Genomic DNA, 107,479 nt, shown 5'->3' with positions numbered 1-107,479 from the left:
GTCGGTGGCCTACTGCGTGGCCAGCGGCATCATCACCGAGGGAGAATTCACCGATTATGAGCGGCCCGTCACCCGGGCCGAGATGGCCAGGATCTTTGCGGCCACCGCCCTGGGGCGCGGCATGCCGGAGATCAACAGCCTGGAGCAGGTGAAGAGCCATCTGCCCGACGTGAAGGCGGGGGATTACGCCGCCGATGCCATTTACAGCCTCTATGCCAAGGGGGTGTTCACTGGCACGGACGGCCAGCTCACCTTCCGCGCGGAGGGCCGGCTCACCCGGGCCGAGGCGGCGGCCATCGTCTCCCGCATGGCCCGCACCGAGCAGCGGGTGAACCTGTGGGGCACGGGGACTCAGTTCCGCACGCAGACGACGGGGCTGACCAACGGACTTCTCCCCACCCGGTGAACGCCCGTCAAGCACGCCCTTCTTCGGCCCCCGGGGCCGCATTCTGGGTAAGGAGATCCTGCGATGAAGCATCTTTTCCTGATCAATCCCGCGGCGGGGAAGAAGGGGAGCACCGAGGCGCTGGAAAATCGCATTCGGGCAATCTTTGCCCCCCGGGGCGAGCCCTGGGAGGCGATCCTCACCCGGGGCCCCGGCCATGCCGAGACCTGTGCCCGCGCCGCCGCCGAAACGGGGGAGCCGGTGCGCATCTATGCCTGCGGCGGAGACGGCACCCTCAACGAGGCGGTCAATGGGGCCGCGGGCTTTGCCAATGCCGCCGTTACCAACGTCCCCAAGGGCACGGGAAACGATTTTCTCAAGATCTTCGGGGCGGACTACCGCAGCCGGTTTTCCGACCTGGCCGCCCTGGCGGACGGCCCTCAGGCCTGTTTCGACCTGATGGACTGCAACGGCAGATTGGGTATCGGCGTGGTCTGCGCCGGAGTGGACGCCCGGGTGGCGGCGGATGTGCACCGCTATAAAGCACTGCCTCTGGTGACGGGGATGGGGGCCTATATCCTGTCCCTGACGGTGAACGTGCTCTTCAAGGGAATTGCTCGCCCCACGGTGGTGGAGGTGGGCGGACGGCGGATGGAGGAGGATACCTCCATCATCTGCATCTGCAACGGCCGCTATTACGGCGGCGGCTTTATGCCGGTGGGTGACGCCATGCCGGATGACGGGGTACTCGACATGCTGGTGGTGCCACGGGTCAACCGCCGGACCTTTGCGCGACTGGTGGGCAAATACGCCCAGGGGCGCTACCGGGATTACCCCGAGCTGATTTATGCCTGCCAGGGCCAGACCATCTCCTTCTCCTCGTCTCAGGAGTTGGTGGCGGTGGTGGACGGGGAGGTCCTGCGAGGCCGGCGGTTCACCGTGGCGCTGTCGGAGCGGAAGGTGGCCTTCTTCTACCCCGCCGGACTGAGCTATCAGCCAAAAGACTAGCACTCCGGCAGGATGTCTGTGAACAAAAAGTGAATTTTTGAAAAATCAACCTCTAATTTTGAAAATTGGGGGTTGATTTTTTTGGCAAGTAGCGGTATTATCATACTCGAGGTTAGCACTCGAAAGAAATGAGTGCTAAACACTGAGTCAGCTAATAAGAAAAAATGATATAAGGAGGAACCCATTATGAAACTCAAACCCCTTGCGGACCGAGTGATCATCAAGATGGTGGAGGCCGAGGAGAAGACCAAGAGCGGTATCATCCTCACCGGCGCCGCCAAGGAGAAGCCCGAGGTGGCCGAGGTCATCGAGGTGGGCCCCGGCGGCCTGGTGGACGGCAAGGAAGTCAAGATGACCGTCATGAAGGGCCAGAAGGTCATCACCAGCAAGTATGCCGGCACCGAGGTCAAGGTGGACGGCGAAGAGTACACCATCGTCCGCCAGAATGATATCCTGGCCATCGTCGAGTAAACCTGTTTCGTATTTTTATATCTCAATATAACTGGAGGTAATCAATATGGCTAAGATTCTCTGCTACGGCGAGGAAGCCCGCCGCGCTCTGGAGCGCGGTGTCAACCAGCTCGCCGATACCGTGAAGATCACTCTGGGTCCCAAGGGCCGCAATGTGGTCCTGGATAAGAAGTTCGGCACTCCCCTCATTACCAACGACGGCGTGACCATCGCCAAGGAGATCGAGCTGGCCGACCCCTTTGAGAACATGGGCGCCCAGATCGTGAAGGAAGTTTCCACCAAGACCAACGACGTGGCCGGCGACGGCACCACCACCGCCACCCTGCTGGCCCAGGCAATGATCCGCGAGGGCCTGAAGAACCTGGCCGCCGGTGCCAACCCCATGGTCATGAAGAAGGGCATCGCCAAGGCCACCGAGGCCGCCATCGAGGCCATCCAGGCCAATTCCAAGAAGGTCAGCGGCTCTGACGATATCGCCCGCGTGGGCGCCGTCTCTTCCGGCGACGAGACCATCGGCAAGCTGATCGCCGAGGCCATGGAGAAGGTCTCCGCCGACGGCGTCATCACCGTGGAGGAGTCCAAGACCGCTGAGACCTACTCTGAGGTGGTCGAGGGCATGCAGTTCGACCGCGGCTATATCGCCCCCTATATGGTCACCGACACCGAGAAGATGGAGGCCGTCCTGGACGATCCCCTCATCCTCATCACCGATAAGAAGATCTCTAGCATTCAGGAGCTGCTGCCCCTGCTGGAGCAGGTGGTCCAGTCCGGCAAGAAGCTGCTGATCGTGGCCGAGGATGTGGAGGGCGAGGCCCTGTCCACCCTGATCGTCAACAAGCTGCGCGGCACCCTGAACGTCTGCTGCGTCAAGGCTCCCGGCTTTGGCGACCGCCGCAAGGAGATGCTGCAGGATATGGCCATCCTCACCGGCGGCACCGTCATCTCTTCCGACCTGGGCTATGAGCTCAAGGAGACCACCGTCGATATGCTGGGCAAGGCCCGCCAAGTCAAGGTGAACAAGGACAACACCATCATCGTGGACGGCTCCGGCGACAGCAAGGCGATCAAGGACCGTGTGAACCAGATCCGCGCCCAGATCGAGGTCACCACCTCTGATTATGACCGCGAGAAGCTCCAGGAGCGCTTGGCCAAGCTGGCCGGCGGCGTGGCCATCATCCGTGTGGGCGCTGCCACCGAGTCCGAGATGAAGGAGAAGAAGCTCCGCATCGAGGATGCCCTGAACGCCACCCGCGCCGCCGTTGAGGAGGGCATCGTGGCCGGCGGCGGCACCGCCTATGTCAACGCCATTCCCGCCGTGGAGAGGCTGATTTCCAAGGTGGAGGGCGACGAGAAGACCGGCGTGCGCATCGTGGCCAAGGCCCTCAGCGAGCCCGTGAAGCAGATCGCCATCAATGCCGGGATCGACGGCTCCGTGGTGCTGGAGAAGATCAAGAACGCCCGTAAGGTCGGCTATGGCTTCGACGCCTATAAGGAGACCTACTGCGACATGATCACCGCCGGCATCGTGGACCCCACCAAGGTGACCCGCTCCGCTCTGCAGAACGCCGCCTCTGTGGCAGCTATCCTGCTGACCACCGAGTCTCTGGTGGCCGACAAGCCCGAGCCCCCCGCGCCCGCGCCTGCAGCCCCCGATATGGGCGGCATGTACTGAGAATAGCAGCCAAAAGCCCCGCGGCAATTGCCGCGGGGCCTTTTCCTTTTTCATGTGGGTCAGGAGCGGGTTCATTGCCCAGATGGCCGCTTGGCCTTCACCAACTCGATGGCCTCTTTCCCCGTGATGTGGTCGATGGTCAATTCCAGCATACACAATGGCGCCCATTCCCGGTCGATGGCGCGGTTGCGGTCGGCCGCGTCGTCATCCGGGGCATATTTGAGGGCCAGCGCTTCAATGGCGGCGCGTTTTTCTCCGTCGTCCTCCAGAATGCGCATGGTGCCAAACACAATGACGCTGCGGAAATGGGAGGTATATTCCTCCGGCACGATCTGATCCTGGTCGATGACACAGAACGACGCCTTACAGTTCCGCCGGATGGCGTCCAGCTTGTGGCCGGATTTCGCACAGTGGAAGTACAGCTTGGCACCGTCGTAGACATAGCTCATGGGGACGGCGTAGGGGTAGCCGTCGTCGCCGGCCAGGGCCAGCACCCCCGAGGTTCCACGGTGGAGGACGGCGGCGCTCTCCTCCGGGGTCAGGAGCTGCTTTTTCCGGCGCATTTCACGAAACATAGGAGCACCTCTTTTCCAAACATAGGACGCCCGACGCAGCGGGGGGAGTATGATAAGGTTTTCTGGCTCATTTGTCCAAAAACCTTGCACCGGAACAAAGCCAATTGGCCTTGAAGGCCTTGGGATGCAAGCCTTTCAGCTTTGTTCATTACGCATTATGATACGGCCGCGCCGGAGCAGGTAATGACCAGATAGACCACGTAACTGAGCAGCAGCACGCCGCCCTGCCAGCGCTGGAAGCGGCCCGTGACCAGGGAGGGCACCATGGCGATGCAGCCCACCAGCAGGCAGGCGGGCAGGTCGATGGCCAGGGCCTGAGCGGAGACGGGCAGGGCCCCGCCCGAGATCAGCGAGCAGATGGGGAGGATGAGGGTGAGGTCGATGATATTGGCCCCGATGATGTTGCCGGCGGACAGGGAAGCCTGTTTTTTTGCGATGGCGGTGAGGGTGGTGACCAGCTCGGGCAGAGAGGTGCCCACGGCGATGAGGGTGACGCCGATGATGCGCTCCGGCACACCAATGAGCCGGGCCAGATTGCCGCCGTGGTCCACTAGGAGCTGAGCCCCGATGACGATGCCGGCCGCCCCCAGAAGAAATTTGAGAAGATTGCGGCGCACCTCATGGCCCATGGGCCGGGGGTGCCCGCCCCGTCCGGCCGCCGTCTGCTCCTCACGCATGGAGCGCAGCGCAGAGCGGATGTTGTCCCACATGGCGATAACGAAGATGACCAGCAGGGCGATCCCCGACTGGAAGGACAGGCTGCCGCCGGAGGAGGCCAGCACCAGATAGAGGGAGGCCCCCAGCATGAGAACGGCCTTGAGCAGGTAGTCCCGCCGCCGGATGGCCGAGGGCAGGCAGACCAGGGCGATGCCCATGATCAGGGCCAGATTGGCGGTGACACTGCCCACGGCGTTGCCGATGGCCATATCCACCTTGCCGTCAAAGGCCGCCATGGAGGACACCAGAAGCTCGGGCAGGGTGGTGGCAAAGCTTACCACCGTGGCGCCCACAATCAGCTTGGGGATGCCGGAGACCTCCGCCATCCAGGCGGCAGCATCCACAAAGGCGTCGCCACCCTTGACGATCAGGACGATGCCCAGCGTGAAGAGGACTACAGTGAGGAGGAGATCCATCATCAGACACTTCCCTTTGTCAGCCTGCGGCGCATGAAACAGGCCCGTGTATCTGCCAGGAGCGGGATACACGGGCCTGCACGCCAGCGTAAAAGCTATTATACTGGAAAAGGGGGAGTCTGTCAAAAAATTTGCGATTCAGCCGGGGTCTTGGCCTGGGCCGGTCTGACGCAGGGGGAGCACCATGGTGATGCGGGTGCCCACCCCCTCCCGGGAGAGGACCTCAAACCAGCCGCCGTGCCGGTCGGCGATCCACTTGGCGATGGCCAGGCCCAGCCCGGTGCCGCCGGTCTGGCGGGCCCGGGATTCGTCGGTGCGGAAGAAGCGGTCGAAGATGTGGGGCAGGCTCTCCGCGCCGATGCCCTGGCCCTCGTCCTGCACCGACATGCGGGCGGCTCCGCCGTCGGCCCGGACGGACAGCAGGATGCGCCCGCCCTCGGGAGAATATTTGATGCTGTTGTCCACCAGCACCCGCAGGGCCTGCTTGATGAGCCCTGCGTCGGCCCGCACCGGGACCGCCCCGTCCCAGCGGGCCAGAAATATATGGGTCTGGTCGATCATCTCGGTCTCCCGCAGGACCTCCGCCGCCAGGGCGGTGAGATCGAAGTCCTCCATCTCGATACGCATGGAGTCGTTGTCCCCCCGGGCCAGGAACAGAAGCTGCTCCACCAGCTCCTTCATGGAGTCGGCCTCCTGCCGGATGGCGTCGATGGCCTCCTGCCGGATGGCCGGGTCGTCCTTGCCCCAGCGGTCCAGCAGGTTGGCGTAGCCCTGGACCACGGCGATGGGGGTGCGCAGCTCGTGGGAGGCGTCGGAGACGAAGCGCATCTGAGAGCGATAGGCCTCGTTGATGCGGTCCAGCATGGCGTTGATGGCCTGGGCCAGCTCCCGCAGCTCCTTCTGCGTGCCCGACACCGAGATGCGGGTGTCCAGATGAGTGGCGTTGATCTCGTCCAGCTTGTCGGCCAGGACGGAGAGCTCCTCCGGCGACATGCCGGAGGCGGTGTTCAGCTTGGCCGCCGCGGCGGCCAGCTCCTGGATGGGTCTGAGGGTCTTTTTGATGGTGCCCGCGTTCTTGAAGAGGTTGGACAGCAGCGAGACCAACTGGCAAATCATCAGGATACGAAGGCCAAACACCCCCAGGGTGACCGGGCGCTCCAAATCCAGGGTGATGGCGTAGGGCTCGGCGCCGTTAGGGAGCTGGAGGGTATAGCTGGTGGTCCCGCCGGAGTAGATGGCCAGCAGGGAGAAGAGGTGGATCTCCCCGGGGTCGAGATACCGCTCCCCGCCGCCGGTGGCCGCCGGCCAGGGCAGCCAGTGGGGCAGCCGGACGCCCGCGGGCTCTCCCTCCCCGGCGGTGACGGTGTAGTCCCCGGCGGCCATCCACAGCGTGGCCTCGGCCGAGGGCACGCCCCGCTCCTCCACCAGGGCGGCGATGTCTCCGCACTGGCGCTCGGACCAGACCACCACCCCGCCGGCAAACAGAAGAGTCAGCAGCAGGTCGGTGGAGAAGTAGATGCCCAGCAGGCGCAGGAAGAGCCGGAAATTGAGCCGGGCTACGATGGAGGAACGGAGCCGCCCCGGCGGCTTATGGGCCTGCTTTGTGGTTGACATGGGAACACCTCCCGGCAAAAATGGGGGGACTCAGCCCTGGCGGGACAGCCAGTCCAGCACCGGGTCCAGATACGCTTCGTCCACCCAGTCGCCGCCTTGGCGGAAGGCCTCCTGGACCGCCCGCTCCTGATCGTCCTTGGGCGGATTTTGGGTCACCATGCGGGCCATGGCGGACATGGCCCATTTATAGGGGCCGGTGAGCCGGTCGGGGGCGTAGCCGCCCCGGAGGTAGAAGGCCGGCAGAACGGGGTCCCCCAGCACCTTGCCGTTGGGTTCGGGGGACATGCCCACGGCGCAGACCCCCTTCACGTCCCAGCGCCGCCGGGCCTTGGCCAGTCCCTGGACGCCGCCCGCCCGCAGCCAGCCCAGGTACAGCACGCTCGTACCCCGGGCGGGGGCGGGGCCGCCCAGCGCGCAGGCGGGCAGGCCGGTCTTTTGGGCCAGCATCTCGGCATAGCGCCGGGTGAAGCCCGTCTGAGAGGTATAGACGATGGCAGAAAGATGGGACATAAGCTCACTCCTCACGAATGACATAGCCCACGCCCCGGACGGTATGGATCAGCTTGACGCCGAACTGCTCGTCGATCTTGGAGCGCAGGAAGCGGATGTATACGTCTACGGCGTTGGTCTCGCCCACGAAATCGAAGCCCCACACGTTGTCCAGCAGGGACTCCCGGGAGATGACCTTCCCCTTATTTTCCAGCAGGTAGTGCAGCAGGTCGAATTCCCGGCGGGTGAGCTCCACTCCCCGGCCGTCCACCTCCACGGTGTGGCGCTCCACGTCCATGACCAGGCTCCCGCAGGTGAGCAGGGGGGCGTCCGCCGGGGCGGCGGGGCGCTTGCGCAGGGCGGCCCGGATGCGGGCCAGCAGCTCCTCAATGGCAAAGGGCTTGGTGATGTAGTCGTCGGCCCCCGAGTCCAGTCCGGATACCTTATCCACCACCGTGTCCCGGGCGGTGAGCATGATGACGGGCACCTGGCTTTCCCGCCGCAGCCGCCGCAGCACCTCCATGCCGCTGAGGGCGGGGAGCATGATGTCCAGCAGGATGAGCTCATGCTCCCCGGACAGGGCCCGGTCCAGCCCGGTGCGGCCGTCGAAGGCCTTCTCCACCTCGTAGCCCTCGTAGCGGAGCTCCAGCTCTACCATGCGGGCCAGCTTCTCCTCGTCCTCGATCAACAGAATTTTTTCCGCCATGTGAGAACCCTCCCGGGCCGGATGTCCGGCCAACTTATTTCTTGCCCTTTCGGCGGCGCTTGTTCCACTCCCGTCGGACGTTGTCGGTCACGTCAGTGACGGTGTCGGAGACCTGGCGCATCACCCGGTCCACCGACTCCCGGTCCAGATCGGGGCCGCCGAAGCGGTAGCGGTAGCCGAACAGAAGCCCCACCACCAGCAGGGGGACGGTGATCCAGAAGAAAAAGACCGTCAGCAGAACCAGCACCAGCACAGGCATGGAGGTGGTCATTCGGTCTCCGCGCCAGACCTCGAATTGGTTGGACAGGGTGCGCTGGAACAGGTCCAGAAGAGCCCGCCACAGGGTGCCCAGGTGATTGCCGGCATTCCGGCGGTCCGACCCGCTCCCCTGGGCTGGGGCGGATAGAACCAGCGCGTCGGCTCCGGCGCCGGCCTTGGGCTGTGTGGAGTAAAAGCCCCCCTGCCCGGAAGTGTGGGACTTTCCCAGGCGCTCCAGGTCGAGCAGGGCCTCCAGCAGATCGCCGCCGTTCCGCTCCAGAGCCTCTCTGGCCTCGGCTTCGGACACGCCGGCCCGGTCCCGGAGCGTTTCCACCTGTTTCAGGGTGATCTCCATGCGCAGGCCTCCTTCCGATGTCGGTGGGTTTGGATGGTAACAGTATAATTCCCCGGCCCCTAAAAAGGAATTTAGCGTTTCTTAAAATCCCATTAAAGCGGTCTGCTTGCAGACATTATATCCCAAGGAGGGCTGGGGAGCAAGCGGGGGCTTTACCGCTGCCGGTCCGGTGTGGTATAATTAACTATCAAAACGGGGCTTGCAGGGAGGGGCGTGACACCATGAAAAAACGGCTGACGGCCGCCCTGTGCGCCGCACTGCTGCTTCTGGGCCTCCTGCTGCCGCTGGCGGGGGCGTCCTGGGACGACAAGGTCATCTTCACCGCCGTCAACTATACGGTGATGCCCCTGACGGCCGATGCCATGCCCGAGCTGGTGGGGGGCACGGTCTATGTGCCCTATACGGTCTTCGACGCCAGCCTCAACGGCGGGGTGGACGTGGGACTGTTCAACGGCGGACAGAAGCGCGGCAACGGCGTCAACACCTACACCATCTACAGCCGGAACAAAAACCTGACCTTCGACCTGAACACCGGCCTGGTGTGGGATTACATCGACGCGGGGACGGTCCAGGAGAACATCCCTCGGGCCATCATCCGAAACGGCAAGGTCTATCTGCCCGCGGCTTCGGTGTGCAAATACTTCGGGCTGGGCACCTACTACGTCCAGAACGACGACACGCTGGGCTATCCGCTGTTCCGGATCAAGAATGAGAACGAGGGGCTGGACGACAAGACCTTCGTCAGCTCCGCACGGGCGGTGCTGCTGGACCGCCTCAAGACCTTCTACAACAGCCAGGTATCCCAAAGCGCGGAGCCGTCTCAGGACCTGCCTGTTCCCCCCGTATCATCCCTGCCGGCCGAGAGCGGGGGACAGGACCGCAGCGGCGTGCGGACCTATCTGGCCGTCCGGTGCGACACCGGAGAGGCCGGGGACGCGGTACTGGATGCCCTAAAGAGCGAGGGGCGGTCGGCGCTGCTGCTGTTTGACCCGGAGCGGATGAAGGGTCAGGACGAGCTGATCCGCCGGGCGGTGGGGGAAGGCCACGCCGTGGGTCTGCTGGTGCCGGGGGACTCCCTGGAGGCCGCCCAGGCCGCCATTGAGGAGGGAAACCGCCTGCTGGAGCGCATGGCCCTGACCCGGAGCCGCATCGTACTGGTGGAGGAGGACACCGCCGAGGTGACGGTCCGACTCCAGGAGCTGGGCTGGGGCTGCTGGCGGAGCAACCTGAACGGTATCCCTGGCGGCCGCAGCGGGGCGGCCACGGCGGCGGCTGTGCTCCTGAGCCTGAGGGAGAAAACCAGCCTGGCCCGCATCCTTATGGACGACAGCTACGCCGCGGCCCAGGCACTGCCCCGCATTCTCCATACCATCCGCACGGACAAGTACAACTGCCGCTTGGCGGTGGAGACCGAACTATAAGCAGGAGGGACGCCCATGAAAAGGACCTATCAGTTTGACCAGGCCGCCACCTCGTTTCCCAAGGCGGAGGGCGTGGCCGAGGCCATGATGGAATATCTGACCCAGGTGGGAGGGAATGTGGGCCGGGGGGCCTACCCCTCGGCCTGCGACGCGGCGGAAGCCGTGCTGGAGGTGCGGGAGCGTCTGTGCACCCTGCTGGGCGGTCCGGCGCCCCAGAACGTCATCCTGACGCCGGGGTGCACCTACTCCCTCAACTTCGTGCTTAAGGGGCTGCTGCGGCCCGGCGACCGGGTGGCGGTCTCTGGCCTGGAGCACAACGCCGTACTGCGCCCCCTGCGCCAGATGGAGGCCCGGGGGGTGACGGTGGACTGCCTGCCCTGCCGGGCGACCGGCGAGCTGGACCTGGCCGCGGCGGAGCGGCGTCTGACGCCGGACACCAGACTGGTGGTGCTCACCCACGCCTCCAACGTCTGCGGTACCCTGCTGCCGGTGGCGGAGGTGGGGGCGCTGTGCCGGGAGCGGGGCATCTTCCTGTGTGTGGACGCCGCCCAGACGGCGGGAAGCGTGCCCATCCATATGGAGAAGATGCACATCGACGCCCTGGCCTTTCCGGGGCACAAGGGGCTGCTGGGGCCCCAGGGCATCGGCGGGCTGATCGTCACCGACGCCCTGGCCCGGGCGCTGGACCCCCTGGTGACCGGCGGCACCGGCAGCGCCTCGGATTCTCCGGAGATGCCGGAGCTCCTGCCCGACCGCTTTGAGCCGGGGACCCTGAACCTGCCGGGCGTGTACGGCCTGCGGGCCGCCCTGCGGTGGCTGGAGGGCCAGGACCTGGAGGTGCTGCGCCGGCGTGAGATCAAGCTCACCGGCCACCTGATCGCCCGGCTGCGGGAGATGGAGGAGGACGGTCTGAAAATTTTCGGCACCCTGGACGCCGCCAGACAGGTGGGGGTGGTGTCGGTGGACTTCCCCAGGCTGGACAACGCCGAGGCTGCCTTCCAGCTGGAGCGGGACTACGGCGTGCTGACCCGCTGCGGGCTCCACTGCGCGCCCCTGGCGCACCGGACACTGGGCACCTTCCCGGCGGGGACCGTCCGCTTCTCCGTGGGGCCCTTCACCCGGTTTGAGGACGTGGATTACCTGCAGGCGGCGGTGTGCGGCGTCATGGGCGTGTGACGGGCATTCACAGATTGTTCATGTATTTGCCGCAGTTCGTCCACATTGACCTGATACACTCTTCCTGAAACGTGGATCTGACAAGGAGGTGTCGCAGGTGCCCTGCGAGACGGGAAAGACACGGCTCATGGTCCCCGACAAGACTCTGACGATCCTGCCCCCCGCGCTGGAGGGCGAGGCGGGAGCCCTCACCGAGCTGTTCCACATCTATGAGGCGGCCATGAAAGTGATCGCCGTCCGGCTGGAGATCCTGGATGCGGAGTTCAAGAATCTGCACGACCACAATCCCATCCATCACACCGAGGCCCGGGTCAAATCCCTGGACAGCATCCTCCAGAAGCTGGAGCGCAAGGGCCTGGATCCCACCATCGAGAACATCCAGCACTACATCACCGATGTGGCGGGGCTGCGGATCGTCTGCCCCTATGTGGACGATATCTACCTGCTGGACAACCTGCTTTCCCAGCAGGAGCACATCGTCATCGTCCGCCGCAGCGACTATATCGAGCACCCCAAGCCCAACGGCTACCGCAGTCTGCACCTCATCGTGCGGGTGCCGGTGCCCCTGGCCGACCGGACGGCCCATGCTCCGGTGGAGATTCAGTTGCGTACCATTGCCATGGATATGTGGGCCAGCCTGGAGCACGAGCTCCACTACAAATCCCGGTTCCAGCCAGTGGAGCACCTGTCCGAGCGGCTCAAGCTGTGCGCTAACACCCTGTCCGATGTAGACCTTCGGATGCAGGAGATTTTCGATTACCTCAACGGCCAGAGGAGCGGCGACGAAGAATAGTAAATGGAAAAGGGCGCGGACATTTGTCCGCGCCCTTTTTGCGTACCTGGAAAAGCTTACTGGTTCAGGTTAAAGAAGGCCTTCATCCCGGGGTACTGGGCCACGTCGTCCAGCTCCTCTTCGATGCGCAGAAGCTGGTTGTACTTGGCCACGCGGTCGGTGCGGCTGGGCGCGCCGGTCTTGATCTGCCCGGCGTTGAGGGCCACGGCGATGTCGGCGATGGTGGCGTCCTCGGTCTCGCCGGAGCGGTGGGACACGATGGCGGTGTAGCCGGCCCGGTTGGCCATCTGGATGGCGTCCAGGGTTTCGGTCAGGGTACCGATCTGGTTGACCTTGATGAGGATGGAGTTGGCCACCTTCTTCTCGATGCCGGTGGACAGACGCTCCACATTGGTGACAAACAGGTCGTCGCCCACCAGTTGCACCTTGTCGCCGATGGCGCGGGTCAGCATGGCCCAGCCCTCCCAGTCGGTCTCGGCCATGCCGTCCTCCAGGGAGATGATGGGATAGGTGTCGGCAAACTTTTTCCACATGTTCACCAGCTGCTGCTGGGTCATCTTCTTGCCGGATTTGGGCTGGACATAGCACTTCTCCTCCTCGTCCCACCACTCGGAGGACGCGGCGTCGATGGCGATCATAAAGTCCTTGCCGGGCTGGAAGCCGGCCTCCTCGATGGCCTTGACGATGACCTTCAGGGCGTCCTCATCCTTCTTCAGGTTGGGGGCGTAGCCGCCCTCGTCGCCCACGCCGGCGGCGGGAGTGCCGTTCTCCTTCAGGGTGCTCTTCAGGGTGTGGAACACCTCGGCGCACATGCACAGAGCCTCCCGGAAGCAGCAGGCGCCCACGGGCATGATCATGAACTCCTGGATCTCCACGTTGTTGGTGGCGTGAGCGCCGCCGTTGAGAATGTTCATCATGGGGACAGGCAGGGTCTTGGCATTGACGCCGCCGATATAGTTGTAGAGGCTGAGCCCCAGGCTCTCGGCCGCGGCCTTGGCACAGGCCAGCGAGGCGCCCAGAATGGCGTTGGCGCCCAGACGGGACTTGTTGGGGGTGCCGTCCAGCTCGATCATGGCCTTGTCAATGGCCACCTGATCCAGCACATTCATGCCCACCAGGCAGTCGGCAATCTCGGTGTTCACGTTTTCCACTGCCTTGAGGACGCCCTTGCCCAGATAACGGCCCTTGTCGCCGTCCCGCAGCTCGCAGGCCTCATAGATGCCGGTGGAGGCGCCGGAGGGCACGGCGGCGCGGCCGACCACGCCGTCCTCCAGATAGACCTCCACCTCCACGGTGGGATTGCCGCGGGAGTCCAGGATCTCGCGGCCCAGTACGTCAACGATTTCAATCATCTGCTTCATGTTAAAAGCTCCTTTCGTAATTAAGGGGGGTTACAGGATCAGTGTGGTTCCATCCATTTCCTCGGGCTTTTCCAGGCCCATGAGGTCCAGCATGGTGGGGGCGATGTCGGCCAGGCGGCCGTCCCGCAGCTTGACGTCGGCGCCCACGATATAGAAGGGCACCAAATTGGTGGTATGGGCGGTGTAGGGGGTGACGCCGTCGTCCTCCACCATCCGCTCGGCGTTGCCGTGGTCGGCGGTGATGAGGCAGATGCCCCCCATGTTTGTGGTGGCCTCCACCACGCGGCCCACGCACTCGTCCACCGCCTCCACCGCCAGCCGGGCGGCCTCGTAGACCCCGGTATGGCCCACCATGTCGCAGTTGGCGAAGTTGAGGATGATGACGTCGTAGGCCCCGCTCTCGATGCGCTCCACGCAGGCGTCGGTGACCTCCCGGGCGCTCATGTCCGGCTTCAGGTCATAGGTGGGCACCGAGGGGGAGGGGATGAGGACCCGGTCCTCGCCGGGGAAAACCTGCTCCACGCCGCCGTTGAAGAAGAAGGTGACGTGGGCATATTTTTCGGTCTCAGCGATGCGCAGCTGGGTCAGGCCCAGCCGGCTGATATACCCGCCGAAAATGTTCTGAAGCGCGTGGTGGGGGAAGGCCACTGATACGTTGGGCATGGTGGCGTCGTACTCGGTGGTGCAGACATAGTGCAGGGGGAAGAACCCCTTTTTCCGGATCAGATCGGAGAAGGCGGGGTCCACCAGCGCGCGGGTGAGCTCCCGAGCCCGGTCGGGCCGGAAGTTCATAAAGATGACCGAATCGCCGGGGCCGATGACGGCCTCCCGGCAGCAGAGCACGGGGACCACAAACTCATCGGTGACGCCCGCGTCATAAGAGCTCTGTACGGCCTGAACCGGGTCGGGCTCAAAGGGGGCCTCCCCCAGCACCAGGGCGTCATAGGCCTTCTGCACCCGGTCCCAGCGCTTATCCCGGTCCATGGCATAGTACCGGCCGGAAATCACGCCGATTTTGGCGCTGCCCAGCGCCTGGCATTTGTCCTGCAGCCGGGCGACGAAGTCCCGGCCAGAGGCGGGGGGCACGTCCCGGCCGTCCAGAAAGGCGTGGACGTAGATCTTCTCCACACCCCGCTGCCTGGCCATGTCCAGCAGGGCGAAGATGTGCTCGATGTGGCTGTGGACGCCGCCGTCGGACAGCAGGCCCATCACATGCAGGGCGGTGCCCTTGGCCTTGCAGTCGTCCATGGCGCTCACATAGGCCTCGTTGGTGAAGAAATCGCCGTCTGCGATGGCCTTGGAGATGCGGGGCAGGTCCTGAAACACCACCCGGCCGGCGCCGATGTTGGTGTGGCCCACCTCGCTGTTGCCCATCTGCCCCTCGGGCAGGCCCACGTCCAGGCCGGAGGCGGACAGCTTACAGCCGGGATTTTCCGCAAAGAGCCGGTCCAGGTGGGGCTTTTTGGCGTTGGCGATGGCGTTGCCGGCGGTCTCGGCCCGGAGGCCGAAGCCGTCCATGATGATCAGAGTCGTCGGTGTTTTTTTCATAGAAACCTCAAATCTAGTGTCTGAAAGACGCTTTATTCACCCTGATTGGCGGCGTTGATGATCTCCACGAAGTCGGGGGCCTTCAGAGAGGCGCCGCCGATGAGACCACCGTCCACATCGGGCTGGGCCAGCAGCTCCCGGGCGTTCTTGGCGTTCATGGAGCCGCCGTACTGGATGGTGACGGACCGGGCCACCCGGGCGCCGTAGAGCTTGCGGATGATGGCGCGGATGGCCTGGCAGACCTCGCCGGCCTGCTCGGCGGTGGCGGTTTTGCCGGTGCCGATGGCCCACAGGGGCTCATAGGCGATGACCACGTGGCGCAGCTTGTCGGCGGTCACGCCGGACAGGGCGCACTTGACCTGGTAGGAGATAAGCTCCATGGTCACGCCCAGCTCCCGCTGCTCCAGGCTCTCGCCCACGCAGACGATGGGCCGCAGGCCCACCTCCAGGGCGGCGTGGACCTTCTTGTTGACGGTGGCGTCGGTCTCGTTGTAGTACTGGCGGCGCTCGGAGTGGCCGATGACCACATACTTGACGCCCAGCTCCTTGAGCATCTCAGCGGAGACCTCGCCGGTATAGGCGCCGTTGGCCTCATAGTGGCAGTTCTCTGCGCCGATGGCCACCCGGCAGTCCTTGAACAGCCGGACTGCGGCGGGAATGTTCACGTAGGGGACGCAGAGAACCACGTCGCACCACTTGCCCCGGGGCAGGATGGGCTTGAGCTCCTCGGCAAAGGCGCGGGTCTCGGAGAGGGTCTTGTTCATCTTCCAGTTTCCGGCGATGATGGTTTTGCGATATCTTCTATTCATCGGTATCAGTCTCCTCTTTCTCTGGCGATTATCGGTCCAGCAGGCAGGCCACGCCGGGCAGCTCCTTGCCCTCCAGGAATTCCAGGGAGGCGCCGCCGCCGGTGGAGATGTGGGTCATCCGGTCGGCAAAGCCCAACTGCTCCACCGCCGCGGCAGAGTCGCCGCCGCCCACGATGGTGATGGCGCCGGACTCGGCCAGGGCCTTGGCCATGGCCTTGGTGCCCTCGGCAAAGGCGGGGAACTCAAACACGCCCATGGGGCCGTTCCACACCACGGTGCCCGCGCCCTTCACGGCGGCGGAGAAGGCCTCGATGGTCCTGGGGCCGATGTCCATGCCCATCAGCGCGTCGGGGATGTCGGTCCCCTCCAGCACGGGCCGGGCGTCCTTGGAAAACTCGGCGGCGCACAGGTTGTCGGTGGGCAGCAGGAATTTTACGCCCTTGGCCTGGGCCTTGGCGATCATCTCCCGGGCGTAGTCCAGCTTATCCTCCTCCAGCAGGGACTTGCCGATGGTGTGCCCCTGGGCCTTGGCGAAGGTGTAGGACATGCCGCCGCCGATGATGATGGCGTCGGCCTTTTCCAGCAGGTTGTTGATGACGTTGATCTTGTCGGAGACCTTGGCCCCGCCCAGCACGGCCACGAAGGGGCGCTGGGGGTTTTCCAGGGCCTTGCCCATGATGTCCAGCTCCTTGCCAATGAGGAAGCCGGAGACGGCGGGCAGATAGGCGGCCACGCCGGCGGTGGAGGCGTGGGCGCGATGGACCGTGCCGAAGGCGTCGGAGACATAGACCTGGGCCAGGTCGGCCAGGGCCTTGGCAAAGGCGGGGTCGTTTTTCTCCTCGCCCTTGTCAAAGCGCAGGTTTTCCAGCAGCATGATCTGGCCGGGCTGAAGGGCTGCGGCCTTGGCCTGGGCGTCCGGGCCGATGATGTCTTTGGCGAAGAGGACCTCTCTGCCCAGCAGCTGGCTGAGATGCTGGGCGACCGGGGCCAGGGACAAAGATTCCTTCCACTCCCCCTTGGGCTTGCCCAGGTGGGAGCAGGCGATGACGGCCGCGTTCTGCTCCAGCAGGTAGCGGATGGTGGGCAGGGCGGCCACGATGCGCTTATCGTCGGTGATGGCGCCGGTGGCCTTGTCCTGGGGCACGTTGAAATCGCAGCGGAGCAGGACCTTTTTTCCCGCGACATCGATGTCTTTTACCGTTTTCTTGTTGTAATTCATGGCGAAGCTCCTTTCAAGGATGGATGGTATGGAGGAGAGCAATGGATGGTGAACGCAATGGGGAAGCAGGGGGGCTTCAGCGCCGGATCTGGCCGGACTTCTGCCGGGCCCAGGCGGCGGGGCCGTCGGCGGCTAGGCCGGGAAAGTCCTGCTGGCGCAGGGCCTCGTAGGTCACGGCGGCCACGGTGTTGGCCAGATTGAGGCTGCGGGCCTCCGAGATCATGGGCAGCCGAACACAGCGCTCCGGGTACCGCTCCCGCAGCCACTGAGGCAGTCCGGCGGTCTCCTTGCCGAAAAACAGCCAGCAGCCGTCCCGGTACGGGGCGTCGCAGTAGCGCAGCCGGGCCCGGGTGGTGGTGAGCCACAGGTCGGGGTCGGGGTGCCGGGCGAAGAAGTCGTCCAGACTCTCGTAGACGTGCAGATCCACCAGGGACCAGTAGTCCAGTCCGGCCCGTTTCACGGCCTTATCCGAGATATCGAAGCCCAGGGGGCGGACCAGGTGGAGGGCGCTGCCGGTGGCGGCGCAGGTGCGGGCGATGTTGCCGGTGTTCATGGGAATCTCCGGTTCCACCAAAACGATGTTCAGCATCTTACGAAACCTCCCGGACTTTCGTGCGTAGGTAGAAGCCCCTTTCAGCAGACCCCATTGTAACGCAAAGGTGGCAGAATTACAACACTAAAAAGCATAAATTCTGTACGAAATTTCTTTGTTTTCCACACAGTTGAGCAGAAACGGTGGATTTTAGGAAATGGCTCTTTTCGAATGGGGCCCGATGTGGTATGATGAGACCACGTATAAGGAGCGTGAGAGCCTTGGAAGAGAGCCAATCCTGCCTGCGGGTGGTGGTGAAGGTGGGCACCTCCACCCTGACCCACGACACCGGCAAGCTGAATTTGAAGAACATGGAGCATCTGGCCCGCACCCTGGCCGACCTGGAGGGCATGGGGCATGAGATGATTCTGGTGTCCTCCGGCGCCATCGCCATCGGCAGCACCAAGCTGGGCCAGCGGGAGCGGCCCACCGAGCTGCGGATGAAGCAGGCCGCAGCCGCCGTAGGCCAGTGCACCATGATGCACGTCTACGACAAGCTGTTCGGAGAGTATAACCGGGTGGTAGCCCAGATCCTGCTCACCGGCGAGGACGTGGACGCCCCGGTGCGGGCCGAGCATCTGCACAACACCTTTGAATCCCTGCTGGAGCTGGGGGTCATCCCGGTGGTGAACGAGAACGATTCGGTGTCCTCAGCGGAGATCGAGACAGGGAAGTGCAAGGTGCTGGGCGACAATGACACCCTGTCGGCCATGGTGGCCCGGCTGTGCCGGGCGGACCTGCTGGTCCTCCTCAGCGACATCGACGGCCTTTACGACGACGACCCCCACCAAAACCCCGGCGCCCGGCTCATCCACCGGGTGGACCGGGTGACGCCCGAGCTGCGGGCCGTGGCCGGGGGCGCGGGGACTTGGCGCGGCACCGGCGGCATGACCACCAAGCTCAACGCCGCGGAGCTGGCCATGAAGGCCGGCGTAGACATGGTCATCACCAACGGCGCCCGGCCGGAGGACCTGTACGGCATCGTGGCGGGGGAGGACATCGGGACCCGGTTCGTGGCTCAGCCGGAGATTCTGAAGCTGTAACGCAGAGCGGAAAAAAGGAGGGAATGTCCATGACCATTCTGGAGACCCAGGGCCTGGCGGCCCGGCACGCCGAGCGGGTGCTGGCCGTAGCGGGCACCGCCCAAAAGAACCGGGCGCTGGAAGCCATGGCCCGGGCGCTGAAAGAGCGGGAGAGCGCTATCCTGGCCGAGAACCAGAAGGACCTGGCCGCCGCCCGGGAGAGCGGCATGAAGGCGTCGCTGCTGGACCGGCTGGCCCTCAGCCCCCAGCGCATCGACGGTATTGTGGAGGGGGTGCGGCAGGTGGCCGCGCTGCCCGACCCCATCGGCTGCGTCACCCGGATGGAGAAACGGCCCAACGGCCTGGTGATCGGCAAGCGCCGGGTGCCCCTGGGCGTCATCGGCATCATCTACGAGGCCCGGCCCAACGTCACTGTGGACGCCGCCGCCCTCTGCCTCAAGTCGGGCAACGCCGTCATCCTCCGGGGGGGCAAGGAGGCCTTCCGCTCCAACAGGGCCTTTGTGGCGGTCATGCGGGACGCTCTGGAGGCGGCGGGCCTGCCCCGGGACTGCGTGGCCCTGGTGGAGGACACCAGCCGGGCCAGCGCCCAGGAGCTCATGGGGCTCACCGGCTATCTGGACGTGCTCATCCCCCGGGGGGGCGCGGGCCTCATACGGACGGTGGTGGAAAACGCCAGGGTGCCGGTCATCGAGACCGGCGTGGGGGTGTGCCACGTCTATGTGGACGAGGAGGCCGACCTGGATATGGGGGCCCGGATCATTTACAACGCCAAGACCTCCCGCCCCTCGGTGTGCAACGCGGCCGAATGCCTGCTGGTCCACGCGCAGGCGGCGGAGGCCTTCCTGCCTAAGGCCAAGGCCCTGCTGGATCAGAAAAATGTGGAGCTGCGGGGCTGCCCCAGGACCTGCGCCATTCTGGGGGAGGGCGTCCAGCCCGCCTGTGAGGCGGACTGGGACACCGAGTTTGGCGACTACATCCTGGCCGTGAAGGTGGTGGAGGACGCCGGAGAGGCCATCGACTTCATCAACGCCCACGGTTCCGGCCACTCGGAGGCCATCGTCACCAACAATTATTTCACGGCCCAGCGGTTTTTAGACCAGGTGGACGCAGCGGCGGTCTATGTCAACGCCTCCACCCGATTCACCGACGGCTTTGAATTCGGTCTGGGGGCCGAAATCGGCATCTCCACCCAGAAGATGCACGCCAGGGGCCCCATGGGTCTGGAGGAGCTGACCTCCAGCAAGTACATCGTCTACGGCACCGGACAGGTGCGGGAATAAAAGAACGGGCCCGCCTCTACAAGAGGCGGGCCCAATTGATTTATGATCCAAAGAGCCTGCCGAGCAGGCCCTTTTTCCTGGCTTGGGGCGCGTCCGCGTCGGCCTCCAGCGCCCGCAGGTCCTCCGCGGCGCCGGTGCAGCCCGCCTCCGCCGCCCGGCGGAGCCAGTCTAGGGCCTTCTCCCGGTCCTTGGGCAGAGCGCCGGCGCCGTCCCGGTACCACTGGCCCAGCACATGCATGGCGTCCCCGTCCCCCAGTCCGGCGGCCTTTTGCAGCCAGGTCAGGGCCTCCCGTTCGTCCCGCTGCACCCCGATCCCCGCCCGGAGGCAGCGGCTCAGAAGGCCCATAGCCCGGGGAAGGCCCTGCCCGGCGGCTTTTTCCAGCCATTCCACCGCCGTCTCCGGGTCGGGCTCCACGCCGATGCCGGTGAGATAGCAGTAGCCCAGGTTGCATTGGGAGGGGGCGTGGCCCGCCAGGGCTCCCTGGGCGTACCAGTGGACGGCCTCGGCCTGGTCCATGTCCACGCCGGCGCCCAGCTCGTAGCACAACCCCAGATCGCACATAGCCACGGGGTAGCCCTGCTCAGCGGCCCGGCGATAGAGTTCCACCGCCCGGGCCTCGTCCCGCGCTGTGCCGTCGCCGTACTTGCAGCGGTCGCCCAGAATGTCCAGGGCCCGGGGAAAGTCCTGCCCGGCGGCTTTTTCCAGCCATTCCACCGCCTGGCCTGGGTCGGTCTCCACGCCGATACCGTTGAGGTAGCACACGGCTAGGTTGCACTGGGCGGGGGCGTAGCCCTGCCGGGCGGCCCGGGTGTACCACTCTGCGGCTAGGGCCGGGTCCTGGGGCATCCCCTCGCCGGTTTCATAGCACAGGCCCAGATCACACATGGCGGGCGGATAGCCCAGCCCGGCGGCCGCCTGGAACCACCGGGCGCCCGCTTCGTCATCCCGGGGCAGACCGTTGCCGTTCTGGCAGCAGCGGCCCAGCAGGAGCTGGGCCCGGGGAAAGTCCTGCTCCGCTGCCCGCCGCAGCCAATGCACAGCCTGCTCCGGGGACGGCTCCGTTCCGATGCCCGTGAGGTAACAGTAGCCCAGATTGCACATGGCGGGGACGTAGTCCTGCTCGGCGGCCTGGGCGTAGAGCGCCACGGCCTGGGCTGGATCGGGCTCCACGCCCGTACCCATTTCATAACACAGGCCCAAATCGCACAGAGCGGGAAGATAGCCGGCCTCGACGGCCTGGCGGAAGAGGTCCACGGCCTTGACCACATCCGGTTCCACCCCGTCCCCGTCCCGGTAGCAGCAGCCCAAAATGCTGACGGCCCGGGGAAAGTCCTGGGCAGCGGAGCGCTGGAGCCACTCCACCCCCTGCGCCAGATCGGGCGCCACCCCGATGCCGTTGAGGTAGCACACGGCCAGATTGCACATGGCGGGGGCGTAGTCCTGCTGGGCGGCCCGGCGGTAGAGCTGGACGGCCCGCTCCGGATCGCGTTCCACGCCGGTGCCGCCCTCATAGCAGTTGCCCAAAATGCTGACGGCCCGGGGAAAGTCCTGGGCGGCGGCCCTCTCCAGCCAGGCCGCGGCCTGGACGGGGTCGGCTTCCACGCCGATGCCGTTGAGATAACACACGGCCAGGTTGCACATGGCGGGGGCATAGTCCTGCTCGGCTGCCTGGAGATAGAGCCCGGCGGCCCGGGCGGGGTCAGGGTCCACGCCGGTACCATTTTCATAGCACAGCCCCAGGTCGCACACCGCGGAGACGTAATCCTGCTCGGCGCACTGCCGGTAGAGCTCCGCCGCCCGGACCTCGTCCATCTCCACCCCTGTGCCGAACTGGTAGCAGCGGGCCAGGGTCTCCAGGGCTCGCAGGTCTCCCAGCTCGGCTGCCTGAGAGAGCCAGTGGACGGCCTGGACGGGGTCGGCTTCCACGCCGTCGCCCTCCAGATACCGGAGGGCCAGGTCGTACTGGACGGAGAGCTCCCCCAGCTCGGCCTGCTCCAGCAGGGCCTGAAATTTCTCCCTGGACTTTTGCAGGCCCTCCATCGCCCGCTGGATCAGGTGGGTATTGATAAAGACCACATCCTGCGGATGGTAGGATTCGCTGGTCGGTTGGATGTCTTGCGCCATGGTGGTATTCCTCGCTTTTCTTCTGGTTGCCCTATACTTTATCAGCACAGCCGTCCCGTGTCAACTTGGGCAGAAAAAAGGAGGGCGGACGCCCTCCTTTCCCGTATCCGATGCGGCGGTTCAGCGCTGGTCGATGGGCACATACGCCTGCCGCTGCCCCACGTAGCAGTAGGCGGGCCGGATGATCTTGCCCATGTTGATGAGCTCCTCGATGCGGTGGGCGCTCCAGCCTGCGATGCGGGCCACGGCAAAGATGGGGGTGTAGAGCTCCAGGGGCAGGTCCAGCATGTGGTAGACAAAGCCGGAATAGAAGTCCACATTGGCGGCCACGCCCTTATAGATCCTGCGCTCGTCCCCGATGACCTGAGGGGCCAGACGCTCCACCCGGGAATAGAGCCCGTACTCCTCAGTACGGCCCTTCTCCCGGGACAGGGTCTCCACAAAGGAGCGCAGAATGTTGGCCCGAGGGTCGGACAGGGAGTAGACCGCGTGGCCCATGCCGTAGATCAGCCCGGCCCGGTCAAAGGCCTCTCCGTGGAGGAGGGCTTTCAGGTAGCGCTTGATTTCGTCCTCGTCGTTCCAGTCCTTCACCTGCTGCTTCATATCCTCGAACATGCGGATGACTTTGATGTTGGCGCCGCCGTGCTTGGGGCCCTTGAGAGAGGCCAGGGCGGCAGCCATGCAGGAGTAGGTGTCGGTGCCCGAGGAGGTGACCACGTGGGTGGTGAAAGTGGAGTTATTGCCGCCGCCGTGCTCGGCGTGGAGCATCAGGCAGATGTCCAGAATGTGGGCCTCCCAGAAGGAGTAGGAGGAATCGGCGCGCAGCAGGGAGAGAATGTTCTCGGCAGTGGACAGCTCGGGGCTGGGCGCGTGGATATAGAGAGAATTGCCCTCTTTGTAGTTGTATGCCTGGTAGCTGTACACCGAGTAGAGGGGGAAGGTGGCGATGAGCTGCATACACTGGCGCACCACATTGGGCAGGGAGATGTCGTCGGTCTTGTCGTCATAAGAGGCGATGGAGAGGACGCATTTGGCCAGGGAGTTCATCATATCGGCGCTGGGCGCCTTGAGGATCACGTCCCGGACAAAGTTTTTGGGCAGGGTGCGGTAGGAGGCCAACTGGTCCATGAAGTCGTCGAGCTCCCGGCGGGTGGGGAGCTGCCCGAACATGAGCAGGTAGGCCGCCTCCTCAAAGCCGAACCGTTTTTCCTGGAGGGAGCAGCGGACCAGGTCCTCAATGCTGTAGCCGCGGTAGAAAAGCTGACCCTCGCAGGGTACCGTTTTGCCGCCCACCACCTGGTTGGAAACGATCTCAGAGACCTCGGTCAGACCGGCTACCACGCCCTTGCCGTTCAGGTCGCGCAGGCCGCGCTTGACGTCGTAGCGCACATAGTCGTCCGGGTCGATACAACTGTTTTGCAGGCTTCTTGCCGCCAGCGCCTCGATAGCAGGCGTCACGTCGGAATAGGAATAGATGGGGGTGCTGGCCATGGGGATCGCGCTCCTTTCTGATACAGCGCAGCCGGAGGGAGGCCCCCCGGCTGCGGATGGATGTTTCTCAAAAATTACTCTAGCACACAAATGTTACCATTTTATGAATTAATAGAACTTTTGCCTTGCAAAAAGTCCTCCGGCGCCGAAAAGGGCCGAAGGACTTTTTTCTGAAAAACCACTAAAAACGGAATAAAATGCCCACCAGCGCGCCAAAGGCGATAAATAATATGGGGTGGAGCTTTTTCAGCCTGGGGACATTGAGGCCGAGAAAGACCAGGGCGAACAGTGCGATGGACTTCCAGTTGAATAGATGGGTGAAGAGAACGCCCGGCTCGGGAAGGGGAAGGGGCTCCTGCCAGAACAGCAGGCTCACCTTGGCCACCGACAGAAAGCCCGCCGAGGCGATGAGGGCGGTGGAGGCGGGGCGCAGGCCGTAAAAGACGGCGTCCACGGTCCGGCTCTGGCGGAATTTCTGGAGAAAGCGGGCGATGACCAGGATGATGATGATGGAGGGGGTAATCAGTCCCAGAGTGGCGATAACGCAGCCCATCGGCCCGTTGGTCTCAAAGCCCACATAGGTGGCCATGTTTACCCCCATGGGACCGGGAGTAGACTCCGACACGGCCACCATATTGGCCAGTTCCGCCGGGGTAAACCAGCCGGTACGGGTACCCAGGTCGGTGAGAAAGGGGATGGTGGCCAGGCCGCCGCCCACGGAAAACAGACCCACCCGGAAGAACTCGAAATACAGGCGCAGCAAAATCACTTCCTCCACCCCCTTGCCGCCCGGATGCCCAGCCCGGTCAGCCCGGCCAGGACCACCAGCACCACCGGGGAGGTAAAGAAGGTGACCACGGGGTTTTCGAAGGTGAAAAACACCGATGCGGCGGAGAGAAGGAAGACCACGGCGAAAAGAACGGCGGTAGCCGGGTCGACGATGGTGGTCTTGCGCAGCTTGAGGACGCTGGAGAGAATGAGCGCACAGACGGCGGCCCGCACGCCGGCAAAGGCGTGGCCCACCCAGGGATTGTCAGCCACGTGGGAGAGAAAGGCGGCGATGACCCCGATGATGACCAGGCAGGGGAAGATCAGACCCAGGGTGGCCGCGATGCCGCCGGGGACGCCCTTCTCCTTTGCCCCCACAAAGGTGGCGGTGTTGACGGCGATGATGCCGGGGGTGCACTGGCCCACGGCGTAGTAGTCGGCCAGCTCAGACTCGGTGGCCCAGCCCTTGCCGTCCACCACCTCCCGCTGGAGAATGGGGAGCATGGCGTAGCCGCCCCCGAAGGTACACACGCCGACCTTGGCAAAGGTGAGAAACAGATCAAGATAGAGGTTCATCTTACGCCAGCCCTTCCAATTCGTCCAGCCACAAAGAGGCCACCGCATCCGACGGCATGCGCCAGTCGCCCCGGGGGGAGAGCGTGACCGAGCCCACCTTGGGTCCGTCCGGCAGACACGAGCGCTTGAACTGCTGAGCGAAGAAGCGACGGTAGAAGGTCTTCTCCCACCGGAGGATGGTGGCCCGGTCATAGGTCCGACCAAAGGCGTGCTCGGCCAGCCGCAGCACTTTTTTGGGCGGGAAGCCCCAGCGGATGGCGTAATAGAGGAAGAAGTCATGCAGCTCGTAGGGGCCCACCAGGTCCTCGGTCTTCTGGGAAATCTGGCCGTTGACGGCGGGGAGCAGCTCGGGGGAGACGGGGGTGTCCAGGATGTCCGCCAGCACGTGAGAGAGTTCGGGCTCGCTCTCGGCCTTGTCTCCACAGACGTAGCTGACCAGGTGGCGCACCAGGGTCTTGGGGATGGAGGCGTTGACCCCATACATGCTCATGTGGTCCCCGTTGTAGGTGGCCCAGCCCAGGGCCAGCTCGCTGAGGTCGCCGGTGCCCACCACCATGCCGCCCACCTGGTTGGCGATGTCCATGAGCACCTGGGTCCGCTCCCGGGCCTGGCCGTTTTCAAAGGTCACGTCGTGGTCCTCCATGGACTGGCCGATGTCCTTGAAGTGGCGCTTGACCGCCTCGCTGATGTCGATGCGCTTCAGCGTGGCGCCCAGCCGCCCGGCCAGCTCCACGGCGTTGTCCCGGGTGCGGTCGGTGGTGCCGAAGCAGGGCATGGTCACGGCGATGATATCGCTGGCCGGACGGTCCAGCAGCCGCATGGCCACGGCGGTGATGAGCACCGCCAGAGTGGAGTCCAGCCCGCCGGACAGCCCCACCACCACCGCCGCGGCGCGGGTGTGCTCGATGCGCTTTTTCAGCCCCAAGGCGGCGATTTTGAGGATCTCGTCGCACCGCTCGGCCCGGCCCGCCGCATCCTCCGGGACAAAGGGGGTGGGGGAGACGTAGCGGGTCAGGGTGGTGGTGGAGGGGGTCAGGTCGAAGTACGAGCGCCACACTTCTACGGTGGGGGGCGTGTAAGTGCTTATGCGGCGGCGCTCATAAACCAGCTTATCCACGTCGATTTCGGAGATGGTCAGGCCGGTGGAAAACCTCCGCTCGGTCAGCAGGGCCCCATTTTCCGCAATGAGATTGTGGCCGGTGAAGACCAGGTCGGTGGTGGACTCCCCCTCCCCGGCGTCGGCATAGACGTAGCCGCAGACCAGCCGGGCGGACTGGCCGGTCACCAGGCTGCGGCGGTAGTCCGCCTTGCCCACGGTTTCGTCGCTGGCGGAGAGGTTGAGGATGAGGGTGGCGCCCGAACGGGCCAGAGCGGCGGAGGGGGGCTCCGGGGCCCACAGGTCCTCACAGACCTCCACGCCGAGAACCAGATTGGGCATGGCCTCGCAGACAAAGAGCCCATTGGAGCAGAGGGATACATTTTGTCCGCACAGGTCAATCCCGAAATCCTTGGCCAGACCGGGGGCAAACCAGCGCTGCTCGTAAAACTCGCCGTAGTTGGGAAGATGGCTCTTGGGGACTATGCCCAAAATCTCTCCCTTGTGTATCACAACGGCACAATTATACAACTTGTTGTCCCACTTGACCCGTATGGGCATCCCCAGTGCCGTGACCATGTCCAGATTTTTGGTGGCCTCCAGAATGGTGGACAGCCCCTCCTCGGCGCCGCTCAAAAGGGTGTCCTGCAAAAACAGGTCCCCGCAGGTATAGCCGGTCAGGCACAGCTCGGGCAGGCACAGCACCCGCACCCCCTGGGCGGCGGCCTCCCGCATGAGGGTAAAGATCTGCTCGGCGTTATAGCGGCAGTCGGCCACCCGGATCTTGGGCGTGCCGGCGGCGACCTTGACGAATCCATCGCGCATAGATGACGACCTCCTTCGTGTCAGAGGTATTTTACCCCAACGAAGCGGCATTTGCAAGAAAAGGCCTCCGGCGCCGCCCAAATTCTTCTTGACAAATCCGGTTTCCCTGCGTATAATTCCCCTCACCAAGAGGGAGTAGTCGCAAGTTCCTCCATCAACATCACGGCTCCGGCCTGTGGAGGACGCCGATCTCGGTGACAAGACTTTTGAGTATGCGCTTTGCACGGGCGAAACGCATACTCAAAAGTCTTTTTTATTGCCCGATTGGACATGATAGAATGGAAAAGGGAGCGTGTCAGAGTGGAACAGAGCTATTTCGACAAGACGGTCCATCAGACGCTGGAGGACCTGGACAGCCGGCCGGGCGGCCTCTCGGACGCCCAGGCCGCGCAGCGCCTGGAGCGCTACGGCAAAAACGCCCTGGCGGATGGGAAGAAAAAAACCGGGGTACAGGTATTCTTCGAACAGTTCAAGGACCTGCTGGTGGTCATCCTGATGGTGGCTGCCCTGGTCTCCCTGGTTTCCGGCGAGGGGGAGAGTACCGTGGTCATCTTCGCGGTGCTGCTCCTCAACGCCGTGCTGGGCACCGTCCAGCACTTCAAGGCGGAGAAGTCCCTGGAGAGCCTGAAAGCCATGTCCGCCCCCAGCGCCAAGGTGCTGCGGGACGGCATCCGGACGGTGATCCCCTCGGCCCAGGTGGTCCCCGGCGACATCGTGGAGCTGGAGGCCGGCGACATGGTGGTGGCCGACGGCCGCATTTTGGAGAACTTCTCCCTCAAGGTGAACGAGAGCTCCCTCACCGGCGAGAGCGAGGGGGTGGAAAAGACCGCCGACGTGATCGAGGCGGTCCAGGTGGCCCTGGGCGACCAGAAGAACATGGTGTTCTCCGGGTCCCTGGTGACCTACGGCCGGGCCACAGTGGCGGTGACGGGCACCGGCATGCACACCGAGCTGGGTAAGGTGGCCGCCCTAATGAACCAGACCCAGCAGCGCAAGACCCCTCTCCAGGAGAGCCTGGACCAATTCAGCAAGAAGCTGGCGGCGGTCATCCTGTGCGTCTGCGCGGTGGTGTTCGCCCTGTCCCTGTGGCGGGCTATGCCGGTGCTGGACGCCCTGATGTTCGCCGTGGCCCTGGCGGTGGCCGCCATCCCAGAGGCCCTCAGCTCCATCGTCACCATCGTCCTGGCCCTGGGCACCCAGAAGATGGCCAAGCAGAACGCCATCATCAAGGATCTGAAGGCGGTGGAGAGCCTGGGCGCCGTGTCGGTGATCTGCTCGGACAAGACGGGTACCCTGACCCAGAACAAGATGACCCCCCAGAAAATCTACGCCGACGGCGCCCTGCTGGCGGAGCCGGAGCTGAACTTGGCCAACGACGTGCAGCGGCTGCTGCTGAAGGCCGCTCTGCTGGCCAGCGACGCCACCACCGACGAGGAGAGGGGGACCTCCATTGGGGACCCCACCGAGGTGGCTCTGGTGATGATGGGGGACCGCATCGGCGTGGATGAGGGGGTCTACCGGAGCCAGCACCCCCGGCTGCGGGAGCTGGCCTTCGACTCCGACCGGAAGCTGATGAGCACCCTCCACGTCATCGAAGGGGTCCCCACCCTGTACACCAAGGGGGCCATCGACGTGCTGCTGGACCGCTCTACCCACGTTCTCACCGGGGCGGGGGCGGTGCCGCTGACGCCCGAGTGGAAGGAGCGCATCTCCCGCACCAATATGGAGCTCTCCCTGGAGGGCCTGCGGGTGCTGGCCCTGGCCTATAAGGAGCTGCCGGAGGTCCGGGACCTGACGCTGGACGACGAGCGGGACTTCACCTTTATCGGTCTGGTGTCCATGATCGACCCGCCCCGGCCCGAGGCCGTCCAGGCGGTGGCCGACGCCAAGCGGGGCGGGGTGCGCACCATCATGATCACCGGCGACCACAAGGTGACCGCCTCGGCCATCGCACGGCAGATCGGCATCTTCCGGGAGGGGGATGAGGCGGTGTCCGGCGTGGAGCTGGACGGCATGAGCGACCACGACCTGGACGAGCGGCTGGAGCACATCTCGGTTTACGCCCGGGTGTCGCCGGAGCACAAGATCCGCATCGTCAAGGCCTGGCAGCGCAAGGGAAAGATCGTCTCCATGACCGGCGACGGCGTCAACGACGCCCCCGCCCTCAAGGCCGCCGACATCGGCGTGGCCATGGGCATCACCGGCACGGAGGTCAGTAAGGACGCCGCCTCCATGATCCTGGCCGACGACAACTTCGCCACCATCGTCAAGGCGGTGGTCAACGGCCGGGGCGTCTACACCAACATCAAAAACGCCATCAACTTCCTGCTGTCGGGCAATATGGCGGGTATCCTGTGCGTGTTCCTCGCCTCGGTGCTGGGTCTGCCCATGCCCTTCGCGCCGGTCCATCTGCTGTTCATCAACCTGCTGACCGACTCCCTGCCCGCCATCGCCGTGGGCGTGGAGCCCGCCCGCAAGGGCCTGCTGGACCAGAAGCCCCGCAACCCCAAGGAGCCCATCCTCAACAAGAGCCTGATGCTGCGCATCCTGGCCTTCGGCGCGGTCATCGCCGCCGCCACCATGACCGCCTTCTTCGTGGGACTGAACGCCGGAGGAGCCGCCCTGGCCAGCACCATGGCCTTCGCCACCCTGACCCTGGCCCGCCTGTTCCACGGCTTCAACTGCCGGGGACGGGAGTCGGTGTTCCGGCTGGGCCTGACCACCAACAGGGCCAGCCTGGCGGCCTTCGGCGCGGGGGTGCTGCTGCTGGCCGCCGTCCTCTTTCTCCCCGGCCTCAGCGGCCTGTTTCAGGTGGCCCATATGACGGCAGGCCAGTACGGTCTGATCGTGCTGCTGGCCTTCCTGCCCACGGCGGCCATCCAGATCTACAAGGTCCTCTGCGACCGGCGCAAGTAAAAGACCAGCCGGCCCCGCGGCACATTGCCGCGGGGCCGGCTGCTGCGTTCAGGGGGAGGGAGGGTCCGGCTCTTCCGCGGGCAAGAAGAACCGACGCAGGGCGAACAGGGCGGACATGACGGTCAGCATCAGCACCACACCGGCGATCAGCAGCGCCGTCAGGGAGGCCGACAGAGCACTGCCGGGGAGGGTCACGCCGGAGCCGTAGCCCGCCAGGTAGAGGTAGACCGCCATAAAGGTGTTCAGCAGGGCCTGAGCGGTACGCAGCCGCAGAAGGCGGCGGGACAGGTCCTCCCCGCCGTATCGGGCGGCCAGATGGGCCAGGTTGGTGAGGAGCTGAAAATAGAAATAGAGGGAGAGCGCCGCGAAGAGCAGGTCCAGCGGGTAGAGGGAGAGGGTAAGCCCGAAGAGCTGGGCCAGCCACCCGGCCCCCTCCCACAGGCCCAGCAGGATGCAGAAGGGCTTGAGCAGAGGCAGCTCCCGTTCCTCCTCCGCCAACAGGTCCAGGGCCCCATAAATCAGTGCAAAGGCCATCCAGTCGGGCAGGATGTTCAGGGACCCCAGGTTGAGGTTGAAAAAGGCGAACAGATAGGACCAGGCGATGCGGGACACCCCGCGGTAGAGAACGTTTTGCTCCGGATTCATGCCGCGCCTCCTTCCCGGGGGGTGAGGGTGAGGGTCTCCGTCTCCCCGTTGACGCTGAGCTCCAGCCGATAGGCGGCAGGATAGACCGGGGCCTCATTGGGGTCGCCGTCCAAGCCGCTGCCGCCCCCGCTGAACAGGCTGCCGTCCCACGGCTCCTCCAGCCCGCCGGGCTGCTTACAGCCCCAGAAGGCCCCGCTACTGCTGCTGCCGCCGCTGTTGCCCAGCGCTGCGTAGCCCAGGTCCGGGTGATGGCCGGCGGCGTCCATGGGGGCGGCGGACCACCGCACCGTGTGGATGCTCCCGAGCTCCTCCTCAGAGCCCAGGAAGGTTCCGGTGAAGGAGTCCCCCTGCCGGGCCTCGCTGAATACGGCCCGGGGCTTGGGCTTGGTGTCGAAGAAGAAGGCGGGGCCGGAAAACCAGGACATGCTATCCTCGGTCTTGGTCGCGTTGTCCACCATGTGGACGGTCTGGTAGCGCAGCTCCAGCCGGTAGAGTTCGGTCTCGGCGGTATAGACCACCGCCGGAGGGAGAGCCTCGTCCCCCCAGGTCAATCCGTCCTCATGGCCCCGGCCAATGCTCTGGCATTTGACCTGCCGGAAGTCCTCCGCGGGCTCCACCACCCAGCCGGCCTCCGACGCCCAGACCCGGACGGTCTGGACCGCCGTCCACAGCCAGTTGGACTCCTCGCTGTAGGCGTCCTCCACGCCATAGACACGCTGGAGGGGAAAGACCATCAGGGCGGTATAGGCCCCCTTCCCAGCCGGGGTCAGGTTATAGATATAGTAGCCCGCCTGTACGTTGGGGTAGCCCGGCAGGCCGCTCTCCCAGCGCTCGTGCACCCAGTGGTCCGGGCCGCTGGCCGCGGCCTCCATCTCCGCCGCCAGGGCGGGGTGCTGCTCCAGTGGGGCGCACAGGGCCCGGTAGATGCCGTTGTAGTCCAGCACCGCCTTGCCATAGGCGTCCAGCGCCCCGGCGGGGGTGGTGCATCGGGTGAGGCGGGCGGAGGCCATGGCGGTGAGAAAGGCCTCCTGATCACTGTGGCCAAGGCCGTCGGCCTTGGCCAGCGTCTGGGTGGTCCCCAGGGCGAGAGGCAGGGCCAGAATCACCGCCACACATACCGAGGCCAGGGCCATCCCCGCCGGATACCGCTTGAACCGGGCGATGGAGGCGATGCGGCGCTTGATGTTCTGCCCGCCGTTGGCCATGGAGGAGGTGCCGGGCGCCCGGGCGTATTTCTCGTCGGCCATGGACAGGAGGATGCGCCCGTAGTCCCGCCGGTCCTCCCCCTCCAGCCGCTCCAGCACCCGCTGATCGCAGAGGGCCTCCAGGTCGTTCTGCACCTGGTCGAAGGCATACCAAAGCAGGGGGGTGCACCAGTGAACGCACCGGAACAGGCACACCAGCAGCCCCCAGCCCACGTCGCCATAGGTCCGGTGGAGCAGCTCGTGGAGGAGCACCTTTTCGTCGGTCTCCCGCCCGGCGGGCAGGGCCAGCACCGGGGCGAAGAACCCGCAGACGAAGGCGGAGGACAGCCCCTCCACCTCGACGGCCCGGCAGACGGGCAGGTCGTACCGCTCCGCCACCCGGCGGAGCGGGGCGTCATCGGCGGGGGTCCCCCGGCGGAGGGCCAGCCGCAGCCGCAGGTAGGTGAGGGCGTACCAGGCCAGCAGCGCCACTACCCCCGCCATGTAGAGAAGATAGAGCGCATCGAACACCCCCCGGGGTCCGCCCAGCCTGCCGGGCAGGGGGATGGGGGCGGTCACCCGGATGAGGTCATAGTCCCCGGTGAAGGCGGTCTTGGCGGTCTCCACCAGCAGGGGCCAGTTAAACAGCACATACCGGCCGCCCCGCCCGGCGGGAAGAAGCAGGGTCAGGCCCAGCAGAGCCCAGACGCCGCACTGCCACCGGGGCGAGAGCTTGTCGCGGAACAGAGCCTTGATCAGCAGCAGGGCCGCCGCCGCGCCGGAGGCCGTCAGGGTCTGGAGCAAAAAGGACCAGAAATCGGTCATGTCGTCACCTCGTTGTCACAAAGTCCGCTGAGTGTCGTCTCCGCCTGCGGCGAAAACGGCGCCCGGCCCTACACCTCCATCTCGTCCAGCAGCCGGCGCAGCTCATCCCGCTCCTGGGCCGTGAGGGTCTCCTCCTTCAAAAAGGCGGCCACCATCTGCCCGGCGGAGCCGCGGTATACCCGGTCCAGCAGGCCCCGGCGCTCGGCGGCGGCGCAGTCGGAGCGCGCCACCGCTGGGCGGTAGAGGTGGGGAACGCGCTGCTTGTCGATGGTCACCAGGCCCTTGCCCTCCATCCGGGTGAGGTAGGTGAACACGGTGTTCCGGCTCCACCCGGTGCCGGGCCGCAGGGCCTCCACCACCGGGCCCAGGGCCAGCCCCTCCCCCTGCCACAGAACCTCCAGCACCTTCCATTCACGGTCCGACAGCCGCATAAAAACGCCTCCTACAGGTGTAGTATCCGTTAGTGATACTACACCTGTCGGAGGCACCTGTCAAGAGGAATCAACCGGCGAGTTCCAGGGCGGTTTTGCACAGCAGCAGGCCCAACACCACGAAGAACATGGGCCGGATGGCCTTGGCTCCCTTTTTCAGGGCCAGGCCGGAGCCTGTATAGTGGCCCCAAAGGCCGCAGACGGCGGCGGGGACGCCCAGGGCCCAGACGATCTCACCGGCCAGGGCAAAGGTGACGAAGGCGGCCAGATTGGAGCAGAAGTTGACCACCTTGGCGTTGCCGGAGGCGGTGACCAGGTCGAAGCGGCACAGGGCGGTGAAGGCCAGGATGACGAAGGTTCCGGCGCCGGGACCGAAGAAGCCGTCGTACAGGCCCAGTACCAGGCCGATGAGCCCGGACAGGAGCATCAATAGGGGGCCGGACAGGGCGTCGGCCTTATTTTCCAGCCCAAAGTCCCGCTTGAGCAGGAGAAAGACGGCCAGAACAGGGAGGGCAGCCACCAGAAAGTAGTGGAGGAAGGTGTCCGGAACCAGCAGGCACAGCCGGGCGCCCAGCACCGAGCCCAGGAGGGCGGTGGCGGCGGAGACGGCGGCGGGGCCCAGGCGGACCCGTCCGTTTTTCAGGAACCGGAGGGTGGACAGCCCCGTGCCGAAGACGGAACCGCACTTGTTGGTAGCGGTGGCGGCGTGGGGCGGCAGTCCGGCCAGCAGATAGGCGGGCAGGGAGATGAGCCCGCCGCCGCCGGCCACCGCGTCCACCAGTCCGGACAAAAAGACCAGCGGGCAGACGATCAGCAGAGTGGTCCAGGTGACTTCCATACTATGACCTCACAGTGGGCAGACATTTTATTGCCCGCCGGACGACTTGACCGTTGTATGGCGGGCAGAATTATGATAAACTATTTCAGTTGGATTGCCAAGAACCAGTTTTGCATATATCTATAACAGAAACAGAGAGGATGGGAGGGGCGCAGTCCAAGGATGGGCGCGCCCGCCGAGGAATGGACAGGCCCGGATTTGACAACGGCAGGTATTTGGAGATGCAGTCGGCCCGCATCGCGGAGCGGATCGCCCAGTTCGGAAACAAGCTGTACCTGGAGTTCGGCGGCAAGCTGTTCGACGACTTTCACGCCTCCCGGGTGCTGCCCGGCTTCGAACCGGACAGCAAGATCCGGATGCTGGCCCAGCTCAAGGACCGGGCGGAGATCGTCATCGCCATCTGCGCCAGCGACATCGAGAAGAACAAGGTGCGGGGGGATCTGGGGATCACCTACGACGTGGATGTGCTGCGTCTGATCGACGCCTTCCGGACCCAGGGGCTGTACGTGGGGGGCGTGGTGGTCACCCAGTACGACCGTCAGCCTGCCGCTGACGCCTTCCGCCGCCGACTGGAGGGGCTGGGCATCCGGGTCTACCTCCACTACCCCATTGCGGGCTATCCTCGAAACATCCCTCTCATCGTCAGCGACGAGGGCTACGGGAAGAACGAGTACGTGGAGACTACCCGCCCCCTGGTGGTGGTCACCGCCCCCGGCCCCGGCAGCGGCAAGATGGCGGTGTGCCTCAGCCAGCTCTACCACGAGTATAAGCGGGGGGTGAAGGCGGGCTACGCCAAGTTTGAGACCTTCCCCATCTGGAACCTGCCCCTCCAGCACCCGGTGAACCTGGCCTATGAGGCGGCCACCGCCGACCTCAACGACGTCAACATGATCGACCCCTTCCACCTCCAGGCCTACGGCGAGACCACGGTGAACTACAACCGGGACGTGGAGATCTTCCCGGTGCTCAACGCCATCCTGGACAAGATCACCGGGGAGAGCCCCTACAAATCCCCCACCGACATGGGGGTGAACATGGCGGGCTACTGCATCACCGACGACGAAGCGGTGTGCGCCGCCGCCCGGCAGGAGATCATCCGGCGGTACTACGACGCCCTGTGCGACCGCCGCCAGGGCGCGGGGGGGGACGAGATTCTCTACAAGCTGGAGCTGCTGATGCAGCAGGCCAAGGTGAGTCCCGAGCTGCGGCCGGTGGTGGCCGCCGCCCTGAAGGTGGCCGAGGAGACGGGCAACCCGGCCTCCGCCATTGAGCTGCCCGGCGGCGAGGTGGTGACCGGCAAGACCACCGACCTGATGGGGGCCTCCTCCGCCACCCTGCTCAACGCCCTCAAGCGGCTGGCGGGCATCGGGCACGAGCACCACCTCATCTCCCGGGAGGCCATCGAGCCCATCCAGACCGTCAAGGTGCGGCATCTGGGCAGCAGCAACCCCCGGCTCCACTCCGATGAGACCCTCATCGCCCTGGCCATCAGCGCCACCACCAACCCCCTGGCGGCCAAGGCCCTGGCCCACCTGGACCAGCTCCGCTCCTGCGAGGCCCACTCCTCCGTCATCCTCTCCCCGGCGGACTCGGTGACCTATAAAAGGCTGGGGATGCGCCTGACCTGCGAGCCCACCTACGAGACCAACAAGCTCTATCACAAATAGACCGCAAAAACGCGCCGGCACGAAAGTGCCGGCGCGTTTTTGCTACCGTTGGCGGAGAAGCTCCTTGCGGACCACCCGGGCAATGAGCTCCTGTCCCTCGGGGGAGCGGAGGGTGTCCAGCACCGTGGCGTGCAGCAGCTCCTGAAACTGCTTGCTGGAGAGGAAGGAGTCGAACAGGGTGCCCTGTCCCGTGCCGGCGCTCTGTCCGGCGGGCGGGACGGACTTCCGGGGTGCGGCGGGAGCGGGAACGTGACCCGGTCCGTCGTCGGCATAAGCGGCGTCCATCCAGCTTTCCATGCGGGTGCGGTCGCTGCTCTCCCCCCGGAGGTAGAACAGGGACACGCCGAAATACTCCGCCAGCTTGTCCTGCTGGTCCTTTGTGGGCGTCTGGCGGCCGGTTTCAAATTTTTCCACCGCGTTTTTGGAAAAACCCAGGGCGGCGGAGAGGGCGGGGCGGCTCAGGTTCCGCTCGGTGCGGAGGGCCTCGATCCTCTGGGCCAGTGTGACCATAGGAATGACCTCCTTTGTAAAGGGTGATACAATATCAGTATATCATAAAAACGGCGCCTGTGGAGCAAAAAGTATGGCCCGTTAAAGTAACGGTATTTTGTGCAGGCTGCGGGGTGGTTTCCCGCGATTTTCTCTTGACGGGAGGGGTGGGGAACGGTAGAATAAATAGGATTTTTATGGAACAAAAAGGCAGGGACAACGGTGTCCCGGGACGATGGCGTCCCATCAGGGAAGGATGGGAGGAAACAATATGACGGTCAAGTACATTTTTGTCACCGGCGGTGTGGTATCGGGACTGGGCAAGGGCATCACGGCGGCGTCTCTGGGGCGGCTGCTGAAGCAGCGGGGCCTGCGGGTGAAGGTACAGAAGCTGGACCCGTATCTCAACGTGGACCCCGGCACCATGAGCCCGTATCAGCACGGGGAGGTCTTTGTCACCGACGACGGGGCGGAGACCGATCTGGACCTGGGGCATTACGAGCGGTTCATCGACGAGAACCTCACCTTCAACTCCTCGGTTTCCTCGGGCAAGGTCTACTGGAATGTGCTCAACCGGGAACGGGCGGGGGACTATCTGGGCGGCACCGTGCAGATCATTCCCCACATCACCGGGGAGATCAAGCGGAACATCTACTCGCTGGATACGCCGGACACCGATGTGGCCATCGTGGAGATCGGCGGCACGGTGGGCGACATCGAAAGTCAGCCCTTTCTGGAGTCCATCCGGCAGGTGGCGGCCGAGCGCGGACGCCAGAACGTGATGTTCATCCACGTCTCCCTCATCGTCTCCATCCCCGGCAGCGGGGAGCTCAAGAGCAAGCCCACCCAGCACTCGGCCAAGGAGCTGCTGAGTCTGGGCATTCAGCCCGATGTCATCATGTGCCGCTGCGATGCGCCCATCCCCGACGAGATCCTGGAGAAGATCTCCCTGTTCTGCAACATCCCCCGGGAAAACGCCATCCCCAACCTGACGGCCGACCTGCTGTATGACGTGCCCCTGATGCTGGAGCGGGAGGGGCTGGCCGACGTGGTGGTCCGGCGTCTGGGCCTCATCTGCCACGCCCCGGACCTGACCGAGTGGGCCACCATGGTCCACCGGGCCAAGCACCCCAAGGGCACGGTGAGGATCGCCCTGGTGGGCAAATATGTGGCCCTCCACGACGCCTATCTCTCGGTGGTGGAGGCCCTGACCCACGGCGGCATCGAGAACGATGTGAAGGTGGAGGTCCAGTGGGTGGACTCTGAGACCGTCACCGACGAAAACGCCGTCCGGGTCCTGGCGGAGGCCGATGGAGTGCTGGTGCCCGGCGGCTTTGGCGACCGGGGCATTGAGGGTAAGATCTCCGCAGTCCGCTACGCCCGGGAGCATAAGGTGCCCTTCCTGGGCATCTGTCTGGGGATGCAGATGGCGGTGGTGGAGTATGCCCGGCACGTCTGCGGCTGGGCGGACGCCCACTCCAGCGAGCTGGACCCCGCCACCGCCCACCCGGTCATCGATCTGATGCCCGATCAGCGCGGCGTCACCGCCAAGGGCGGCACCATGCGTCTGGGCTCCTATCCCTGCCGGGTCACCTCCCGGGAGACGCGGACCTACCAGGCCTACGGCTGTGACCAGATTGCCGAGCGTCACCGCCACCGCTACGAGTTCAACAACGACTACCGGCAGGACCTGACGGGGGCGGGACTGGTGCTGGCCGGGCTGTCCCCGGACGAGCGGCTGGTGGAGATCGTGGAACTGAAGGACCACCCCTGGTTCGTGGGGGTCCAGTTCCACCCGGAGCTGAAGAGCCGCCCCAACAAGGCCCATCCTCTGTTCCGGGACTTTATCGCGGCGGCCAAGGCCGGGCAGCGCGCCGAAGCAGAATAGACGAAAGAGGTCCCTCCCCGGCGGTTTACACCGCTGGGGAGGGACCTGCCTGGTTTTAGCGGGCCAAAAAATCCTCCAGCACGGCCTGGAGCTGGGCCAGAGTCAGGGTGCCGCCGGGGTCCAGGCGGCCGCCCTCGGACCAGTTCAGCACGCCGGCGTCGCAGGCCCAGTAGAGGGAGTCGTCCGCCCAGGGAGAGATGTCGGCGTAGTCGTTGCACTCCGCGGCACCGGCGGGGAGAAAGGTGTCCCGGCCCAGGATGCGGGCGTACCGCCGGAGGGCCACTGCCAGCTCCTCCCGGGTCAACGGCCGGTCCGGAGAAAAGCGGCCGTCGCCCGTGCCCAGCAGCAGCCCGGCCTCACGGCACCAGGCCGCGGCGGTGGCGCCGTCGTCGTTCCGCGCTACATCCGAGAAGGCGCCGCCGGCCGCGAAGGGGACGGCACCGGCGCTCTCCCACAGCAGGACGGCCAGGTCCATACGCGCGGCGGGTGGCGCCGCCGCCACCACGGCCGGATTGAGGAAGAGCAGCAGGACAAGGACCAAAAGCGCGGCGGCTGTGCGCATGAGTATCCCTCCTTTTACAGAGAAGATACCATACTTGGCGCAATAAGGCCGTCGAATCGGCCCGCCGATTGTTACCGATCGGACACCTCAAAAGCCGGATGGTTGGAGGTGCCATCCGGTTCAGAGCAGAACAAGAGGTCCCACCCCCAGGTGGGACCTCTTGTTTATTGGACGCGGTTGTTCAGGGCCTCTCCCTGTGCATAGCGCCGCAGATTTTCCACGGCAATGTCCACGATGCGCGCCAGGGTGACATCTAGGTGGAAGCCGCCGGCGCAGTGTGGGGTGAGGATCAGATTTTCCACATCCCAGAGAGGGTGATCAGGGGGCAGGGGCTCCGGCTCAGTAACGTCCAGCGCGGCGCCCCACAGGTGGCCGGAGCGGAGAACTTCCTCCAGGGGGATCAGATCCACGGCGGAGCCCCGCCCGGCATTGAGCAGGATGGAGCCCGGCTTCATGGACTCCAGGCGCTTTTCGTCCAGGATGTGGACGGTTTCCGGCGTGTGGGGGAGGACGAAGGCCGCCACGTCGGCCTGGGGCAGCCACCGGTCCAGCTCGGAGATGGGGTGAAGAGCGTCGAAGGCGGCGGGGACCGGACCGACGGTACGCTTGAGCCCCACGGTCCGGGCGCCCACGGCCTTGCACAGCCCGGCGAAGGCGGTGCCGATGTCGCCGGCCCCCACCACCAGCACCAGCGCGTTCCGCAGGCTCTTCACCGTTCCGCGGTCGGTCCAGTGGTGGTTCCGCTGCTCGTCCCGGTACTGGGGCAGCTTTTTGCAAAGGGCCAGCAGGCAGGCGAACAGGTGCTCCGACACCGCGGGACCGTAGGCCCCGGCGGCGGAGGTGAGCATGCAGCCCTCAGGCAGCATCCCGGGGCGCTGATAGACGTCGGTGCCCGCGCTCCAGGTCTGGAGCCATTTCAGGCCCGGGGCATGGGACAGATGGGCGCGGGTGGGGCAGCCGATCACCACGGTGGCGCCGTCAAAGCCGGCGGGGTCTCCCTCCCGCAGGGTGCCGCCGTTGATGTCCATCCGGGGAAGGAAGCGGTGCTCCGCCTGGGGGGCGGCCGCGCGGAAGCGCTCCTGCTGGGCGGGGGTCAGCGGGAGCAGATTGACAACGATTTCGGACATGGGTCAGAAGCTCCTTTCCGCGGCCTGGCCGTCCTCGGGGGGCTGGGCGGCCGGGGCCTCCTGGCCGGGGACGGAGGAAAAATTCTGCCGGGAGTCGGCCTTGGCGGCCTGCTGGGCGATGAGCTGCTCTTCCCGGGCGGCGTCCTCTTTTTGCTGGCGCTCCAGACGGGCCTGCTCCTTCCGGCGTCGGCGTCGGAAAGCCTTCCACTCCAGCACGCCGCCCAGCACGGCAAAGAGCAGGATGAGGCCAAAGGTGCAGATGAGCCCGGCGGTGGGGGCAAAGTCCCCCTCCAGGCCGCCCACAAAGTTACCGGACAGCCAGCCCAGCACGCAGCCCACGTAAAAGAACAGGGCAAACAGTTTTCGGCGGAAGAGCAGGGCCAGGGCGCCCAGAGCCCCCAGCACAGCGTAGACAGCGGCGATCTGGGCGGTGACGAAAACCCCCGCGGTCATGTAATAGGCGGCGCAGGCCGCCACCAGAAACACGATAAAGGCGGCCACGCCGGTCAGAAGGGTAGCGCTGCTGAAGGATTTCTTTTTCATCTTCAAGCCCTCTTTCAAAAAACCCCCTCCGCGTCAGCGGCGGGGGTTTTCCAGGAATCAGTTCATTTGCTTGCGGCGGGAAATGTTCAGGGTGCCGTCGGCCATGTCGCCCACCCACTCCAGGCTCTTGCCGGTGCCGTAGGCCACGCAGGAGATGGCGTCGTCGGCCACATGGGTCTCGATGCCGGTGTGGGACTCGATGAGCTTGTCGAAGCCCCAGACCAGGCTGCCGCCGCCGGTCATTACGATGCCGTTGGTGGAGATATCGGCCACCAGCTCGGGGGGCGTGCGCTCCAGCACGCCGTGGATGGCCTCCAGAATGCGGGTGGAGACCTCCTCAAAGGCCTCGATCATCTCGCTGGAGGACACGGAGAACACCCGGGGCAGGCCGGTCATCAGGCAGCGGCCCTTGATCTCCACGGTCTGCTCCTCCGGGCGGGGGAAGACGCAGCCGATCTGCATTTTCAGCTCCTCGGCGGTGCGCTCACCGATCAGTACATTGTGCTTGCGCCGTATGTACTTCACGATGGCCTCGTCGAACTGGTCGCCGGCGATCTTGATGGAGGTGGACTCCACGATGCCGCTGAGGGAGATGACGGCGATGTCGGTGGTGCCGCCGCCGATGTCCACCACCATGTGGCCGTCAGGCTGGGTGATGTCTATGCCCGCGCCGATGGCGGCGGCCAGAGGCTCCTCAATGAGGTAAACCTTCCGGGCGCCGGCCTGGACGCCGGCGTCGATGACGGCGCGCTCCTCCACCTCGGTGATGCCGGAAGGCACGCAGATGACCACCCGGGGCTTGAACAGCCGGAAGGAGGTCACCTTGCGGATGAATTCCCGCAGCATCCGCTCGGTCATGTCGTAGTCGGAGATGACGCCCTCCCGCAGGGGCCGGATGGCCACAATATTGCCGGGCGTGCGGCCCAGCATCTTCTGGGCGTCGGTGCCCACCTTCAGCAGCTTGCCGGTGTTCTTGTCGATGGCCACCACCGAGGGCTCCCGCAGCACCACGCCCTTGCCCTTGATGTATACAAGGATGGAGGCGGTGCCAAGGTCGATTCCAATATCTTTACTGAACATACCTGCACCTCGAAATCTGTTTAGCTTTTCCTTTATTTTAGCCCAGAAACCCATGGTTAATCCCCTTTGCATGAGCCATTATCCGTATCGCCAGAGCTATCCTCCCTATTATATCGGGTGTCCCGGCGCATTTCAACCATATTTTCAAAAAGAAGACACGTCCGCGGGCGTTTCGTCAGCAGGAGCGCCGGGACCGGGCCAGGGCGGCGCAGACCACGTCGGTGGCTCCGGCGGTGCGGAGCACCCGGGCGCACTCGGACAGGGTGGAGCCGGTGGTGACGATATCGTCGATGAGCAGGACGCGCCTGCCCTCCACCAGCGCGGGATCGGTGACCTGATAGGCGCTGAGCACGTTGGCCCGGCGGGAGGCGTCGTTTTTCCCCAGGCCGGACTGGGCCTCGGTGTCCCGCACCTTACACAGGGTCTCGGCCGCCACGTCGTCCAGCGCCAGCGCCGCCGCCGAGGCCAGCAGCATGGCCTGGTCATAGCCCCGCTGGCGCAGCCGCGCCCGGGACAGGGGGACCCAGGTGATGAGGTCGTACCGTCCGGCCAGGTGGTCCTGGACGCACTGGGCCACCAGGCGGCCATAGGTCCGGCTGTAGCCCCGGACCCCCTTAAATTTATAGCGGTGGAAGGAGGCGCGGACCTGGTCCTGATACCACAGCGGGGAGGCGCACAGGGAGAAGAACTCCCCTGTCTGCTCCGCCTCGGCCCCCAGGGCCCAGGGCAGCTCCTGCTGGCAGCGGGGGCAGATGCCCTCCTCCCCGCGGTGGAGCAGTCTGCGACAAAACACGCACCGGGGCGGGAAGAGAAGGTCCAGCAGCGCGCCCAGCGGTCGGCTCATGATGGGTCCTCCGTCTGGATGGGGCCGTGCTCCTGCTCAAAGGTCCGCACACAAGTGGTGATGAGATGGAGTATCTGCCTGCTCATAGAGCGCCCATCGTATTGGGCAATATACTTCAGCTTGTCATGAAGCTCGGCATCCATGCGGATGCTTAGATGTTTGCGCTCTTCCATATACTTCGCCTCCTCATATCCGGGTTAAACAAAGCATATCCTTTGCAGTGAAAATAAGATTATTGTTAGTGTATTTTTACGGCTTAAAATTTATGTAAGGACGATGGTGGGCGCTCCCGATGAGGCATTTTATCCCCGCCTACATGACAGGAGAAGGGCCGCGCCGGTCCGGCGCGGCCCCCGGTCAGTTGAACTTGTAAATCTTCCGGGCCAGCCGGTACAGGGATACCGACAGCTTCCGGCCCTGATAGCCGGGAAAGTTGCTGACGATGGAGAAGGAGCGATACTTCATCCGGTGGAACAGCCGGGGGGAGGCCGTGCGCAGATACTCCCACAGCTCGGTCTTTTTCCCCAGGGCTGCGGGGGAACCGTCGATGATGAGGAAGATGGAGGAGATGGTCATCATCATGGCCAGGTAGTTGAACATATAGTGCCCCAGCCGCCGGTGTTGGGCGGAGATCTGGGTCAGGTCGTGGCTGCCGATCATGAGGCGGGTCACCCGGAGCTGCTGGTCCACCCGCTTAACCATGACCTGCTCGTTGACGCTCTGGTCGGCCCGGCCGATGAAGTAGCGGTAGAAGTCCAGGTTCATGTAGTACAGAGTCTTGACGTAGGGCAGGGGCTGGTAGACAAAGATGTTGTCCACATAGAAGGTGTGCTTGGGCAGCTCCAGCCCGCACTGGCGCAGCAGCTCGGTGCGGTAGAACACCGAGTGCATCAGCAGATACTGGGAGGGGCGGAACCGGTCGATTTCGTCCCAGGTAAACACCCGTCCCTGGGGGAACACGTTGGTATACCGCATGACCTTTTGGGTGTGGTCCTCCACGTGCTCGTACACATAGTTGCACACCAAAAGGTCCACCGGCTCCGGCATCTGAGAGAACTCCCGCAGCTTGTCCACCACCTGGCGCAGAGCGTCCACGTCGGCCCAGTCGTCGGAGTCCACCACCTTGTAGTAGAGCCCCTGGGCGTGGCGCAGGCCCTGATTCACCCCCTCGCCGTGGCCGCCGTTCTCCTGGTGGATGACCCGGACGATATCGGGGTACTGCTGGGCATAGCGGTCGGCGATGGCGCCGGTGTTGTCCCTGGAGCCGTCGTCCACCAGGATGATTTCCACCTCGTCGCCTCCCTCCAGGAGGGTGTGGATGCAGTGCTCCATGTAGTCCTGCGAGTTGTAGCAGGGGACCGCGAATGTCAGAAGTTTCACAAAAACCGCTCCTATGATTTGGTCAGGAGGCTGTCGCAGAGCTCCAGGGCCCGCCCCGCGATGGCGTCCATGTTGTAATATTTATATTCGGCCAGCCGGCCCAGCAGGTGGAGGTTGGGGTACTCCGACGCCAGGGCCGCGTACTTGGCGTAGAGGGCGTTGTTCTCCGGGTTGATGATGGAGTAGTAGGGGGTCTCGCCAGGGGCCCCGGTGTAGGCACGGGAGTACTCCTTCATGATGGTGGTAAGGCCGGGCAGATCCTGGCCGGTGAGGTGCTTGAACTCGGTGATGCGGGTGTAGTCCTGGTCCACTGTGTAGTTTACCGTACCGTGAGTCTGGTAGAACTGCTTCTCGTAGGTCTCAAACCGGAAGTCCAGGGTGCGGTAGGGAAGCTGCCCAAACCGGAAGCCGAAGAGCTCGTCGGCCTGTCCGGTGAAGATGACCGCGCCGGTAAAGGGCGCGCCGTCCAGGGTGACTGTTCCGCCCTCCAGCTTCACCCGGTCGCGGGCCTCCACGCCCAGCTCCACGGTGATGTTGGGGTGGTCCAGGATTTTTTGGAACATGGGCGTGTAGCCCTCCAAGGGCATCCCCTGGTAGGCGTCCTGGAAGTACCGGTCGTCCCGTGAGAGGCGCACCGGCACACGGGCGGTGGTGGCCGGGTCGATCTCCTCGGGGGTCTGGCCCCACTGCTTCATGGTGTAGTGGACGAAGACGTGCTCGTACACGTATTCCGCAATGGCGGCGATCTCCGGGTCGGGGTTCTGCCGCAGCTCCAGAATCGTCACCTGGCTCTGGGCGGGGTAGGCGTCCAGAAGCTTCTGCCCCAGCCGTTTGCCATCCTGGGCGCCGAAGGCATTTTCCAGGGAATCCAGGTTGAAGGGCACCGGAAAGCAAAAGCGGCCGTCGGACTTCTTGCGGGCCGGGACCACCTCCGGGTTGTCCCGGGGCAGATTCGCGATGACCCGGTGCTGATAACGCCGCCAGCCGGTGAACCGGGAGAGCCAGTCGAAGACCCGTTTGTTGGAGGTATGGAAGATATGGGGGCCGTATTGATGAATGAGCACGCCGTGGGCGTCGGGGCAGTCGTAGGCGTTGCCGCCGATGTGGTCCCGGCGCTCCAGCACCAGCACCCGCCGGCCGCCCCGCTCGGCCAGCTCCCGGGCCGCCACGGCCCCGGCGTAACCCGCACCGATGATCAGACAGTCAAAGGAATTCTCCATCCGATTCACACCTTTTTCAGGATTTCTTGTAGGTTGCTTCTTCATTTTACCATAGGAGGGGCTGGAAAGGAACGAAAAAAGTATTAAGGTTTCCTTAAAAGTTTTTAGTTGCCGTCAAACATATATTTAAAAATAATACCCATTTATTCTTAAAATGAGACAAATTAAAAACATTTTCTAAATTGTAATTTTGCACATGTTTGGAAAACTAGTTACAAAACCTTCCGAATTTCCTTCGACAGAAAGTCGATATCAGTGTGCGTGTAGTGTTCCGTTACGTCCTTGTCTGCATGACCGAGGATGCGCTTCACTGCTAGCTCGTCTACGCCTGCTACCTTCATACGGGAGGCTGCCGTATGCCTGCACCAATGCGGGGTGGCGCCATCCGCGCCAAGTTCATGGACGACTGCCGGAAAGACTTTTTCGCGGAACCATTTTGAAGGTACCGGGCGGCCATTGGCTCTGCATATAATGGTGCCCGCTCCCTTGGAAAGCCACTGATCCAAATATGGCTTGATCTGCGGGTGAACGGGGACGATGCGATCACGCCCTGCCTTGGTCTTCAACCCGCCCTGGAGATACCCGCCCTCGGCGTGGTAGGCCGCAGGGGTCAGGGTCAGAAATTCGGTAATCCGAAAGCCCGTATAACAGAGCATCAGCACCGCGTCGGCCCACGGGAAACCAGACTCCGCCAGGGATTTCAGCTTCTGGATCTGCTGCTCGTCAAAGGCCCCCTTTTCTCGTTTTTCCCCCACGGCGGGAAGCTCCACGAATGCGGAACAGTCCTTCCGCACGATGTCACGCTCCATAGCAAATTTGTAGAGCGCCTTCATCAGGATCTTGTCGTTCGTGATGGACGATTTGGACATACCGTTAGCCTCATCATCGTCAATGATCTGCTGGAGGTCGTCCACCGTGATCCGGTCCATGGGCCGTTCGGCCAGGGAGGCAAGGCGCGCCCAGGAGGCCCGGTAAGAGACCACAGATGCCGAGCCGACACGGGTATACTTCCGGGCCGACCACTGGCCATAGACCTCCTGCAGCGTTACTGGCGCAACCCTAGGCTTGACTTCTTGGCGGTTGTAGGCCTCCAGTGCGTCCTGAGCCTCGCGGCTGGTGCGGTGATAAGACAGATACCGCTGTTTCCACAGGCCCGGTCGGGCCAGATAGGACACCCGGACGGCATAAGGCCGCCGACGGTTGGGACCCAGATTCACGATGGACCCAGTGCCGTTCGCTCTTCTCATTGACAGATTCCTCCTATTCCGATAAAATAGAAGGGTGAATGGGCCTCAAGCTATTCACCCCTTTTCCGCCGTCCCTGGTGTTGGTAGCGCCGGGGGCGGTTTTTTATTGCACTTTTTTGAGCTGGGCCACTTCCCGGTTGAGTTTCCGCACAGATGCCTCCAGGGCGGTCAGCCGACCGTCGATGATATCCATATCCTCCTCGCTGGGCATCCGGCGTAGAATTTCCTCCTGCCCCTCGGCTAGCAGGTTGAACTTTGGCGTGACCTCGTTCTCGATCAGAACGCCTACCTCCTGCATGATCTCCCGCTTCTGCTGGGCCAGCAGTTCATTGGTCTCGCCTATGATTTCTTTTTTCATATCCTGCATCAACTGCGCGATTGCCTGTAGATCCTTTTCTTCTAGCATGCCCATGCTCCTTCCTTTGCTGGCGGCGCTACCACCCCAGGAAATTCTCCCAGCGGCTCGGCGGCCACTGGCTCCGGCCTTTTTTATTGATCCATGGCATCTATTTCGTCTTGCGTGAGCAGGCGCTGTCCATGTAAGTCATATATGTAAATATAGTTCATTCCATTGGAGCGGACAGAAAACCCAATAGCGTGGTTCCTGCGTTGATAAAACCATTTTTCCCCGTCATCTTGTTTTTGTATTGGTTCTCCGAGTATTTGTACCAGATCTTCAGCAGTAGAATCGATATTGATTCCCCCGTAGGTTTCCCAGCGATCGTTTGGGTATTCAATGGAAAGCGAGTCTACTTTACCATTCTCGTAAGTAACACACAAATAGCCTTCATATAGATAGTAATCGTATTGAGGAATGGGCGCCCCCAGGAGTTTGTCCACCTGCGATTTGGACTGGCCGAGCCGTACCCCTATACCCAAATCAGAAGAATAAAAAGCATCCGTGTTCAAATTGGAAGCCGTGACTTTTGCCCCGTTCAGGTAAATAAAAAATCCAATGGCAACGACAAGAGCAAGAGCGATGCCCAACATTTTTTTATGCGAGGTTGTATTCTTTACGCTCGAAGTTTCTGACTGGTTGGAGGGCTCATTATCGGACACGGGGGCTGACGATGCTTCACTCGCATCTACAATAGGGATGGCATTATCAATGGGATATCCACAATGAGGACAACTTTTTGCTTGATCGGAAATCTCTTGCTGACATTCTGGACATTTTGTTAGCGACATAATACTTCCCTCCTATTTTCTGTGCGGTGTTGTCCTAGAATTTTGCCCGAAGCTCGACCACTTTTCCAAGGATGCGGACGGGTAGGGTCTCAATGTCGTGGCTGGAATAATACATAGGATCATAAGCAGGGTTGTTTGGAATCAGTGTGATTCCGGTCGGCTCTTTTTTTATGCGCTTTACCGTGGCGCTATCTCCGTTAATCAAGACGACTACGATGTCTCCTGTCTCGGCGGTATCCTGCTTGCGAACGATAACCACATCACCTTCACGCATGGGCGGTTTAATGCTTTGGTTAAGTCGCTTTGCTGATGTCAAGCCAATAAGTATTACCTGGAATTCCGTAGAGGGTATACGTGGCATCTCCGACAGTTGTGGAAATGCCCTCATTAGATGCGTTTGGGAGACTGTCCTCAAACCAGGCGGTCAAAGTTTCTTCGTCGGCTGTATCATAGGGCAAAATGGAAATTGCGTAAAAGTACAAATCTGCAGATTGGTTTAGTTTTTGTGCGGAGGTAGAAACAGCCCCAGAAATGCCGAATGACGCACCGATAATCTCTCCATCTTCATCTATCGAAATAGAGTAGTCATATGTCACATCATCATTATTGGATCCAGAACTGGAGCAAGAGGCGTAACAATACGCAGCAGCTTCATCAGTCTTTATATTTTCGTTTGTCCATGGAACGCCAAATGATGACTCAAGTAATAGTCTAATGGTAGTTGCGCTCATTCCTGGAATACCTCTGTCGTCAAGCGGTTGCGATGCTGACGGAGATACGAGGCCTTGGGTAGGTGTGGGTGTGGTTGGTTCGGTAGATTGGTTTGCAGATGATTCACATGAGCAGAGCAGCAAGAGCAGGGTCGTGAGTAAGGTCAAAATTGTTCTCTTCATCGCAATCCCTTCTTCAGTCGTGTCTAATAGACACAGATTTATGCTCCGGCCTTCCTGTGGTAGTATTCTATCGCGCCCCGCATGAAAGGCTCGGTAACATCAAAATACTCGGCCAGCTCCCACGGCTCACGATATCCGTGGAGAACAGCCCGCATCAGCTCGTCCTCAGGGACGAGCTTTTGATATGCCCATTGATTGGCCCGGTTCTCATGCTTCTGCCGGACATCCAAAGCGGCATCTTCATTGTAAAAGCTGCCGGTCGAACAGTGGCCAAGCTCATGCCCAAGCTTGACTTTTTCCTCCGCCAGCGTGCTCAAGTACCAAGGATCCATAGCGATATAGCAATCTCCATCCGGGGCAACCATGGAGAGAGACTCGGCGCTCTCCATCGTAAACCAGTAAACCCAGATCCCATGCTGCCCGGCATAGTCGTAGAGATCGATGATATCATTCATCCCGTCTTTTCTCCTGCTTTTTTCTCTGGGCCACAAAAGCGGCAAAGTTCTTTACGTCGGCCCACATGGCATCCATATCTTCTGCGGAGAGGTCTCTGTCTCCGCCCCAGAAGGCGGCTTTGATATCATCCTCGGTGGCTGATGCATTAGCCCTTGAATCCAATTTACCTCCTAAGAGGTAATCAATGGAGACGTCAAAATATTCTGCTATCCGTTTAAGCGTATCGAAGTCAGGCTCGTACTTGCCGGTCTCATACCCTGAGAGTGCGGCCTGACTGACTGATACAGCTTTGGCCAAATCAACCTGTTTTATATTGCGTTCTAGCCGAAGCACCTTAATACGGTTCATAATATCAACCACCTTGATAGCATCATAGCGTATCAGCATACTGCTGAAAAGAGTATTTCAAGAAAATCAATAAAAATGCTTGACATATAAAGATGCTTGATATAATATAAAACTGTAATATCAAGATTCTTGAAATAAGAGAGGTGAATAAAATGAAAGGGCTTAAATCAATTCGAACCAAAAATGAATTGACACAAACGGAGCTGGCCAAACAACTGGGAGTTACCCAATCGACCGTAGCTATGTGGGAATCTGGGACTGTAATGCCAACGGGGGCAATGATCCCTCAGATTGCTGACGTATTGGGCTGCACGATTGATGCCCTCTATGGCCGGGAACCACCCGGACCCCAGGCCGATCAGGCCGCGAGCTGAAAGGAGAAAGCACCGATGAACGTCTATTCCGTATCAATCAAAGTAGATGATAAAGAGCTAAAGGAAATTCTGGAAGAGCTGACCAAGGCACAGGAAACCATATATCAGTGTTACAGCAGATTAAACAACCTCGGGATGATTGAGTTTTGTAAAAAGGAGGCCGCCAGCAGTAACTGACGGCGCCTATGCTATTTTTTCTCAAGTTCATCAACAAATGCACTGAGTACGGCTTTGATACTATCTCGCAGCTTATTTATATCACCGATACTCGCAGGATTGCTGGCGCTCCATGAATGAGGCATGGAGTCAATTTCAAATACCCGGATTGCTTTGCGCAGTCCATCAATGTCAATCATGAAACCACCTCCTTTCTCCGCCCACATCTTACCACAGGGCGGGGCGGGAGGCAACCAGGCCGATCTGGCCGCGAGCTGAAAGGAGGCGGGCTTACGGAAAATCTCATTACCTGTCCGATAGAACGCACTTTTAAGAGGAAGGGGGCGTAAATCTTGAACCGCAGAATACACCCAAAGCCACCCGCCCCGACGGATGAAGAAATTCTGTCCTATGATAACGTACCCCTGGCCGTGGCGGCCAGATACATCGGCTGGACGGAGATGGCGCTCCGCCTGGCATTGCGGGAGCAGAGGGCCCCCTTCGGGATGTCCGTTGAAGGGGAGTCCAGGTACACATTTAATATCAGCCCGGGCGGACTGGTCCGGTACAAAAGAGAGGGCGGGCTACTGATCCCGTTCGAGGCAATCTGCGAGGCAGTAAAGGAGGCGATGCGCGCATGACCCGCATCCGGGACAGCCTGCTGCTTGGGGGCATGGTCCTGCTTTGCCTGGGCCTGCCGCAGTGGGTGGAGTATTTCTTATCATGATCTGGAGGAGAACCTTATGTTTATGCCGAGCACTACGGAACAGAACAACATCAAGAAATGGCTGGAGCGACAGGTCCCGCCCCAGAGCCTGCGGCAGGTGGATACGCTGACCTGCAATGCAGTCCGCATTACGTACCGGGACGGCAAGACGGCCCTGATCATCTGTCAGCAAGACGGCACCATTACGCTGATGGACGACGTGGAAGCCTGTTGACTACCATCATTATACCCGCCGGGAGGAACAATTACCATGTACGACAACTACCGGAATATCTATCAAGCTGCGCGCAAGACTGCCGGTTTGACCCAGGAAAGAGCAGCCGAGGCCCTTGGCATCTGCGTTGAGAGTATCCGAGCCTATGAGCAGGGGCAGCGGGTCCCATCCGATGAAGTCGTGTCCAGGATGGTGGACCTCTATGATAACCGCTTCCTGGCCGTACAGCACCTGCGGGCCAACGCGGAGCTGGCCCGGCGCATCATCCCAGAGATGGCGGAGATGCCCCTGTCAGAGGCAATCATGCAGCTTCTCAGTCAGATCTATGCCTTTGCCGATAAGCATAGGGACAAGGATCTCCTATCCATTGGGGCCGACGGACGAATCGACAATGAGGAGAGGCCCCTATACGATAAGATTCTCTCCGAGGTGGAGGGACTGGGGAAGGCCGCCATGGCCCTGCGCTATGCGCAGGAGCACGCATAGGACAAACCAACTCAAACATTGGAAATTTGGAGGACGAGCCCATGAGCATAAAAAAAGTGGGCCCACGCGCCGACTGGCATCGACGCACAGGCCCTTGGTTCTGCTCTAAAAACCAGGTTCATTTTATCAGATTGAAAAGCGTTTTGCAAGGGGGTGGCAGCGGTGTCTTTTGAGACGACTTTAGCGGAGCTTGTCGCCAAAAGGGAGACCCGAGAAGCCCGAAGAGCCGAAGACTGGGCAAAGGCGCTGGACAAGCTGTCCGTCACCTTTGAGGCCGGCCACGGCGGAGGATACCCGGACTGCCTGAAAGGAAAAAAGCCGATGGAACGGCTGTCGCACCTGCGGAGCATCGGATTTCGGGTGTGGAAGCAGTTTGACCAGCCGGCCGACCCGGTCATGGGCCCGGAGGTCGATCAGCTCTGGGCTGTCTTGTCCGGCGGAATCGCGGTCTGCCTGACGGACGGATTTGTATGTCAACACGGGAAGGGGTGAAGCGAAGATGGAAGAGCGACCGGCCTACTGGGCTGTAATCCCCTCCTTCGTCCGCTACGACCCGGACCTGCCACCTAACGCCAAGCTGCTTTACGGAGAGGTTACCGCTCTCTCGGGCAAGCGGGGGTACTGCTACGCCCAAAACGGCTACTTTGCGGAGCTGTTCAGCCTGTCCGAACGGAGTATCAGCCGGCTTTTTGCGGTGCTGGTGGAGCGGGGTTACCTGCGGGTGGACGTGATCCGGGACGAGAGTACTCAGGAGGTCCTGGAACGCCGGATTTGCGCCGTCTACGACCAAGGCACACCGAACCACCCTCACGACAATTTTGTCGGGACCCCTCCTGACAATTTTGTCGAGACCCCTCCCGACAAAAATGTCGGGGAGAATAATACAAGTATAGAATATATACCCCCTATAGTCCCCCAAGGGGGACAGCTCCGAAAGCCAAAGGAACCGAAGAAGCTGAGAGCGCCCAAGAGCATCCCCACCTGGAAGCCGGAACGGTTCGAGGCATTTTGGAAGTTCTACCCCCGGCATGAGGACCGGGTGTCTGCTGTCCGGGAGTGGGACAGGCTCAAGCCGGAGGATGAGCTAATCGACGCCATCGCCCGGGCCCTCAAGTGGCAGGTCAGGGCCGAGGACTGGCCGGCGCCCTACGCCTGCCGGTACCTCCGAAACCAGCGGTGGCTGGACGAGCCCACCCCCAAGAGCAGCAAGGCAGCGCCCGTCAAGACCCAGGCCCAGCAGCTCACCGGCTGGCACACCGAGGTCATCGACGGGGAGGAGGTGATGGTCCCGGATGGATGAGCACACCTACGAGGCCCTGGCCGAGCAGAGTGTCCTGGGGTCCATCCTGGTAGATCCCCGCTGTCTCCCCGAGGTGGAGCGCTCTCTCAAGCCGGAGGACTTCCGCCTGGAGGCTGACTGTGCCCTCTACCGGGCCGCCCTGGCCCTGGAGCGGGAGGGCAGCGCACTGGACCCGCTCCTGATTCTGGACCGGGCCCGGAAGCTGGGGAGCCAGGTCTCCGCCCGGTACGCTATGGAGCTCATGGAGATTACCCCCACCGCTGCCAACGTGGGGGAATACATTAGGCTGGTCCGGGAGGACCGACTGCGGGATGGTCTGCTGGAGACGGCGGAGACCATCCGGGCAGGTGTGGCGTCCCGGGAGGACCCGGCCGCCCTCCTCTCCGCCGCAGGACAGCGGCTGGACGCCCTGGCCGCTCAGGGCAGCACCGGCAAGCTGGTCAGCCCAAACGACGGCATCATGGCCTACTACAGGCAGCGGGAGTCCGTGGAAGAAGGAGACGCCAAAGGCTATGTCTGCACGGGCTACATGGCCCTAGATGAGCTCCTGGGCGGCGGGATGCTCAACTCCGGCCTCTACCTGCTGGCTGCCCGGCCCGGCATGGGCAAGACCACCCTGGCCCTCAATATCGCCGACCGGGTGGCCCAGGTGGACCCGGTGCTCTTCGTCTCTCTGGAGATGGACACGGAGCAGCTCTCCGCCAAGCGCCTCTCCCGGGAGACCGGTGTCCCCTCCCAAAAGCTCCTCATGCAGGCCCTCACCCAAGACGAGGAGGACCGGGTGGCCGCGGCCGCCCGGAAGCTGGCGGGGCTGGCATTCTGGTCCAACGATACCCCAACAGTGACGGTGGACGACATCGGGGTCCTGGCCCGGAGCATCGGCGGGCTGCGGCTCATCGTAGTGGACTATTTTGGCAAGATCCTGCCGCCGCCGGAGGCCCGGCGGGCCGGGAGGTACGAGTACACCACGGAGATCTCCGGCGCCCTCAAAAACCTGGCAAGGACCCTGCATCTGCCCATTTTGGTCCTATGCCAGCTCAACCGGGAGGTGGAGGCCCGGCAGGACAAGCGGCCTAAGCTCTCCGACCTCCGGGATACCGGCGCTCTGGAGCAAGACGCCGACGGAGTGATCTTCCTCTACCGGGAGGACTACTACGCGGAGCGAGACAGCGTGGACCCCACCGTTCCCTCCCTCCTGGAGGTGGACCTGGCCAAGAACCGACACGGCGCCGTGGGCGGCTGCAAGCTGGCCTTTTCCATGGCCTCCAGTAAGATCGCCGGTATGTCCTACCGGCGGAAAATAAAGGAGGAGATTCCGGAGCAGTTCACGATACAGACGACCGGGCAGGACGAAGAGGACCCATTCAAGGAGGGAAACTGATTGCAGATCGGGGATAGAGTGCGCTTTAAGCCATCGGTTTTTGCCGAGGAAGCGTCCGTTGCCGTAGAGCGTCAAAATCCGAAGGTCCCCACAGTAGAGGGTACCGTTTGGTACATACATCCAGAGCGACGCTTTTACATCGTAGAGTACAAGGTAAATGGGCACACCTTGAGGCAAACTTTATATTTTAACCAACGCTGAAAGGAGTTTGACCATGGGAAAGACTATGGGAAAAACGAATGATCTCTGTCCTCTCCAGGCCGAGTGTGAGAAGAAGTGCACCTATGTCGGCCGGGAGCTGGAGTGCCCTTATTATTACAACAACGCCCGGCCGGGCGCTGAGATCGACGACCAGGAGAAGTTGCGCAGAGCCCGGTGGAGAGAGGCCGAGGAGGCGGAGCTGGCCGCTATGTCGGGCTACAAACCTGAGCCTGGCGAGCGGACCATCGAAACCGTCACCGGGGAGATCCTAGACCTCAAGCGGACTGCCGGGGAGGCCATCTTGGACATCGGCGCCCGGCTCATAGAGGCCAAAGGGATGCTTTCCCATGGGGAGTGGCTGCCCTGGCTCACCGAGCAGGTTGAGTTTTCGGAGCGGACTGCCCAGAACTTTATGCGTCTTGCCAGAGAGTGGTCAAATCCGCAGACGCTTGCGGATTTGGGAGCCTCCAAAGCCTTGGCGCTCTTGGCCTTGCCGGCGGAGGAGCGGGAACGGTTTCTGACCGAGACCCACGAGGTGGACGGCAAGGAAAAGCCTGTTATCGACATGTCCGCCCGGCAACTGGAGCAGGCCATCAAGGAGCGGGACGAGGCCCGGAAAGCCGCCGAGGCCGCCAGGGCCGACGCCGCCGCTGCGGAGCAGGCCCGGGCGAAGATGGAGGCCGACATGAAGCTGGTCAACGCCACGCTGGAGTCGGCCCGTGCGGAGAAGGAACAGGCGGATCGGGAGGCTGCCCGCCTGGAGCAGGAGCTGACTGAGCTGAAGAACCGGCCGGTGGACGTGGCGGTGGAGACTGTGGTGGACCAGGAATCCATCGAGCAGGGCAGGGCAGAGGCCATGGCCGAGATGCAGGCAAAGCTGGACAAGGCCAAGGAGGCGAAGGCCAAGGCCGACGAAAAGCGCAAGGCCGCCGAGGCTGCTCTGGAGCAGGCCCAGGTCCAGCTCAAGGACTCCGAGCAGGCCCGGAAAAACGCGGTGCTCACCTCGGATGAGGACATTGCCATGTTCAAGGCATTCTTTCAACAGACTCAGGAGAACGCCAACAAGATGAGGGGCATCCTGCTCAAGCTACGGGGCCGGACTGACCATACCGCCGCCCAAGGGGCGGAGAAGGCGCTGAGGGCCCTGGCCGAGGCCATCGGGAGGTGTGCGGAATGATCCAGGAGGCGATCCGGAAGCTGAAAGAGCAGCAGAGCAAGGTAAAGGAGCGCTCCCCTCAGTGGATGGTGGCGGAGCAGCTCATGGACCTGTGCCGGGCGGAGCCGGCGTGTGCCGAGCTCCTGGCCCAGGACCTGGAGGTGGAGGCCATGTCCATCGTGGAGGCGGAGAAGAAGATCAAGGCCTTCGCGGACAGCCACAAGAGCGGGGGCTTTGCCTGTGTCACCCCGGCGGAGTCCGACCGCATCCTACGGGAGTTCTACGGACTGCCCCAGCGGCAGGAGTCCGGCTCTACCGGCCTCCTCGGGCTGGATCTGGCCGACTTCTGGGGGTGAGGACATGGAGGATGTGCGTAAACTGGTGTCCCGCCAGCCGCCGGAGGGCTTTCTCACCTGGGCCTCGGCAATCCTTCAGGATGAGCTGGACACCCACGGTTTCATCTATGAGCTGGAGTGGGTGGAGGACTACGGCCTGGACGTGATGCTGGACGAGTGGGCCAGACCCCGGAAGCGGAAGATGGTCCGCGTGCAGTGCTCCTGTTGCGGCTATCTGGATCTGTACCACTACGGCCGGGGACAAAAGGGCTATGGATTTATCCTGCCGGAGAGCTTTACCGAGGTAGAGGGCGGGATGGTGTACGAGGATGGGGAAGAGATCCTCTGCCCCAACTGCGGCGTTCAGGTCCAGATCCGCCGGAAGGCGGACCTGCGGCGGAAGGGCTATTTTGTCTCCGCCGAGGGACGGGCTATGAGCGCCGCCGTGGTGGGCCCCGATCACCTGCTGGCCCTGACGGGCTGGGTGATCCAGAGAAAGGTGTCCTTCGGAGGTGGGGAGCACCTGGATGCCATCCCGGCGGAGTCCTATGTGTTCTCCGCTTCGGACTGCACCCAGCTCAAGGGCTGGAGCAACGCCTACAGCGGCCATGCCGGTTATTTCATCCAGTACAACCGGGAGTGGCGGCAGCCCCGGGATTGGATGGAGCAGTGGGGGGAGGAGGACAACATCTTCGGCCTCACCGATGAGCTGGTGGCGGAGAGCTGCCTGCCCCACTGCAAGCTGGACGTCTATATGGAGGACCGGCCCGGAGCGTTCCACTTCCCGGTGGCCTGGCTGCGGCTCTATCAGGCCCACCCCAATGTGGAGGCGGCGCTGGTCCACGGTCTGCCACAAGTGCTGGACGATCTCATTTACAGCCAGGTCCGGGCAGCCAAGTGGGACAAGAACACGAAGGGCAGGCTGGATATCCCTGAGCTGGACTGGAGCCAGACCAGGCCCGCCAAAATGCTGCACCTGAACCGGGAAGAGCTGCGCCTGGCCCGGGAGCAGGACTGGAACCAGCTCTTTTGGGACCTGTTTCGATACAGCAAGGCGGCGGGGGAGCTCCTGACCGGGGAAGACATCGTCAACGCCTTCTACCTGGGCGACGAGCATGTGGGACAACTGGTGGGCCGCGGCCCAGTGGCCAAGAGCATCCGGTACCTGCTTCAGCAGTGCGGGCAGTGGGAGGCCAACTACGTCCCGGAGCCGGAGGACGAGGACCCGCCGGCGTATGCCCAGGTACCGGATGTGCAGATCCTCACAGATTACTGGGACATGGCGGAGCGGCTGGGCTGGGACCTGAGCAATGAGCGAGTGCACTACCCACATGATCTGTTCGCCGCCCACGACGAGGCCACCGCCCAGATGTCCCAACTGGAGGAGAAGGGGCTGGCGTCCAAGTTTCGGGTACGTCGGATGGTGCTGCGCAAGTACGCCTTCGCGGCGGACGGCCTGCTGATCCGGCCAGCGGCCAGCCAGCAGGAGCTGACCGATGAGGGCAACGCCCTCCACCACTGCGTCAGCACCTATGGGAAGAAGCACGCCAACGGGAAAACGGCCATTTTCTTCATCCGGAGGAAGAACATGCCCCGGAAGTCCTTCTACACCCTGGAGCTGGATGAACGGAAGCTGACAGTACAGCAGAACCGGGGGATGCGGAACTGCCCACGAACCCCGGAGGTGCGGGCCTTTGAGGACCTGTGGCTGAGCTGGGTCAGGGCCGGTGCGCCCAGAGACAGCGCTGGGAAGCCGATATGCAGAAAGGCTGTCCAGCCCAGTACGGCGTGAGACTGACGAGGCGATGAGGACCAAAAGGAGGCGGAAACGTGAAAAGGATACCCGTATGCAGGCAGTGCGAGCACATGGAGTTGACCGGCAGAGCGCGAATTACTGGCAACAGCCGCCCGGAAGGGCCGCGCGGAGACTGTATGTGTAAGCACCCCACGGCTGTGGAGACTTTCTCGCGAGTTTGCCCGCACAGCCCCAGGATGGCGGCCTTTATTGGATTCACGAAACCCGGCGAGGAATATCCGAACATCAAGACATCGCCGCGCTGGTGCCCCCTGCGCGAGAATGGAGAAGCCTAAAGGAGGGTTGAACATGGATAGGTTGACTGTAAGACGATCAGATGGACGGGTTGCCATTGCGAATAAAGACGGTGCTACACCGACAGAGCAAGCGTTTAAGATTCCAACGGTAATCAACCGTCTCGCCGCCTACGAGGACACAGGCCTGGAGCCGGAGGAAATCAAAAAAATCAAGCAGGATGTCGAAGATGGCTATATGAAGTCTACCGCTCGATGCTATGGGATCAATGTCTCCCGCCTCCGTGAGCTGGCCCGGGCTGACCGGGAGGGGCGGTGCGGAGGATGAGGCGACGAAAGGAGGCACACGTGAAACCGATCCTGTTTAACACCGAAATGGTGCGGGCGATCTTGGATGGGCGGAAGACCGTCACGCGGAGGGTGGTGATGCCGCAGCCGAAAGCAGCACTGTTCCCTATGCCGGATTCAATGTGCTGGCCTGGATGCTTTGCGAACGCCGAGGAACCCATGGTTTACCGCCCTCCCTATAAGTCCGGCGACATCCTGTATGTGCGGGAGACCTGGGCGGAAATGCCCTACGGATTTGTGTACCGAGTAGATGGAGAGGAACCGGATGGTTGGGATTGTGATGACCGCTGGCGTCCATCCATCCACATGCCCAAGGAGGCCGCGCGGATATTCCTGCGGGTCACCGATGTGCGAGTGGAGCGGCTGCAGGAAATCTCTTACACGGAATTGCTTGCTGAAGGAGTTATTCCACTCGGTCATTTGCCTGGCGGCTGCAAGTGTTCCGCATACACTGATGGCTGCATGGATGGCCCGTGTGTTAACAGGGACAATTATGAGTTTTGGCGATATGCTACCCCGTTTATAAAGTTGTGGGATCGCACCGTCAAACCCGCCGACCGGGATACTTCCGGTTGGGATGCAGATCCCTGGGTGTGGGTGATCGAGTTCGAGCGGATCAGCAAGGATGAGGCCCTTGGAGGTGGCGGTAATTGAAGAAATACTCTGAATTGTTGGAATGCTGGGAACAAGAAGCCTATCACGACCATTACGGCGAAGATTGGCTGGCTGAGATTGGTGAGGGCGTGAAGTTTTATGCCGTTACATGCGAAGCGGAGGGAAAGCGGCCGACCTTTGCTGGGCTAATCCGGTACATCAAAAAAAAAGAGATGCTGCTCACCGACGGAGGAGGGACAGGATGACTGAACCGAAATGCTCCAACTGCTTTATGCGCGGGGTGTGTAAGGCGCATAGTGTTTGCGAAGATTGGGACGGGGACTGCCAGATATGCAACTTAGCCGGTGAGCCGGTTTTGCGGGACTACTGCGTGGATTGCGACTAGGAGGAGGATGTGGACGATGGCTGAACTGAATGTATGCATATTTTGCGGGAAGGAGCCGGAGAAACCAAGAGTATACGGATATCAGCTTACCCCCAGGCGCAATACATGTTATTGCATTGACCATTCTTGCGACAACGGTTTACTCGTTAGCGTACATGGATTTTCGCGGGAAGAAGTTGTTGAGAAGTGGAACAAGATTATGTCCGCCGCCGATGTTGCGCCAGTGGCGCGGTGTAAGGACTGCAAAATGAACCCCGTTGAAATGTACATATTTAAGAAAGCCCTGGCCCACTACGGCCCAGAAGCGCAGATCAAGATGCTGTACGAAGAGATGGCGGAGCTGCAGCTTGCCGTCTGTAAGCATGGCCGCGGCGCTGACAATCTCGATAACATCGCCGAAGAGCTCGCGGACGTTGGCATCATGCTCGATCAGATGCGGCTGCTCTTTGACGTTGCCCCGTTATCGGAGGCCAAGCGCGGCGAGAAGGTGGCCCGGCTGGCGGAAAGGATGGATAGAGATGAGGATCGATGAACTAATTTTGAGCCTGCGCCGAGGGATCCACGGGTGCGCGATACTCCGCGAGGTCAAGCAAAGATTGATCGATCTTGAGTGGCGGGACCCTGACGTCGAGATCCCGAGGGACGATAGCTTTATCCTTGCGCTGGTAAGCGGGAAGCCAAAAGCGAATATCACACTGATAAGCGCTGCTTGCATTGCAAGCTATTGCGATAGCGATGGGTGGATCGTTGAAGAATACCCCGAGTGGGAGAATCCCACGGTGGAATGGTGGATGCCGATACCGAAGCCGCCGGAGATGAGCGAATGAAACAAGACCTGTGCGGGGCCTGCCTACCAGGATCGTTTGCGGGGACAGTTCTGACGCGGGACACCCGGCATAGGGCCGGAATAGTAAACAGATTGGCCAACAAAAGATAAAAGGGAGGGCGGGGCATTGCCACGCCTATTCCCATCGAAAGAAAGGGCTGTTATATGGGACATGAAGTAATGATTTTAAAAGTGCCGGGAATGACTAAAGTCTCTTGCGTAGAAGAAATGCGGGATTATGTCCTAGAATGCCTGCAGCTTGGACTGCTCATCATCGGACAGGACGTCTCATGGGAGTTCGTGGACGTCCCTGATCTGGGCGGCGTTACCATTTTTGGCGCCGATGTTGATGCAGTTCAATTCATAAACCGCACGTCCCTAGGTCCAACACAGCCGCAACCAGATCCTCCCGCGGAGTCAGATGCAGACCAGAGCAATTTTACGGGACGGTATGCGGCCGAAAAGCGGGCGGTTTATGATCGGCTGCTGTGCTTTCGCCAAGCGCGGGGTCTTGGGTGTCTGCGTGAACTCGTGGGCGGCGACCTGACAGAGACCATGCTTAGGTCGGCTCTCCTTGGAGAAAAGCTGACAATCGGCGATTGGAGGCTCATCGATCAGGCGTTAGCCCGGGCGGAGGGTTAAAATGGCAAAGCGAATCAAAACAGTCACTGGAGGCCGTCTGTCTGCTGTTGTTTGCTATACCATACCGACTGTCCGAGATGACCCGGAAGAGCGGGCACGCCGAGGCCGAATGTCAAAGGAGGCCCAAGAGCTGATCAACATGCGCAGGTCATGGCAAAAGCTGGAGATGATGCTGGCAGCCAATTTTTGCGCGAGGGATCTGCATGTGGTGCTGACCTATGGCGACCAGCATCTTCCCCCAGACCGGGATGCCGCAAATAAGCTGCTCCGCAAGATGTTGTCCCAACTTCGAAAATACCGGAAGGCACGTGATATGGATACAAAGTACATATACGTCACTGAGCAGCTATCGGCCGAGGGTGGCCGACTCCACCATCATATGGTACTCAATGGCACGGGGAATGATGTGGATATCATCCGATCCCTCTGGCCGTATGGCCAGGTGGAGATAGAGCAGTTAGATGTATGGACGGGGTATGAGGCGTTGGCAAAGTACCTGACTAAAGAGCCAAGGGAAGTCGGGAAAACAGAAAACGGAGCGAGGACCTGGACTCCATCCATCGGCTTGGCAAAGCCAAAAGCGGAAAGCGACAATGTTAAGGACAATGTAACAGTTATGGCCCCACCTGGGGCGATCATTTTGGACCGCAGAGAAAAGCATAACGAGTTTGGCGATTATCTGTATCTCAAATACATCATGCCGGAAAAGAAGGAGCTGAAGAAAGGCCAAAGACCACCGCGCAGGCGGAAAAAGGAATAGCCCTCGCGTCTTTTATCTGTCTGGAAACCATCTGTAACAACCCCAAGGGGAAAAGAGAAAGTCGGTGAAAAGGTTGCAATATCCCTCTGAATCTGATAAACTGACCATAAGGAACGGATGGCTTATGTGCCCTGTCTGCGGAAAGGGCAAGGTCCTGAAGCTCCTGGACCACACCATCGCCCATGATCTTCCGGTGTATTGCCGGAGGTGCGGAAAAGAAAGCATTGTGAATATCGAAGCGCCTGAGCCAGCGTCCCATGAGACCAGCGCCTGAGCCAATGACAACCCGTGATGGGTGTCGTGGCTTGGGCGCTTTTTGTTTGCCTGGAGGTGATAGCCCATGGCCTTAAAGCCGCTCCGGCCATGCAGACATCCTGGTTGCCATATGTTGACCCGAGATGGGTATTGTCCAGCCCATAAGCCCAAGCAGGCACAGCGCCGCGAAAGTGCCGAGTGGCACTGGATGTACTTCACCCCGGAGTGGACCGACATGCTCCGGCCGGGCCAGTTGTTGCTGGAGCCATTCTGCCGCGAGTGTGCCCGGCGCGGCCTGCGGACTCCGGCGACACGGGTGGACCACAAGGACCCACACCGTGGGGACTGGGCGAAATTCACTGACCCGAGTAATTTGCAGAGCCTGTGCGAACGCCATCATAACCAGAAGACGGCTCTGGAAATGGCCGAAAGACAGCGTAAATTGCGCCAAAAGTAAACGCCTCGACCGGGTAAAAGCGGACCAGGCTTAGGCGCATGCGCATGTGCCCGGGTCACGCTCGCGCTTAGTATCTACGACGCCGAAGGCGTCGGATACCCTCACCCCGCCCCGAGAAAGTTTCAACGGGCAGACGCATAACCACAGGCAGCCCTCTGTGCGAGATTTTTTCCCCACGGGAGATTTTTCGGGCTGCGGCCGGGAGACTTTAGCCGGCGATCCGTTTAGCCGGCGATCAGGATAGGAGGCGGCCAAAATGGCCAGAGGAAAGAAAACACCAGCGGTGCGCGTTGCCTGCCGTGGCGACGTGATGAAGCGCGTGGAGGAGATCGTCCCCTACGCCCGTAATGCCAAGATTCACAGCGAGGACCAAATTGCCCGGTTACGGGCCAGCCTGCGGGAGTTCGGCTTCGTCCGTCCACTCCTCATCGACGCCCAGGGTAATCTGCTCGCCGGGCACGGGACCCTGGAGGCCGCCAAGGCTGAGGGCATGACGGAGGTGCCCTGCAATCTGGTGGAGGGGCTCACCGATGCACAGCGCCGGGCCTACATCCTGGCTGACAATAAGCTGGCTGAGCTGGCCGCCTGGGACGAGGCCATGGTCGGTCTGGAACTGGAGGGGCTGGAGGAGCTCGGGTTTGACCTGACGCTCACGGGCTTCACCCCGGAAGACATCCAGATCGATGAGGTTGCGGCACCGGAGGAGACCGCCGAGGACGAGGCGTCTCCAAAGCTCCGCAAACGCTACACCTGCCCGCAGTGCGGGTGTGAGTTCGACGCAAAATAGTATCCGGCGGGGGCCTGGAGGGAGGTAATGTCATGTCCGGAACACGGCAGACACTGGAGGTGCTGGAGGGTAGTGGGAAAAAGCACCTGACCAAAAAAGAAAAGGGCGAGCGGGCAGCCGCCGAGGTCCGGGCCGAGGTCCCGAAGCAGATCCGGCCGCCGGAGTACCTGCCGGAGGCCTTGAAGAAGGAATTTCGGGCCTTGGGCGGCAAGCTGAAGGAGGCCGGGCTCCTGACTGTTCTGGATTACGACACCCTGGCCCGGTACCTGCTGGCCAAGCAGAGTTATCTGGCCGCCACGCAGGAGGTGCTGAAAATCCAGCGGGGACGGACGGAGGCCGGAAAGCGGGTGATCGACATGGAAGCCCTGGACGGGGCGACCCGCGTTCAGGACCGATTCTTCAAGCAATGCCGTGGAGCGGCCAACGACATGGGCCTGACCGTCACCAGCCGGTGCCGCTTGGTGCTGCCGCCGGGCGCGGGTGGAAAGGCGCCGGAGGAGAACCCATTTGAGCGGATGATGCGGGAGCGGATGCACCGTGCCTGAGATGCTTACCCTGGCCCCGGGCGTAGAAGTGCCCGTCCCGGACGACGGAGCGGAGCTGCGCTACAGCTCCGAGGCCGTGCAGGACACGGTGGACTTTTTCAGCCTGCTGTGCTACGGCCAAAACGAGTGGGCAGGCAAGCCCTTTGAGCTTCAGCCCTGGGAGATGGACGCCATCACCCAGTTTTACGGGGTGCAGACCCAGGATGAGGACGGCTCCTGGGTCCGTTACCGCCGTTTCCTTTACGACGAGCTGCCGAAGAAAAATGGAAAGACCGAGTTTGCCGCCGGCCTCGGCCTGAAGCATCTGCTCTGGGACGGGGAGGCCAGACCGCGGGTGGGCGTCTTCTCCTCGGATAAGGAGAACGCCACGCAGGTCTACGAGGCGGCCAAGTACATGGTGGAGCACACCTGCCTGGGCCAGCCGGAGCATGATCCCATCGCCTGGGCGGTGGACTCCCGGAAGGAGATCCATACCAAATACGGCGGCGTCATGAAGATCTACTCCTCCGACGCCGAGACCAAGCATGGATATTCCTTTAGCTGCATCATCATCGACGAGCTGCACGCACAGCCCAACCGGCGGCTGTGGGACGTACTGATTTCCGGCTCCAACGCTGCCCGGCGGCAGCAGGCGGTGATCGTGCTGACCACCGCCGGCGACGACCCGGACCGGACCAGCATCGGCTGGGAGATCCACGAGCAGTGCCGGCGCATCCTGGCCTGGCGCGCCGGCCGGCCCGAGCGGGAGCTGGACGAAGACGACCCTGCCTGGTGCCCCATCATGTACGGATTGTCGGTCCTCACCGGCGACGACCCGGACCGGATCGCTGCGCTGGATATCTACGACGAACAGCTCTGGTACCTGTGCAATCCGGGCCTGGGCCACAACCTGAAGCTCCGGGACTTCCGGGCTGAGGCCCGGGCGGCCCAAAAAAGCGAGGTTAAGGAGCGCCTCTTCCGCTGGCTTCGGCTCAATCAGTGGATCTCTACCAAGGTAGTAGGCTGGGTGCCGCTGACCATCTATGACAAAACACAGTGGAACCGGCCGGAATGGCAGGGACTGTCTGTGCTTGAGCGGCGGACGGCAGTCCGGAAGCGGCTGCGGGGCAAGCGGTGCTTTGGCGGGCTGGACCTGTCCAAGAGCACCGACCTGACGGCCTTCGTGCTGCTCTTCCCGCCCCAGGAGGGCCTGGAGACCTGGGTGGCGCTCTTTTGGGCCTGGGTCCCTCTGGACGACCTGGAGGGGCGGGAGCAGCGGGACGGAGTGCCCTATGGGGATTGGATACGGGCGCAATTTTTGACCGGATGCCCCGGCGATATCATCGACTACGACCGGGTGGAGGAAACCATCCGGCAGGCCGCCCGGGATTATCGCATGGAAACGCTGGGCCTTGACCCGGCGCTGTCCTGGACGCTGTCGCAGCGGCTGATGCAGGCCGGCGAAGGAGAGCGGCCCCTGGAGGTCATTGAGATCCCTCAGACCATGATGGGCATGTCCCCGGGCATGAAGGAGGTGGAGCGGCTGCTGCGCAAGCATGAGATGCTCCACGAGCACAACACCTGCGCCCGCTGGTGCTTTGGCAATGTACGCTGCGCCACCGACGGCAATGAGAACACAAAGCCCATGAAAAACCGAAGCCCGGGGCGGATCGATATCACGGTTGCCTGGATCATCGCCATGGCGGCCGCACTGATCAAGCTGCGCAGCGGCCCTGGCTTTGATACCGCCAAGCTGGAGGAGGATTGGAGCCTATGACTGAAAAACCGTATGACATGGAAAGGATCGCCCGCCGTGAGGCGCGGAGGCGGGCAAGAGGAAAAGCGGCGCGCGTGCTGGGGACCTACCTGGACGATCTGCTGGCCGTAGCCGCAGGAGGGTGCCTGATCACAGCGGCCGCACTGGCCGTGGGCGCCGCCGCAGCCTTCGGCGTGGCGGGCGTCTGCCTGGGCGCTTATGCTCGGATCGTCGCCCGGGGGAGAAAGGGGTAAGCCATGCTTTTGTCCAACAGCATCCGAGCGAGGCCCAAGGCCAGCGCATCCTACCAGGAGATTGCTTGGGACGACGTGCAGACATGGTTCCGCACGGTGTTCTTCTCCGGCGAGGAGTACCCGGACAGCCGGACGGGAGCGGAGCGGCTGTCTCCCATCGCGGCGGCACACCGCATCTATACGGGGGCCATGAGCGTGCTGCCGTACAGCCTGTACCAAAAGAACGGAGACGCCCGCATTCCGCAGTCGGACCAGGCGCTGGACTACCTGCTGAAGGTTCGGGCCAACGAGCGCATGAGCCCGGCTCTGTGCAAGAAGATCATCGCATCCAACGCTTTCTGGCATGGGACCGGGTACGGCTGGATCGTCCGGGACGGGCTGGGACGCATTACGGACCTCATCCCGCTGGACGCCTCCACCTGCCGTATCCGATGGGACGGGGAGGCGAGGCACTACTGGTATGACTTCACGGTGGACGAGCTCTCCATCACTCTGGCGCCGTCCCAGCTCGTGATCGTGTTTTTCGATAGCTACGACGGAGTCCACGGCCGGGGCGTGCTGGACCTGGCCCGGGAGACCATCAAGGCTGACGGCTCGGCCCAGATGTACGGCCGTAAGTTCTATCAAAACGGAGCCCGAATGAGCGGTATCGTCGAAGTGGACGCCGATCTGGGGAAAGACGGCCGGGAGAGGATCAAGAAGGAATTTACCCGGTATGCGGCCGGGGCGGAGGACGCCTTCAAGGTGGCAGTGCTCACCCGTGGTTACAAGTATACCCCCATGGGCCTGAGCCAGAAGGACAGCCAGTATATCGAGAGCCGAAGCTTTTCCGTAGAGGAGGTATCCCGCTTTACCGGCATCCCAGCCTATATGCTCCAGACGGGAAAGCAAAGCTACCAATCCAATGAGCAGCAGCAGCTTGACTTTGTTGAGAACACTCTGTTGCCCCATGTGACGGCATGGGAGCAGGAAATGAGCTACAAGTTGATTGGCGGGCGTCGTCAGGAGCAGGGCTGGTATCTGCGGGCTAACGTGGGGGTACTGCTGCGGGGCGACAATGAGAGTCGAAGCCGCTTTTATGAAAAGATGATTCAAAACTCTGTGTACTGCCCGGATGACTGCCGGGCTTTTGAGGAGAAGGACCCAATCCCAGGTGGGCTGGGACAGAAGTTCCTGGCAACCAAGAACCTGGCATCCCTGGAAGCCGTGGTAAACGGCACAGCAGGGGAGCCGGTCAAGCCGTAAGGCTGTCCGCGGCCGTGCAAAGGCGCGTCCGCTTCCACCTCCGGGCGAACCCGCCCGCGATTTTTCCCCCGCGGCCCGCCGCGGGCAGCACCAGATCAGAAAGGAGAGATGCTTATGGATATCCCCCTCAGAGGCGAATTGTGGGACAACGACAGCACAGACATCCTGCGCTGGTGGGGTTGGCGGGACATTACCGCCCCCATGGACGTGGCACAGGCGCTGGAGCAGGCCGACGGAGAGGAGGTCACGCTGCTCATTAACAGCCCGGGCGGATCGATGGCTGTTGGCAACGAGATCCGCTCCATGCTGCGCCGGTATCCCGGCAGGACCCGGGCCCTGTTCCAGGGCTACGGCGCATCGGCGGCCACCCTGGCCGCGGCCGGATGCCGTGAGATTCAGAGTGAGCCAGGCGCCCTACTGTGCTACCATAACCCAATCGGGGAGCAGGACGGGGATTACAGGGATATGGAGCTTGCGGCTGAGGGTCTCAAAAACGCCCGGGACTGCGTACTGGAGGTCTATACGGCCCGAAAAGGCTGCAAACCCCGGGAGGACCTGATGGAGCTGATGGACAAAGACATCTGGATCAGCCCCACCCAGGCGCTGGAGTATGGACTGATCGACGGGATCGTGCCCCTGGAAGGGGAGGAACCGCCGGGGCCGGGGACCATGCTGGCCGCCGCCGGGCGGCAGATCCGCCTGACCGCTGCCATGCGGCAGCAGTACCGAGAGCATGTGGCGGCGCTTCGGGCCGCCGAACAAGACAAGGCAGTATGCGCCCAGGCCCTGGCCCGGGTGCTTGCAGAAATGTGAAAGGAGCCGAGAACTATGGACTTTATCCAGAAGATCAACGACCTGCGGGCCCAGAAGGCGGACCTGCTGGCCAAAGCCGAGACCTTTGCCCAGGAGGGCAACACGGAGGAGATCAACAAGATCAGTGACCAGATGAAGGGCATCAACGCCTCCATCGCCAGCTACGAGGCCCTGGCGGAGGAAAGCCGCAGAAACGCGAACCCCATCGACCCTTCTGACCCCAAGGATGAAACGGGCGTCACCCCAAAGGATGAGAGAAAGGCCCCCTGCCCCTTTACCAGCCTGGGCGAGCAGCTCCAGGCCATCTACAAGCAGCAGAGCCAGGGTATCCAGGATAAGCGGTTGGCCATCGTGCAGGACGCAGCCAAGGGGGCCAACGAGGGCGTGGGCTCCGAAGGCGGCTTTGCCGTGCAGGAGGACTTTGCCGGGCAGATCCTGGCGAGCGCCGTGCAGAACAGCCCCCTGCTCCAGCGGCTGGACAGCTATACGGTAGGCGCGGCCTCCAACTCCGCCCGCTGGCTGCAGGTGGACGAGACCGACGTGTCCAAGTCGGTGTTCGGCGGCATCCAGATGTACTGGGTCAGCGAGGCCCACACCGTCGCATCCAGCAAGCCCAAATTCCGGGAGGTGCGCATGGATCTGGAGAAGATGATGGGCCTGGCCTACGCCACCGACGAGCTGCTCCAGGACGCTCCCTTTATGACCGGATTCTTCGGAAATGCGTTCTCCCTGGCGGCCGACCGGCTGATGACCGAAGGGGTGATCTCCGGCGACGGCGCGGGGAAGATGACCGGTATCCTCAAGTCCGACGCGCTCATCACCGTGGCTAAGACCACCGGACAGACCGCGGGCACCTTCACCGGCGATAACGCCATCAAAATGCTGGCGCGGTCCATGCCCCGGAACCGGGACCGGCTGGTGTGGGTCATGCACCCCGATCTGGAGGAACAGCTCCCCTACCTGTCCATCACCAGCGGCGGCGAGACCAAGTTCCTCTGGAATCCCGAAGGCGGCCTGGGCAACTTTGACACGCAGCGGGTGCTCAACAAGCCGGTGCTGTTTGAGGATAGCTGCAGCGCCCTGGGCTCGGCGGGCGATATCCTGCTGATCGACCCCAAGGAGTACATGCTGCTGCGCAAGGGCACGGCCAAGCAGGACTGGTCCATCCACGTGGAGTTCCTCACCGACCAGCAGTGCTTCCGCTTTGTCTTCCGGTGCAACGGCGCGCCCAAGATCAACAGCCCCATGACCATCAAAAACAGCTCCAAGACCCGCAGCCCCTTTGTCACGCTGGCGGCCCGGACCTGATGGAAAGGAGAATTTGAAATGAATCGAATTTTTGAGCGCATTTCCACCGTCTGCTGCCTGGCGCCCGCCTCGGTGTCCGCCAGCACGGAGACCGCGACCGACTACGTCGCCGCCAAAGGAATCTCGTCCATTGACTTTCACATCCTGCTGGCCAGTCTGGCCAGCGGGAAGAAGCTGACCGTGGCCCTGTATTCCGCAGATGACAACTCCGGGACCAACGCCAAAAAGGTGGCCGAGACCAGCTTTACCGCGGCGGAGACCATGAGCAAGGTGGCCGCCGTGGTCTCCGCCGAAGTGGACGCCCCCTATTACTGCGTCAAGTTCCAGCATGATTCCGCCTCCGCCGTGATCTGCTCCGCCGTGTGCAACTGCCGCGGCATGTATACGCCGGCGCCGGGCTGGACCCTGCTGGCGTGACCGGCCCGGAAAGGACGTGAGCCTATGGCGCTGGATGCTTCGGCCCTGGTGCCGGATGAGGCGAGGATGCTCTCTCTGAGAGCCTACCTGCACGTGACCTGGACGGAGGACGACGAGCGTATCATGGGAGACTATGCCTCCGCCGTGGCCTATCTCTACTATGCGGATGTTCCGCCACGGGCAGGCGACCCAGTATATAGCGCCGCTTACGATCAGGTGGTCAATGGTTTGGTGCTCCAGGCGTTCGATCCTGCTTTCAGCGACAAGGAAACCGGCGTCGGGAGGGCGCTGGACATGGGCATCCGCATGAAGCTGAATCAACTTAAGTCCATGCCGACAGCTACCGTTGAGGCGGAAGGCGGTGAGGGATCGTGATCGACGAGCGCGGACTCCGGTACCCGGTGCGCATCCTGACACCGGGCGCCGGAGCGCTGGCCGGGATGTGGGTCCCCCTGCGGCGGGCCTGGGCGGCTGCAGAGGAAAGCGCACAGAGGACGATCTTCTCCTCCGTCGGACTGGCCGCCCGGACTATCCTGTTTACCCTGAGACGGCAGAGCCTGTCCCCGGGCGATATCATCGAGCTGGGCGGGCAATGGCACTATGTGACCGAGCTGAATCCGAAGGAGCGGATCTTCTTGCAGGCCACCACGGCAGTGGTGACTCCGGTGGAGTGCCGGGCGGACGTCCACAAGACGGCTCCCGGCATGGCCTTTCAGGGCATTCTGACCGAAAAATACCTGCGCTATGAGCAGGAGAAGCCCATGGCGACCAATACCCTGACCTATGTGCTGGTGACGCCGAAGGCGGTGGAGCTGACGCGGGGCGGGCTGGTGGAGGTGGCCGGAGAGCCGCATGTGGTACAGGTCGCCCACACCCTGGACCCGGCGAAGAATGAGTACGAGCTCTGGCGAAAGAAGGACCTGTGATGGGACTTGAATACGGGGAGTTCAGCCGTTTTTTTGATGGGTGGCAGCATGTGATATCCGAAGTCAAGGACGCCAAGAGGCTGGCCCTAGAAGAAATGGGTAAGGCCGCCAAGGCAGAAGTTGATCGTCAGATCATCCAGAGAGGCGTGCGTGACGACCGATATCATGTGCGGAATTGGCAGCGCTATCGGGTAGGCTCGGGAGGCGGGTATGTCGCGGTATCTCCTGTGTCCGAAAAGGTATCAGGGAAAACAGCCTCAAGTAAGCTGATCACAAAATACCTGGAAAAGGGGCATCCCATCCGCCCACCATCGGGACGAGATAAACGATACCGACCAAGAGTTAATATTGAAAAAGTGGTATGGGGCTCAAGAGATTTCATTGTTCCGGGCCGGCAGTTCTACTCGTTTTCAAAACTCAGAGTCGAAGAACTGGCCATGCGGGCAGCCGAGAAGGTGCTAGTCCGGTTGGAAAACTTATTTGACCTTTAAGGAGGATTCCAATGCTCAACATAAATGATGTTGTAGAGGCGCTGGCTGGGATGATCGGGGAATATTTCCCGGACGAAACCGTCTACCAGAACAGAATCCCGACCGATTTTGTCCGTCCGTCTTTTCTGGTAGAGGCTGGCGCTGTTCAGATGTCTGACGCAAGTTCTGAGTGCGTGGATATTAATGCTCAATTTGTAGTGACAACGTTCGTGGAGACCGACGAATACTACAACAGCCACATCCCTGAGCTAAGGCGGCGCATGATGGCCGTGCAGGAGCTGCTTGCAGTCGGATACCTTAAGGTTGGGGGCCGGTATCTGCATATTTCAGGGAACATGGGGGAGCCGTTCTTTGACTATGCGGAGATCAAGCTGACCCTAAGCTATCAGGACGACCGGCCCGGCGGGGAGGACTGGCCCCTGATGGGCGAAGTAAATGTCAATATGAAGGGAGAATCATGATATGGGACTGCCCAATATCAACATTGCATTCCAATCCACGGCGGCCAGCGCCGTGCAGCGCTCGGAAAAGGGCGTGGTGGCCCTGATCCTGAAGGACGCCAAAGAAAACGGCGGACACGCCTACACCAACGTCACACAGGTCCCGAGCACGCTGGGCGCTGCCAATCAGGCGTATGTTCAGCAGGCTTTTCTGGGTTACGTGAATCCGCCCCGGAAGGTGCTGGTCTATGTGCTGCCGGCGGAAGCGGAGGCGCTGACCGACGCCCTGAGCTGGCTGGCCACCCAGGTATTCGATTATCTGGCCGGTCCCCCGAATTGCAGCGAGCCGGAGGCAACGGCCATTTCGACCTGGATTGCCAGCCGGAGGACCAACGACGCGGCCATCTGCAAGGCGGTGCTGCCCAATCAGGCGGCGGACAGCGAGGCCATCGTCAACTTTACCACGGACGACATCCTGGTGGGGAGCAGCAAGTATACCACGGCGCAGTATTGCGCCCGGATCGCGGGACTGATCGCCGGGACGCCCATGACCATCTCCTGCACCTACGCGCCGCTGGCGGAGGTGTCGGACATCGGGCGCCTGACCAGGGCGGAGATGGATGCGGCCATCAACGCGGGCAAGTTCATCCTCTTCCACGACGGGGAGAAGGTCAAGGTGGGCCGGGGCGTCAACTCCCTGCAGACCACCACGCAGGACAAGGGTGACGCCTGGAAGAAAATCAAGCTGGTGGAAGTCATGGACATGATCCAGACGGACATCCGCACCACGGCCCAGGACTCCTACATCGGCAAGTACGCCAACAGCTATGACAACAAGTGCCTGCTGATCTCCGCCATCAAGGGTTACCTGACATCGCTGGAGCAGGCCGGCATCCTGCGGGCGGGCAGCTCCAGCGTCGGCATCGACACGGCGGCCCAGGAGGCGTACCTCCAGAGCACCGGCGTGGACACCTCCAAGCTGAGCGAGCAGGAGATCAAGGAGGCCAACACCGGGGACAAGGTGTTCCTGCAGGCATCCATCCAGATCCTGGACGCCATCGAGGACATCAACCTGAATATCACGATCTGAGGAGGAATGGACTATGGACAGCGCAAAACGAGTGGTATCCGGCACCTGGGGTGAGGTGTGGCTGGACGGCGATAAGGTGTCCGAGTGCTACGGGCTCCAGGCCAAGGCGAGTTTCAACAAGGAGGATATCGCCCTGTGCGGGCAGATGGCCTCGGACAAAAAGGTGACGAGCATCGACTGCACCGGCTCCCTCCGGCTGCACAAGGTCACCTCCCGCATGGCACAGGCCATCGGGGAGAACATCCGCAACGGACGGGACGTGCGCTTTACCATCGTGAGCAAGCTGAAGGACCCGGACGCTTACGGCGCGGAGCGGGTGGTGCTGCGCAACGTGAGCTTCGACGACCTGACCCTGGCGGACTGGGAGGCCAAGAGCGTGGGCAAGGTGGAGTGCCCCTTTACCTTCACCGACTACGAGTTCCTGGACGTCATCGAGGCATGAGAAAAGCCGCCCTGACGGGCGGCAATTGACAAAGCGCGGCGCATCCGGTAGAATGACCGTGGCGCTGTTGCAAAATGGCGGTTAGCCACTCCCTTGCGAAAGGGGGTGATGCTGGAATGGGGCACCTGGGAAAGCAATTTCTGCGGGTCTGCGTGTGTCTGGCCCTTGTGGCCTACATACTCTCCATAAAAGCGTGTTGACCGCTCGGCTGGCTCCCGAACGGTCAACTTAGGTTGATCTGAGGTTGGGCTAACCGTCTTGCGGCAGCGCCCTTTTTAAGGCCATTATACCGGCAAGCCCCCGCTTTGTCAAGAAGGACAGAGCGGGGGCTTTTCGCGTCCCCGGGAAAGGACCATATATGAGCGAGCATACAACCATGATCCCCGCGGAAGGCGCTGGGGAGAAGCCGAGTATCCTGGAGCTGCTGCTGAAGCCGGAGATCCCCAATGTGCAGAAGCAGCTCCCAACCAGGTCTTACAAGGTCAAGCGGCTGAGCGAGCTGTGCGGGCAGGAAGTGGTATTCACGCTGCGGGCCCTGCCCTATGGGAAGGTGTCTGAACTGAAGGAGAGCCGGTCGGACGACGGGGACGTCCACATCCTGCTGGCGGGGGTGGTGGAGCCAAACCTGAAGGACCCGGCGCTGCAGGCCAAGTTCGGCGGAGCGACGCCGGCGGAGACGGTCAAGGCCATGCTTTTGCCCGGCGAGATCGAGGACCTCAGCCTAGCGGTGGAGAAGCTGTGCGGCTACCGGGCCATCACCATTGAAGAGATAAAAAACGCCTAGAGGACGGCAGCGACCCGGAGCTGGGTCTCGTGTACTGGCTCTTCCGCGTGAAGGGCTGGACCCCGGGGGACTACGCCCGGATGTCCCCCGGGGAGCGGGATCTGGTCCTGGCGCTGGCGTCCTACGAGGCGGAGCACGGCCCGCCGCCGGGCTGCCCCTTCCTGCGGCCCCGGGCATGAAAAAGCCGCCCCGGAGAGGGGCGGCGGAGCTATTCTTCTTTGGGCGGGAAGCTGGCCCAGATAGCCCAAACAAGGGAAATTAGAGCGGCAAACCCCATGAGTCCATCATAAGAAGACATGCAACCGACAAAACCGAAAAATAACGCAATGACCAGAGCGTAGATCGCCAAGACCCAGATAACTAGAAGATGATCATGACTCACAACCCGGAAATCGGCTAGAAATCGTTTCACATCAAACCCCTCCGATGTAATTATATCAAGTTTTCCACAGAAGTCAACTGGAGGTGAGCCTATGCCGCAAGACGGCATCAATATCTATATGTCCCTGATCGACAAGGTGTCGTCGCCCCTGGGCGGTATCGGGAAAAAGACGAAGGCGTTCAGTAAGGAGCTTCAGGAGCTGGAGCAGAAGACGGCTGCATATTCGAAGACACAGGATAAGCTGTCCAAGGAGACCACGGACTACCGGAAGAAGCTGGAACAGGCCAACCTGACGGTCCAAACGGCAAAAAAGGAGTTAAAACAATACAAAGACGAGGCCCACAAGGGTGCATTGGATAAGGCTATTGAGGAACAGGAGGAATACAAGCGAAAGCTCCGGGAGTCTGAGGCAGCTATGAAGAGTAACTACAAGGCGCTGGGCTCCCTGATGGACCAGCAGCGGAAGGCCGGTAATCAGGGAGGGAGCGAAACTGCCACACTCAGGAAGAAACTGGGAGACTCCGGGATTCTGAAAATGTTGAGCGGCTCAGCGGCCAGCGCGGCCAGCATAGTTTTGAGCAGCGCCATCGGAGAGCCAGAGGCCCGATTGGTAGCCAGCACCATTGGCGGAGCCCTGGAGGGGGCCGCCTCCGGCGCTCTCATGGGCTCGGTGCTTGGCGTGCCCGGTGTGGCTGCGGGAGCGGCTATTGGGGGAATATCCGGGCTCATCTCCGGAGGAACAGAGATATGGGGAGCCCGCGACAACGCCTTCAAGAGCTACGTGCAGGAGGCAGCAGAAAGCCAGCTCGCCCAGCGGGACAGCGACATCACCAGCGGTTCCTCCATCGCGGCCAGGCGGGAAACGGACCTGATCTCCTTCTCCACCCTGTTCAAGGACCGGAGCGTAGCGAAAGGCTACCTGGAAGAGCTGGTCACTATGGCGAACACCACGCCGTTCCTCTACGATGACCTGACGGCCATGAGCAAGACGCTGGCCACCTATGGCTACGGGGCGGAAGGCATCCTTCCCGTGCTGCGGACCATCGGGGACACCGGCGCAGCCCTCAGCATGTCCACCAGCGATATGACTATGGTAGCCCAGGCGCTGGGGCGCATGAAGTCCAGCGACAAGACGACCCTGGAATACCTCAACATCCTCAATGACCGTGGCATCGGCGCGGTAGGGATGCTGGCCGAGGCGAAGGGAAAGAGCCAGGGAGAGATCTACGATATGATCTCCAAAGGACAGATCGCCGGAACGGAGGCCGTGGAGATCATCCTGCAGGCCCTGACGGACAGCTTTGCGGGCTCCATGAGTGAGCAGAGCAGGACCTTCTCCGGCCTGAGCTCCACCCTGGAGGGCATGGAGCAGGAGATGCAGAACGCCTACGGTGAGGGCTACAACGAGGCCCGAAACAAGGGCTTGCAGGACCAGATCGACTGGCTGTCCGGGACCAGCGGGGACGCGCAGGAGGAAGCCAACCGGGCCATCGGGGCCTGGCAGGCCAGCCTGGAGAACGCCAAGGAGCAGTATATCCGGGACGCGGTGGACGCAGCCATGGCCAGCGACGACTACCAGAAGGCCAAGGCGGCGGACGACGCCGCCGAGATGGGACGCATCCTCATGCAGGCTAAAGTAAAGGGCATGAATGAGTATAACGCCAGCGACGGGGCCCAGGAGGCGCTGGCGGCGGAGAAGGCCCTGGTGGATGGAATCCGGGCCGACACCGCCATGAACGAGGACTACTGGGACGCCGGTTATGAGCGCGGACAGTGGTTCAGTAAGGGGGTTGCCGCAGGGATCGCGGACGGCATAGAGCTAGCCAAGAAGGCCACCGCGATCCGAGACGCCTGGGAGGCCTTTGGCGACGGAGGCAACAACAGCTACTTTGACACAGACCCGGGGAGCTTCGCCGTGGGCCTGAACCGGGTGCCCTACGACAACTTCCCGGCGCTGCTCCACGAGGGGGAGCGGGTGCTGACGGCGTCCCAGGCCCGGGCGGAAGAGCGGGGCGGTCCAACCGTGCAGGTAACGGTGACCGGCAACAGCTTCTATGGTTCGGACGCGGCTATGGAGGACCGGGTGGCGCAGAAGGTGGCCCGCGAGGTGGCCCGTGCGGTCCAACTGGGGGGATAAGCTATGCCACGTCAATTCATTTTCAAGGACACGGAGACGGGCCGGGAGCTGGTGCTGCCGGTGACGCCAAAGGGCTATGACATCGAGCACGGCCGGAAGGCCAACAGCATCTCCATGCAACAGGTGGGGGACGTGAATCTGCCCGGCCTGCCGGTGCTGCTGGACACCGAGCTGGAGTGCCTGCTTCCGGCCCAGGCCTATCCCTTCCTCCAGCCGGGGGCGGGAACCAATCCATGGGTCTATCTGGAGCAGCTGGAGAAGTGGAGCGACGCGGGGACGGTGCTCCGCTTCGTGGTGTCCGGAACGCCGGTCAACGCGGCGGTGCTCCTGGACCCCATCCGCTACCGGGAGCAGGACGGCACGGGAGACCTGTACTGCACCATACCCCTGCGGGGCTATCGGGCGCTGGAGGCGGACACGGTGCAATCCAGCCAGACTGGGAACGCCAACCGGAGCGCCGAGGCGGAGCCGGAGCGGTCGGACACCTACACGGTACAGGCGGGGGACACCCTGGGCGCCATCTGCCGGCGGTTTTACGGGGACTTTTCCCTCTACGGCCGGCTGGCGGCGGCCAACGGCATCGCCAACCCGGACCTCATCCATCCGGGCCAGGTGCTGCGGCTGCCCGCCCGGGAGGAGCTGCCGGCGGCGGCCGCGCCGTCCCGGTCCCGGCAGGCAGCCACGGCGACCAAGACCCGCTACGACGATAACGACCGGCGGTGGAGGGTGCAGCTTTCCAAGGAGGACGCGGTGCAGGTCGCCAATCACTCGGACTTCAAGAAGGCGTTCGATTCCGCGAAGTCCCACCTGAACGGGGGAGGGATACTCGGTGGCCAGTGAGGACCTGAGACTGCTGCTGACGCCGCCGGGGGGCGGGACGCGGGGGGCTACGGCGCTGTGCCAGAGCTTCACCTGGGGCGGCAGCTATGACCAGGCGGCCCGGACGCTGGATTTTCCGCTGCCGTGCAGCAGCGAGGACGGGCGGCTGCCTGCCCTAGACTGCCCGCCGGGCAGCCGGGTCCAGTTTTATCGGGGCGGTGAGCCGCTCTTTGACGGCTTTGTCTTCTCCCGGCAGCGGGACACCCTGTCCAACACCGTGGAGATCTCCTGCGCGGACCGGGGGCTGTTCCTCAAGCGGAATCAGGCGTCTTACAAATTCCGCAACCAGACCCCGGAGGCCATTACAAAGCGGGTCGCGGCCGACTTCGGGATCGCGGTAGGCCGCCTGGCCCAGACGGGGCAGGCAATCAGCCGGAACTTCCCCGGCGTGAGCCTCTACCAGATCATCCAGACGGCCTACACCCTGGCCGCCGCCGCCACCGGGGGCCGGTATCTGGTACGGTTCCGGGGCGAGGCCCTGGAGGCCATTGAGAAAAAGCAGGGGGATGAGACCCTGGTGATCCGGCCCGGAGCCAACCTCATCCGCCTGACCGCCACGGACAGCATCGAACGCCTGGTCAACCGGGTGCAGATCCTGGACAAGAACGGCACGGCCAGGGGAGGCCCGATCCAGGACGGGGCCTCGGTCACCCGGTACGGGGTGTTTCAGAGCACCATCACGGAGAGCCGCGGAAAGGACGCCAGTGCCGAGGCGAGGAAGCTGCTGGAGGACAACGCCCCGGAGCAGAAGATCACGGTGCAGGTGCGGGGCAATCCGGCCCTGATCGCCGGGAGCTGCGTGGTGCTTCAGGAGCCGGTGACAGGGCTGTACGGCCTGTGCTGGATCGACAGCGACACCCACATCTGGAAGGGTGGGACGTACACCACAAAATTAGTGCTTAATTTCCGCAGCCTCATGGACGAGCGGGAGGCAGGGAAACTGCCGGATGCTTAGGGGGCGCCCCGGGAAGCCGCGGATCGGCTTTCGGGGGAGAGGACGAACAACGAAATGGAGCGGACGCCCGCAAATGAGCGGGCGAAGCGGAATGGAGTTTGTGAGGACGATATGGAAGGGAATCCATACATGGAACTGGCAAAGGCTTTGCAGGGAGACGGCGGCGGGGCCGGAGGGCTCTGCCTTGGAACGGTGAGCTCCTGGCCCAGCCGGGAGGCCCCCGAACAGCCTTGCCGGGTGGTGGCCGAAGGAACCACACAGGAGCGGGAGGACCTGCTGGCCGCGCCGGAGTTGCTGCCCTATGGCCTGGGGGCGGGGGACCTGGTGGTGCTGCTCCCCATCGAGGAGGCGCAGCGCTATATCATCCTATGTAAGGCGGTGAGCGTATGAGCCGGGAGCTTTTTCCGGTGGTGCAGCCGGAGGCGGCCCCGGTGGAGACGGAGCTGCCGCTGTGCCGGGAGGTCCAATGGGACTATGAGCGAAACCTACCGGTATTCCGGCAGGGGGAGCCGGTGACGGTAGAGGGGGCCAAGGCGGTGGCGGTGTGGGCCTGGCTGGCCCTGCACACCCCGCGGTTCCGGCATGAGATCTACTCCTGGGCCTTTGGAACGGAGCTGGAGAACCTGATCGGCCAGCCCTACACCGAGGCTCTGAAGCAGGCGGAGGCCCAGCGCTATGTGCGGGAGGCGCTGGAGATCAATCCATACATCAGCGGCGTGGATGCGGTCACGGTGGATTTTGCCGACGGCGCACTGTCCATCGCCTGCACGGTCCGCACGGTATACGGCACGAGAGAGGTGAGCGCAGTTGTTTGAGTCGATCACACCTGAGAGCATCAAGGCGGCCATCTTGGCCGAGGCGGGAGACAGCCTGGAGACCCGGGAGGGGAGCTTTCTGGACTCCATGGCGGGCCCGGCGGCGGTGGAGATCTGGAAGGTCTACCAGGCCATGAACGCGGTGATCTCCATCGCCTTCCCGGATGAAAGCGCCGGCGGGTATCTGGATCTGGAGGGGGCCAAATACGGCATCACGCGAAAGCCAGGCACCAGGGCCCGCTGCACCATGACCCTGACCGGCACGGCAGGGTCCACGATACCGGCGGGGACGGTTTTTCTCACCCTGGAGGGGCTGGAATTTGCCCTGCTGGAGGACGTCCTGCTCACCGGCGGGAGCGACACGGGCACGGCGGAGGCCACAGAGATCGGAAGCGCGTACAACGTGGAGGCCGGAGCCATCACCCGGATGGTGACGACTATGACGGCTCTGTCCGCCTGGACCAACGCTTCCGCCACCGGCGGCACGGACCAGGAGAGCGACGCGGCGCTGTACGAGCGCATCCGGGACTTCCGCAGCCGTCAGGCCACCTCCGGCAATGCCTATCACTATGAGCAGTGGGCCATGGAGGTGGCGGGCGTGGGCGGCGCGAAGATCTTCCCGCTCTGGAATGGGGCGGGCACGGTGAAGGTGGTGCTGGTGGACGCCGACATGGAGCCCGCCTCCTCGGAGATCGTAGCGGCTGCGGCGGCCCACATCGAAGAGGAACGGCCCATTGGGGCCACCGTCACGGTGGCCGCCGCCCAAAGCCTGCCCATCCACGTCGCCGCCAAGCTCACCCTGGACGGCAGTACGACCCTGCCAGAGGTAAAGGCGGTCTTTGCATCCGAGCTGGACGCCTATCTCAAGACGCTGGCCTTCCGGACCAGCATCCTGCGGTATAACCAGGTGGCTTACCTTCTCTTGAGCCTTCCCGGTGTGCTGGACTTTACCAGCCTGACCCTGAACGGCGGGACCGGGAACGTGAGCATCGGGGCCGAGCAGGTGCCGGCATTGGGGGAGGTGACCCTGACATGAGCCGGGAGCTGATCGCCTATCTGCCGGACTTTTACGCCGGGAGCCCCCAGGTGTCGGCCCTTCAGGGTGCGCTGGACCGGCAGACGCAGGCGCTGTGGACGGCGGAGGGCGGGCTGATCGACCAGCTTGACGTCTCCAAGGCAACCTGGGGCCTGGCCTATTGGGAGAAATCCCTGGGGCTGGAGACAGACCTGGAACGGCCGGATGAGTACCGCCGCACCCGCATCCTGTCCAAGCTGAGGGGGCAGGGAACTACCACCGTGGCCATGATCCAGAACGTGGCGGAGAGCTTCTCCAACGGGGCGGTGGATGTGCTGGAATACCCGGCGGAGTACCGTTTCGAGATCAAATTTACCGGAACGCTGGGCATCCCGCCCAACCTGGACGACCTGACCGCCGCCATTGAAGAAATCAAGCCGGCCCATCTGGCTTACGATTACGTCATCATCTATCGGACCTGGGGCGATGTGAAGGGCTACACCTGGAGCCGGCTAAAAAGCCGCACCTGGGCCGACGTGCGAGGGGGGACCATCTCATGAAAGAAACGACCAATTATAAACTGAAGAAATATGAGGACGCGGACTACGCCGATCCGTCCCAGGCAATGAATCCCAACATGGACGCCATTGACGCCGCGCTGAAGGCGCTGGAGGATGGGAAAGCCTCTCTCGGGGAGGACGGAACGATTCCGGCGGAACAGTTGCCGGACCTGGACTACGAGCCCCCGCTGAGGGACAATGCGGCCAAGGCCACGCCGGCGGATGGGGACAGCCTCCCGCTGGTGGACAGCGCGGACGGCGGCAAGACCAAGCGGGTGCTGTGGAGCCGGATCAAGGCCGTGCTGAAGACCTATTTTGACCCGATTTACGCGGCGGCCGCCCACAGTCACGCCTGGAGCACCATCACCGGAAAGCCGTCCTCTTTTACGCCTTCCGCCCACGCATCCACACACGGCAGCAGCGGGTCCGATCCCATCACGCCGGCGGCCATAGGGGCGGCTGCTTCGGCCCATAAGCATGGGGCCGGGGACATCAACAGCGGGACGCTGGATGCGGCCCGACTGCCCACGGTGCCGGTGACCAGGGGCGGCACAGGGGCGACTACCGCGGCGGCGGCCCGTACCAATCTGGGAGCGGCGCCAGCCTACAGCTATGGCACCGAGGACCTGACGGCGGGGAGCTCCGCCCTGGCGACAGGGACGCTGCATTTTGTGTACGAATAGGGGCGATACGGATGTACAGAGGAACAACGCCGACACTCATTTTTACGTTGCCCTTTGCATGTGAGAAGATCGACACATGCAGCATCGCGTTTGCGCAGCGGGAGCCCCGGTACGGAGTGCAGACCCAGGTGGTGCTGGAGAAAGCACTTACGGACTGCGTGGCCACGGAAAACGATCTGAGCCTGACGCTATCCGAGGAGGACACCCTGAAACTGGACAGCAGCCAGGACGTTGAGATCCAACTCCGGGTGCGGTGCGGCGCAGTGTCCATGGCGAGCGAGATCTTCCGGACACCCGTTGGCCGCATCCTGAAGGACGGGAGGCTGCCATGAAAATCGACATCGCGTTTCAGGACATCAGTCAAGCCTTTCCCGTGGAAATGAAAGGCTCGGGCGACACAGAACTCGGCGCCGCGCTGCGCGATGTGGTTCAGGTCCCGTCCGAGCAAGACCACGCAAAGCTGAAAAACCGGGACGCGCCCGAGCAGCATCCAATTGCCGCCATTGCCTCACTGAAGGAAACGCTGGAGGGAAAGCTGGAGAGCGGCGGTTTTCTCAGCAATCTGGAGATCCAAAAAATACTGGAGACTTAGGAGGGGATCAGCATGGCAACGGAAAAAGCAGTGGGCCAGAACGGGCTGCTGTACTTCTGGCAGAATCTCAAGGTGAAGTTGGCCGGTAAGGTGGACAAGGTGGACGGCAAGGGCTTGTCCGCCAACGACTACACCAACACGGAGAAGGCCAAGCTGGCCGGGATCGCGGAAGGGGCCAACAAGACTACCGTGGAGGACAGTCTGACTTCCGCCAGCACGGCGAATGCTTTGTCCGCCAACCAGGGCAAGGTCCTGGATGGGAAGATCAAGGCCCTGAGCGACAACATGGGCGCGCTGGGCTACGGCGATATGATGAAGGCCGCCTATGACGCAGACAACGATGGAGTGGTGGACAATGCCGCCCAGCTCGGCGGACAGGCGCCCAGCCATTACGGAAAGGCGGACGGCACCAACATCAAGCCCGCCTTCACAACTGCTTCCTCCCGGGTGAACATCGCCACAGGCGAGGCGCTGACGGTCATCCTGGGCAAGATCGCAAAGTTTTTTGCGGACCTGAAACCAGTGGCCTTTACCGGAAACTACAGTGACCTTTCCGGCAAGCCAGCAATCCCGACGGTGACCAATGACCTGACGGACACGCTGAAATCTCACTATGACGCCGCCTACACCCACAGCCAGGCGGCCCACGCACCCGCCGGCGCACAGGCCAACGTGATTGAAGCCATCAAGGTCAATGGTGCGGCTCAGACCGTCTCCGGCAAGGCAGTGAACATTACCGTCCCAACCACGGTGGCTGCCCTGTCGGACGCAGGCAGCTATGCCCTCAAAAGCGATCTCGCCAGCGTCTACCGATACAAAGGCAGCGTGGCTTCCTATGCAGATCTGCCGGGCAGCGGCAACACCGTTGGCGACGTGTGGGACGTGGCGGAGGACAACATGAACTACGGCTGGACTGGCCGCGCATGGGACCCACTGGGACAGAGCTTTACGCTGGAGTTTGTGACCAATGCGGAGATCGATGCGATCCTCGCAAGCTGATAAGGGGGAATCACTATGGCGGGAACAACCGATAAGCTGCTCGGGAAAAACGGCCTGCAATACCTGTGGACGCAGCTCAAGGCGTTGCTGGCCGGGAAGGCGGCCGCAGTACACAGCCACAGCGCATCGGATATTACCAGCGGGACGCTCCCCGCATCGCGGGGCGGCACGGGTTACACGGCACTGTCATCGCTGATGAGCGCCATAAACAACCGCACCACCAAGGTCAGTAGCTCCAACACCAGCTACGGGACCTATATGGCCAGGGGCATCGCGGCGGGAACGACCGATCTGACGGCAGGCTCCAGCGCCCTCACCAGCGGGTGCATCTATTTCGTTTATGAGTGAGGTGAGCTGAGATGGCGAAAAAGGCTTATGTCGGCGTAGGTGGTATAGCCCGGAAGATCAAGAAGGGCTATATCGGCATCGGGGGCAAGGCCCGCAAGATCAAGAAAGCATACATCGGCGTTGGCGGCGTGGCGAGACCGTGTTGGAGCGATGGACTTGAATATTACGGTACGGTGGACTCGCTGCTCAATGCCAGCGAGAGCCTGGCTGCGGCATCGACCGGAAGCCACGCCCTGTTCGGCGGTGGGCTACTGACCGGAAGCAGCTCCAACGGAACCGTAACCGCCTACGACAGAAGCCTGACCCGGACACGTCCCGCAGCCTTGAGCGAGGCAAGATACGGCCTAGCCGCGGCGGCGGTCGGCGGCTACGCCCTGTTCGGCGGCGGGCATGGCCCCGTTGGCCCAAGTACGGCTGTAGACGCCTATGACGCAAGCCTCACCCGGTCCGCGCCGTCAGGGCTATCCATAGAAAGAAGATGGTTGGCCGCAGCGGCGGTCGGCGGCTACGCCTTGTTCGGCGGAGGGCAGTTTAGCAGCACTGTCGCAAAAGGCACCGTAGACGCCTATAACGCCAGCCTGACGAGGTCGTCCGCGAGCGCATTGAGCGTGGCGAGATATGATCTGGCGGCGGCCGCAGTCGGCAATTATGCTTTGTTCGGAGGGGGTTGCTGGGAGAAGAACGACGATACGTTTTACAAGTATGCAACCGTAAACGCTTACGACGCCAGCCTGACGAGGTACACGCCGGACGCGTTGAGCGAAAAAACATACAGGCTGGCGGCAACAGCGGTTGGCGGCCACGCCCTGTTCGGAGGAGGGTCTGGGGCTGCCGCTGTGACCGCCTATGACGCCGGCCTGACCCGGACGCTGCCCGGCAGCCTGAGTTATGGAGCGTATGATCTGGCGGCTGTGGCTGTGGGAGATTACGCCTTGTTCGGAGGGGGCTCGGGCTATGTCGATACCGTAAACGCCTATGACGAGAATTTGACCCGAACCATACCAACCGGGCTGAGCAGCGGCAGAACGCGCTTGGCCGCGGCGGCGGTCGGTGGCTACGCCTTGTTCGGCGGCGGAACGTGTGGAACCAAATCGTACAATACGAGCGCCGCAGTGGACGCATATGCGGCATAAATCAGAAAGAGGTATTGAGAATGAGCAGATATGCAATTTGGAACAAAATCGACCCTATTATCACACCTATTGGAGAGGTGCTGACCCCAGAGCAGTGGGTACAGCGCTACCCCGTGGCCGGCGTCGAATCCATTAAAGTGGTGTGCGCCGGCGGCGAGATCAACGGCGCGTTCTTCGGCACATTGGGGCAGATGGTAGAGATATACGGCAAATCTGGCTGCGATTTTTCCAGCTGCGAGACGGACCAGGACAAACTGGCCGCCATCGAAGCCTTTGAGGATGCTGCGAACGCACCGAGCACGGAGCCGACTGCGAATGAAAGAATTGCCGCCGCACTGGAATACCAGGTCATGGCGAGCCTGCCGGACGAGACTGTTTAAGGAGGATGCAAAATGAACTTTGAGACGATCAAGAGAAACTACGACCGCGGCCTGTGGAACGCTGTAATGGTAAAGATGGCTGTCCGCAAGGGCGTCATCACCAAAGAGCAGTACCAGGAGATCACCGGAGAGAGCTACACTTAGGAGACAAGCGGCGCATGCCGCGCAAAAAATATGGACAGGCCAATTTGGCCGGAAAGGAAAAATTATGAACGCTAAGACTTATCTGTGGAACATCTTTGAAGTAGCCCGCGAGGAGCGGACCGACGGCGACCATTTTGAAGGCGATCTGGGCACCGCTGCCGCCTGCTTTGTCAACGGCCTGGGGCCCGGTGGCAAGCAGTATAAGTGCATGGAGGGGCTGGACAAGCTGCCCCTGCTGGCGCAGCTCCAGGAGCCCAAAGACCGGACGGACTTTGTGAACGAGGCCAACCGGCTTATCCAGGCCCACTACGCCGAGCTGACCGCGGCCTTCACGGCGGGCGACCGGGTGGCCTTCGAGGCGATCCTCGATGAGTAAGTACATAGCAGCTCTCCCATTGAGCCGGGTGGAGCGCATCGCCATCGTCGTTACCAGGGGCACAAAGACTCTAGCCCAGGTGGCGGCCGAGGCCCGCAGCGCCCACCCGGACTGCGAGGTGTACGTCCTCAACGGCGGGGTGTACTACGGCGCAAAGGCGGTGATGCACCTGCGCTCGGATGGGTACACCTACGCCGAGGACCCATACAGCTACTGGGGCTACGCCTGGGATGTGGGGCCCGACATCGCCATGGGGCTGGTGCCATGCGGCAAGGCCAATTACATCAACTGTGTAGAGCTGATCCGGCAGGGCACACCCAACCCCAAGCCCCGGTACAACCCGGACATGGGCGGCAGGCGGGGCCGGACGGCCATCGGTATCCGGAACGACTCGCTTGCCCTGTATGTCTCCGGCGACGGCACCTGCGACGCGAGGACCCCGGAGGCTCTGCGGGACGAGTTGGCAGAGCTGGGATGTGAGAGCGCCCTCATGCTGGACGGCGGCGGCTCAAGTCAGTGCGATTTTAACGGCAAGACCATCAAGTCCGACCGCGACGTCCACAACTATGTTGTTGTTTACGTCCGAAAGAATGGGAAGGAGGACAAGCCCGTGGGTAACTATATCGTAACGGCAGAGGTTGGGCTGAACATCCGCAGCGCTCCAGCCAAAACTGCCCCCAAGATGGGCGGGTACAGCTACGGCGCGATGGTGACCGTCCTGGAGCTCCGGGACGGTTGGGCCCAGACGGATCGGGGGTGGGTATATGCGGCCTACCTGCGCCCCGTCGTCCAGGAGGCCGATCGGACCACGGACAACGGCGTCGCCATTCAGCGGGACTACATCGCCAAGGGCCGCAAGAATCGCCCCGGCGGGGTGAACACCCGCAGGTACATCACCATCCACGAGACGGGCAACAAAGCCGCCACGGCGGATGCGGCGGCCCACGGAACATACTTGAAGAGCGACAGCGCCGAGGCGGGTCGGGTGAGCTGGCACTATACCGTGGATGACCACGCCATTGTCCAGCACCTGCCTGACGGTGAGACGGCCTATCACGCCGGGGACGGCGCAGACGGGCCCGGTAACACCACCAGCATTGGCGTCGAGATATGTGTCAACGCGGGCGGTGACTTTGAGGCGGCCAAGCGCAACGCCGCCGCTCTGGTGCGGCTGCTGATGGGTGAGCACGGCATCCCCCTGGACCACGTGGTGCAGCACAACCACTGGAACGGCAAGGACTGCCCCAGGACCATCCGGGGGACCAAGGGGGGCTGGGAGGCATTCCTGGCGCTGTGCGGCAGGGAGAAACCTGACCAAGGCACCGGTATACCCGCCGCCGACTGGGCCGCTACAGCCTGGCAGAAGGCCAAAAACAAGGGCGTACTGGACGGGACCCGGCCTACAGACTCGGTCGCCCGGCAGGAGCTGGCCGTGGTGCTGGACCGGCTTAATTTGATTTGATGGAGGTACATACCATGACAACCAACAAGATCAGCGCGGGCACCATTGCCCGGACCATCATTCTGCTCCTGGCCTTGATTAATCAGTGCCTGAGCATGGCGGGGGTTTCCCCGCTGCCCATCGAGGATGAGCAGGTGGAGACCATCATCACCACGGCCTGGACGGTCATTGCTGCCGTATGGGCGTGGTGGAAAAACAACAGCTTCACCCGGGCCGCCCTGGCGGGAGACGCCCTGAAGAACGAGATTAAGGCCAGGGAGGATTAACGTATGGCTACCACGGAGGAACTGTCTGTCAAGCTGGTCGAAATCGAGCAGCGCGGCAAATCCAACTCACACCGGCTCGACAAGGTGGAAATACGGCAGGACAATCTTGATAAGCTGGTGTCCTCCGTGGAGGTGCTGGCAACCCGGCAGGAGACGGTTGAGACGGATGTGAAGGAGATCAAGTCCGACGTAAAGGCCCTTACAGAGAAGCCCGCCAAGCGCTGGGACGGTATCGTGGATAAGTTGATTTGGCTGCTGATCTCCGGCGCTGTCGGTTATCTCGCGGCACAGATTATGGGGTAAAATAAGCCCCCATCACCTTCGCGGTGGTGGGGGCGGTTTTTATTGCTTTATTTTAGGAAGTATGTCCTTTTCTAGTGAAAATCCAAGTGAGGGCGGGAGTTGAGGCAGTGCATTTGCCCTATATTTCTTGAGAAAACTTAGGATAGTGAAGCCTGTAATCGCCTCTGTGTTCATGTCCCTCATGACAATGATGTCGTTCATGCTGTCATCGCCATATGAATTGGTCTTGTCGCCCAAAGCTACATATAGGGTGTCGAAGCGCTTGTCGTAATCAATCGCAATCTTTTGCACGATACTTCGCCTCCCCCTTCGTTCCTCCGGTTTCATTCCGGGACGGATATGCGGTTATAACTTCACCGGTTCCGCCACAGATCGACGCGACGACCTTGGTGTACTTTGCATTATTATAATATGTTGCGCTCTGAACTATCTTGCAGTACACAGAGCGATCATCGAGCGGAGGGTCGCTGTCGTGGCTTTCGTATATGCAGTCAGGGCTCGCAATCGTTTGGACGATTGCATCAATATTATCGGCCATTTCCGGGTGCCCAGTCGGTGATATTATATGCTGCTCCCAAGTACTTTGAGAGCAATATATTTTTACTCCATTTGGGTCCTTGACCTCGATAATATTACCCATCGTTTTCAGCACTCGTTGGTAATGCCACAAGGTTCTGCTTCAATACATCAATGAGCTGCCTGGCAACCCCGGCCGGAAGCACCACTCCACATACGTGCTCACGTTTAATTTCGGTTTTTACGTGCACAATTCCAGGCTCGTCGCTCTCTGGCAGAGGGCCAATCGACGGATAGTCCTGATTAAAATTGAGAACAACTTCTCCGATTTGAGGGTTAAATGTGGCAGTAAATGCGTTAGCGTACTGAGGCTTATCCATAAGTATTCCCCCATTCTCTTTCTGTAACCTGAATTATACATATGAAATGTGAATTTTTCAAGTACTATAGGTTGTATTGCCGATCTAGGGTGGGTACATATCTTGATGAAACAGAATATATGTTCCATAAAAACGTGCAACTATTTCCGGTTTTACTACTTAAACCTTCTTGCGGGGGGCCTTTTTACCCTCCGTAGCTCACCAGCGTCCACCCGCTCCACGTCCGGGAGGGGTTTTTCCGCTTGCCAATTCCAAAACAATTCCCCGCCCCTCGATGGAAGGAGCGGGGATCCGCTACTTAATAGGATATCCTAATATTTCAATTTTCTCCTGAATTTCATTTCTGGTAACTCCAGTATCGTCATAGTCCACTGCTATCCTGCCGCTACCCTTATCAATGCTGACGGAGTTAACGCCCGGTAGGGAATCCAAAGCTCTTTTAAGCAACGAAGTATCATGGAGCCCAACGTCTTTGCTGACATTAAAATACACGCTTTCGTGTGCCAACTTAATCACCTCTAGATTAGAATGCCTGATCCGGAGCGGTTTTATGTGTGCTTTGCGTTTGTGATATCTGCCAATGTTACGCAGGTTCTAGCGCATGACCGCTACAGTTGGGGAGCAGTTCTATTCGGGAAAGATTGAAAAAGCCCCCGCCGTTCAAAGGAGCGGCGGGAACAATTTTTGTGGTTCAGCAATTTGCCACATATCCGGGCACTCGTTGCGCACTAGTTACAAGCGTGATACAAGAAACGGTTGAAACCATTGGAAACAGGAGACTTTTTCGGAAAGGGCCGTTGTGGTTTCCTTAAAGGACCGTAAAGGGCAAAATAAGGGGGATAGCGTCAGCGGGTGGAGCTGCGCTCCTGCCGGGGGACGGAGGCCCCCAGAAAGGTGTCGCTGTAGTGGTCCATGGCCCGCTGGATGACCCGGATAGCCGCCGCCCGGTCGCTGACATCGCCGGCCACCGCCTCCTTGCCCTCCAGAGCCTTGTAGACCGAGAAGAAATGGGCCATCTCGTCAAAAATATGGCCGGGCAGCTCCCAGATGTCCTGGTAGGTGTTGTAGGTGGGGTCGGCAAAGGGGATGGCGATGATCTTCTCGTCGTTTTTGCCGCTGTCCAGCATGGAGATGTAGCCGATGGGGTAGACCCGCACCAGGGTCAGGGGGTCCATGGCCTCCGAGCACAGCACCAGCACGTCCAGCGGGTCGCCGTCGTCGCCGTAGGTCCGGGGGATGAAGCCGTAGTTGGCGGGGTAATGGGTGGAGGTGTGGAGGACCCGGTCCAGGATGATGAGGCCGGTCTCCTTATCCAACTCGTACTTCTTCTTGCTCCCCTTTGGAATCTCGATGACCGCCACGAAATCCTCGGGCTGGATGCGGGCGGGATTGATGTCATGCCAGATATTGGACATGCTGTGGTCTCCTTCCAGATAAATACAAATCTATGGATGATCACAACCATTATAGCCGTTTGCGGGCCAAATTACAACGGCAACAAAAAAGGACGGGCCCGAAGGCCCGTCCTGAGACAGAAGCGTCAGAAATTACACCGGACGATGCAGGTAAAGGTCTGCCCGTCCACGGTGGCGGTGACGTTGCAGGTGCCCTTGCTCACGGCGGTGACGGTGCCGCTGCCGTCCACCGAGGCCACCCCGGAATTGGAGGTACTCCACACCGGCGTGCTGTCGGTGCCGGAGACGCGGAAGCGGAAGCTTTCCCCGGCTTTGTAGAGGGTCACGTCGCTGTGGCTGGGGGTGAGCGTCGCCGCCGCGGAGCCGGAACCGCCGGAGGAAGCACCGGTCCAGGTGCAGCGGACGATGCACTCCTGGGTATACCCGCCCGCCATGGTGGCGGTGATGGTGGCCACGCCGGGGGCCACGGCGGTGACGATGCCGCTGTCGGAGACGGTGGCCACCTCGGGCTTGCTGCTGCTCCAGGTGAGGGTGCCGGTGGACCCGGCGGGCAGGAAGGCGGGCCCCAGGTTCCAGACATCTCCCGCCTGGGACAGGGTGAAGTCTTTCCGGTTCAGGGTAAAGGAGGTGGCCGTCTGGCTGGCGGGGATGGTCCCGGAGGGCTCCGGCGAGCGGGTAGGCTCCACGCCGCCGGTGGGGGCGGGGCTGGCGCTGGAGTCGGGGGAGCCGGTGGGAGCCGCGGAACTGGAGGTGACGGGCGGGCTGGAGGGCTGGTCGGAGTTCAGGCTGCTGCCCCGGTTGACGAGGGGGCTGACCACCGAGACGACAATCCAGACAGCCGCCACGATAAGCCCCAGGGACACCACCGTGCCCACGATACGCAGAGGCCCCCAGCCTCCTCCGCCGTAGCCGCCTCCCCTGGTGTTGGAGACCAGGCGCTTGCCGCCGGAGCGCCGGCCTTCGGCGGGCGGGTCGTCCTCGAAGCTGCTCTCGGGTGCCGGCTTGCCGTCACAGAAGGGACAGCGCTTGTAGGTGACAGAATAATCCTCGCCGCAGTAGGGACAGCGGACGACCTCCGGCCGGGTGCCGGTGGAGCGCCTGGTTGCCATTCGGATTCCCCCTCAGTCATGATGATCGGGTCCGTGAGACCCAAGTCTATTCCTTATAATACTACATGCTCTGACGGGAATCGTCAACTGGTGCGGAAGAAAAATAACGAAATGTTAACAGTTTTATGTCACCCGGTTTGTTTCTTGACCGAAGGATGGGATTGCCCTATAATAATGTCTACGGAATAAACCGCCAAGCGGTTTATTTGTGCGGCCACTTGCCGCATAATTGCATCAAAAGGAGTGGGGCCGGTGAAGGGGGCAATGACCGCTGCGGCAATGCACAGGCAGTATGACGAAGGGGTGTCCGCGTTCCGGCAGCACATCGCCAATCCCGCGATGCGGCAGAAGTTCAACCAGGACGTGGATGAATTCATGCGCCAGTGCGCTCTGGGCGTGTGGCAGGCCGACGGGGGGAACGTCTCGCCCCAGCATGTGGAGTATTACAACGGCATCTACTGCAAGGGAAATCCGGTCCCCACCGCCCTGTACTGGGAGCTGTGCACCGCCGTGGCCGAGTATCCCGGCTTCCGGCCCCCGGTGTTTTTCCAGCGGATGCGGGAGTATGACAAGGCGTACCGCCAAAAGACCGCCCGGCGGTTCGTGGATCTGCTGACGCTGATGCTGCTTCTGTTCGCCGCCGCCGACGGGGCAGTCAGCGACCGGGAGGCGGGCTTCGTCAACGCCTGCGCCGACGCCCTCACCGCCCTGTGCGACGCAGACGGGCTGGCTTCGGACAAGCCCAAGCTGGATGCCGGGGACTTCGTCACACGGAGGGGGGAGGACAAGCCCGGCCAGGCCGCCGCCCCCGCCCCGGCGGGGAAGGAGGAGGCCGCGTCCTCCTCCGAACCGGAGCCGGAGCCCGCCGAATCCCTGGAGGAGTTGCTGGCCGAGCTGGACGGCCTGTGCGGGCTGGACAGGGTAAAAAAGGACGTGCGCAGCCTGATCAACCTGGTGAAGGTGCGCCGCCTGCGGGAGGAGCAGGAGCTGCCGGTGCCTCCCATGTCCCTCCACCTGGTGTTCATGGGCAACCCGGGTACCGGAAAGACCACCGTGGCCCGGCTGCTGGCCAGGATCTACCACGCCATCGGCGTGCTGTCCAAGGGACAGTTGGTGGAGGTGGACCGCTCCGGCCTGGTGGCCGGATTTGTGGGGCAGACCGCCATCAAGACCAGCGAGGTGGTCCAAAAGGCCCTGGGCGGCGTGCTCTTCATCGACGAGGCCTATGCCCTGGCCAACCAGGACAACGCCAACGACTTCGGCAAGGAGGCCATCGAGGTCCTGCTGAAAAACATGGAGGACCACCGGAAGGACCTGATCGTCATCGTGGCGGGCTACACCGAGCTTATGGGGCGGTTCATCCACTCCAACCCCGGCCTGGAGTCCCGGTTCAACAAGTATTTCTATTTTGAGGACTACACCGGAGACCAGCTCATGGAGATTTTTCGGTCCATGTGCGGTAAAAACGGGTATACGATCGGGAATGAGACCGAGAAATATGCCGAAGAGTATTTTGCAGCGCTCTACGAGGAGCGGGACGAGAACTTCGGCAACGCCCGGGACGTGCGCAACGTATTTGAGCGGGCGGTGGCCCGGCAGTCCGACCGGGTGGCGGCGCTGGAGGCCCCCACCAAGGAGCAGCTCATGGAGCTGACGGTGGGAGACCTGAGGGAGGAGGAGCCGGAGGAAACTCATACACCGGGTCCTCAGCACCCAGCTCCAGACCAAGCCGGAGCCCGATCTCCAGACCCTTCCGAACCGCGTCCGTGAGCCCTTAGGAATGATCGGAGTTTGGAAACAGACCGGTCCATGCCAAACGATCAAAATCTTTTGGCCCTGGCACGACATTCTGATGTCTCCATTGGTTATCTGGTGGGCTGTACCAAGAAGTGGAAGGGCAACCGCTAGCGCGGAGCCCTTTGGGGTCTCCTGGAAAAAATTTTAGAAAAATTAAAAAAACCCCTTTACAAACGCCAGAAGCTGTGCTATATTAATGGCAGCTTAAACAGTAATAATTATCATTATTAAAAATAATTCAATGGAGGTACTACATTATGAAAAAGTTTGTCTGCACCGTTTGCGGTTACGTCCACGAAGGCGACATGCCCCCCGAGTTCTGCCCCATCTGCAAGGCTCCCGCCGAGAAGTTCAAGGAGCAGGTCGGTGAGAAGACCTGGGCTGCCGAGCATGTGGTCGGCGTGGCCAAGGGCGCTCCCCAGGAGATCATCGACGGCCTGCGTATGAACTTTGAGGGTGAGTGCTCCGAGGTCGGCATGTACCTGGCCATGGCCCGAGTGGCTCACCGTGAGGGCTACCCCGAGATCGGCCTGTACTGGGAGAAGGCCGCCTATGAGGAGGCCGAGCACGCCGCCAAGTTTGCCGAGCTGCTGGGCGAGGTGGTCACCGACTCCACCAAGAAAAACCTGGAGCTGCGCGTCGATGCCGAGAACGGCGCTACCGCCGGCAAGTTTGACCTGGCCAAGAAGGCCAAGGAGCTGAATCTGGACGCCATCCATGACACCGTGCACGAGATGGCCCGCGACGAGGCCCGCCACGGCAAGGCGTTCGAGGGTCTGCTGAAGCGCTACTTCGGCTAAGAGAAAGGAAACGGCGAAACCATGAGTAAATATGTCTGCCCCTGCGGCTATGTCTATGACCCCGAGGTTGGAGATCCGGACAACGGCATCGCCCCCGGCACCCCTTGGGAAGAGGTCCCTGAGGATTGGGAGTGCCCGGTCTGCGGTCTGGGCAAGGATGTCTTTGAGAAGGAGTAATTCCTGAATATCAGGAGGGAGCCAGGTGACTGGTTCCCTTCTTTTTTGCTACCTTAATCGCCGAAGCGTGCAACTTGGTGTGCAACTTTTCCTCTCTTCACACTTTTTTGACTTTCACATGTGCAACTCACCAGAATTGCACCTATATCAAGCAGTTTTCACCGCTTAATACCATCTTTTTGAGAAAAGCCATCAACTTTTATGAAGTTTTGGCCCAATTAGAAAGAAAAGCAGTGACTTTTCATCGGATAAAGCCAAACGGAATGAAAATTGACGGTTTTCTCTTTAGTTCAGCAGCCCTTTTGGGCTGCTTTTTTCATAGTTTGATTATATCACATGTCATTGTTAAAGTACAGGTTTTCTCTTTGCTCATGCTATACTTAAAGCACAAAGAGGGACAGAGAACAAGAGAAAAACAAAACCTCTCAAAACAAAAATAAATGAAATAAGGAGAATATCACCATGAAAAAGAACGCTATCATCTACATCGACGACACCCACGCCCAGGTCACCAAGGCTTTCGAGAAGCAGGCCCGTATCTTCGGTACTCCCGAATACAGAGAGTGGAGAGCCTACCGCCAGGACTTCCCCAGCGCCCAGATGGTAACCAAGACCATCAAGCGGAAGAGCGACAAGCGCACCTACAAGAATCTGACCTACGATAACATGGAGCGATTCTTGACCATGCAGACCAACGGCCAGGAACTTATCAAGGAGTTCAACGACCAGAAGGCAATCGCTGCCATCCAGCAGAATCCCTATCGTGCGGTGCTGGCTTGGTTCCTTGCTAAGTTCCCCAAGTACGACAAGTACAAGGCGTTCTTTGCTGACAACGGCGAGGCGGAAACCGCCGCCGAGAAAGTAACCGTTGGTTTCCCGCTTGCTGCTAATCAGTAAGCAATCTTTGAAGTACACTTCTCAAAAATCAGAAAAGGAGCTTGATACGATGGAATTCACCCGTGACTACATGACCTATTACCTGCTGTCCTTCTGCAAGACCTACGACGAGCGCGACAAAGAGGAAGAGCGCCTGACGGCGCTGACCGACGAAGCGCTGGAAGCCGAGTTCACCGCCGAATACAACGAGCAGAAAGGCGCATGTCCCAACCCGCCGCTCTACGAAGGCAATATCCCTGACCTCTATATCGACTTTTAAGACAAACCAGAATTGATTTTTAGGAGGAAATTACCATGAAGAACACTTACAAAGTAGACTTTGTGAACAACACTCTGACCATGACCAAGGCGTTTGAGGACGCCGCCAGCAACCCCACTTCCCAGGAATACAAGCTGTTGCAGCAGATTCGCGCCGACTTCCCCGGCCTGACCATCATCCGCAAGACCCGCCGCGCCCCCAAGAAGGCCCGCCACACCAAGAACCTGACCTACGCCAACATGGAGAAGTACATGAGCGTGTTTAAGAACTCCGTCGAGTTGCTGGCCCAGTTTGAGGTGGTCAAGGAGTGCTCCAAGCAGCAGCCCAGCCCCTACAAGTTCGTACGGGATTGGTTTGAGACCCAGTTCCCCAAGTACAAGGAGAAGCCCGATTTTAGTCCCAATGCCTCCAAGGTGGTTGATCTCGTTGCCTTCCAGAAGAAACAGGAAGAGAAGAAGGAGCAGGAGAGCGCTTGATAACAATGGAATATAAAATGAGAGAGGACGGTACTGCTGGTGTACCGTCCTCTCAGCATTTTATTGTAGAGTAAGTATCATAGAATAATCGCCGTTCTGGGCAAGCAGCAAATATCTCGTTTCATCATACTGATAGGGAGTAAAGTAATAGTCTGTCGTTTTCTGTTCCCCGTTATTGGTGTAGCTATGGGTGCAGACAACACTATCGCCTTCCATTCGCCACGCCTCATACATGGAGTATTCCGCTCCTTCGTATGTATAGCTGGCGTCCACCGTGCCGTTCCCATGAAATGTAATGGTGTGGGTTCCGTCCCCGTCTCCGCCGTAATTATTCCGCATGGAAAACGTCGCATCCGTCAGCAGAGCTTCAATGGCATCGCCGCTCATAACCTCTAACCCGGAATCTGAAATGGTGTCCTGGAGGATTGTCCTGTCATAATAATTAAACCGCTGTAATCTCTCTTCAATCGTTGCATCGCGGATTGTGTCCTCCACGATTTCCGCTTCCCTATAATTACCATTCTCGTCTTTGACGGCTGAAACCGTAATCTCGTAAGGATGCCCCGTGAATTGCTTATACCAGCTCAAATCAGTTCCCTCGGTGAAATAAACCACCTGTAAGATTGAACTGCCATTTACTTCAAAATCCCATGCTCCGCCGTAACCGGTGCTTTCATCTTTTTCGCCCCTCATCTTTCCTACAAGTTCGACCCTTTGATCGATGGTTGAATCGATACCGCTTTCATCTATTCCCATTACCTGATAGGTTTCCGGATCAAGTATATAATATCCGGAAACCTTATTGAATTTTTCGAAATCCTGGGATGAATACATCTGATTTTCAGCTTCCGAAAATGATCCTGTGCCGTATGTAGTAACAGCAAAACCGTTTTCAATGCTATTTACTGCGATAAATAAGTCGTCCCGATTCGTTCCACCGAATCCATTTTCGGCGGAATAGTCAATGTCAAAGATATAATAATCATCTGCTTCAACTGCTTATAGATTATTCACAATTAAACTGCTCGGATTCTTGAGAACGCTTTTCAATTGCTCGACAGCATATTCAGCACAGGACGCAATATCCTCATAAGAGCTTTCTGTTGATACCGCTGTAGATTCTTTGTCTACGCTCTCACCTCCGCAGGCCACCAGCGAAAGAGACAGGGCCGCTGATAGCATGAGTGCCAGTAGTTTTTTCATGTTCTCTTTTTCCTCCCATTTGAATATATTAACCGATATTGGTTAATCTGATTATACATCGTTTTCGGTTAACATTCAAGTAGAGAGTGAGGCTTGAATGTTATGATCTCTTACGACAACTTATGGAATGTAATGAAGGAAAAAGGCATTTCCCAATACGCCCTTATAAAGAAATACAATGTCAGTCCGGCGCAGATCACAAGATTGAAGCGAAATGAAAGCGTCAGCACCCATACCATCGAGATGTTTTGCCGTATTCTGGACTGCGAAGTGGGCGACATTATGAAATATATCAAAGACGATGAAAATTGATCACAGGACGGGGGAACCCGTCCTTTTTGTTATATTGAGAAAGATAATCCTACTCAATAATCTTAATGACCCCCTGTGGTCAATACAATATCCCGGCTGCATAGTATTTCAAGACAATTTGATTTGTGAGCTGCTAATTCCCGTGTCCGCCGCAATCGTCCGTGTTCTCCGTCTTTTTTCAGCGGTCGGGAAAAACGCCAAGAAAAGCCGCCGCCGCAAATTACAAGTGTGCTATCCCGAAACCATCCCCCGCCCTGGTGTGGCCGCAGCCTTCACCCGCTCCGTATGTGGGTATCCCACACCTTCTCGATTACCTTCTTGCGAGGGTAATTCCTTCGCCCGCTCGCGATCATGGTTCCGCTCCAAGTTGAAACTACACTTTCAAAAAGCAATCTTCACCCGCAAACGCTCAACTTCTGACCAAAACCGACAACTCCGAAAGAACTTTTGATAAGTAGCAGCAACTTCAAAAAGAAACGCACCAACTTTCAAAAGAGAAACAACAACTTTGTTGCGGAATAAGGCAAATGAGAGCGTTATGCCGTTTCTTTGCCATAAAAATTCTTTTATGTTATAATAATTACAGAAAAAGGAAAAAGCTTTTGATGTATGGCTTCACTTGTAGACTTAAACAAGCAGTAGGATGAAGGCGCAGCGGCCTTCCATCTTGTAGAGCACTTCCGTTCTATGCTTCCGGGCAGCACCGCCAAGTGCTGGCAACACGCTTCCTACTGTTTGCTTAAATCTATAAAAGGAGGAAGCACACAAGATGGACAAATAGAACCTGTTGCCAACGGGGGATAACGAAGAGCTTTTGAAAAAGCTCCAGCGATACACAGAGAAATATAACTTAAATCCCAAATGGGTAAATTATGTAGATAATCCACAAGAAATCATAGATGCGGTTGAAACATACGAGTTTTTTCAAAATAGCTATTTGTCAAATTCTGCTCAAATACCGGAAAACAGGCTTTCGTGGGCCTGTCATACGAAACTATATGTAAAATATGTCCTTAAATTTGCGCGCGGAATGGTTCCGCCACGGGTCGATGGATGGTCAGATGATGATTTGGAAGAATACTATAAAGCTGTTATTAAAGAGTATTCTATTGACAGTCGATACTTGCCGTATTTTATGGAAGAGGGCTTTCGGTTTTATTGGTTTATTCAAGCATGGAATGAGGCAGCCGCTATCGAATACCCCATGTTTCCTCATTATCAGTCACCAGAAGATTGGATAATAGAAGAATATGACCTGACTAAGCCCACCAAAAAGCAGATTGAAGAAGAAAATGAAGCCAAAGCAAGGTATTTGGTTGCAGAAGAAGAGCGGATTACCGCGCTGGAAGAAACCACCACCGCTGAACCGACCTTCCGTGACCTTCCGATTGCCTGGGAGAATGTGACAACAGAAGAGGATGGTACGCAGAGAACCGGGCATTGGATTGTCTGGAATGGCAACCGCTCCAAGCGGGAAGCGTTCTTCAAGCTGGCCTTCCCCGACCAATACAACAAAGTCAAAAAGCGCGTGAAATTCCTGGAGCAAGCTGCGGATGATGTGCTGCGGCTGACAGGCGGACAGCGCACCAAACTGATGTATGAAATTTTGGCGTGGAAATATGAGCTGGAAGAAGTGAGCGAACAGGACAGCTTTGACTTAATCCATCTCTGCCAGCGCGAAGAGGACAACAAAACCGCCGATGATTTACTGTCCCGCTTGCGTTGGCCCAATGGTTTAGCCAAGCTGGTGACCTTTGGTGTGGGGATGAAGCTGGACAGTGCCGCACAGCATACATGGTGCTACACGGTTGATTACCAGGAGGACAGAGCGGTTTTTGAGGGAAGCTCAATGACCTGGGAGCGCTGGCAAGTAAAGCTGATTGAAATTTTAGATCGGTGCCGAGCCTGCCGTTGCAGCTATTTAAAAATGTGGAAATAGGTTCGGCCCTCTATGTATTATCAGTTTGACCGTTACGGTAGATATCTCACCCTTACACAAGAGGATTACAAAGCAATAACAGAGTGGGTAAAAGAATATTTTGTAGGCGGTTCCGCTCCATTCCCTCTGTCCGGGGCAATACCCGCTGCCGATTACAAATTTGTGATTGACTACAATACCGATGTTGAATTTGTGGACAACCGGAACTTGAAGGCCCCAGGCGAGATGGCAAAATACAACCAGGAAACCAACGCCGCCAGGAACAAGGAGAAGGGCAAGAAAAGAGTACAGGAGCGTTTTTCCGCTGCGTGTGGGGAAGTAAAGATAGGCGATACCCTTACAACGAAACAGCTTGTAGGGATGGGGTACACCGATGATAAAGCGAGGAAGAGGCTGGTTGATAGAGGTGTCCTAAAATGGATAAAGCGTGGTTACTATTTGGTGCTTTCAGTGTAATTCCAGCGGAAATCCGGCACGCCCCGAGGGGATTAAAAGAGAAAGATATAGTCCCCACGGGGTACGCCGGGTTTCCGCTTCCGCACTTGAAAGTGCATTTTCAAAAAAATCTATGAAGGAGGAACACCACAATGTTCAAAGAATTACTTCAAATTTTGTAGGATTTTGAGCGCCAAGACAAGGCCAACCGTACCAACTGGATCGAAAGCGTCCTTGCTGCACAAAGCGGTTCCGCTCCAACCGCTTTTGAAAATTACAAGAAGGCAAAAGAGAACTGGCAGGACGAACAGAGCCGCCGCCAAAGGTTCTATGATTATCTCATGCAGCGCCGCGATCCGGTGAACGCCCTGGCCCAAAGCGTGATAGACAGCAGCGCCACGGAGATACAGGTCAAAGCCGAACAGGAGCTTGACAAGGCCGTGAAAGAAAAGATAGACAAGACCATCCGCCTTTATTTCAAATGAGAGCCGCGCTGATCTGACGCGCACTTAACTAAAGATGTGTCGTTAAATCAAAAAGTCGGAGGAAGATGTAAAATCTTCTCTCCGACTTCTCTTTTTGTGTTCAAGACTTTTTGGAAGTTGATGAAAGTTGGGTGTTTTTCTTCTCTTCTTCATCCTTTTCGCCTGGCTTCTTCACCCAGCCTAAAATCTCTTCCATGATAAGGGCAAGGGGCAGGTCGGTATCTCCAAACATGGCGGCACACTCCTATTCTATCACCGCTTGAATAACACCCTCTGACAACAACTTTTCCTTACTTTTCAAGCTGGCGCGTCGTGGCGAACGTCACGACGCGCTTCCCGTTTTTCGCGCTGCGCTGGATTTTCAGACTATCGTTATCCGCATTAGTAGTCTTTTACAATTCCCATAAATTACCTATCACCTGGGGCATCTTTGACGTATTCCAGCAAGTCGCCGGGCTGACAGTCCAAGAGGGCACAGAGCCGCTCGATATTGTCCCACGCCAGCCCCTTCCCTTCACGGAGCTTTTGAATGGTTGATTGACTTAGAATGTTTTCTTTCCGCAATGTGTATGTGGTGTACCCCTTTTTTTTGAGGGCTTCCAGTATGTCAATTTTGAAATGCAATGGCATGGGCTTAACCTCCCCGGGGCGCGTCAAAATTTGCAATTCTCTTCCATTGTCCTTATTTTAGCACAGAATATGCACGAAGTCAAGTGCATAAAATCGACAAGATTATGGTCGATAATTCGTGTGCTTTGCCTATTGATTATGCACGAAAATTAGTCTATAATAAAGACAGTTAAGGGGAACACCCCAAATAAAAACAAAGGAGAATGGACATGAGCAAGAACGAACTGGTAGCCAAAATCGAAGCGCTGAACGAGTGGGAGGCCGTTATTGAGGAAGCCAAGGCGGAGGCCGAGGCCATCCGGGACAGCATCAAGGCCGAAATGATGGAGCGCGACACCGAGGAAATGACCGCTGGAAAGTATATCGTCCGCTGGACTTCGGTTCTCTCCAATCGGTTTGATACCACGGCCTTCAAAAAGGCCCACGGCGAACTGTATAAGGAGTACACCAAGCAGAGCGCCAGCCGCCGCTTTTCCATCAGCGCATAAGAAAAGCCCCTTGTCCGACACGCCGACCAAAGCAAGCGGACAAAGAGCTTCCACCCTAACCAGAACGGAGAGGGCAAGAACATTATAGCTTGCCCTCTCTCCAAAATCAAGAACAGGAGAGAACGACATGAAGGAACTGACAAGCTATAACCGCGTGGCCGGGTATCTCAACAAAGTGTTCGATCTGCTGAACACGGAATTCTTTGAAGGTGCACTTTCAAGGCCCACCATCACCATCCAGTCCACGCCCCGCGCCTATGGCCACTTCTCTCTGCGGGAAGATACCTGGGTTTCCAAGCTGGGCGGCACCCATGAAATCAATATTGGGGCCGGGACGCTGGCCCGTCCTATCGAGGAAGTAGCCGCGACCCTGCTTCACGAAATGGTACATTATTACAACTACGAGAACGGCGTGCAGGATTGCAGTAGGGGAAACACCTACCACAACCGGAAGTTCAAAGCGGCGGCGGAGGCCCACGGCCTGATCGTCACCCACAGCGACAAATATGGAGGGTCACACACGGCCCCCGGCGAGGCGCTGCTCGACTTCGTATTGGAGAACGGCTTGACCGACATTCTCATAAATCGCAACGAGTTTATCGGCTTCCAGGTCACCGGCACCGGGACGCACAGCGGCACAGGAACCACTCCGCCGCCGCGCCCGTCCAGCACGAGAAAGTATATTTGCCCCTGCTGCGGGAATTCCGTTCGGGCCACCAAAGCGGTGAATATCGCTTGCCTGGACTGTAACGAGCGGATGGTGCTGGCCGGTTGACAGGGCAGGGCGGGGAGAAATCCCCACCCCATTCCCCAAAGTTCGTATAATTTGAATTATACGAACACCGAAATCAAGGTATTCCGGGGCTTTCCCGCTGCCGCCCATCATACACGAACTTTCCCGCGAGAAAAAACAAACTTTTGACGATGGAGGCCACCATGAACAAGAAAACCAAGGCGCTCACCACCGAGCAATACAAGGAGATCATACAGACCATGAAGGAGGGATTCAGCGGTTGCCGCCCCAATGAGCGCATAGCGACAGCCCTTGTGCTGGAAGGGAATTTAGGTTTGCGGATCAGCGGCATATTGAAGCTGCGGCCCTGCGATATTGTCCGGGACGGGGACAGATACCGCCTGGAGATCACCGAGCAAAAAACCGGCAAGCGCCGCGTGTTCACCGTCCCGTTGGTTATCCAGCAATACATAGAGAATTATTGCTTGCGCCACGGTATAGACCGAAATGCCCTGATATTCCCCATCACCGAGAGGGCCATACAGAAGCAGCTCCATATCGTGTGCGATTACCTGGGCTATGAGGGTATCAGTACCCACAGCTTCCGCAAGTGGTACGCCACGGAGATATACAAGGCAAACGGCTATGACATAGCCCTTGTGCAGCGGCTATTACAGCACAGCTCCGCCGCCGTCACACAGCGGTATATCGGTATTGAGCCACAGCGGATAGAGGCGGCGATTGAGCAGCACGCTTATATACTATGACTTGTCTACACGAGAGGAGGATTATAAAAATGGATAAGGAAGAAAGAATTCCGAATATATTTTGGAAATATTATGACCTTTATCGCAGAAAGCAAATTACTATCGAACAATTTTCGCTTTTTTCTGGACTCGCAGAAAAAGAAATCCAACAGTATTTGGATCGTATTTCGTGCTGAAAAAAAGCGTGAAAAAACGGAAAGGAGGTGATATAATATATTATTATTGTTTGAGGAGGGTACATTGTGCGGATTGAAGAATATGTGGCCCCCGATCTTTTAGAAAAGTTTGAGTTTTACAACTATAACCATGCGTTAGAGATTATTACACAGGCATTTCCAGAAGAATGGGGACAAATTGAAGAATGCCTGCGCCGTTTGAGCATTACAACGGACGATCTGCGCGAAGCAGGCGGGAATGAAACAAATATCCCCAAAAAATTTGATGATGTGCTATATCCATACGGATGGCGTGAGATTCGTATTTCTGGCGATCTCCATATCAAATTTTATCCAAGGCAAGCCGAACAGCGAGGCCACTTTGCAACAGAACCATTTGAAGAGAAGATTCTCCCTGGTTATATTGATGGACACAACATTGATTTTCTGAAAAATAGAGTTGCTTTTGACCTTGAATGGAATAGCAAAGATCAGACATTCGACCGCGATTTGCTGGCTATGCGTACATACTATGACTGTGATATTGTCAGCGCGGGTATCATTATTACCAGGGCGCTGGAGCTAAACGATGTATTTAAGTCCGTTTATGATTATGATAAGCGGTCCGGCGAATGGAAACCTATCATGAGAAAGTATGGAGCAAGTACAACATGGATGGGTAAGCTAACTTATCGTTTGGATTCCCGGCGCAACGGAGGCTGCCCCATTTTGGCGGTTGGAATAAAGAAGAAGTGTATTACAGATTGGCAGGAAGGATATATAGATGAGCACAGTCCAGACAACAGCAGATAATTTGCTGCATTTTTGCGGCAAGCAAAAGTTTTCTACCATTTACGCAGACCCACCGTGGCGATTTCAGAATAGAACCGGAAAAGTTGCCCCTGAACACAAGCGCCTCAATCGTTATGAAACTATGACTTTAGAGGATATTATGGCGCTTCCTGTTTCTCAAATTTCTGCTGATAAAAGTCATCTTTACTTATGGGTTCCCAATGCACTTTTGCCCGACGGATTATCGGTAATGGAGGCATGGGGATTTACATATAAGGGTAATATTATTTGGGAAAAGGTGAGGAAAGACGGCGGGCCGGATGGGCGCGGTGTTGGTTTTTACTTTCGTAATGTAACTGAAATTCTCCTTTTTGGTGTAAGGGGCGAGGACAACAGGACTTTAGCACCTGCCCGGTCACAAGTTAATATCATTCGAGCACAGAAACGGGAGCATTCAAGAAAACCGGATGAAATTATCCCAATAATTGAGAGTTGTTCCCCCGGCCCCTTTATCGAACTATTTGCACGAGGAGATAGAGAAGGTTGGGCTATGTGGGGCAATCAAGCTACTGCTGATTATGAGCCAACTTGGAACACCTATAAAAACCACACTCAAAAAGATTTGAATTTATAAAAGTTAAGGCCAAAGGGGGCAAACCACCCTTTGGCCTTAACTTTTATAATACAATTTTCCTGATTTTGTGATACACTGAACATAAGACCAGGAAAGCGAGGCGGCACACATGGCAAAGTCAGAAAACCAAAAAGTGAAAACGCTCTATGTTGCCAAATACTTTTTGGAGAACTCCGACGAGAACCACCCCGTTACCGCCGGGGATGTGGTGGACTATCTAAAAGACGAGTACGGGATTGAGGCAGAGCGCCGCGCCATCTACCGGGATATTGCCGCCCTGCGGGATGTGTTTGGGATGGATATAGAAGGCGGGCAGGGCGGCAAATACCGGCTGCTGTCCCGTCAGTTTGAGTTTGACGATTTGCGGCTGCTAGCTGAGTGTGTCCATGCGGCCAAGTTCATATCCGCCCGGCAAGCGAAAGATTTGGTGGACACACTGGGCGAGTTTTGCAGCACCTATCAGGCGGAGCAGCTTCAACGGGAAGTGTTTCTGTGTGACCGTGTGAAAACGACGCAAAGGGGAACCATGGCGATTATTACGAAGATCAATCAGGCTATGTCAACCAAGCAAGACGGCAAGCCCCACACCCCGCAGAAAATCAGCTTCAAATATTTGAAATATGCACTTCAAGATGGGATAACACAAGTTGAGCGCCGCAAAGGTGCCATCTATAAAGTCAGCCCCTACAAGCTGTTGATAAACGATGGAAATTATTATCTGCTGGCATTTGATGATAAGGCCCAGGATATGCGGACATATCGAATTGACCGCATGAAGGAGGTTAAGATCCTTTCGGAGCCACGGGAAGGCGCAGAGGCGTTCTCCAAGATAGATATGGAGACTTACACCCGCCGCGTGTTCTCTATGTTCAGCGGGGAGCGGAAGCGCGTCAGTATTCGATTTATCAACCCCTTGCTTGATACGGCAGTCGAGCGGTTTGGAACAAGCCCTGATGTATTTTATAGGCGGGACGATGAAAAGCATTTTGTTGTAACCACCGATGTGGAAATCAGTGACCAGTTTTTCGCATGGGTGTGCGGGTTTGGCAAAAGAGCAAAGGTTATTTCTCCACCAGATATAGTAGAAAAATTTAAAGATTACCTGTTAGACTTGGTACAAATTTATTAAGAAGTAAGAAAGGAAGGAATAAAAATGTTTGGAAATATGTTGTATTTTGATGCCCCGAAAATCAGCGAATATCGAGCAATAGTAAAAGGAGAAAAGAATATAAAAATTGGGAAAATTGATGTTTCGAGTGGTAAAGATGCAAATATTAAATTACCGATTGCTGGCGGAGATATTAAAACTTCAAGGTCATACGAAGCCACTATCGAAGAAAGCGCCCTTTTTGATTGTGATGAATTTGAAAAACTGCTAATTGGTAGAGACGATTATTTTGATTTTACCAAAGAGGACTATGATTTAAGCACCTTAGGTCGTGGATATATCATCAAATTTGAAAGCGTTATTAGAGTGCCAGAAGCATTTGATATGACACAAACTATTTCACAGTTCAAACCATATATTGAAACTTCGATTGTTAGAGATATGGGAACTGATGAACAAGCGGCGTTTAAGTTGTTTTTTGAAACTAAAAATCCAAAAATACCTATTATTTGTGAATGTTCAGACCATGTTCTGTGTGCCAAAATGGATTCTAAATTTTTGAAGGTTGAATATCCTCAGTTAGAAGAATTTGAGAGTTCAGAGGTAACTATTTTAGCAAGAATGATTTCGAGCAATGATGTAAGTAAGCAGAAAGCTATTTTTGACCCTCTCAAGGACTTCATCTCTCTAAATAGGGCAATTAGACGATCTATAACTAATGACCGTCCAGATGGTTTAAAGGAGCTTTTTTTGGATGAGGAGTACCGAAATATAGAAGTTTTAGCTATATATCAGTAATTACTTCTTATCGAGTGCAAATTATAAACCGATATGCTCTAATCAAGGAACTGAATAACTCAAAGATGATAAAATAACTTTTAACTTAATCAAACAGAGGCAGAAGTTGTTACTTCTGCCTCTGTTCTTTTCAAAAGTTGTTGATTATAGCCGATTTAGATTGTCTCGCAGAATATCAATGCCTGTTCTGGAAATGGCAATATAATATCGCTGTGTAACCTGGATATTTCCATGGCCCATCTGATTGCAGAGAAGGTGGGTGGGGGTATTCATTTCCGCCATCATGGTTCCGTAAGTATGCCGCAAGTAGTGGTATTTGAACATGATATGATACTTGCTTTTGAGTTCCCGTGAAGGGTATTTCATGGAGTTTACCGTCTGGATTTTTCCGTCGGGCAGACAGTTCACAAGCTCCGTGGAAGAGATCTTCTTGCCGCCCAAGTCCTCTATGATACGCTGGTTCTGTTCTCTCAGGGCGGCGTATTGGAGCATATCCTGTTTCCGCCGCTCGGCCAGCTCTTGAAAATACACTTTCAATTTATTGCACATGTAGATGGTGCGCTTGGCGTTGCGGGTTTTCAACGGCACCAACTTGATAAGACTGTTCTGGTATTGCATTTGCCGATCAATCAAGATCGTTCCGTTGACTACATCGACATTTGACCATTTTAGGCCGTAGCACTCGTTGATACGCAGCCCGCAATACCGCCCCAGCAAGTACGCCGTTTCCGCATTGGTTCCGTGGAAGTAATCATCCAACACGGCAAGCTCTTCCTTGCTGAACGCCACAATATCCAGATCATCGTCCGTTTTCAGTTTGGGCATGTGGATTTTGGTATCTGTAGCGCGACAAGATTTTTGAGAAACAGGGACAAGAAAAATGAGAAAAATGAGGGCAAATATTTGAAGTAATTCTAGAACTCCCCCCCGGATGTCGGAGGGGAGTTCTTCGCTTATTTGATGGTGTCGTCGGGAGTCACCAGCTCGACCATCAGGCGGCACCGGAGATTGAGGCTCTTGTGCTCGTCGGTCCAGATCTCGCAGAGCTCCTTGTAGTGATCCCGCATGGCCTGGAGCCAGTCGTTGAAGTCGTGGCTGAGACCCTGGCGTTCCTCGTCGGTGCAATCGTCCCAGAGGGCCTTGAGGGCCCTGTAGTCAGGAGTGTACTTGGGCCCCAGGGCATAGGAGCCGGCATGGACACCGTTGCCGGCGCGAATGTTGGCGGCAAGCATATCGGCTGCGACGCCGATGTCCTTGTCCTCGTGCTTTGCGATGCTGTAGCATACGGGGGTCAGTTCGTTCCAGTTGATCTTTTTCATGGTGTAATCCTCCTATAAAATCGCATTGTGTAGCGGGGTGTCTCCCCACCCTCCACTGCGTAGCGGAGCCAGTCAAGGATAACGATCATGGGCAGGGACAGCAGGCACCAGAGGGCCCAGAACTGCGGGCAGATCTGTCCCCAGAGGTTGCCGGGCAGGGCGGAGTAATCCCAGATTGCCATGCCAAGCCATATATTGAGCACAAGTCCAGCGGCCAGCTCGGCCGCGACGATAGCCGTACCGCAGATGAGCGCCTGAAGCCACAGGGGGCAGTCCCACGGCAGCTCCGCGCCGAAGCGCTCTAATGGGATGGCCAGCAGGATCGCCAGAGCCAGCATGGTCCAGGAGATGGTCTCCGGCCGGCCGCACAGCGTCTTAAAGACCACCTCCGCAAAGAAGTAAGTGGTCCCGGTCCAGGTCCACAGCAAGAGGCTCAAAACCGCCTTACGCATTGGATGCAGCCTCCAGGATGGCCGTCATGTTGGCGGCCAGATCATCCGGCAGTGCGGAGCCATATGTAATGGCAGCCACATCCTCCAATGTGTCGCAGCGACGGACCCAGGCGAACAGATGGTTGGCATAGGTCGTGTGGTAGAGCTTGTGGGCCGTGGCCGCCTCTCCCATGGCGATGATATCCGCTGCCGGATAGATGGCGCACAACTGCCCGTCCAGGTGGTAGGGGTATCCTGCGGCCCCCTTCTGGACCGCGCCCACGGCGGTGGTGAGGTTGATCTGATCCTCGTCCGTCAGGGCGATATGCCCGGATGTGCCGCTTGGGAGGGTCACGTCGCACCCGGCCACGATGGCGGAGTTGCAGGCGGCGGATAGCCCGGATAGTTTGGCGGACTTTGCGGTCTCCAGCGGGTCCGGTTCCGGGTGGCTGGCGATCCATGCGTCCAGGGCCTCCTGGGCCACCGTGTAGCCGGTCATTGCCATATGGGCCGGCATCTCGTCGGTTTCCCCCACCTCGCTAAAGGTTGGGACGACAAAGCCCACGGCGGCATAAAAGGCTGCGAGGTCCAGACTATCTGGGACCAGCGCGTGCCCCTCCGGAATCGCATCGAACGCGCCCTCCTGGATGGGGGGCCACGCACCGCTCGGATTGGCTGTCATTCTGATGATCTTCATGGTAGGATACCTCCTGTATCTAACTTTGAAGGGAGCCGAAATCAATGATCTATGGGTATATCCGCGTGAGCAGCGACAAGCAGACGGTCGAGAACCAGAGGTTTGAGATCTCCCGTTTCTGCGACTCGAATGGGCTGACGATTGATGGCTGGATCGAGGAGACGATCTCCGGGACACGCAACTATGATAAACGGAAGCTGGGGGAGCTGCTGCGGAACATCAAAGCCGGGGACGCCATCATCTGCTCGGAGCTCTCCCGGCTGGGCCGCAGTCTCTACATGGTGATGGAGATCCTCGCACTGTGCATGGAGAAAGAGTGCCGGGTGTGGACCATCAAGGATAACTTCCGGCTGGGCGATGACATCCAGAGCAAAGTGCTGGCCTTTGCATTTGGCTTGTCCGCCGAGATCGAGCGCAATCTGATCTCCCAGCGGACCAAGGAGGCCCTGGCCCGGAAGAAGGCTGAGGGCGTCCATCTGGGCCGCCCAAAGGGCGCTCTGGGGAAGCATACCAAGCTCTCGGACAAAGAGGATGTGATCCGGTGCCTGCTGGACTGCGGGAATACCTATGCTGCCATTGCCCGCGCCCTGAAGGTAGACCGCTCCACATTGGTCCGGTTTTGCGATGCACGTGGGATAAAACGGCCTGTAAATTGCAGCAGCTTAGCGATATAGCTAATTGTGTGGCGGTTTACGATGGGGTTTCCTGCACGTTTTCTCATTTTGCTTGTCCGCGTCCATCGCTTACGACCGCATCGCGGTCGCCAGGATAAGGTTCCCTTTTGTGCCTAAGCT

139 protein-coding genes (1 of these 139 running past the window's edge) are annotated in these 107,479 nt (G+C 60.2%); 87 read left to right on the top strand and 52 right to left on the bottom strand.

Features of this window, described 5'->3' with window-relative positions:
- The 4 genes from BN2154_RS01425 to groL all read left to right on the top strand — a co-directional run.
- A protein-coding gene (locus tag BN2154_RS01425) for a WG repeat-containing protein (protein ID WP_195892287.1) crosses the window boundary here: on the top strand, window positions 1-406 show its end. Its footprint begins 782 nt before the window's first position; 406 of the gene's 1,188 nt are visible here — the last part of the coding sequence; its start codon lies beyond the left edge, outside the window; it ends in the stop codon at window positions 404-406.
- A 63-nt stretch (window positions 407-469) separates the two neighbouring features.
- Window positions 470-1,393 carry a diacylglycerol/lipid kinase family protein gene (locus BN2154_RS01420; protein WP_050617097.1) on the top strand — a complete coding sequence of 308 codons (924 nt, stop codon included), beginning with the start codon at window positions 470-472 and terminating at the stop codon, window positions 1,391-1,393.
- 186 nt (window positions 1,394-1,579) lie between these two features.
- Entirely contained in the window at window positions 1,580-1,864 is a 285-nt protein-coding gene (locus BN2154_RS01415; RefSeq protein WP_050617096.1) for a co-chaperone GroES, read from the top strand.
- Window positions 1,865-1,910: 46 nt separating this feature from the next.
- The gene (groL, locus tag BN2154_RS01410) at window positions 1,911-3,536 is read left to right on the top strand and encodes a chaperonin GroEL (RefSeq protein WP_050617095.1); all 1,626 of its coding nucleotides are present in this window, start codon (window positions 1,911-1,913) and stop codon (window positions 3,534-3,536) included.
- Window positions 3,537-3,607: 71 nt separating this feature from the next.
- Here groL and BN2154_RS01405 read toward each other — a convergent pair whose 3' ends face one another.
- From BN2154_RS01405 to BN2154_RS01380, 6 genes are all read right to left on the bottom strand, one after another.
- A complete protein-coding gene (locus BN2154_RS01405) occupies window positions 3,608-4,111 on the bottom strand; it encodes a pyridoxamine 5'-phosphate oxidase family protein (RefSeq protein WP_050617094.1) in 504 nt (167 codons plus the stop codon).
- Between the two features lie 155 nt (window positions 4,112-4,266).
- Window positions 4,267-5,247, bottom strand: a complete 981-nt coding sequence (locus BN2154_RS01400) for a calcium/sodium antiporter (protein ID WP_242853661.1) — start codon at window positions 5,245-5,247, stop codon at window positions 4,267-4,269.
- 135 nt (window positions 5,248-5,382) lie between these two features.
- The gene (locus BN2154_RS01395) at window positions 5,383-6,858 is read right to left on the bottom strand and encodes a HAMP domain-containing sensor histidine kinase (RefSeq protein WP_050617093.1); all 1,476 of its coding nucleotides are present in this window, start codon (window positions 6,856-6,858) and stop codon (window positions 5,383-5,385) included.
- 30 nt (window positions 6,859-6,888) lie between these two features.
- On the bottom strand, window positions 6,889-7,368 hold the full coding sequence (locus BN2154_RS01390; protein ID WP_050617092.1) for a hypothetical protein: 480 nt from the start codon (window positions 7,366-7,368) through the stop codon (window positions 6,889-6,891).
- A 4-nt stretch (window positions 7,369-7,372) separates the two neighbouring features.
- The gene (locus tag BN2154_RS01385; RefSeq protein WP_050617091.1) at window positions 7,373-8,053 is read right to left on the bottom strand and encodes a response regulator transcription factor; all 681 of its coding nucleotides are present in this window, start codon (window positions 8,051-8,053) and stop codon (window positions 7,373-7,375) included.
- Window positions 8,054-8,087: 34 nt separating this feature from the next.
- Entirely contained in the window at window positions 8,088-8,666 is a 579-nt protein-coding gene (locus BN2154_RS01380; RefSeq protein ID WP_050617090.1) for a UBA domain-containing protein, read from the bottom strand.
- 221 nt (window positions 8,667-8,887) lie between these two features.
- Between BN2154_RS01380 and BN2154_RS01375 the strand changes: the two genes are divergently transcribed.
- From BN2154_RS01375 to BN2154_RS01365, 3 genes are all read left to right on the top strand, one after another.
- Window positions 8,888-10,087, top strand: coding sequence for a hypothetical protein (locus tag BN2154_RS01375; RefSeq protein ID WP_050617089.1), 1,200 nt, complete (start codon window positions 8,888-8,890; stop codon window positions 10,085-10,087).
- 15 nt (window positions 10,088-10,102) lie between these two features.
- On the top strand, window positions 10,103-11,263 hold the full coding sequence (locus tag BN2154_RS01370; protein ID WP_050617088.1) for an aminotransferase class V-fold PLP-dependent enzyme: 1,161 nt from the start codon (window positions 10,103-10,105) through the stop codon (window positions 11,261-11,263).
- A gap of 97 nt (window positions 11,264-11,360) precedes the next feature.
- Window positions 11,361-12,056 carry a GTP pyrophosphokinase gene (locus BN2154_RS01365; RefSeq protein ID WP_238072775.1) on the top strand — a complete coding sequence of 232 codons (696 nt, stop codon included), beginning with the start codon at window positions 11,361-11,363 and terminating at the stop codon, window positions 12,054-12,056.
- Between the two features lie 56 nt (window positions 12,057-12,112).
- On the opposite strand, the gene eno is transcribed toward BN2154_RS01365, so the two are convergent.
- The 5 genes from eno to BN2154_RS01340 all read right to left on the bottom strand — a co-directional run bounded on the left by eno (window position 12,113) and on the right by BN2154_RS01340 (window position 17,582).
- The gene (eno, locus tag BN2154_RS01360) at window positions 12,113-13,408 is read right to left on the bottom strand and encodes a phosphopyruvate hydratase (RefSeq protein WP_414653456.1); all 1,296 of its coding nucleotides are present in this window, start codon (window positions 13,406-13,408) and stop codon (window positions 12,113-12,115) included.
- Window positions 13,409-13,447: 39 nt separating this feature from the next.
- Complete coding sequence (gpmI, locus tag BN2154_RS01355) at window positions 13,448-14,965, bottom strand: 2,3-bisphosphoglycerate-independent phosphoglycerate mutase (protein WP_050617086.1); 1,518 nt, start codon at window positions 14,963-14,965, stop codon at window positions 13,448-13,450.
- 32 nt (window positions 14,966-14,997) lie between these two features.
- Window positions 14,998-15,774, bottom strand: a complete 777-nt coding sequence (gene tpiA, locus BN2154_RS01350; RefSeq protein WP_050617085.1) for a triose-phosphate isomerase — start codon at window positions 15,772-15,774, stop codon at window positions 14,998-15,000.
- Window positions 15,775-15,802: 28 nt separating this feature from the next.
- Window positions 15,803-16,993 carry a phosphoglycerate kinase gene (locus tag BN2154_RS01345; RefSeq protein WP_050617084.1) on the bottom strand — a complete coding sequence of 397 codons (1,191 nt, stop codon included), beginning with the start codon at window positions 16,991-16,993 and terminating at the stop codon, window positions 15,803-15,805.
- A 76-nt stretch (window positions 16,994-17,069) separates the two neighbouring features.
- Window positions 17,070-17,582, bottom strand: a complete 513-nt coding sequence (locus BN2154_RS01340; protein WP_050617083.1) for a tRNA (cytidine(34)-2'-O)-methyltransferase — start codon at window positions 17,580-17,582, stop codon at window positions 17,070-17,072.
- A 224-nt stretch (window positions 17,583-17,806) separates the two neighbouring features.
- Between BN2154_RS01340 and proB the strand changes: the two genes are divergently transcribed.
- The gene (gene proB / locus BN2154_RS01335) at window positions 17,807-18,628 is read left to right on the top strand and encodes a glutamate 5-kinase (RefSeq protein WP_414600961.1); all 822 of its coding nucleotides are present in this window, start codon (window positions 17,807-17,809) and stop codon (window positions 18,626-18,628) included.
- Between the two features lie 29 nt (window positions 18,629-18,657).
- The gene (locus BN2154_RS01330) at window positions 18,658-19,908 is read left to right on the top strand and encodes a glutamate-5-semialdehyde dehydrogenase (RefSeq protein ID WP_050617082.1); all 1,251 of its coding nucleotides are present in this window, start codon (window positions 18,658-18,660) and stop codon (window positions 19,906-19,908) included.
- 40 nt (window positions 19,909-19,948) lie between these two features.
- On the opposite strand, the gene BN2154_RS01325 is transcribed toward BN2154_RS01330, so the two are convergent.
- From BN2154_RS01325 to BN2154_RS01305, 5 genes are all read right to left on the bottom strand, one after another.
- Window positions 19,949-22,033 carry a tetratricopeptide repeat protein gene (locus BN2154_RS01325; RefSeq protein WP_050617081.1) on the bottom strand — a complete coding sequence of 695 codons (2,085 nt, stop codon included), beginning with the start codon at window positions 22,031-22,033 and terminating at the stop codon, window positions 19,949-19,951.
- A gap of 120 nt (window positions 22,034-22,153) precedes the next feature.
- A complete protein-coding gene (locus BN2154_RS01320) occupies window positions 22,154-23,524 on the bottom strand; it encodes a citrate/2-methylcitrate synthase (protein ID WP_050617080.1) in 1,371 nt (456 codons plus the stop codon).
- A 181-nt stretch (window positions 23,525-23,705) separates the two neighbouring features.
- A complete protein-coding gene (locus BN2154_RS01315; RefSeq protein WP_050617079.1) occupies window positions 23,706-24,293 on the bottom strand; it encodes a chromate transporter in 588 nt (195 codons plus the stop codon).
- Window positions 24,290-24,868 (bottom strand): chromate transporter, encoded by a 579-nt coding sequence (locus BN2154_RS01310; protein WP_050617078.1) that lies wholly within the window; start codon window positions 24,866-24,868, stop codon window positions 24,290-24,292. Before BN2154_RS01310 ends, BN2154_RS01315 begins: the two co-directional genes overlap by 4 nt.
- Window position 24,869: 1 nt before the next feature.
- Window positions 24,870-26,789, bottom strand: a complete 1,920-nt coding sequence (locus BN2154_RS01305) for an NAD(+) synthase (RefSeq protein ID WP_050617077.1) — start codon at window positions 26,787-26,789, stop codon at window positions 24,870-24,872.
- A gap of 270 nt (window positions 26,790-27,059) precedes the next feature.
- On the opposite strand from BN2154_RS01305, the gene BN2154_RS01300 reads away from it, so the two are divergent.
- Window positions 27,060-29,705: a cation-translocating P-type ATPase gene (locus tag BN2154_RS01300; RefSeq protein ID WP_438819132.1), complete on the top strand. Its 2,646-nt coding sequence runs from the start codon at window positions 27,060-27,062 to the stop codon at window positions 29,703-29,705.
- Window positions 29,706-29,753: 48 nt separating this feature from the next.
- Here the strand turns inward: BN2154_RS01300 and BN2154_RS01295 are convergent, their stop codons facing one another.
- The 4 genes from BN2154_RS01295 to BN2154_RS01280 all read right to left on the bottom strand — a co-directional run bounded on the left by BN2154_RS01295 (window position 29,754) and on the right by BN2154_RS01280 (window position 33,628).
- Window positions 29,754-30,350, bottom strand: coding sequence for a hypothetical protein (locus BN2154_RS01295; RefSeq protein ID WP_050617075.1), 597 nt, complete (start codon window positions 30,348-30,350; stop codon window positions 29,754-29,756).
- Complete coding sequence (locus BN2154_RS01290; RefSeq protein WP_050617074.1) at window positions 30,347-32,359, bottom strand: M56 family metallopeptidase; 2,013 nt, start codon at window positions 32,357-32,359, stop codon at window positions 30,347-30,349. Before BN2154_RS01290 ends, BN2154_RS01295 begins: the two co-directional genes overlap by 4 nt.
- Window positions 32,360-32,427: 68 nt before the next feature.
- Window positions 32,428-32,790: a BlaI/MecI/CopY family transcriptional regulator gene (locus BN2154_RS01285; RefSeq protein ID WP_050617073.1), complete on the bottom strand. Its 363-nt coding sequence runs from the start codon at window positions 32,788-32,790 to the stop codon at window positions 32,428-32,430.
- Window positions 32,791-32,860: 70 nt separating this feature from the next.
- Window positions 32,861-33,628 (bottom strand): TSUP family transporter, encoded by a 768-nt coding sequence (locus BN2154_RS01280; protein ID WP_050617072.1) that lies wholly within the window; start codon window positions 33,626-33,628, stop codon window positions 32,861-32,863.
- 182 nt (window positions 33,629-33,810) lie between these two features.
- On the opposite strand from BN2154_RS01280, the gene BN2154_RS01275 reads away from it, so the two are divergent.
- A complete protein-coding gene (locus BN2154_RS01275) occupies window positions 33,811-35,295 on the top strand; it encodes a DUF1846 domain-containing protein (protein ID WP_050617071.1) in 1,485 nt (494 codons plus the stop codon).
- 42 nt (window positions 35,296-35,337) lie between these two features.
- Here BN2154_RS01275 and BN2154_RS01270 read toward each other — a convergent pair whose 3' ends face one another.
- A complete protein-coding gene (locus BN2154_RS01270; protein WP_050617070.1) occupies window positions 35,338-35,805 on the bottom strand; it encodes a helix-turn-helix domain-containing protein in 468 nt (155 codons plus the stop codon).
- A 250-nt stretch (window positions 35,806-36,055) separates the two neighbouring features.
- On the opposite strand from BN2154_RS01270, the gene BN2154_RS01265 reads away from it, so the two are divergent.
- Window positions 36,056-37,672 (top strand): CTP synthase, encoded by a 1,617-nt coding sequence (locus tag BN2154_RS01265; RefSeq protein ID WP_050617069.1) that lies wholly within the window; start codon window positions 36,056-36,058, stop codon window positions 37,670-37,672.
- A 55-nt stretch (window positions 37,673-37,727) separates the two neighbouring features.
- Here the strand turns inward: BN2154_RS01265 and BN2154_RS01260 are convergent, their stop codons facing one another.
- The 15 genes from BN2154_RS01260 to BN2154_RS01200 all read right to left on the bottom strand — a co-directional run bounded on the left by BN2154_RS01260 (window position 37,728) and on the right by BN2154_RS01200 (window position 48,560).
- Window positions 37,728-38,234 (bottom strand): S-layer homology domain-containing protein, encoded by a 507-nt coding sequence (locus BN2154_RS01260; RefSeq protein ID WP_050617068.1) that lies wholly within the window; start codon window positions 38,232-38,234, stop codon window positions 37,728-37,730.
- Window positions 38,235-38,398: 164 nt separating this feature from the next.
- Window positions 38,399-39,361 carry a D-2-hydroxyacid dehydrogenase gene (locus BN2154_RS01255; RefSeq protein WP_050617067.1) on the bottom strand — a complete coding sequence of 321 codons (963 nt, stop codon included), beginning with the start codon at window positions 39,359-39,361 and terminating at the stop codon, window positions 38,399-38,401.
- A gap of 3 nt (window positions 39,362-39,364) precedes the next feature.
- Window positions 39,365-39,904: a hypothetical protein gene (locus BN2154_RS01250; RefSeq protein WP_050617066.1), complete on the bottom strand. Its 540-nt coding sequence runs from the start codon at window positions 39,902-39,904 to the stop codon at window positions 39,365-39,367.
- A 57-nt stretch (window positions 39,905-39,961) separates the two neighbouring features.
- Window positions 39,962-40,984 carry a rod shape-determining protein gene (locus tag BN2154_RS01245; RefSeq protein ID WP_050617065.1) on the bottom strand — a complete coding sequence of 341 codons (1,023 nt, stop codon included), beginning with the start codon at window positions 40,982-40,984 and terminating at the stop codon, window positions 39,962-39,964.
- 175 nt (window positions 40,985-41,159) lie between these two features.
- Entirely contained in the window at window positions 41,160-41,828 is a 669-nt protein-coding gene (locus BN2154_RS01240) for a ComF family protein (protein ID WP_050617064.1), read from the bottom strand.
- Window positions 41,825-42,001, bottom strand: coding sequence for a type II toxin-antitoxin system antitoxin (locus tag BN2154_RS15970; RefSeq protein ID WP_195892286.1), 177 nt, complete (start codon window positions 41,999-42,001; stop codon window positions 41,825-41,827). Before BN2154_RS15970 ends, BN2154_RS01240 begins: the two co-directional genes overlap by 4 nt.
- A gap of 184 nt (window positions 42,002-42,185) precedes the next feature.
- Entirely contained in the window at window positions 42,186-43,208 is a 1,023-nt protein-coding gene (locus BN2154_RS01235) for a glycosyltransferase family 2 protein (protein ID WP_050617063.1), read from the bottom strand.
- Window positions 43,209-43,219: 11 nt separating this feature from the next.
- Complete coding sequence (gene glf / locus BN2154_RS01230) at window positions 43,220-44,428, bottom strand: UDP-galactopyranose mutase (RefSeq protein ID WP_050617062.1); 1,209 nt, start codon at window positions 44,426-44,428, stop codon at window positions 43,220-43,222.
- 212 nt (window positions 44,429-44,640) lie between these two features.
- Window positions 44,641-45,675: a tyrosine-type recombinase/integrase gene (locus BN2154_RS01225; protein ID WP_050617061.1), complete on the bottom strand. Its 1,035-nt coding sequence runs from the start codon at window positions 45,673-45,675 to the stop codon at window positions 44,641-44,643.
- 103 nt (window positions 45,676-45,778) lie between these two features.
- Window positions 45,779-46,081 (bottom strand): hypothetical protein, encoded by a 303-nt coding sequence (locus tag BN2154_RS01220; RefSeq protein WP_050617060.1) that lies wholly within the window; start codon window positions 46,079-46,081, stop codon window positions 45,779-45,781.
- An 83-nt stretch (window positions 46,082-46,164) separates the two neighbouring features.
- Window positions 46,165-46,863, bottom strand: a complete 699-nt coding sequence (locus BN2154_RS01215) for a zinc ribbon domain-containing protein (protein WP_094762298.1) — start codon at window positions 46,861-46,863, stop codon at window positions 46,165-46,167.
- A gap of 34 nt (window positions 46,864-46,897) precedes the next feature.
- Window positions 46,898-47,179, bottom strand: coding sequence for a S24 family peptidase (locus BN2154_RS01210; RefSeq protein WP_368013979.1), 282 nt, complete (start codon window positions 47,177-47,179; stop codon window positions 46,898-46,900).
- Window positions 47,157-47,756: a hypothetical protein gene (locus BN2154_RS15965; RefSeq protein WP_195892304.1), complete on the bottom strand. Its 600-nt coding sequence runs from the start codon at window positions 47,754-47,756 to the stop codon at window positions 47,157-47,159. The genes BN2154_RS01210 and BN2154_RS15965 overlap by 23 nt, the downstream gene beginning before the upstream one ends.
- Window positions 47,757-47,794: 38 nt before the next feature.
- Window positions 47,795-48,211, bottom strand: coding sequence for an ImmA/IrrE family metallo-endopeptidase (locus tag BN2154_RS01205; RefSeq protein WP_050617058.1), 417 nt, complete (start codon window positions 48,209-48,211; stop codon window positions 47,795-47,797).
- Window positions 48,204-48,560, bottom strand: a complete 357-nt coding sequence (locus BN2154_RS01200) for a helix-turn-helix domain-containing protein (protein WP_050617057.1) — start codon at window positions 48,558-48,560, stop codon at window positions 48,204-48,206. The genes BN2154_RS01205 and BN2154_RS01200 overlap by 8 nt, the downstream gene beginning before the upstream one ends.
- 152 nt (window positions 48,561-48,712) lie before the next feature.
- On the opposite strand from BN2154_RS01200, the gene BN2154_RS16540 reads away from it, so the two are divergent.
- Window positions 48,713-48,934 (top strand): helix-turn-helix transcriptional regulator, encoded by a 222-nt coding sequence (locus BN2154_RS16540; RefSeq protein WP_094762295.1) that lies wholly within the window; start codon window positions 48,713-48,715, stop codon window positions 48,932-48,934.
- A gap of 15 nt (window positions 48,935-48,949) precedes the next feature.
- Entirely contained in the window at window positions 48,950-49,111 is a 162-nt protein-coding gene (locus BN2154_RS15625; RefSeq protein WP_154666616.1) for a hypothetical protein, read from the top strand.
- A gap of 11 nt (window positions 49,112-49,122) precedes the next feature.
- On the opposite strand, the gene BN2154_RS15620 is transcribed toward BN2154_RS15625, so the two are convergent.
- Entirely contained in the window at window positions 49,123-49,290 is a 168-nt protein-coding gene (locus BN2154_RS15620; protein WP_154666615.1) for a hypothetical protein, read from the bottom strand.
- A 153-nt stretch (window positions 49,291-49,443) separates the two neighbouring features.
- Between BN2154_RS15620 and BN2154_RS01195 the strand changes: the two genes are divergently transcribed.
- The 34 genes from BN2154_RS01195 to BN2154_RS15615 all read left to right on the top strand — a co-directional run bounded on the left by BN2154_RS01195 (window position 49,444) and on the right by BN2154_RS15615 (window position 72,683).
- Window positions 49,444-49,731 (top strand): hypothetical protein, encoded by a 288-nt coding sequence (locus BN2154_RS01195; protein WP_094762294.1) that lies wholly within the window; start codon window positions 49,444-49,446, stop codon window positions 49,729-49,731.
- A 108-nt stretch (window positions 49,732-49,839) separates the two neighbouring features.
- Window positions 49,840-50,031 carry a hypothetical protein gene (locus BN2154_RS01190; RefSeq protein ID WP_154666614.1) on the top strand — a complete coding sequence of 64 codons (192 nt, stop codon included), beginning with the start codon at window positions 49,840-49,842 and terminating at the stop codon, window positions 50,029-50,031.
- A gap of 36 nt (window positions 50,032-50,067) precedes the next feature.
- A complete protein-coding gene (locus BN2154_RS01185; RefSeq protein ID WP_050617055.1) occupies window positions 50,068-50,517 on the top strand; it encodes a helix-turn-helix domain-containing protein in 450 nt (149 codons plus the stop codon).
- A 162-nt stretch (window positions 50,518-50,679) separates the two neighbouring features.
- Window positions 50,680-51,009, top strand: coding sequence for a hypothetical protein (locus BN2154_RS01180; RefSeq protein WP_050617054.1), 330 nt, complete (start codon window positions 50,680-50,682; stop codon window positions 51,007-51,009).
- A gap of 7 nt (window positions 51,010-51,016) precedes the next feature.
- The gene (locus tag BN2154_RS01175) at window positions 51,017-51,817 is read left to right on the top strand and encodes a helix-turn-helix domain-containing protein (RefSeq protein ID WP_050617053.1); all 801 of its coding nucleotides are present in this window, start codon (window positions 51,017-51,019) and stop codon (window positions 51,815-51,817) included.
- Window positions 51,810-53,198 carry a replicative DNA helicase gene (locus BN2154_RS01170; protein WP_050617052.1) on the top strand — a complete coding sequence of 463 codons (1,389 nt, stop codon included), beginning with the start codon at window positions 51,810-51,812 and terminating at the stop codon, window positions 53,196-53,198. Before BN2154_RS01175 ends, BN2154_RS01170 begins: the two co-directional genes overlap by 8 nt.
- A gap of 226 nt (window positions 53,199-53,424) precedes the next feature.
- Entirely contained in the window at window positions 53,425-54,576 is a 1,152-nt protein-coding gene (locus BN2154_RS01160) for a DUF3102 domain-containing protein (RefSeq protein ID WP_195892285.1), read from the top strand.
- On the top strand, window positions 54,573-54,911 hold the full coding sequence (locus BN2154_RS01155; protein WP_050617049.1) for a hypothetical protein: 339 nt from the start codon (window positions 54,573-54,575) through the stop codon (window positions 54,909-54,911). The genes BN2154_RS01160 and BN2154_RS01155 overlap by 4 nt, the downstream gene beginning before the upstream one ends.
- Before the next feature lie 4 nt (window positions 54,912-54,915).
- Window positions 54,916-56,682 (top strand): PcfJ domain-containing protein, encoded by a 1,767-nt coding sequence (locus tag BN2154_RS01150; RefSeq protein WP_050617048.1) that lies wholly within the window; start codon window positions 54,916-54,918, stop codon window positions 56,680-56,682.
- Between the two features lie 312 nt (window positions 56,683-56,994).
- The gene (locus tag BN2154_RS01145) at window positions 56,995-57,267 is read left to right on the top strand and encodes a hypothetical protein (protein ID WP_050617047.1); all 273 of its coding nucleotides are present in this window, start codon (window positions 56,995-56,997) and stop codon (window positions 57,265-57,267) included.
- A 20-nt stretch (window positions 57,268-57,287) separates the two neighbouring features.
- Window positions 57,288-57,941 (top strand): hypothetical protein, encoded by a 654-nt coding sequence (locus BN2154_RS01140; protein WP_050617046.1) that lies wholly within the window; start codon window positions 57,288-57,290, stop codon window positions 57,939-57,941.
- Entirely contained in the window at window positions 57,938-58,147 is a 210-nt protein-coding gene (locus BN2154_RS01135; protein WP_050617045.1) for a hypothetical protein, read from the top strand. The genes BN2154_RS01140 and BN2154_RS01135 overlap by 4 nt, the downstream gene beginning before the upstream one ends.
- Before the next feature lie 156 nt (window positions 58,148-58,303).
- Window positions 58,304-58,819 carry a nucleoside triphosphate pyrophosphohydrolase family protein gene (locus BN2154_RS01130; RefSeq protein ID WP_050617044.1) on the top strand — a complete coding sequence of 172 codons (516 nt, stop codon included), beginning with the start codon at window positions 58,304-58,306 and terminating at the stop codon, window positions 58,817-58,819.
- Complete coding sequence (locus BN2154_RS01125) at window positions 58,806-59,114, top strand: DUF551 domain-containing protein (protein WP_050617043.1); 309 nt, start codon at window positions 58,806-58,808, stop codon at window positions 59,112-59,114. The genes BN2154_RS01130 and BN2154_RS01125 overlap by 14 nt, the downstream gene beginning before the upstream one ends.
- A gap of 164 nt (window positions 59,115-59,278) precedes the next feature.
- Entirely contained in the window at window positions 59,279-59,755 is a 477-nt protein-coding gene (locus BN2154_RS01120) for a hypothetical protein (RefSeq protein ID WP_050617042.1), read from the top strand.
- A gap of 1 nt (window position 59,756) precedes the next feature.
- Window positions 59,757-60,515: a rolling circle replication-associated protein gene (locus tag BN2154_RS01115; protein ID WP_050617041.1), complete on the top strand. Its 759-nt coding sequence runs from the start codon at window positions 59,757-59,759 to the stop codon at window positions 60,513-60,515.
- 124 nt (window positions 60,516-60,639) lie between these two features.
- A complete protein-coding gene (locus tag BN2154_RS16535; RefSeq protein ID WP_094762293.1) occupies window positions 60,640-60,789 on the top strand; it encodes a cysteine-rich KTR domain-containing protein in 150 nt (49 codons plus the stop codon).
- A 66-nt stretch (window positions 60,790-60,855) separates the two neighbouring features.
- Window positions 60,856-61,227, top strand: a complete 372-nt coding sequence (locus tag BN2154_RS16530) for an HNH endonuclease (RefSeq protein WP_050617040.1) — start codon at window positions 60,856-60,858, stop codon at window positions 61,225-61,227.
- Window positions 61,228-61,483: 256 nt separating this feature from the next.
- Window positions 61,484-62,014 carry a ParB/Srx family N-terminal domain-containing protein gene (locus tag BN2154_RS01105; protein WP_050617039.1) on the top strand — a complete coding sequence of 177 codons (531 nt, stop codon included), beginning with the start codon at window positions 61,484-61,486 and terminating at the stop codon, window positions 62,012-62,014.
- A 32-nt stretch (window positions 62,015-62,046) separates the two neighbouring features.
- Window positions 62,047-62,559, top strand: coding sequence for a phage terminase small subunit P27 family (locus BN2154_RS01100; RefSeq protein ID WP_050617038.1), 513 nt, complete (start codon window positions 62,047-62,049; stop codon window positions 62,557-62,559).
- A gap of 1 nt (window position 62,560) precedes the next feature.
- Window positions 62,561-64,315: a terminase large subunit gene (locus tag BN2154_RS01095; protein ID WP_242853683.1), complete on the top strand. Its 1,755-nt coding sequence runs from the start codon at window positions 62,561-62,563 to the stop codon at window positions 64,313-64,315.
- Complete coding sequence (locus BN2154_RS01090) at window positions 64,312-64,548, top strand: hypothetical protein (RefSeq protein ID WP_050617036.1); 237 nt, start codon at window positions 64,312-64,314, stop codon at window positions 64,546-64,548. Before BN2154_RS01095 ends, BN2154_RS01090 begins: the two co-directional genes overlap by 4 nt.
- Before the next feature lie 3 nt (window positions 64,549-64,551).
- Complete coding sequence (locus BN2154_RS01085) at window positions 64,552-65,793, top strand: phage portal protein (RefSeq protein WP_050617035.1); 1,242 nt, start codon at window positions 64,552-64,554, stop codon at window positions 65,791-65,793.
- Between the two features lie 114 nt (window positions 65,794-65,907).
- A complete protein-coding gene (locus BN2154_RS01080; protein WP_050617034.1) occupies window positions 65,908-66,606 on the top strand; it encodes a Clp protease ClpP in 699 nt (232 codons plus the stop codon).
- Window positions 66,607-66,621: 15 nt separating this feature from the next.
- Window positions 66,622-67,914 (top strand): phage major capsid protein, encoded by a 1,293-nt coding sequence (locus BN2154_RS01075; RefSeq protein ID WP_050617033.1) that lies wholly within the window; start codon window positions 66,622-66,624, stop codon window positions 67,912-67,914.
- An 18-nt stretch (window positions 67,915-67,932) separates the two neighbouring features.
- Window positions 67,933-68,331 carry a hypothetical protein gene (locus tag BN2154_RS01070; protein WP_050617032.1) on the top strand — a complete coding sequence of 133 codons (399 nt, stop codon included), beginning with the start codon at window positions 67,933-67,935 and terminating at the stop codon, window positions 68,329-68,331.
- Between the two features lie 66 nt (window positions 68,332-68,397).
- The gene (locus tag BN2154_RS01065; RefSeq protein WP_154666613.1) at window positions 68,398-68,706 is read left to right on the top strand and encodes a hypothetical protein; all 309 of its coding nucleotides are present in this window, start codon (window positions 68,398-68,400) and stop codon (window positions 68,704-68,706) included.
- The gene (locus tag BN2154_RS01060; protein WP_050617030.1) at window positions 68,703-69,257 is read left to right on the top strand and encodes a head-tail adaptor protein; all 555 of its coding nucleotides are present in this window, start codon (window positions 68,703-68,705) and stop codon (window positions 69,255-69,257) included. The genes BN2154_RS01065 and BN2154_RS01060 overlap by 4 nt, the downstream gene beginning before the upstream one ends.
- On the top strand, window positions 69,257-69,748 hold the full coding sequence (locus BN2154_RS01055; RefSeq protein WP_050617029.1) for a hypothetical protein: 492 nt from the start codon (window positions 69,257-69,259) through the stop codon (window positions 69,746-69,748). Before BN2154_RS01060 ends, BN2154_RS01055 begins: the two co-directional genes overlap by 1 nt.
- 11 nt (window positions 69,749-69,759) lie before the next feature.
- Window positions 69,760-70,209: a phage tail terminator family protein gene (locus BN2154_RS01050; RefSeq protein WP_050617028.1), complete on the top strand. Its 450-nt coding sequence runs from the start codon at window positions 69,760-69,762 to the stop codon at window positions 70,207-70,209.
- 1 nt (window position 70,210) lies between these two features.
- Window positions 70,211-71,278: a phage tail sheath subtilisin-like domain-containing protein gene (locus tag BN2154_RS01045; RefSeq protein WP_050617027.1), complete on the top strand. Its 1,068-nt coding sequence runs from the start codon at window positions 70,211-70,213 to the stop codon at window positions 71,276-71,278.
- A 13-nt stretch (window positions 71,279-71,291) separates the two neighbouring features.
- Window positions 71,292-71,720, top strand: coding sequence for a phage tail tube protein (locus BN2154_RS01040; RefSeq protein WP_050617026.1), 429 nt, complete (start codon window positions 71,292-71,294; stop codon window positions 71,718-71,720).
- Window positions 71,721-72,078: 358 nt separating this feature from the next.
- Window positions 72,079-72,504, top strand: coding sequence for a phage tail assembly chaperone (locus BN2154_RS01035; RefSeq protein ID WP_242853659.1), 426 nt, complete (start codon window positions 72,079-72,081; stop codon window positions 72,502-72,504).
- Between the two features lie 29 nt (window positions 72,505-72,533).
- Window positions 72,534-72,683, top strand: a complete 150-nt coding sequence (locus BN2154_RS15615) for a hypothetical protein (protein ID WP_154666612.1) — start codon at window positions 72,534-72,536, stop codon at window positions 72,681-72,683.
- Between the two features lie 29 nt (window positions 72,684-72,712).
- Here BN2154_RS15615 and BN2154_RS01030 read toward each other — a convergent pair whose 3' ends face one another.
- Window positions 72,713-72,916 carry a hypothetical protein gene (locus tag BN2154_RS01030; RefSeq protein ID WP_050617025.1) on the bottom strand — a complete coding sequence of 68 codons (204 nt, stop codon included), beginning with the start codon at window positions 72,914-72,916 and terminating at the stop codon, window positions 72,713-72,715.
- A 61-nt stretch (window positions 72,917-72,977) separates the two neighbouring features.
- Here BN2154_RS01030 and BN2154_RS01025 point away from each other — a divergent pair, with 61 nt between their 5' ends.
- From BN2154_RS01025 to BN2154_RS00940, 19 genes are all read left to right on the top strand, one after another.
- Window positions 72,978-75,023 (top strand): tape measure protein, encoded by a 2,046-nt coding sequence (locus BN2154_RS01025; protein ID WP_050617024.1) that lies wholly within the window; start codon window positions 72,978-72,980, stop codon window positions 75,021-75,023.
- A gap of 3 nt (window positions 75,024-75,026) precedes the next feature.
- The gene (locus BN2154_RS01020) at window positions 75,027-75,863 is read left to right on the top strand and encodes a LysM peptidoglycan-binding domain-containing protein (protein WP_050617023.1); all 837 of its coding nucleotides are present in this window, start codon (window positions 75,027-75,029) and stop codon (window positions 75,861-75,863) included.
- Complete coding sequence (locus tag BN2154_RS01015; protein WP_242853658.1) at window positions 75,853-76,857, top strand: XkdQ/YqbQ family protein; 1,005 nt, start codon at window positions 75,853-75,855, stop codon at window positions 76,855-76,857. The genes BN2154_RS01020 and BN2154_RS01015 overlap by 11 nt, the downstream gene beginning before the upstream one ends.
- 129 nt (window positions 76,858-76,986) lie before the next feature.
- Complete coding sequence (locus BN2154_RS01010; RefSeq protein ID WP_050617022.1) at window positions 76,987-77,247, top strand: hypothetical protein; 261 nt, start codon at window positions 76,987-76,989, stop codon at window positions 77,245-77,247.
- Window positions 77,244-77,672 (top strand): DUF2634 domain-containing protein, encoded by a 429-nt coding sequence (locus tag BN2154_RS01005; RefSeq protein ID WP_050617021.1) that lies wholly within the window; start codon window positions 77,244-77,246, stop codon window positions 77,670-77,672. The genes BN2154_RS01010 and BN2154_RS01005 overlap by 4 nt, the downstream gene beginning before the upstream one ends.
- Window positions 77,665-78,708 (top strand): baseplate J/gp47 family protein, encoded by a 1,044-nt coding sequence (locus BN2154_RS01000; RefSeq protein WP_050617020.1) that lies wholly within the window; start codon window positions 77,665-77,667, stop codon window positions 78,706-78,708. The genes BN2154_RS01005 and BN2154_RS01000 overlap by 8 nt, the downstream gene beginning before the upstream one ends.
- The gene (locus BN2154_RS00995; protein ID WP_050617019.1) at window positions 78,705-79,247 is read left to right on the top strand and encodes a putative phage tail protein; all 543 of its coding nucleotides are present in this window, start codon (window positions 78,705-78,707) and stop codon (window positions 79,245-79,247) included. The genes BN2154_RS01000 and BN2154_RS00995 overlap by 4 nt, the downstream gene beginning before the upstream one ends.
- Window positions 79,244-79,930: a hypothetical protein gene (locus BN2154_RS00990; RefSeq protein ID WP_050617018.1), complete on the top strand. Its 687-nt coding sequence runs from the start codon at window positions 79,244-79,246 to the stop codon at window positions 79,928-79,930. The genes BN2154_RS00995 and BN2154_RS00990 overlap by 4 nt, the downstream gene beginning before the upstream one ends.
- 47 nt (window positions 79,931-79,977) lie before the next feature.
- The gene (locus BN2154_RS00985) at window positions 79,978-80,262 is read left to right on the top strand and encodes a hypothetical protein (RefSeq protein ID WP_195892283.1); all 285 of its coding nucleotides are present in this window, start codon (window positions 79,978-79,980) and stop codon (window positions 80,260-80,262) included.
- Complete coding sequence (locus BN2154_RS00980) at window positions 80,259-80,522, top strand: hypothetical protein (RefSeq protein WP_050617016.1); 264 nt, start codon at window positions 80,259-80,261, stop codon at window positions 80,520-80,522. Before BN2154_RS00985 ends, BN2154_RS00980 begins: the two co-directional genes overlap by 4 nt.
- 12 nt (window positions 80,523-80,534) lie before the next feature.
- On the top strand, window positions 80,535-81,521 hold the full coding sequence (locus BN2154_RS00975; RefSeq protein WP_050617015.1) for a hypothetical protein: 987 nt from the start codon (window positions 80,535-80,537) through the stop codon (window positions 81,519-81,521).
- 15 nt (window positions 81,522-81,536) lie between these two features.
- Window positions 81,537-81,869 carry a hypothetical protein gene (locus BN2154_RS00970; RefSeq protein ID WP_050617014.1) on the top strand — a complete coding sequence of 111 codons (333 nt, stop codon included), beginning with the start codon at window positions 81,537-81,539 and terminating at the stop codon, window positions 81,867-81,869.
- Window positions 81,870-81,880: 11 nt separating this feature from the next.
- Complete coding sequence (locus BN2154_RS00965) at window positions 81,881-83,002, top strand: Kelch repeat-containing protein (RefSeq protein ID WP_050617013.1); 1,122 nt, start codon at window positions 81,881-81,883, stop codon at window positions 83,000-83,002.
- Between the two features lie 20 nt (window positions 83,003-83,022).
- Window positions 83,023-83,382 (top strand): hypothetical protein, encoded by a 360-nt coding sequence (locus tag BN2154_RS00960; RefSeq protein ID WP_050617012.1) that lies wholly within the window; start codon window positions 83,023-83,025, stop codon window positions 83,380-83,382.
- 12 nt (window positions 83,383-83,394) lie between these two features.
- The gene (locus tag BN2154_RS15010) at window positions 83,395-83,526 is read left to right on the top strand and encodes an XkdX family protein (RefSeq protein WP_094762292.1); all 132 of its coding nucleotides are present in this window, start codon (window positions 83,395-83,397) and stop codon (window positions 83,524-83,526) included.
- Between the two features lie 64 nt (window positions 83,527-83,590).
- The gene (locus BN2154_RS00955; protein ID WP_050617011.1) at window positions 83,591-83,902 is read left to right on the top strand and encodes a hypothetical protein; all 312 of its coding nucleotides are present in this window, start codon (window positions 83,591-83,593) and stop codon (window positions 83,900-83,902) included.
- A complete protein-coding gene (locus BN2154_RS00950; RefSeq protein ID WP_094762291.1) occupies window positions 83,895-85,364 on the top strand; it encodes an N-acetylmuramoyl-L-alanine amidase in 1,470 nt (489 codons plus the stop codon). The genes BN2154_RS00955 and BN2154_RS00950 overlap by 8 nt, the downstream gene beginning before the upstream one ends.
- 14 nt (window positions 85,365-85,378) lie before the next feature.
- Window positions 85,379-85,630 carry a phage holin gene (locus tag BN2154_RS00945; RefSeq protein ID WP_050617009.1) on the top strand — a complete coding sequence of 84 codons (252 nt, stop codon included), beginning with the start codon at window positions 85,379-85,381 and terminating at the stop codon, window positions 85,628-85,630.
- A 3-nt stretch (window positions 85,631-85,633) separates the two neighbouring features.
- Complete coding sequence (locus BN2154_RS00940) at window positions 85,634-85,933, top strand: hypothetical protein (protein ID WP_050617008.1); 300 nt, start codon at window positions 85,634-85,636, stop codon at window positions 85,931-85,933.
- Window positions 85,934-85,972: 39 nt separating this feature from the next.
- Here the strand turns inward: BN2154_RS00940 and BN2154_RS00935 are convergent, their stop codons facing one another.
- The 6 genes from BN2154_RS00935 to BN2154_RS00920 all read right to left on the bottom strand — a co-directional run bounded on the left by BN2154_RS00935 (window position 85,973) and on the right by BN2154_RS00920 (window position 89,353).
- On the bottom strand, window positions 85,973-86,224 hold the full coding sequence (locus BN2154_RS00935; protein WP_050617007.1) for a DUF2283 domain-containing protein: 252 nt from the start codon (window positions 86,222-86,224) through the stop codon (window positions 85,973-85,975).
- Window positions 86,205-86,573, bottom strand: coding sequence for a hypothetical protein (locus tag BN2154_RS15610; RefSeq protein ID WP_154666611.1), 369 nt, complete (start codon window positions 86,571-86,573; stop codon window positions 86,205-86,207). Before BN2154_RS15610 ends, BN2154_RS00935 begins: the two co-directional genes overlap by 20 nt.
- The gene (locus BN2154_RS00930) at window positions 86,566-86,829 is read right to left on the bottom strand and encodes a hypothetical protein (RefSeq protein WP_050617006.1); all 264 of its coding nucleotides are present in this window, start codon (window positions 86,827-86,829) and stop codon (window positions 86,566-86,568) included. Before BN2154_RS00930 ends, BN2154_RS15610 begins: the two co-directional genes overlap by 8 nt.
- Window positions 86,830-87,123: 294 nt before the next feature.
- Window positions 87,124-87,321 (bottom strand): heavy-metal-associated domain-containing protein, encoded by a 198-nt coding sequence (locus BN2154_RS16525; RefSeq protein WP_368013982.1) that lies wholly within the window; start codon window positions 87,319-87,321, stop codon window positions 87,124-87,126.
- Between the two features lie 353 nt (window positions 87,322-87,674).
- Window positions 87,675-88,244: an inorganic diphosphatase gene (locus BN2154_RS00925; RefSeq protein ID WP_050617005.1), complete on the bottom strand. Its 570-nt coding sequence runs from the start codon at window positions 88,242-88,244 to the stop codon at window positions 87,675-87,677.
- 125 nt (window positions 88,245-88,369) lie between these two features.
- Complete coding sequence (locus BN2154_RS00920) at window positions 88,370-89,353, bottom strand: Ig-like domain-containing protein (RefSeq protein ID WP_050617004.1); 984 nt, start codon at window positions 89,351-89,353, stop codon at window positions 88,370-88,372.
- 252 nt (window positions 89,354-89,605) lie between these two features.
- On the opposite strand from BN2154_RS00920, the gene BN2154_RS00915 reads away from it, so the two are divergent.
- The 7 genes from BN2154_RS00915 (at window position 89,606) to BN2154_RS00890 (ending at window position 93,759) form a co-directional block, all read left to right on the top strand.
- Window positions 89,606-91,123, top strand: a complete 1,518-nt coding sequence (locus BN2154_RS00915; RefSeq protein WP_094762289.1) for an AAA family ATPase — start codon at window positions 89,606-89,608, stop codon at window positions 91,121-91,123.
- 284 nt (window positions 91,124-91,407) lie between these two features.
- Complete coding sequence (locus BN2154_RS00910; protein ID WP_050617003.1) at window positions 91,408-91,950, top strand: NADH peroxidase; 543 nt, start codon at window positions 91,408-91,410, stop codon at window positions 91,948-91,950.
- A gap of 21 nt (window positions 91,951-91,971) precedes the next feature.
- Window positions 91,972-92,127, top strand: a complete 156-nt coding sequence (locus BN2154_RS00905) for a rubredoxin (protein ID WP_050617002.1) — start codon at window positions 91,972-91,974, stop codon at window positions 92,125-92,127.
- A gap of 179 nt (window positions 92,128-92,306) precedes the next feature.
- The gene (locus BN2154_RS15960) at window positions 92,307-92,567 is read left to right on the top strand and encodes a hypothetical protein (RefSeq protein WP_195892281.1); all 261 of its coding nucleotides are present in this window, start codon (window positions 92,307-92,309) and stop codon (window positions 92,565-92,567) included.
- 22 nt (window positions 92,568-92,589) lie between these two features.
- Window positions 92,590-93,024, top strand: a complete 435-nt coding sequence (locus BN2154_RS00900; RefSeq protein WP_050617001.1) for a hypothetical protein — start codon at window positions 92,590-92,592, stop codon at window positions 93,022-93,024.
- A 49-nt stretch (window positions 93,025-93,073) separates the two neighbouring features.
- Window positions 93,074-93,283 carry a hypothetical protein gene (locus BN2154_RS00895; protein WP_050617000.1) on the top strand — a complete coding sequence of 70 codons (210 nt, stop codon included), beginning with the start codon at window positions 93,074-93,076 and terminating at the stop codon, window positions 93,281-93,283.
- 35 nt (window positions 93,284-93,318) lie between these two features.
- Window positions 93,319-93,759: a hypothetical protein gene (locus BN2154_RS00890; protein ID WP_050616999.1), complete on the top strand. Its 441-nt coding sequence runs from the start codon at window positions 93,319-93,321 to the stop codon at window positions 93,757-93,759.
- Between the two features lie 60 nt (window positions 93,760-93,819).
- On the opposite strand, the gene BN2154_RS00885 is transcribed toward BN2154_RS00890, so the two are convergent.
- The gene (locus BN2154_RS00885) at window positions 93,820-94,593 is read right to left on the bottom strand and encodes a hypothetical protein (protein ID WP_050616998.1); all 774 of its coding nucleotides are present in this window, start codon (window positions 94,591-94,593) and stop codon (window positions 93,820-93,822) included.
- A gap of 165 nt (window positions 94,594-94,758) precedes the next feature.
- Complete coding sequence (locus BN2154_RS15605) at window positions 94,759-94,962, bottom strand: hypothetical protein (protein WP_154666610.1); 204 nt, start codon at window positions 94,960-94,962, stop codon at window positions 94,759-94,761.
- Between the two features lie 102 nt (window positions 94,963-95,064).
- Here BN2154_RS15605 and BN2154_RS00880 point away from each other — a divergent pair, with 102 nt between their 5' ends.
- From BN2154_RS00880 to BN2154_RS15600, 4 genes are all read left to right on the top strand, one after another.
- A complete protein-coding gene (locus BN2154_RS00880) occupies window positions 95,065-95,274 on the top strand; it encodes a helix-turn-helix domain-containing protein (RefSeq protein ID WP_050616997.1) in 210 nt (69 codons plus the stop codon).
- Between the two features lie 787 nt (window positions 95,275-96,061).
- Window positions 96,062-97,213 carry a hypothetical protein gene (locus BN2154_RS00875; protein ID WP_050616996.1) on the top strand — a complete coding sequence of 384 codons (1,152 nt, stop codon included), beginning with the start codon at window positions 96,062-96,064 and terminating at the stop codon, window positions 97,211-97,213.
- A gap of 12 nt (window positions 97,214-97,225) precedes the next feature.
- The gene (locus BN2154_RS00870; RefSeq protein WP_050616995.1) at window positions 97,226-97,669 is read left to right on the top strand and encodes a hypothetical protein; all 444 of its coding nucleotides are present in this window, start codon (window positions 97,226-97,228) and stop codon (window positions 97,667-97,669) included.
- Between the two features lie 320 nt (window positions 97,670-97,989).
- Entirely contained in the window at window positions 97,990-98,133 is a 144-nt protein-coding gene (locus BN2154_RS15600) for a hypothetical protein (RefSeq protein WP_154666608.1), read from the top strand.
- Window positions 98,134-98,233: 100 nt separating this feature from the next.
- Here the strand turns inward: BN2154_RS15600 and BN2154_RS16405 are convergent, their stop codons facing one another.
- Complete coding sequence (locus BN2154_RS16405; RefSeq protein ID WP_278319993.1) at window positions 98,234-98,365, bottom strand: hypothetical protein; 132 nt, start codon at window positions 98,363-98,365, stop codon at window positions 98,234-98,236.
- A 176-nt stretch (window positions 98,366-98,541) separates the two neighbouring features.
- The gene (locus BN2154_RS00865; RefSeq protein ID WP_050616994.1) at window positions 98,542-98,763 is read right to left on the bottom strand and encodes a helix-turn-helix domain-containing protein; all 222 of its coding nucleotides are present in this window, start codon (window positions 98,761-98,763) and stop codon (window positions 98,542-98,544) included.
- A gap of 209 nt (window positions 98,764-98,972) precedes the next feature.
- Between BN2154_RS00865 and BN2154_RS00860 the strand changes: the two genes are divergently transcribed.
- From BN2154_RS00860 to BN2154_RS00835, 8 genes are all read left to right on the top strand, one after another.
- Complete coding sequence (locus BN2154_RS00860; RefSeq protein ID WP_007493636.1) at window positions 98,973-99,251, top strand: hypothetical protein; 279 nt, start codon at window positions 98,973-98,975, stop codon at window positions 99,249-99,251.
- Between the two features lie 127 nt (window positions 99,252-99,378).
- Complete coding sequence (locus BN2154_RS00855; protein ID WP_050616993.1) at window positions 99,379-100,026, top strand: SprT-like domain-containing protein; 648 nt, start codon at window positions 99,379-99,381, stop codon at window positions 100,024-100,026.
- Window positions 100,027-100,187: 161 nt separating this feature from the next.
- Window positions 100,188-100,751, top strand: a complete 564-nt coding sequence (locus BN2154_RS00850) for a tyrosine-type recombinase/integrase (RefSeq protein ID WP_242853657.1) — start codon at window positions 100,188-100,190, stop codon at window positions 100,749-100,751.
- A gap of 29 nt (window positions 100,752-100,780) precedes the next feature.
- The gene (locus tag BN2154_RS15595; protein ID WP_154666607.1) at window positions 100,781-100,927 is read left to right on the top strand and encodes a hypothetical protein; all 147 of its coding nucleotides are present in this window, start codon (window positions 100,781-100,783) and stop codon (window positions 100,925-100,927) included.
- Window positions 100,928-100,993: 66 nt separating this feature from the next.
- On the top strand, window positions 100,994-101,719 hold the full coding sequence (locus tag BN2154_RS00845; protein WP_050616992.1) for a BglII/BstYI family type II restriction endonuclease: 726 nt from the start codon (window positions 100,994-100,996) through the stop codon (window positions 101,717-101,719).
- A complete protein-coding gene (locus BN2154_RS15000) occupies window positions 101,691-102,332 on the top strand; it encodes an MT-A70 family methyltransferase (protein ID WP_094762288.1) in 642 nt (213 codons plus the stop codon). The genes BN2154_RS00845 and BN2154_RS15000 overlap by 29 nt, the downstream gene beginning before the upstream one ends.
- Window positions 102,333-102,441: 109 nt before the next feature.
- A complete protein-coding gene (locus BN2154_RS00840) occupies window positions 102,442-103,461 on the top strand; it encodes a helix-turn-helix transcriptional regulator (RefSeq protein WP_050616991.1) in 1,020 nt (339 codons plus the stop codon).
- Between the two features lie 24 nt (window positions 103,462-103,485).
- Window positions 103,486-104,238, top strand: a complete 753-nt coding sequence (locus BN2154_RS00835) for a DUF6414 family protein (RefSeq protein ID WP_050616990.1) — start codon at window positions 103,486-103,488, stop codon at window positions 104,236-104,238.
- Window positions 104,239-104,382: 144 nt separating this feature from the next.
- On the opposite strand, the gene BN2154_RS00830 is transcribed toward BN2154_RS00835, so the two are convergent.
- The 4 genes from BN2154_RS00830 to BN2154_RS00815 form a co-directional block, all read right to left on the bottom strand.
- Window positions 104,383-105,063, bottom strand: a complete 681-nt coding sequence (locus tag BN2154_RS00830; RefSeq protein ID WP_050616989.1) for a tyrosine-type recombinase/integrase — start codon at window positions 105,061-105,063, stop codon at window positions 104,383-104,385.
- Window positions 105,064-105,191: 128 nt separating this feature from the next.
- Window positions 105,192-105,557 carry a hypothetical protein gene (locus BN2154_RS00825; protein ID WP_050616988.1) on the bottom strand — a complete coding sequence of 122 codons (366 nt, stop codon included), beginning with the start codon at window positions 105,555-105,557 and terminating at the stop codon, window positions 105,192-105,194.
- Window positions 105,554-106,009: a putative ABC transporter permease gene (locus tag BN2154_RS00820; protein WP_050616987.1), complete on the bottom strand. Its 456-nt coding sequence runs from the start codon at window positions 106,007-106,009 to the stop codon at window positions 105,554-105,556. Before BN2154_RS00820 ends, BN2154_RS00825 begins: the two co-directional genes overlap by 4 nt.
- Window positions 106,002-106,685, bottom strand: a complete 684-nt coding sequence (locus tag BN2154_RS00815; protein ID WP_050616986.1) for a DUF4376 domain-containing protein — start codon at window positions 106,683-106,685, stop codon at window positions 106,002-106,004. The genes BN2154_RS00820 and BN2154_RS00815 overlap by 8 nt, the downstream gene beginning before the upstream one ends.
- Before the next feature lie 44 nt (window positions 106,686-106,729).
- Here BN2154_RS00815 and BN2154_RS00810 point away from each other — a divergent pair, with 44 nt between their 5' ends.
- A complete protein-coding gene (locus tag BN2154_RS00810) occupies window positions 106,730-107,359 on the top strand; it encodes a master DNA invertase Mpi family serine-type recombinase (RefSeq protein WP_050616985.1) in 630 nt (209 codons plus the stop codon).
- Window positions 107,360-107,479 lie beyond the last annotated feature (120 nt).

This window comes from Intestinimonas massiliensis (ex Afouda et al. 2020) (genome assembly GCF_001244995.1).
Lineage (GTDB): Bacteria > Bacillota > Clostridia > Oscillospirales > Oscillospiraceae > Intestinimonas > Intestinimonas massiliensis.
Note: the sequence above shows the minus strand (reverse complement) of the source record. Positions and strands in the feature narration are given on the sequence as shown.

Bases quoted from the DNA above. Each gene is read 5' to 3' on its own strand.
- BN2154_RS00840 (WP_050616991.1), top strand. From the start codon at position 102,442: ATGGCAAAGTCAGAAAACCAAAAAGTGAAAACGCTCTATGTTGCCAAA.
- BN2154_RS00920 (WP_050617004.1), bottom strand. From the start codon at position 89,353: ATGGCAACCAGGCGCTCCACCGGCACCCGGCCGGAGGTCGTCCGCTGT.
- BN2154_RS01070 (WP_050617032.1), top strand. From the start codon at position 67,933: ATGAATCGAATTTTTGAGCGCATTTCCACCGTCTGCTGCCTGGCGCCC.
- BN2154_RS00900 (WP_050617001.1), top strand. From the start codon at position 92,590: ATGAAAAAGAACGCTATCATCTACATCGACGACACCCACGCCCAGGTC.
- BN2154_RS00860 (WP_007493636.1), top strand. From the start codon at position 98,973: ATGAGCAAGAACGAACTGGTAGCCAAAATCGAAGCGCTGAACGAGTGG.
- groL (WP_050617095.1), top strand. From the start codon at position 1,911: ATGGCTAAGATTCTCTGCTACGGCGAGGAAGCCCGCCGCGCTCTGGAG.
- BN2154_RS15970 (WP_195892286.1), bottom strand. From the start codon at position 42,001: ATGGAAGAGCGCAAACATCTAAGCATCCGCATGGATGCCGAGCTTCAT.
- BN2154_RS01400 (WP_242853661.1), bottom strand. From the start codon at position 5,247: ATGATGGATCTCCTCCTCACTGTAGTCCTCTTCACGCTGGGCATCGTC.
- BN2154_RS00945 (WP_050617009.1), top strand. From the start codon at position 85,379: ATGACAACCAACAAGATCAGCGCGGGCACCATTGCCCGGACCATCATT.
- BN2154_RS00965 (WP_050617013.1), top strand. From the start codon at position 81,881: ATGGCGAAAAAGGCTTATGTCGGCGTAGGTGGTATAGCCCGGAAGATC.
- BN2154_RS01415 (WP_050617096.1), top strand. From the start codon at position 1,580: ATGAAACTCAAACCCCTTGCGGACCGAGTGATCATCAAGATGGTGGAG.
- BN2154_RS15965 (WP_195892304.1), bottom strand. From the start codon at position 47,756: ATGAAGAGAACAATTTTGACCTTACTCACGACCCTGCTCTTGCTGCTC.
- BN2154_RS01155 (WP_050617049.1), top strand. From the start codon at position 54,573: ATGATCCAGGAGGCGATCCGGAAGCTGAAAGAGCAGCAGAGCAAGGTA.
- BN2154_RS01285 (WP_050617073.1), bottom strand. From the start codon at position 32,790: ATGCGGCTGTCGGACCGTGAATGGAAGGTGCTGGAGGTTCTGTGGCAG.
- BN2154_RS01370 (WP_050617088.1), top strand. From the start codon at position 10,103: ATGAAAAGGACCTATCAGTTTGACCAGGCCGCCACCTCGTTTCCCAAG.
- BN2154_RS01035 (WP_242853659.1), top strand. From the start codon at position 72,079: ATGAGCGAGCATACAACCATGATCCCCGCGGAAGGCGCTGGGGAGAAG.
- BN2154_RS01220 (WP_050617060.1), bottom strand. From the start codon at position 46,081: ATGCTAGAAGAAAAGGATCTACAGGCAATCGCGCAGTTGATGCAGGAT.
- BN2154_RS01380 (WP_050617090.1), bottom strand. From the start codon at position 8,666: ATGGAGATCACCCTGAAACAGGTGGAAACGCTCCGGGACCGGGCCGGC.
- BN2154_RS00930 (WP_050617006.1), bottom strand. From the start codon at position 86,829: ATGGATAAGCCTCAGTACGCTAACGCATTTACTGCCACATTTAACCCT.
- BN2154_RS00890 (WP_050616999.1), top strand. From the start codon at position 93,319: ATGAAGAACACTTACAAAGTAGACTTTGTGAACAACACTCTGACCATG.
- BN2154_RS16530 (WP_050617040.1), top strand. From the start codon at position 60,856: ATGGCCTTAAAGCCGCTCCGGCCATGCAGACATCCTGGTTGCCATATG.
- BN2154_RS00950 (WP_094762291.1), top strand. From the start codon at position 83,895: ATGAGTAAGTACATAGCAGCTCTCCCATTGAGCCGGGTGGAGCGCATC.
- BN2154_RS01405 (WP_050617094.1), bottom strand. From the start codon at position 4,111: ATGTTTCGTGAAATGCGCCGGAAAAAGCAGCTCCTGACCCCGGAGGAG.
- BN2154_RS00820 (WP_050616987.1), bottom strand. From the start codon at position 106,009: ATGCGTAAGGCGGTTTTGAGCCTCTTGCTGTGGACCTGGACCGGGACC.
- BN2154_RS15595 (WP_154666607.1), top strand. From the start codon at position 100,781: ATGGATAAGGAAGAAAGAATTCCGAATATATTTTGGAAATATTATGAC.
- BN2154_RS00975 (WP_050617015.1), top strand. From the start codon at position 80,535: ATGGCAACGGAAAAAGCAGTGGGCCAGAACGGGCTGCTGTACTTCTGG.
- BN2154_RS16405 (WP_278319993.1), bottom strand. From the start codon at position 98,365: ATGTTTGGAGATACCGACCTGCCCCTTGCCCTTATCATGGAAGAGATT.
- BN2154_RS01100 (WP_050617038.1), top strand. From the start codon at position 62,047: ATGTCCGGAACACGGCAGACACTGGAGGTGCTGGAGGGTAGTGGGAAA.
- BN2154_RS01130 (WP_050617044.1), top strand. From the start codon at position 58,304: ATGGCTGAACTGAATGTATGCATATTTTGCGGGAAGGAGCCGGAGAAA.
- BN2154_RS01320 (WP_050617080.1), bottom strand. From the start codon at position 23,524: ATGGCCAGCACCCCCATCTATTCCTATTCCGACGTGACGCCTGCTATC.
- BN2154_RS01065 (WP_154666613.1), top strand. From the start codon at position 68,398: ATGCTCTCTCTGAGAGCCTACCTGCACGTGACCTGGACGGAGGACGAC.
- BN2154_RS01270 (WP_050617070.1), bottom strand. From the start codon at position 35,805: ATGGTCACACTGGCCCAGAGGATCGAGGCCCTCCGCACCGAGCGGAAC.
- BN2154_RS15605 (WP_154666610.1), bottom strand. From the start codon at position 94,962: ATGAAAAAACTACTGGCACTCATGCTATCAGCGGCCCTGTCTCTTTCG.
- BN2154_RS01095 (WP_242853683.1), top strand. From the start codon at position 62,561: ATGCTTACCCTGGCCCCGGGCGTAGAAGTGCCCGTCCCGGACGACGGA.
- BN2154_RS00830 (WP_050616989.1), bottom strand. From the start codon at position 105,063: ATGCCCAAACTGAAAACGGACGATGATCTGGATATTGTGGCGTTCAGC.
- BN2154_RS01330 (WP_050617082.1), top strand. From the start codon at position 18,658: ATGACCATTCTGGAGACCCAGGGCCTGGCGGCCCGGCACGCCGAGCGG.
- BN2154_RS00960 (WP_050617012.1), top strand. From the start codon at position 83,023: ATGAGCAGATATGCAATTTGGAACAAAATCGACCCTATTATCACACCT.
- BN2154_RS00810 (WP_050616985.1), top strand. From the start codon at position 106,730: ATGATCTATGGGTATATCCGCGTGAGCAGCGACAAGCAGACGGTCGAG.
- BN2154_RS01250 (WP_050617066.1), bottom strand. From the start codon at position 39,904: ATGAAAAAGAAATCCTTCAGCAGCGCTACCCTTCTGACCGGCGTGGCC.
- BN2154_RS01090 (WP_050617036.1), top strand. From the start codon at position 64,312: ATGACTGAAAAACCGTATGACATGGAAAGGATCGCCCGCCGTGAGGCG.
- BN2154_RS00870 (WP_050616995.1), top strand. From the start codon at position 97,226: ATGTATTATCAGTTTGACCGTTACGGTAGATATCTCACCCTTACACAA.
- BN2154_RS01160 (WP_195892285.1), top strand. From the start codon at position 53,425: ATGGGAAAAACGAATGATCTCTGTCCTCTCCAGGCCGAGTGTGAGAAG.
- BN2154_RS01020 (WP_050617023.1), top strand. From the start codon at position 75,027: ATGCCACGTCAATTCATTTTCAAGGACACGGAGACGGGCCGGGAGCTG.
- BN2154_RS01185 (WP_050617055.1), top strand. From the start codon at position 50,068: ATGTACGACAACTACCGGAATATCTATCAAGCTGCGCGCAAGACTGCC.
- BN2154_RS01300 (WP_438819132.1), top strand. From the start codon at position 27,060: ATGATAGAATGGAAAAGGGAGCGTGTCAGAGTGGAACAGAGCTATTTC.
- BN2154_RS01005 (WP_050617021.1), top strand. From the start codon at position 77,244: ATGAGCCGGGAGCTTTTTCCGGTGGTGCAGCCGGAGGCGGCCCCGGTG.
- BN2154_RS00880 (WP_050616997.1), top strand. From the start codon at position 95,065: ATGATCTCTTACGACAACTTATGGAATGTAATGAAGGAAAAAGGCATT.
- BN2154_RS00905 (WP_050617002.1), top strand. From the start codon at position 91,972: ATGAGTAAATATGTCTGCCCCTGCGGCTATGTCTATGACCCCGAGGTT.
- BN2154_RS01280 (WP_050617072.1), bottom strand. From the start codon at position 33,628: ATGGAAGTCACCTGGACCACTCTGCTGATCGTCTGCCCGCTGGTCTTT.
- BN2154_RS15600 (WP_154666608.1), top strand. From the start codon at position 97,990: ATGCAGCGCCGCGATCCGGTGAACGCCCTGGCCCAAAGCGTGATAGAC.
- gpmI (WP_050617086.1), bottom strand. From the start codon at position 14,965: ATGAAAAAAACACCGACGACTCTGATCATCATGGACGGCTTCGGCCTC.
- BN2154_RS01255 (WP_050617067.1), bottom strand. From the start codon at position 39,361: ATGTCCGAAATCGTTGTCAATCTGCTCCCGCTGACCCCCGCCCAGCAG.
- BN2154_RS00910 (WP_050617003.1), top strand. From the start codon at position 91,408: ATGAAAAAGTTTGTCTGCACCGTTTGCGGTTACGTCCACGAAGGCGAC.
- BN2154_RS01120 (WP_050617042.1), top strand. From the start codon at position 59,279: ATGGGACATGAAGTAATGATTTTAAAAGTGCCGGGAATGACTAAAGTC.
- BN2154_RS16540 (WP_094762295.1), top strand. From the start codon at position 48,713: ATGAAAGGGCTTAAATCAATTCGAACCAAAAATGAATTGACACAAACG.
- BN2154_RS01310 (WP_050617078.1), bottom strand. From the start codon at position 24,868: ATGAACCTCTATCTTGATCTGTTTCTCACCTTTGCCAAGGTCGGCGTG.
- BN2154_RS00855 (WP_050616993.1), top strand. From the start codon at position 99,379: ATGAAGGAACTGACAAGCTATAACCGCGTGGCCGGGTATCTCAACAAA.
- BN2154_RS01085 (WP_050617035.1), top strand. From the start codon at position 64,552: ATGCTTTTGTCCAACAGCATCCGAGCGAGGCCCAAGGCCAGCGCATCC.
- BN2154_RS01215 (WP_094762298.1), bottom strand. From the start codon at position 46,863: ATGTCGCTAACAAAATGTCCAGAATGTCAGCAAGAGATTTCCGATCAA.
- BN2154_RS01265 (WP_050617069.1), top strand. From the start codon at position 36,056: ATGACGGTCAAGTACATTTTTGTCACCGGCGGTGTGGTATCGGGACTG.
- BN2154_RS01145 (WP_050617047.1), top strand. From the start codon at position 56,995: ATGGATAGGTTGACTGTAAGACGATCAGATGGACGGGTTGCCATTGCG.
- BN2154_RS01105 (WP_050617039.1), top strand. From the start codon at position 61,484: ATGGCCAGAGGAAAGAAAACACCAGCGGTGCGCGTTGCCTGCCGTGGC.
- BN2154_RS01115 (WP_050617041.1), top strand. From the start codon at position 59,757: ATGGCAAAGCGAATCAAAACAGTCACTGGAGGCCGTCTGTCTGCTGTT.
- BN2154_RS01025 (WP_050617024.1), top strand. From the start codon at position 72,978: ATGCCGCAAGACGGCATCAATATCTATATGTCCCTGATCGACAAGGTG.
- BN2154_RS01325 (WP_050617081.1), bottom strand. From the start codon at position 22,033: ATGGCGCAAGACATCCAACCGACCAGCGAATCCTACCATCCGCAGGAT.
- BN2154_RS01295 (WP_050617075.1), bottom strand. From the start codon at position 30,350: ATGAATCCGGAGCAAAACGTTCTCTACCGCGGGGTGTCCCGCATCGCC.
- BN2154_RS00825 (WP_050616988.1), bottom strand. From the start codon at position 105,557: ATGAAAAAGATCAACTGGAACGAACTGACCCCCGTATGCTACAGCATC.
- BN2154_RS15010 (WP_094762292.1), top strand. From the start codon at position 83,395: ATGAACTTTGAGACGATCAAGAGAAACTACGACCGCGGCCTGTGGAAC.
- BN2154_RS01390 (WP_050617092.1), bottom strand. From the start codon at position 7,368: ATGTCCCATCTTTCTGCCATCGTCTATACCTCTCAGACGGGCTTCACC.
- BN2154_RS15000 (WP_094762288.1), top strand. From the start codon at position 101,691: ATGAGCACAGTCCAGACAACAGCAGATAATTTGCTGCATTTTTGCGGC.
- BN2154_RS01305 (WP_050617077.1), bottom strand. From the start codon at position 26,789: ATGCGCGATGGATTCGTCAAGGTCGCCGCCGGCACGCCCAAGATCCGG.
- BN2154_RS01045 (WP_050617027.1), top strand. From the start codon at position 70,211: ATGGGACTGCCCAATATCAACATTGCATTCCAATCCACGGCGGCCAGC.
- BN2154_RS01395 (WP_050617093.1), bottom strand. From the start codon at position 6,858: ATGTCAACCACAAAGCAGGCCCATAAGCCGCCGGGGCGGCTCCGTTCC.
- BN2154_RS01385 (WP_050617091.1), bottom strand. From the start codon at position 8,053: ATGGCGGAAAAAATTCTGTTGATCGAGGACGAGGAGAAGCTGGCCCGC.
- BN2154_RS01010 (WP_050617022.1), top strand. From the start codon at position 76,987: ATGGAACTGGCAAAGGCTTTGCAGGGAGACGGCGGCGGGGCCGGAGGG.
- BN2154_RS01170 (WP_050617052.1), top strand. From the start codon at position 51,810: ATGGATGAGCACACCTACGAGGCCCTGGCCGAGCAGAGTGTCCTGGGG.
- BN2154_RS15625 (WP_154666616.1), top strand. From the start codon at position 48,950: ATGAACGTCTATTCCGTATCAATCAAAGTAGATGATAAAGAGCTAAAG.
- BN2154_RS00925 (WP_050617005.1), bottom strand. From the start codon at position 88,244: ATGTCCAATATCTGGCATGACATCAATCCCGCCCGCATCCAGCCCGAG.
- BN2154_RS01225 (WP_050617061.1), bottom strand. From the start codon at position 45,675: ATGAGAAGAGCGAACGGCACTGGGTCCATCGTGAATCTGGGTCCCAAC.
- BN2154_RS00865 (WP_050616994.1), bottom strand. From the start codon at position 98,763: ATGCCATTGCATTTCAAAATTGACATACTGGAAGCCCTCAAAAAAAAG.
- tpiA (WP_050617085.1), bottom strand. From the start codon at position 15,774: ATGAATAGAAGATATCGCAAAACCATCATCGCCGGAAACTGGAAGATG.
- BN2154_RS00940 (WP_050617008.1), top strand. From the start codon at position 85,634: ATGGCTACCACGGAGGAACTGTCTGTCAAGCTGGTCGAAATCGAGCAG.
- BN2154_RS01190 (WP_154666614.1), top strand. From the start codon at position 49,840: ATGCCGAGCACTACGGAACAGAACAACATCAAGAAATGGCTGGAGCGA.
- BN2154_RS00955 (WP_050617011.1), top strand. From the start codon at position 83,591: ATGAACGCTAAGACTTATCTGTGGAACATCTTTGAAGTAGCCCGCGAG.
- BN2154_RS00815 (WP_050616986.1), bottom strand. From the start codon at position 106,685: ATGAAGATCATCAGAATGACAGCCAATCCGAGCGGTGCGTGGCCCCCC.
- BN2154_RS01345 (WP_050617084.1), bottom strand. From the start codon at position 16,993: ATGAATTACAACAAGAAAACGGTAAAAGACATCGATGTCGCGGGAAAA.
- BN2154_RS01240 (WP_050617064.1), bottom strand. From the start codon at position 41,828: ATGAGCCGACCGCTGGGCGCGCTGCTGGACCTTCTCTTCCCGCCCCGG.
- BN2154_RS01200 (WP_050617057.1), bottom strand. From the start codon at position 48,560: ATGAACCGTATTAAGGTGCTTCGGCTAGAACGCAATATAAAACAGGTT.
- BN2154_RS01245 (WP_050617065.1), bottom strand. From the start codon at position 40,984: ATGTTCAGTAAAGATATTGGAATCGACCTTGGCACCGCCTCCATCCTT.
- BN2154_RS01205 (WP_050617058.1), bottom strand. From the start codon at position 48,211: ATGAATGATATCATCGATCTCTACGACTATGCCGGGCAGCATGGGATC.
- BN2154_RS01375 (WP_050617089.1), top strand. From the start codon at position 8,888: ATGAAAAAACGGCTGACGGCCGCCCTGTGCGCCGCACTGCTGCTTCTG.
- BN2154_RS00850 (WP_242853657.1), top strand. From the start codon at position 100,188: ATGAACAAGAAAACCAAGGCGCTCACCACCGAGCAATACAAGGAGATC.
- BN2154_RS01340 (WP_050617083.1), bottom strand. From the start codon at position 17,582: ATGCTGAACATCGTTTTGGTGGAACCGGAGATTCCCATGAACACCGGC.
- BN2154_RS00995 (WP_050617019.1), top strand. From the start codon at position 78,705: ATGAGCCGGGAGCTGATCGCCTATCTGCCGGACTTTTACGCCGGGAGC.
- BN2154_RS01055 (WP_050617029.1), top strand. From the start codon at position 69,257: ATGGGACTTGAATACGGGGAGTTCAGCCGTTTTTTTGATGGGTGGCAG.
- BN2154_RS00970 (WP_050617014.1), top strand. From the start codon at position 81,537: ATGGCGGGAACAACCGATAAGCTGCTCGGGAAAAACGGCCTGCAATAC.
- BN2154_RS00895 (WP_050617000.1), top strand. From the start codon at position 93,074: ATGGAATTCACCCGTGACTACATGACCTATTACCTGCTGTCCTTCTGC.
- BN2154_RS01260 (WP_050617068.1), bottom strand. From the start codon at position 38,234: ATGCGCACAGCCGCCGCGCTTTTGGTCCTTGTCCTGCTGCTCTTCCTC.
- BN2154_RS01150 (WP_050617048.1), top strand. From the start codon at position 54,916: ATGGAGGATGTGCGTAAACTGGTGTCCCGCCAGCCGCCGGAGGGCTTT.
- BN2154_RS01175 (WP_050617053.1), top strand. From the start codon at position 51,017: ATGGAAGAGCGACCGGCCTACTGGGCTGTAATCCCCTCCTTCGTCCGC.
- BN2154_RS01040 (WP_050617026.1), top strand. From the start codon at position 71,292: ATGGACAGCGCAAAACGAGTGGTATCCGGCACCTGGGGTGAGGTGTGG.
- eno (WP_414653456.1), bottom strand. From the start codon at position 13,408: ATGATTGAAATCGTTGACGTACTGGGCCGCGAGATCCTGGACTCCCGC.
- BN2154_RS01275 (WP_050617071.1), top strand. From the start codon at position 33,811: ATGGACAGGCCCGGATTTGACAACGGCAGGTATTTGGAGATGCAGTCG.
- BN2154_RS01075 (WP_050617033.1), top strand. From the start codon at position 66,622: ATGGACTTTATCCAGAAGATCAACGACCTGCGGGCCCAGAAGGCGGAC.
- BN2154_RS01080 (WP_050617034.1), top strand. From the start codon at position 65,908: ATGGATATCCCCCTCAGAGGCGAATTGTGGGACAACGACAGCACAGAC.
- BN2154_RS00980 (WP_050617016.1), top strand. From the start codon at position 80,259: ATGAAAATCGACATCGCGTTTCAGGACATCAGTCAAGCCTTTCCCGTG.
- BN2154_RS01125 (WP_050617043.1), top strand. From the start codon at position 58,806: ATGAGGATCGATGAACTAATTTTGAGCCTGCGCCGAGGGATCCACGGG.
- BN2154_RS15610 (WP_154666611.1), bottom strand. From the start codon at position 86,573: ATGGGTAATATTATCGAGGTCAAGGACCCAAATGGAGTAAAAATATAT.
- BN2154_RS01420 (WP_050617097.1), top strand. From the start codon at position 470: ATGAAGCATCTTTTCCTGATCAATCCCGCGGCGGGGAAGAAGGGGAGC.
- BN2154_RS00990 (WP_050617018.1), top strand. From the start codon at position 79,244: ATGAAAGAAACGACCAATTATAAACTGAAGAAATATGAGGACGCGGAC.
- BN2154_RS15620 (WP_154666615.1), bottom strand. From the start codon at position 49,290: ATGATTGACATTGATGGACTGCGCAAAGCAATCCGGGTATTTGAAATT.
- BN2154_RS01050 (WP_050617028.1), top strand. From the start codon at position 69,760: ATGCTCAACATAAATGATGTTGTAGAGGCGCTGGCTGGGATGATCGGG.
- BN2154_RS00885 (WP_050616998.1), bottom strand. From the start codon at position 94,593: ATGTATTCATCCCAGGATTTCGAAAAATTCAATAAGGTTTCCGGATAT.
- BN2154_RS16535 (WP_094762293.1), top strand. From the start codon at position 60,640: ATGTGCCCTGTCTGCGGAAAGGGCAAGGTCCTGAAGCTCCTGGACCAC.
- BN2154_RS00835 (WP_050616990.1), top strand. From the start codon at position 103,486: ATGTTTGGAAATATGTTGTATTTTGATGCCCCGAAAATCAGCGAATAT.
- glf (WP_050617062.1), bottom strand. From the start codon at position 44,428: ATGGAGAATTCCTTTGACTGTCTGATCATCGGTGCGGGTTACGCCGGG.
- BN2154_RS01290 (WP_050617074.1), bottom strand. From the start codon at position 32,359: ATGACCGATTTCTGGTCCTTTTTGCTCCAGACCCTGACGGCCTCCGGC.